The following is a 115,343-nucleotide window of genomic DNA, read 5'->3' as shown; positions in this document are numbered from 1 at the left end:
CGCTGCCGGCGCGCGACGCGATCGCCGAGACCGCGCGCCGCCTGCGCGCGGTGCTCGATGCGCACGGCCCCGACGCGCTGTCGTTCTACGTGTCGGGGCAGATGTCGATCGAGGCGCAATACCTCGTCAACAAGCTCGCGAAGGGCTTCGTCGGCACCAACAACATCGAGTCGAACTCGCGCCTCTGCATGGCGAGCGCGAGCACCGGCTACAAGCAGTCGCTCGGCGCGGACGGCCCGCCCGGGTCGTACCAGGACTTCGATCGCGCGAACCTGTTCTTCGTGATCGGCGCGAACATGGCCGACTGCCATCCGATCCTGTTCCTGCGGATGATGGATCGCGTGAAGGCCGGCGCGAAGCTGATCGTCGTCGATCCGCGCCGCACCGGCACGGCCGACAAGGCCGACCTGTTCCTGCAGATCCGGCCCGGCACGGATCTCGCGCTGACGAACGGGCTGCTGCACCTGCTGCACGCGAACGGCCGCACCGACGCCGCGTTCATCGACGCATACACCGAAGGCTGGGACGCGATGCCCGCGTTCCTCGCCGACTACACGCCCGAGCGCGTCGCGGAAATCACCGGGCTCGCGGAAGCCGACCTGCGCACGGCCGCGCAATGGATCGGCGATGCGCCGGAGTGGATGAGCTGCTGGACGATGGGGCTCAACCAGAGCACGCACGGCGTGTGGAACACCAACGCGATCTGCAACCTGCATCTCGCGACCGGCCGCATCTGCCGCCCCGGCAGCGGGCCGTTCTCGCTGACGGGCCAGCCGAACGCGATGGGCGGGCGCGAGATGGGCTACATGGGCGCCGGCCTGCCGGGCCAGCGCTCGGTGCTGTCCGACGACGACCGGCGCTTCGTCGAGAACCTGTGGCGCGTGCCGGCCGGCACGCTGCGCAAGGAGACGGGGCAAGGGACGGTCGATCTGTTCTCACGGATGGCGGCCGGCGACATCAAGGCGTGCTGGATCGTCTGCACGAACCCGGTCGCGACCGTGCCGAACCGGCAGAACGTGATCGCCGGGCTGCAGGCCGCGGAGCTCGTGATCGCGCAGGACGCGTTCCTCGACACCGAGACCAACCGCTACGCGGACATCCTGCTGCCCGGCGCGCTGTGGGCCGAGGGCGACGGCGTGATGATCAACTCCGAACGCAACATGACGCTGATGCGTGCCGCGGTCGCGCCGCCCGGCGACGCGCTGCCCGACTGGCGCATCGTCGCGGAAGTCGCGCGCGCGATGGGCTTCGGCGATGCGTTCGACTATGCGTCGGCGGCCGACGTGTTCGACGAGATCGTGCGTTTCTCGAATCCGGCGACGGGCTACGACCTGCGCGGCGCGAGCCACGCGGCGCTGCGCGACGGCCCGGTGCAGTGGCCGGTCGCGCCGGGCACCGCGCGCGAGCGGCACCCGATCCGCTACCTGAACGACGGCGTGAGCCAGACGCCGCGCAAGGCGGCCGACGGGAGCGCTGCGCTGCATCTCGCGTTCCCGACGCCGTCGGGCAAGGCATGCTTTTTCGCGCGGCCGCACGTCGATCCGGCCGAGCTGCCCGACGACACGTTCCCGATCGTGCTGAACACCGGGCGGCTGCAGCATCAATGGCACACGATGACGAAGACGGGCAAGGTCGCGATGCTGAACAAGCTGAACCCGCGCCCGTTCGTCGAACTTCACCCGGACGATGCGAGCGCGCTCGGCATTGCCGCGAAGGACAGCGTCGAGATCCGCTCGGCGCGCGGCCGCGCGGTGCTGCCGGCCGTCGTGACCGAGCGCGTGCGGCGCGGCAACTGCTTCGCGCCGATGCACTGGAACGACGTGTACGGCGACGACCTGTGCATCAACGCGGTGACGAACGACGCGATCGATGCCGAATCGCAGCAACCCGAACTGAAATATTGCGCGGTCGCGCTGCGGCGCGTCGAGACCGACGCGTTCGCGTCCGCCGACGAGGAGACGGTGCGGCCCGACGCATGCGCCGACGACGCGCGGCCCGCTTCGGCGATGGTGCAGGCCGCTGCTTCACAGGAATCCGACATGGCAGACATCGATGCATTCGCGGCCGCGCTCGGCGTGACCGACTTCGCGCCGCCGCCGTTGACCGACACGGAACGGCTGTACGTGGCCGGCCTCGTCAGCGGGCTGAAGGCGAGCGCCGGCCGGCGCGAGGGCGGCGTGCCCGTGCTGCCGGCCGGCGCGCCGCTCACGCCACCGGTGCGGTTCTGGCTCGACGGGATGCTCGCGGGCCTGTTCAGCCGTTCGCTGCCCGCGAGTTCTCCGGTTGCAGCGGCACCTGCGCTACCGGCCGATGCCGCTGCAACCGGCGGCGTGCGGATCGTGCGCACGCGCCCGAAGGTCGTGCTGCTGTGGGCATCGCAGACCGGCAACATCGAATCGCTGACCGAGGATTACGCGACGCAGCTGATGAACGCGGGCTTCGAGATCCGCACCGCGTGCATGTCCGACTATCCGGTCGCGTCGCTCGCGGGCGCGCAATACGTGCTGCTGATGACGAGCACGTTCGGCGACGGCGATGCGCCCGACAACGGCAGCGAGTTCTGGGACGCGCTGCAGGCCGGCAGCGCCGCGCGCCTCGACGGCGTGCACTTCGCGGTGCTCGCGTTCGGCGATCGCAACTACGACCAGTTCTGCGGCCACGGCCGCCGGCTCGACGCGCGGCTCGCGGAACTCGGCGCGGCGCGGCTGTGCGCGCGCGTCGATTGCGACGTCGAATTCCAGCACGACGCCGACCAGTGGCTCGAACGCGTCGTCGCGCGGATCAAGGAGGCCGATGCCGCGTTGCACGCGGTGCCGTCCGGCGGGATGAGCCCGTCGGGGCTGCTGCCGTCGAAGGCGCATCCGGCGCCGTCGAAGCTCGTCGCGAACCTGCGGCTCAACCGCCCGGGCGCCGCGAAGGACACGCGCTATGTGTCGCTGTCGACCGAAGGCGCGAACCTCGAATACGAAACCGGCGACGCGCTCGGCGTGTGGCCGACCAACTGCCCTGAGCTGGTCGACGAGCTGCTGTCCGTCACCGCGCTGAAGGCCGACGCGCCCGTGTCGGTGGCGGGCGTCGGCGACGTGCGGCTCGGCGATGCGCTCGCGCGCCACTTCGACATCACGCGCCCGCATCCGGACACGCTCGCGTTCATCGCGTCGCGCAGCGCGAACGGCGCGCTGAAATCGCTGCTCGGCGACGACCGCAAGGGCGACCTGAAGCAATGGTTGTGGGGGCAACAGCTTGCGGACGTGCTGCACGAGTTTCCGGTCGAGCTGTCGGGCACGGAGCTGGTCGGGATGCTGAAGCGGCTGCAGCCGCGCCTTTATTCGATCGCGTCGAGCCCGAGCGCGCACCGGGGCGAGATCCACCTGACCGTGTCGGCCGTGCGTTATCACAACGGCCGGCGCGCGCGCAAAGGCGTTGCGTCGACGTTCCTCGCCGATCGCGCGGATGACGGCCGCGTGCCCGTGTTCGTGCAGAAGTCCGCGCATTTCCGGCCGCCGGTGAACGGCGACGTGCCGATCGTGATGGTCGGCCCGGGCACCGGCGTCGCGCCGTTCCGCGGCTTCCTGCACGAGCGGCAGGCGCGCGGCGCGCGCGGGCGCAACTGGCTGTTCTTCGGCGAGCAGCACGCGCAGACCGACTTCTACTACGGCGACGAGCTGGGCGCGATGCACGACAGCGGCTTCCTGACGCGGCTTGATCTGGCGTTCTCGCGCGACCAGGCCGACAAGATCTACGTGCAGGACCGGATGCGCGAGCAGGGCGCCGAGCTGTTCGCCTGGCTGGAGGAAGGCGCGCACTTCTACGTGTGCGGCGACGCGTCGCGGATGGCGAAGGATGTCGATACGGCGCTGAAGGCGGTCGTCGCCGAGCACGGCGGGATGTCGGACGACGACGCGAACGACTACGTCGCGCGGCTCGCGAAGGCGCGGCGCTATATGCGGGACGTGTATTGAACGCAGGCGGGGGGGCTTGACGCGACCGTGCCGGCTGGCTGTCCCGGCACGGTGGCCGGCCAGCCGGCGGCGGTCCGGGCTGCCGGGATGGCGGTCGATGACGGACGCGGTGTGACTCGTCGGCCGCCAACAGCTTGCGTCACTGCTGCCGATCCCACGCGCGCGCCTGTTCGGCACGCACGAACGCTTCCGACGACTGCGGCAGCAGGTTGCGGAATGCGCCGCCGTCGTTTTCGATCACGTCGACCATCTTCGCGATCATTTCCTCCGGGTCGTGCTGTTCGAGCGGGAACGTCAACCGCTCGGGCGTCACGGTGTGGACAGCCGGATCGTGCCAGCGCCGTGTCGTTTCCATCATCCGGTCGTTGAAGCCGGTGCTGTACGGGCCGGGGTTCACGACCGCGACGCGGATGCCGTGCGGCGCCAGTTCCGCGTGCATCGCCTCGGCCACCGATTCGACCGCGTGCTTCGACGCGCAATAAGCGCCGGTGAACGGCCCCGTGATCAGGCCCGCGATCGACGACACGAACACGATCTTGCCGTGCCGGCGCGCGAGCATGCCGCGCGCGATTTGCTGCGTGAGTTCGAGCGGCCCGAATACGTTGACGTCGAACAGCTCGCGCACGATTTCGACCGGCAGGTCGACGAGCGCGCCGGCTTCGCCGACGCCCGCGTTGTTCACGAGCACGTCGAAGTCGAGATCGGCCGCGCGGGCGCGGTCGTGGGCCGACGTGACGTCGAGTTTGATGGCGCGCAGCGCGGTGCCGCGTTGCGCGGCGGCGGCCGTCAGGCTGTCGATCTCGGCCGTGACGCGCACGCCGGCCGTCACGTCGTGACCGCGTTCGGCGAGCCGCAGCGCAACTTCGCGGCCGAAGCCGGTGCCTGCGCCGGTGATGAGGATGCGTTTCTGTGCCATGTTCCTACCTTGTGGTGTGAAAGGTTGCCTGAAAGCGGTCGCTGCAGTGCCGGGCGATCGCGGTGTCTTCGTCGACGCTGCCGCCCGAGACGCCGATGGCACCGACGCAGCGGCCGTTGCCGTCGACGAGCGGTTCGCCGCCGCCGAACGTGACGAGCCCGCCGTGACTGTGCTCGATGCCGCGCAGCGGGCCGTCGCCCGACATCGCGCCGAGCGAGCCGGTCGATGCGCGGAAGCGGACCGCCGTCAGCGCCTTGCGCTGCGCGAGATCGATCGCGCCGAGAAAGCAGTCGTCGGTGCGCACGAACGCGAGCAGGTTCGCGCCGGCATCGACGATCGCGATGGCGATACCGGCGACCTGCAGCGACGCGGCGTGCGCGAGTGCCGCTTCGATCGTGCGGCGGGCGGTTGCGAGCGGCAGCGCAGGGGTGAGCGGGGTCATTCGAGGCTCCGGTGGGACGACAGGGCCAGTGTAGGCAGTTGCGGTATATGGGAGAATCCGCATTCCGCTCGAAGGAGCTTCAAGTTTTTTTAATGATGGGCAGGCGCGATCCGATGGCCGGGCTGCACGTGTTCATGACCGTCGCGACGGCCGGCAATTTCACGCGGGCGGCCGCCGTGCTCGGCCTGACGCCGGCTGCCGTCAGCCTCGCGATCGGGCAGCTCGAGGGCGAGCTGAACGTGAAGCTGTTCAATCGCAGCACGCGCGGTGTGAGCCTGACGGAAGCCGGGCAGCGCTACCGGCAGCAGACGGAGCCCGCATACCGTCAGGTCATGCAGGCGCGCGACGAGCTGAAGGATGCGCGCAGCGAGCCGGGCGGGCTGTTGCGCGTCACCGCTCTGCCGCTCGCGCGCACGCTCGTGATCGCGCCGATTCTTGCCGTGTTCCGCGAGCGCTATCCGAAAGTCAGGCTCGAGATCCGCTACGAGAACGAGCTGGTCGACATCGCGAAGGAAGGGTTCGATGCGGGGATCCGGCTCGCCGACCGGTTGCAGCCGGGCATGATCGGCGTACGGATCGCGCCCGCGTTGTCGTGCGCGCTGGTCGCGTCGCCCGGTTATCTGGCACGGTACGGCGCGCCAGAGTCGATCGCGGAGCTCGAGCGTCATGCGTGCATTCGCTTCCGGTTTTCGGAGAGCGGGCGCCTGCATAAGTGGTTGCTGCACGACGGGCGCCGTGACGTCGATCTCGATCCGGACGGCGTATTCGTGACGAACGACGCCGACGCGGTGATCGACGCGGCGCGCGCGGGTGTCGGGATCGCGTTTGCGTTCATGCGTGAGCGCATCGAGCAGGACCTGCGCGACGGCACGCTCGCCGAGGTGCTGCCGGGGGCATGCCGGACGTTGCCGCCGATGTGGCTGTATTACGTGAATCGCAAGCACGTGCCGGCCAAGTTGCGCGCGTTCATCGACGTGCTGCGCGAGCGCAACGGCGCAGACTTGGCGTAGTCCCGTCGTCCGGTTGCCGGCAGCGATTCGCGGGGCGGAGCATGATGGCGGTTCTGTCCACGAAGCCACGGAGTCGCGCCATGCTCGTATTCGCTCGCTTTCCGCTTCCGATCCTCGGTGCTGCTGGATCGCTGGTTGCTGCTGTCGCGCTCGGGAGCGCGCCGGCCGTGGCCCAGACGTCGACCGTGCCGGCGAGCACAGCCGTTGCCACGCCTGACAACGCGGTACTGCTGACTGTCTTTCTGAAGCACGACCAGTCGCGCCCGCTCGCCGAGCTGAATGCGCAACTCGCGAAGCAGGGTTTCTATAAGGCGTTTCCGCCGCCGGGCGTCGAGGTGGTGAGCTGGACCGTGACGATGGGGATCGGGCAGATCGTCGTGCTGCGGCTGCCGGCTTCGCGGCTGCGCGAGGTCAATCGCGTGCTCGAGGATACGGCGTGGGGCGCGTATCGGACGGAGTTCTATCCGACTTACGACTACAAGGCGATCGGGTTGGCGGAGCATGAGCGGGGGAAGTAATTGGAGCAGCATATTCCCGAACCGGGGCGAAAAGGGGGCCGGCCGCGAACATCAACCCGTCCCCATTCCCGAGATCCCGCGCCCACCCACGAATTCGTCCTCTCCCGCACAGCCCGGCCGGGAGAATTTCTCCCAAATCCACCGCCGCTCATTCATCAGATGAAAAAACCGTTCAGGTTCCCGGTATGATGCGCACCTTGTGTTTTTCGGGCGCACGATTTTGATGCGATGTTAACGCGCCCCGCGTGCCACAAAACCGCACAATGCGAGTCTGAAAGATTTTGTAATATAAGCCCCGTATACTTGTAAGTTCTGATTCAGGCGCTCCCTGCCTTCACTTTCGGCCGACCGCCCACGCAGAACAACCAGATATGTCGCCGCCGGGCCATCCCGCGCCGCGACTCGCAATGCACCACCACTGAATAACCTATGTCTTCCCGCCACCCTGGGTCGCCGGGCCGTGCCGCGGCGGCGATCGCCCGTGTCTCGGCGCTGGTTCGCAACGAGCGCGTGCTGTCGCCGCTGATCGCGTTCGGCATCGGCCTGCTGCTGATCGTCGTGTTCCAGCACCTGTCGGAATCCGTCGACTACCGGTCGGTGATCCGCCAGTTGCGCCACATGTCCGCCGCGGAATGGGGCGCGTCGCTGGCCGCGACGGCGCTCAGCTATCTCGCGCTGGTCGCCCGCGACGCGGTCGGCCTGCGTTATGTCGCCGCGAAGGTGCCGCGCGTCGCGCTGTGGATCGGCGCGATCGCCGGTTCCGCGCTCGGCAACGCGACCGGCTTCGGCGCGCTGACGGGTGGCGCGGTCCGTGCGCGCGTGTACGGCGTGTCGGGCGTCACGCCCGCGCAGATCGGCCGGATGACGGTGTTTACCAGCGGCACGCTGGCGCTCGCGATGGTGCTGATGACGGCGGTCGGCATGGTCTGCGTGCCGGAGGCGCTCGCCGCGATGCTGCACGTCGCACCCGGCGTGCTCACGTGGAGCGGCGCGGCGCTGCTCATGGTGCTGGCCGCGCTGGTCGCGATGTGCGGCAACACCGCGCGCCCGGTCGTCACGCGCTTCAAATGGCTGTCGTTCGACGTGCCGGCGCGGCGCGATCTCGTCATGCAGGTCGTCTACGCGGTGCTCGACGTCGTCGCGGCGGGCCTGACGCTATGGGTGCTGCTGCCGGCGGCGCCGGTCGGCTTCCCGACCTTCATCACCGTCTACGCGGCCGCGCTGCTGCTCGGGATGATCGGCCACACGCCGGGCGGGATCGGCGTGTTCGAGGCCGCGATGGTCTTCACGCTCGGCCGCGAAGTGCCCGCGCATGCGATGGTCGCCGCGCTGATCGCGTATCGCGCGATCTATTTCGGCGTGCCGCTCGTGCTGTCGGCCGGCTTGCTGGCCGGTTTCGAGGGCCGCGCGCTGCGGCGCCGGCTCGTGACGCGGCAGGCCGCGCGCGTGTCGCAGCTCGCGCCGCTGTTCCTGAGCCTCGTGACGTTCGCGGTCGGCAGCATGCTGGTGATCTCGAGCGCGACGCCCGCGTTCTGGCACCGGATCGCGATCCTGCGCCACCTCGTGCCGCTGTGGGTGCTCGAAGGCTCGCAGGTGATCTGCAGCGTGCTCGGCGTCGCGCTGCTGTTCGTCGCGCGCGGGCTGCTGCGCCGCCTCGACGGCGCATGGTGGATGACCTTCGCATTGACGCTCGCGAGCCTGGCGCTGTCGCTGGCGAAGGGCCTCGCCTTCGTCGAGGCCGGCGTGCTCGGCACGCTGCTCGTGCTGCTGCTCGTCAGCCGCCGCCGCTTCAACCGCCATTCGTCGCTGCTCGCCGAGCGCTTCACCGTGAGCTGGTTCGTGTCGGTGACGATGGTGCTGATGCTGGCCGTGTGGGTGCTGTTCTTCGCGTTCCGCGACGTGCCGTACACGCGCGAGCTGTGGTCGCATTTCTCGTTCGACGCGCGCGCGCCGCGTGCGCTGCGCGCGACGCTCGCAGCAGGCGTGTTCGTCGCGCTGTTCGCGCTGTGGCAACTGCTGCGCCCGGCGCCAGGTCGTTTCGTGAAGCCCGCGCCGCAGGACCTGTTCGACGCCGAACGGATCATCCGCGCGCAGGAATGCAGCGATGCGGGCCTCGCGCTGATGGGCGACAAGTCGTTCCTGTTCTCGGAATCGCGCCAGGCGTTCCTGATGTACGCGAAGTACGGCCGTACGTGGGCCGCGCTGCACGACCCGGTCGGGCCGCGCGAAGAATGGCCGGCGCTGATCGGCAAGTTCATCGCGCTCGCGCACGCGCACAGCGGCCGCGCGGCGTTCTATCAGGTGCGCGCGAACGCGCTGCCGCTGTATCTCGACGCGGGGCTCACGCTGATGAAGCTCGGCGAGGAAGCGCATATCGCGCTCGACCAGTTCGACCTGAAGGGCTCGAACCGCTCGCACCTGCGCTATGCGCTGCGCCGCGGCGACAAGGACGCGCTGACGGTCGAGGTGATCGGCCCGGGCGACGTGCCGGTCGCGCTGCCGGCGCTGCGCGACATCTCCGACGGCTGGCTCGACAGCCGCGACGCGCGCGAGAAGAGTTTCTCGGTTGCCGCGTTCCACGACGGTTATCTCGCGACGCAGTCGGTGATGCTGGTGCGGCAGGCCGACAAGCCGATCGCGTTCGTCACGTTCATGACGACCGACCTCAACACCGAGGCGACGGTCGGCGTGATGCGCCATCTGCCGGACGCGTCGCCGTACGCGATGGAATATCTGTTTACGCAGCTCGCGCTGCATCTGAAGGAAGCGGGCTTCCGCAAGCTGAGCCTGGGCATCGCGCCGTTCTCGGGGATGGGGGCGGCGAAGATGCCGTCGCCGTGGCACCGGCTCGGACTGATGGTCTGGCGCTTCGGCGGCCGCTTCTACAACTTCCGCGGCTTGCGCGCATTCAAGAGCAAGTTCGAACCGCACTGGGAGCCGCGTTACCTCGCGGCCTCGGGCTCGGTCGGCGTGTTCGTCACGCTTGCGGATCTGTCATTGCTGGCTGGAGGTCGGCGTTCATGATGTCGAAGAAGGGAATCGCGCGGGCGGCAGCCGCCTGCGCGGGAATGATGCTGGCCGGCGCCGCGTGCGCCGCGCAACCGGCCGCCGTGAAGGCCGAAACCGTGTCGGGCGGCCGCTACGGGCCCGTTACCGTGACCAAGCCGAGCGGACCGCTGCGCGGTTTCGTCGTGCTGTTCTCGCGTGAGGCCGGCTGGAATGCCGCCGATCAGCAGGCCGCCGATGCGCTCGCGAAGGCCGGTGCGATGACGGTCGGCGTCGATTCCGAGCGTTATGCGACGAACCTCGCCGCGAAGCAGGAGACCTGCCATCACCTCGACGGCGACGCCGAGGCGGTCAGCCACCAGCTCGAACGTCTGGCGCAGTCGTCGCGCTATTTCACGCCGATCGTCGCGGGCGTGGGCCGGGGTGGTGCGATCGCGAAGCAGATCCTGGCGATGGCGCCGGAGAACACGATCGCCGGCGTCGTATCGGTCAACCCGGCGCCGAAGCTCGATCCGCGCTTCAAGCCGTGCCCGCCCGATCCGACGATCGTGCGCCGTGCGATGCCGGGTTTCGTCGAAACGGCTGCCGCGGGCGACACCACGAAGCTCGTGTCGCTCGTCACGTCGCACCTGCGTGACAGCGGCAGCAGCGGCGACGAACTCGACGTGTCGGACCTGCCGCTCGTCGAGTTGCCGGCCAAGGGCGGCAGCGGCCGGCTCGCGATCGTGATCTCGGGCGACGGCGGCTGGCGCGATCTCGACAAGACGATCGCCGAGGCGCTGCAGCGCGACGGCGTGTCGGTGGTCGGCATCGACAGCCTGCGCTACTTCTGGAGCGAGAAGCCGCCCGCGCAGGTGAGCCGCGATCTCGCGCGCGTGATGCGCACGTACATGACGCGCTGGCATGCGAACCGCGTGGCGCTGGTCGGCTATTCGTTCGGCGCCGACGTGATGCCGTTCGCGTACAACCGGCTGCCGGCCGACCTGCGCGACAAGGTCGCGGTGATGTCGCTGCTCGGCTTCGCGCCGTCCGCCGATTTCCAGATCCGCGTGACGGGCTGGCTCGGCATGCCCGCGAGCGACAACGCGCTGAAGGTCGCGCCGGAAATCGCGAAGGTGCCGCCGCAGCTCGTGCAGTGCTTCTACGGCGCGGAAGAGACGGACACGATGTGCCCGGCGCTCGCGAACACCGGCGCCGACGTGATCAAGACGCAGGGCGATCACCACTTCGGCCGCGACTACATCGCGCTCGAGAAGAAGATCCTCGGCGGGTTCGGCAAGCCGGTGGCGGCGCGCTGAACGCAGGCGCCCGCGCTTTACGGCGGGTGCCTGCCGGTTTGCTTCCGGTTCATCGTACGGGCGGCCAGCGTGCCGCCCGTTTCATTTTTCGGCCTGCGTCGCCGAGCCGTGCGGCGGCGTTGCCGTTCTCGCATCGCGCTGATAGAAGCCCGGAAACCGGTCGAGCTGCCGGCGCGCGGCCGCGATGTCCGTGTCGTCGCCGAGCACCGCGCTCGAAAACCCCGTGCGCTCCATCAGCAGCAGCTGGTCGACCAGCACGTCGCCGGTCGCGCGCAGGTCGCCGGCGAAGCCGAAGCGCTTGCGCAGCAGGTATGCCTGGCTGTACGCGCGACCGTCGGTGAACGACGGGAACTGCAGGTCGATGCGTGCGGCCTGCGCGATCCGTGCGGCAAGCGGCGGCAGTTCCTCGTCGTTGCCGATCGTCAGCGTCGAATCGTCGTGTTCCTGCGTATCGCCAGCGTGTTCGGCCGGCGTCAGCAGCCGGATGCGTGCGTTCTTGCTTGCGTTGTCGCTGGCTGGCTTCATGCGTGCTCCGCGTGGTGGCGCGCGTCGTTCGCGGCGGCCTTGAACGGTTCCGCGCCGATGCGGCGCACCGTGTCGATGAATCGTTCGCTGCGGCCGTTCGCATCGATCCGCGCGTCGAGATACGCGTTGACGATCGCGTCGACGACATCGACGATCTCGTCCGCCGAGAACGACGGGCCGATCACCTTGCCCGGCCGCGCGGGGCCGCTCGCGGTCGAGCCGTCCGACCCGCCGAGCGTCACCTGGTACCACTCCGCGCCGTCCTTGTCGACGCCGAGGATGCCGAGGTGGCCGCTGTGATGGTGGCCGCACGAGTTGATGCAGCCGCTGATGTGCAGGTCGATGTCGCCGACGTCGTGCAGCAGGTCGAGATCCTGGAAGCGCTCGGCGATCGCATCGGCGATCGGGATCGAGCGCGCGTTCGCGAGCGCGCAGAAGTCGCCGCCCGGGCACGCGATCATGTCGGTCAGCAGCCCGACGTTCGCGCTGGCGAGCCCGATCGCGCGCGCGTTCTCCCACAGCAGGAACAGGTCGTCGACGTGTACCCACGGCAGCACGACGTTCTGCGTGTGCGTGACGCGTGCCTCGCCGGCCGAGTAGCGGTCGGCGAGATCGGCGAGCGCGTCGAGCTGGTCCGGCGACGCGTCGCCGGGCGCCTGCAGGCGGCGCTTGAACGACAGCGTGACGATACGCAGCGCCGGGTCGCGGTGCGCGGCGACATTGCGCGCGAGCCAGCGCGCGAATGCCGGATGGCGGCTCGCCTGTGCGGACATGCGCGCATTCGCGTCGGGCAGGTCGAGCGTGCGCGGCTTGAGCCGCGGCGGCACGAACGACGCGGCGACGCGATCGAATTCGGCCTGCGCAATCGTGTGCGGGCCGCCGTCGTGGTCGACGATCTGGCGGAACTCCTCCTCGACGTCGTCGATGTAGCGCTGCCCCTCGGTCTTGACGAGGATCTTGATCCGCGCCTTGTACTTGTTGTCGCGCCGCCCGTAGCGGTTGTACACGCGGACGATCGCCTCGATGTAGTTCATCACGTGCCGCCACGGCAGGAACGCGCGCAGCAGCGTCGCGATCATCGGCGTGCGGCCCATCCCGCCGCCGACGCTCACTCGAAAGCCGAGCTCGCCCGCATCGTCGCGCACGAGCTTCAGTCCGACGTCGTGCCAGTCGGTCGCCGCGCGGTCCTCGGCGGCGCCGGTGATCGCGATCTTGAACTTGCGCGGCAGGAACGCGAATTCCGGGTGCAGCGTCGTCCACTGGCGCATCACTTCGGCGAACGGGCGCGGATCGGCGATCTCGTCAGGCGCGACGCCCGCGCGCTCGTCGCACGAAATATTGCGGATGCAGTTGCCGCTCGTCTGGATGCCGTGCATGTCGACGGTCGCGAGCAGGTCCATCACGTCGGCCGCCTTCGAAAGCGGAATCCAGTTGAACTGCACGTTGGTGCGCGTCGTGAAGTGCGCGCTGCGGGTCGGCAGGCGCAGCGTGCCGAGCAACGCCTGCGCGTCGCATGCGGCGCGGTAGGTGGCGTCGTCGGGCACGTCGTAGTCGCGCGCGATCCGCGCGAGCACGCGAAGCTGCGCGCTCGACAGCTCGCCGTAGGGCACCGCGACGCGCAGCATCGGCGCGTGGCGCTGCACATACCAGCCGTTCTGCAGGCGCAGCGGCCGGAACGCGTCTTCGCTCAGCGTGCCGTGCTGCCAGCGTTCGAGCTGGTCGCGAAACTGGGCGGCGCGGCTCAGCACGAGCGCCCGGTCGAAATCGGTATATCGATACATGACGTGATACGCGAGAGGAGCCGCGGCGCGGCATGCGCACGGCTCGGAGGGGCGTTGCGACGGATGTCGGGCAACGGAAGACAGCGTAGGGAACGCGGTGCGGCGGGACAAGCAGCAGATCGGGACGAAAAGGGCGCAGCAGATGGCGGGCGCGGCGCCGGCGCGGCGGGCCGGGCATGCGTCGTGCATACCCGTGGCCGGTTGATGTGTCTTATGCGTTGGCGTCGACGACGAGCGCCGGATCGAGCGCACGGATGCGCTGGTCGATGAAGTAGCCGCCGCCTTCCTGATAGCGCAGGAACAGGCGGCCGCACGAGCGGCAGCGGCTGACGTTGCAGCGGTTGTACGGGAAATGGCGCAGCGCGATCGGCGCATCGTCCGACGCGTAGCGCGTACCGGCCGGATGATATTCCGCATGGGTCGGCTCCGCATCGCCGGGCGGCGCGAGCGTGGCTACTTCGGTCAGCTGCGTGTCCTGCAGCGACAGCGGCAGGCTCGTCCATCCGGCGAGCGAGGTTTTCGTGCACGTGCACGGCTGCGTGACGTGTGCCGCTTCGGCCGTCAGTTTCAACAGCGCGTCGTGATCGAGGTAGGGCAGTTGGCTCATGGGAAATCTTGAAAAAGCGGCGAGACCGGCAATGTAACCCGCGCGCGGATCGGCTGCATGGCCGCGGCCCGTGCGGCGGCGGCACGCATGATACGCATCGCGCGTTTTAACCGCCCTTGCGAACCGACGGCTGCGCGACCAGCTCGCCGAGCACGCGGATCGCGCGCTCGATGTCGCGGCTCCACGGATGGCCAAAGTTCACGCGCACGCAGCGCTCGAAGCCGTGCGCGGCCGAAAACAGCGGCCCCGGCGCGAAGCTGATCCCGCGCGCGACCGCCTGGCGATGCAGTTCCATCGCGTCGATCGCGTCGGGGAACGCGAGCCACAGGAAATACCCGCCTTCGGGCCGCACCCACTCGACGCAGGCCGGCAGCCAGCGCCGCAGCGCGTCGTCCATCCGGTCGAGCTGCGTGTGCAGCGCGCCGCGCAGCTTGCGCAGATGGCGGTCGTAGCCGCCGTGCTCCAGATAGTTCGCGATACCGGCCTGCGCGGGAATGCTCGCCGACAGCGTCGTCATCAGCTTGAGCCGCTGCACCTTCTCCGCGAACCGGCCGGCGGCGGCCCAGCCGATTCGGTAGCCGGGCGCGAGTGTCTTCGAGAACGAACTGCAGTGCATCACGAGGCCGTGTTGGTCGTACGCGCGCGCGGGCAGCGGATAGTCGGGGCCAAAATGCAGCTCGCCGTAGACGTCGTCCTCGATCAGCGGCACTTCGCGCGCCGCCAGCATGTCGACGAGCGCGCGCTTTTTTTCGGCGGACAGCGTGACGCCGGTCGGGTTCTGGAAATTGGTCATGAACCAGCACGCGCGGATGTCGTGCCGCTCGAGCGCGTTCGCGAGCGCATCGAGATCGAGGCCCGTGCGCGGATCGACGGGAATCTCGACCGCGCGCAGGTCGAGCCGCTCGATCGCCTGCAGCGCCGCATAGAAGCCGGGCGCTTCGACGGCGACGACGTCGCCGGGCCGCGTGACGGCCATCAGGCATAGGTTCAGTGCTTCGAGCGCGCCGTTCGTGACGACGATCTCGTCGATCGGCTGCGACACGCCCGTCGCGAGATAGCGCCGCGCGATCTGCTGGCGCAGCGCCTCGTTGCCGGGCGGCAGGTCGACGACCGTGCTCCACGGGCTCACGAGCCGCGTGGCCTGCGCGAGCGACTTCGCGAGGCGCGGCAGCGGAAACAGTTGCGGCGCCGGGAACGCGGAACCGAGCGGCACGATGCCGGGCTGCGTGGCGGCATCGAGTACGGAGAACACGAGGTCGCTGATGTCGACCTTGCGCGATGCGCCGGCACGACTCGCGCGGCGCTTCGCGGCCGGGCCTGCTTCGGGCGTGGCGCCCGGCGCGACGTAGTAGCCCGAGCGTTCGCGCGCGCGGATCAGCCCCCACTGTTCGAGCTGGTAATACGCGCGAAACACCGTCGACTGGCTCACGCCGTGCTGCGCGATGATCTGCCGCAGCGACGGCAGGCGCGTGCCGGCCGCGAGGTTGCCGTTGCGGATGTCGTCGGCGATCGTGTGTGCGAGGGTTTCGTAGCGTTTCATCGGCGTTGACGGGGGGCGCCGTCGCCGCGCGCGGGCCGGATTGGCGCCGCGCCGGCGGGCGCGGGTCATTGTCCGATGCGCGGCACGAAAAGAAAAGCGCGGGTGGCATGCCCCACGTGCCGAGCGACGCGAGCGAGAAGCCGCACGACGGCAGCAGGTAGCTCGGAAGCCATGTGATGAAGAAGCGGATCGCGAAGTTCAGGCCGGTATCGTGCTGACGGTCATTTCCGCGAATGGGGCGGACCGACGCAATCGGCGTCGACGGCCGCGGGCACGTATGTGACGCATGCAATGCGTCGTCATCGAAATGCGAACCGGTTAGCGTCCGGCAACGCGCTTTCTTCTGATTATTCGTCGCCCGGTTTGCCGCGTTCGTGCGCCCGCAACGATTCCGGATCGACACTGCGCCGGGCATGTCGCATGTCTGCATGCGCAACACCTGCCGTGTGCGGCTATTTCCAATTGCGCGCCCATATTTTTTATGGTCTTGTTGCGGGATATCGCATCGACTCGAAAAAGGATGGTCGAATGCAGCCGAGCGATTCATACGGGGTCCGCTTGATCAGGGGAATCGGCGCGCGTACGCGCGCCCGCGGTGCCGTGCGCGCGCTGTTCATCATCCTGACACTGGGCTTGCTTGCGCCTGGCCCGTCGGCTTTCGCCGACTCTCCCGAAACCGTCAACGACAACGTGCTGCGCGTGCTGGCATGGCCCGGCTATGCGGACCGCGACGTCGTCAGCGCGTTCGAGGCGCAGTTTCATGTGCGTGTCGAAGTGACGTTCGTCGATTCCGACGAAGCGCTGTGGGCGCGGATGCACGGCGCGGCGCCGCCGCCATACGACGTGCTGGCTGCGAACACGGCCGAAATCCAGCGCTACGCGCACGAACGTCTGCTCGCGCCGATCGACCTGGCGCGCATCCCGAACCGGCGGCGGCAGTTGCCGAACTTCCGGCAGCTCGCGACGATCGGCGGGCTCGTGCAGGACGGTGCGACCTACGCGATCCCGTTCACGTATTCGTCGATGGGGCTGATCTACGACCGCACGCAGGTTTCGGCCGCGCCGCGCTCGATGCGCGAGCTGTGGAATCCGCGCTACCGCGGCAAGGTGCTCGACTTCAACAGCGCGCAGCACAATTTCTCGTTCGCGGCGCTGGCGCTCGGCTATCCCGATCCGTTCCGCCTGTCGCCCGCGCAGACGCTCGCGGTTGCGCGCAAGCTGATCGACCTGCGCCGCAACCTGCTGACGTACTACACGCTTCCCGAAGAGGCGACCGCGCTGTTCGTCCAGCATCGAGCGGCGCTGATGTTCGGCAACTACGGCACGCAGCAGGTCGAGCTGTTGCGTCGCGCCGGCGCGGACGTCGGCTACGTGATCCCGGATGAAGGCGCGCTTGCATGGCTCGACTGCTGGGCCGTCACGCGCGGCGCGCAACATGCCGAGCTCGCGTTCGCGTGGATCAACTACATGCTCGAACCGGCGATCGGCGCGCTGCTGACCGAGCGCCAGGGGCTCGCGAACACGCTCGAGCCGCCACCGGGCCTCGACACCGGGCACCAGCATCTCGTGTGGCTCCAGCCCGTCGAAGACATCGCGCGGCGCGAATCGCTGTGGAGCCGCATCGTGTCGGGCGACCGGCCGGAGCGGTTCGACAAATGATCCGGCTCGGGCTCACGTCGAAGCTGTCGGTGCTGCTCGCGTGCATCGGCGTGATCGCGTCCGGCACGACCGGCTATTACGCGTATCGCGCGAACCGCACGATGCTCGTGCAGGAAGCGCAGCACAGCCTGCTGATGTCGACCCAACTGCTCGGGCAGCGCTTCACGACCGCGCTGTCCGACGTTGCCGCCGATGCGCTCGTGCTCGCGCAGTTGCCGTCGTCCGCGCTCGTCGCGGGCAGCGACAATCCGGACAGCGCGCGACGCACGCGGCTCGAGCAGGTGTATTGCAGCTTCATGAGAAATCATCCGGAATACCTGCAGATTCGCCTGATCGCGGGCGGGAATTTCGGGCTCGAACACATCCGCGTCGTTCGCGACGCGCGCGGCGTCGTCGTGCTGCCGGAAAGCGCGTTCCAGGAGAAAGGACAGTTTTCCTACGTATTCGATACGCTCGCGACGGCGCCCGGCCATATCTACCTGTCGCCGATCGTGATCAACCACGAGACGGGTTCGCACGAGGCCGAAGGGCTGCCGATCCTGCGCGTGGGCACGCCGGTCGTCGACACGTCGGGCCAGACGGTCGGTGCGCTGGTCGTCGACGTCGAACTGTCGCGCGTGGTCGACCGGCTCGAACGCGATCTGCCGGAAGACTATGCGGTGTATCTCGCGAACGAGTGGGGCGATTTCCTCGTGCATCCCGATCCGGCGCAGACGTTCGGCTTCGATCGCGGCCTGCGGGTGCTGATGCAGGACCGCTTTGCCGTCACGCGCGCGCTGTTCGACAGCACGCGCACGAGCGTGACGCTCAACGGCCTCGAGCAGCCCGACGACGCGCCGGGGCAGATGTTCGCGTTCGCACGCACGCCGTTCGGGCACGACGAGGGCAACCGCTTCGTCGTGCTCGGGATGGCGCGTCCGCTTGCCGACGTGCTGGCGCCGGCCGGCATGCTCGGCGAACGGATTGTCCGGATGGTGCTCGTATCGAGCCTGATGGCGGTGATTCTCGCGATCCTGTTCGCGCGCGCGATCACGCGGCCGCTGCAGGCGCTCGCGCGCGCCGCGACGCACGTGTTCGACGATCCGGCCGCCGAACAGCTTCCGGTCCGGCGCGCCGACGAGATCGGCGTGCTCGCGCGCTGTTTCGACAGCATGCGTGTCGAGATCCGCACGCAGGTCGCGATGCTGCGCGCGAAGCAGCAGGAGCTCACGCACCTCGCCGGCCACGATCCATTGACCGAGCTGCCGAACCGCCTGCTGTTCATGGAGCATCTCGATGCCGCGATCCGGCATGCGGCTGCGGTGCACGAAGGGCTGGCCGTGATGTTCGTCGATCTCGACCGCTTCAAGCAGATCAACGACCAGCACGGGCATTCGGCCGGCGACCGTACGCTCGTCGCGGTCGCGAAGCGGTTGAGCCTCGTGCTGCGCAGCGGCGACATGGTCGCGCGGCTCGGCGGCGACGAATTCATCGTGCTGATTGCGGACGTGCGTTCACCGGCGGTGGTTGGCGATGTCGCGTCGCGGATCCAGATCGTGATGGCGGAGGAGCTGGAGTTCGGCGACCGGCGCGTGGCCGTCGGTGCGAGCATCGGCGTCAGCGAGTTTCCGGCCGACGGCGCATCGGCCGAGGAACTGCTCGTCAAGGCCGACGCGGCGATGTATGCGGCGAAGGCGTCCGCGCAGTGCGCGTACGTGCGCTATCAGGACCTGGTCGGCGGCGGCGCTGCGCCGGACGAAGCCGGGGCCGGCCGCGTCGCATCGGGTGCCGGCCGGTGACTGCCGGCCGGTAAAACACGCGATGCAAGCGCAACGAGCCCGTCACGGACGGGCTCGTTGCATGTGAGGACTGCGCGCGGGGCGCGCAGCGGCAGGCTTAGTGGCCGAAGTAGACCGAGTCGCGCGGGCTTTGCGCCTTGGCGGCCGGTGCGCCGCCCTGGACGGTCGCGGCCGGTTGCGCACCGTAGCCGGTATTGTCGGCGGCGCGCACGCGGGCTTGCGCGGCCTGGATGTCGGCCGGGTAGTGCGGGCTCGACAGGCCCGGCTTGTAGCCGGCTTTTTCGAGCTGGACCAGCTCGTTGCGCAACTGGGCGCGGGTCACGGTGCTTTGGGCGAATGCGCCGAACGAAGCGGACAGGGCGACAGCGGCAACGACTGCGGAAACGAGCGATTTCATGGTGACCTCCGATGTTTGTCTTGGCTTTCCGCGTTCGACACCATGTCGTAAGCGGTTGATTACATCGTAGGCGTCGGTCGATTCAGGGTAAACGTGGATTTCAGCGAAAGATCGTTGTCGCGGAGGCAATAATCCCGGGGTAAATGTCTTCTGTCCCCATTCAGTATTGCCGAATTTGCAAGGGCGCGGTGATACGGGCGGACGCCCGGTGGCGGGGGAGGACGGCGGAGGTGGAGATGACGCGGGCGGGCCGCGGTGCGGCCGGATCAGACGCCGTCGTCGTCGATTTCCTTGCGCTCCCGGCGTTCCTCGTTGCCGCGGCGCGCGCGCAGGCGCTGGCGCGACAGGACGGCGATCACCTGCTGGGTCGGCGCGCCGGACGGCAGTTCGTTGCGGATGCGATCGGGCACCATCGGCAGGCCCGCGCGCTGCCGGCGCAGCGCCTTTGCGATTGCCCGGCGGCATTCGTCCCCGTGGCAATCCCATTCATCGCGGATTCTCTGGCAATAACGGCATTGTTCCATCGAAACAGTCTAACGCGTCTTGGGGAACCGGGCAGCGCGCGGGGCCGAACGGGTCACGCATGGCGCTTCCGTCGCGGACGTATCGACGATGGGCAGTTGAATGGGACTGCGAAGCAATCGGGTGAAATGGGGTGCCTGAAACTACAATTCCCCATCCGTCTCCATACGGATTCCTTGCGGACGAACGGAGCCTGAACGGCTTACCGGAGAGACCAGATTCCCCAGACGGCGATCAACAGGCCAAGGCCGAGTCCGCAGCCCAGCAACACATAGGTTTCCATCTCGTGCCTTTGAAAACGGGGCAGCGCTGACGTCGGCGTCGGCGTGCGGGCAGCAAAGCCGGTCACGTATCGTCGCGCCGTCGGGCGGAGCGATACGCCGGGTCCGCGAATACTACGCTTTGCAGCTTTCATAACGCATGCGCGATCGATGGCGGTGGGCCGACCGCTATTTCTTGCCGGCGTGCCGGCTATTCGTGTGCGGCCGGCGGGCGCGCGGCCCCGATTCAGGCCGGCAGGTCGTATCGGCAAGCATGAGCAATGCGGAGGCGTGGTTCAACATGGATTCTCGAGCGCCGGCCGGTGCGCATGCAATCGACGCGGCGGATCGAACGTGCATCCTGCCTGCGGCGCTGCCGTGGACGTTCGACTCGACCGCGGCGCAGCGCGGGGCATGGCGCGGTGCCGTTTGAGATACTGTCGGGGCGGTTCAATATAATTCATGATGCTTCACTGCCTCATGTGAAATTCACATACGCCGGAACAAGGAGACCCGATGACGCTTGCCCAGTTGCAGGCACTGGCCGCCGTAGTCGAACTCGGTTCGCTCACGGCCGCGGCCGACCGGCTCAGCCGCAGTCAATCCGCGATCAGCCATGCATTGACCGAGCTGGAGGACATCACGCAGGTCAAGCTGCTCTGGCGGGACCGGCAGCCGGTGGTGTTGACGGCGGCGGGCGAACGCCTGTGGCCGTACGTCCAGAGCGTGGTGCGGGAGGCGCAGCTGCTGCGCCAGCAATTCAGCCTGTCGCGCGGCAAGCTCGAAGGCAAGCTGGTGGTTGCGTCGCTGCCGAGCGTCTCGCTGGCGTTCGTCGTTCCCGCGCTCGAGGCGTTGAAGGAGATGCACCAGGGCGTGTCGGCGGTGCTGCTCGAAGGCACGGACGGCGAAGTCGAAGGGTGGATCGACGACGGTACGGCCGACATCGGCGTGGTGGCCGGCACGAAGACGTTCGCACACACTCTGCCGCTGCTCGACGAGGATTTTGTCGCGGTGGCGCCGGACGGCATGTTCGGCGGCCGCAAGAGCGTGTCTGCAAAACAGTTGTCCGCGGCACCGTTCATTTTCTCGAAGGCAGGGTGCGGGCCGGTGATCGCGGATTACTTCGCACGCGGCGGCGCGCCGCTCCGGGCGGCGTTCAACGTGGTGGAGATGCGCACCATTCTTTCGATGGCGGAGGCCGGCATGGGCGTATCGATCGTGCCGCGCATCACGCTCACGTACACGCCATTCGGCGGCCGCGTGCTGGAACTGTCGCCGAGGCTGCATCGTTCCGTGCGGTTGTCGTGGAACGTGGCGGGCAACGCGGTCACCGACGAGTTCGTGAGGCTCGTCGACGCACAACGCGCCAAAGCCGCGAAAGCGATCCACGCGCGTGCGAAAAAGGGCAGGTAGCGCGGCCGGCGAGATGAACGACGCTCATGGGCGGCTTGCAGTTTATTCATGCCGAGGATGATCGAGATGCAATACAGTGTTCGAACCTCGTCACCCTGACTGCCCTGCCACGAAGGAGCCTGCCGTGCCGGCTTTGCCCACCCTTTTTGCGTTCGGACTCGTGTCGCTCGGCATGGTGCTGACGCCCGGACCGAACATGATCTACCTGGTTTCGCGCTCGATCTGCCAGGGCCGCCGCGCAGGGCTCGTGTCGCTCGGCGGCGTCGCGCTGGGGTTCGTTTTCTACATGGTTTGCGCGGCGCTGGGCATCACCGCGCTGGTGATGACCGTGCCGTATGCGTACGACGCGCTGCGCTTTTCCGGTGCGCTGTATCTGTCGTATCTGGCGTGGCAGGCGCTGAAGCCGGGCGGCCGCTCCGCGTTCCAGGTCAGGCAGTTGCCGCGCGACAGCCGCGTCAGGCTCTTCACGATGGGTTTCGTCACGAACCTCGCGAATCCGAAGATCGCGGTGATGTATCTGTCGCTGCTGCCGCAGTTCATTTCACCGGGGCACGGCAGTGTGCTCGCGCAATCGCTGGCGCTCGGCTGCGTGCAGATCGCGGTGAGTGTCAGCGTCAACGCGCTGATCGCCTGCATGGCCGGTTCCATCGCGGGTTTTCTGGCGGGACGACCGGTTTGGGCGTCGGTCCAGCGCTGGTTGATGGGCTCCGTGCTGGCCGGATTGGCGGTGCGTATCGCGCTGGAATCGCGAAGCTAGAGCGGGCAACCCTGCGTCCCGTCGGAAGCATCCCGCATCGTCACCCGGGGCAATTGCCTTCGGCATCCTTCCCGACCCGCACGGGCGCTGCCTTTTCACTGCGTCGGCTGCGTGTCGCGAGCCAGCACAGGATCGACCCGCCGCAAACCATCACTGCGCCTTGCCAGAATTCGACCGACAGCGGCGCATGCAGCAGCGTCGCGGCGAGCGCGGCCGCGAGCACCGGCGTCAGGTACGACGCGCCGACGATGATCGTCACGTTGCCGTGCATGATGCCGGTGTTCCACGCCGCGTAGCCGAACCCCAGCGCCGACGCCGCCAGCACGAGATAGATGACCGCGTGAAGGCTGAACGTCATGCCGCCGCCGCCCTCGATCGCGAACTTGATCCAGAGCGCCGCGGCGACCAGCATGAAGAACGGCGTCACGCCGTTCTTGCCGTCGGCAATGCGCGCCGTCACCGTGCAATAGCCGGTCCAGATCAGCGCGCCGAAGAAGGCAAGGCCGTAGCTCAGCGGATTGTCCGCGACGTTGCGCAGCATGCCGGCCGGATCGAGGCCCTGGTCGCCGCCGAGCACCCGGCAGATGCCGAGCATCAATAGCAGGACGCCCGGCACGACCAGCAGGTTGGCGCGCTGCTTGTTGAACACGATGGCCGCGACCAGCGTCAGGCTCGGCCACAGGTAGTTGACCATCGCGACTTCGATCGCCTGCCGGCCGTTGCTCGCATACCCGATCGACAGCGCCAGGCACAGCTCGTACGAGACGAACAGCAGCCCGCCCCACAGCAGGTAGTTTTTCGGGAACTTGCTCAGGTCGGGGAAGCCGATCGTGAACAGCAGAAGCACGGACGCCACCGTGTAGATCATCGCGGCGCCGCCGGTCGCACCGAGGCTTTCGCTGACCCCGCGAACGAGGGCGACCACCGAGGCCCACAACAGCACCGCGCCGAGCCCGGCGAGCGTTGCCTTGTTCTTGTTGTTGCGCTTCATGCTTCCTGCCTGTTTCAACATTCAAATTCGATTTCGGATGATTCGGTTCCGCTCGCGTGTGCCGTTATCGCGAACGGAAAAATCCGGTTGCGGCCGCCACGCGGTGCGGCAGCCGCAACCGGCAATGCAATGCAGCTATTACGCCGGATACGCATAGTTTAAAGGGGCGGAGCCGGGGAGCGACCGAGCGGCGGACGTTGGCGGGGGAGCGGCCGGGTGCGTGCGGCCGAATCAGGCGTGTGCGGAACGCGGTAGCCGGTCATGCGTCGTCGATGCGCCATGTCGCACCGATTGCCGACAACGCGCGTCCGATCGCGTCGAGCATCGCGTCCCGCGTCGGCCCGAGCGTCGTGACGAGGAAGAACCCGTGTTCGTCGGTCAACAGGCCGATCAGCGGCCAGCTACCGGTTTCATCGCGAATTTCAACCCGTCGTCGGTCGGGATCGGCGTCGATGTCGCCATGCGTTTGCCGCAGTGCATCCGCGATTGCGTCGAATGCATCGGCCGACGGGATCGTATGGATGCGGTATTCGAAACTCATCTTCATGGGCCGGTGTGCGAAGCGGGCAGTCTAACCCGCGTCATGGCACGCCCATTCCTCGATGGCGATGCAACCGGCGCCCGCCGCAGCGGGCGCCGGCCCGATCACCGCTCGTGCCGCTTCTTGCTCAACTCGATCGTCTCGAACAGCTCGTACTGCGCGGTCGGGTGCTGATCGGCGCCCGGCGCGTGGTAGTAGCGCATCGTGATCGTCGTGTGGCCGCCCGGCTTGCCCGGGTCGTGATCGAACACGGCGATCCCGTAACCGGTGCCCGTATCGCGGCGCGCGGACCAGATCGCATCCTCGAGCGCATCGGCCGGCTGGCGCACGAACGTGTTCGGCGCGGTGCCCGGCACCGGCCGGTTCGGCTTCGTGAACACCTTCGCCCGCGCAAAGCCGGTCGACGGGTTCTCGCCGTACACGTCGAGCGGTGCGCTGGTGCCGCCGCCGCCGAGGATCAGGTGGATCGTGCCGTGGCTCGTGTCGAACTTCGTGCGATCCGGGTCGTTCGAGCCGACCGGACGCGGCTGCAGCGTTTCGACCACTTCGCCGGTCGACGCATCGACGCCCGCGCGGTGATTGCAGCCGCGCACCGGGTAGCTGCGCTCGTAGTCGTGATCGTGGCCGCACAGCACGAGGTCGACGCCGTAACGATCGAACAGCGGCAGCCATGCCTCGCGAATGCCTTTGTCGGAACCGTTGCCCGTCTTCGACGAACTGAGCGCGTCCTGGTGCATCTGCACGACGATCCAGTCGATGTCGTCGTCATGCGCCGCATGGCGCAGCGTGTGTTCGAGCCAGCGCGTCTGCTCGCCGTTGCTGTAGCCGCGCACGTAGAACGACGTGCCGGGCTCGATCGGCGGGCGGCCCGTGCTCGCGGCCGGCACGAGCGGCGCGGGGCTGCCGACGAACGCGGCGGCGTCCTGGTACACGACGTCGTCGGCGTCGAGCGACACGAACAGCACCGAGCTCACGCGGAAGCTGTACCAGCGGCCCGGGAAGCGCGTGCCGTTCTCCGGCAGCGTATAGCGCGCGAGATACGAGTCGAGCCCTTGCGGACCGTTGTTGAACTCGATCTCGTGATTGCCGGGGCAGGGCATCCACGGGCGATTCGCGGCCGACGTCTGGTTGTTGTTGCCGAAGTCGCGCCACACCTCGGGCTGGTGCGCGGGGTTCAGGTTCGCGTAGCAGAGGTCGCCGTTCAGCAGGTGGAACAGCGGCTGGAACTGCTCGACGGCCTGCACCGCGAAGCGGCTCTGCGGCGACGACAGCACCCATGCACCGTTGGGCGTCGCGAGATCGCCGTAGCTCGTGAAGCGGAACGGCGCGCGGCCGCGCGGCGCGGTCGAAAAATTCGCGGCGAACGGCTGAGCGGCGTTGCTATCGTTGTCGGCCGTGATCTCGTAGCGGTAGCGCGTATCCGGCTTCAGCCCGTGCACGCGCGCGTGGTACGCGAACACGGTTTCGCCGTTCAGGCCGTCGGTGTACAGGCGCTGGACGCCGTGCACCGTGCGCGGCGGCTCGCCGTCGGCGACGATGCGCGCGCGCGGATTGACGGCCGGTGCGAGCGACGCCCACGAGATCACGACTTCGGAAGTCGGGTCGTTGCCCCACGTCAGGTGGACCTGTTCGGGCGTGCCGTCCGGATTCGACGCGGCGGCCCGGGCGGCCGCGAGCCCGCCGGCAGCAGTGGCGAGGCCGGATACGCCGGCGAGTTTCAGGAAGCCGCGACGCGACACCGACGCGGCCGGCTCGTTCGGCTGATCAGGGAGATTGTCCTGGTTCGACATGGTCGTAGTTTTCGTTGATGGGGACGCGAAAGGTGGAGCCGCGCGGCCATGCGCGAGCGCGGCCGGGGCGTGGGCCGGAAACGAGCGGGATCCCGGTGACACATATTGTCGAAGGGCAGTTTTGCCGCGTTGTGACAGCACGGCAACCCCGCGTGTGCGGCGGCCGATACGAGGAATCGCGCATCGCGTGGCATCCGGTCCGCTCCAAAGCGCGCTCGGTCGCCCCGAAATTTATTCGCCAACCTCGCGACGGATTTCTCTTGCCCGCTCCGTTTAACGCATGAACGGCCGCTTCCGGTCGATGCCCGTTACTTCGGAGTCTTTCATGAAACTTTCTGTTCCATTGCGGTTTGCCGCCGGATGCGTGGCCGCGCTGGCGGCGTCGGCGGCATTCGCGCAGGCCGTGATCGTCGCACCTTACGCACCGCCGGCGCCGCGCGTCGAAGTGATGCCGGCGCCGCGCGCGGGCTACGTGTGGGACCAGGGTCACTGGCACTGGCGGCAGGGCCGCTACGTCTGGATTCCGGGCCACTGGCAAGTGGTGCGCGTCGGTTACCACTGGGTGCCCGGGCACTGGGCCGCGCGTGGCCCGGCGTGGCGCTGGGTGCCGGGCCACTGGGCCTGATGCGCGCGCCGCCGCGCGGAACATCGTGCCGGCGCGGCGGATCCTTCACGCAATGTCATGAGTCGAAGCCATGCCTTTTCGAACCATCGTGATACTGGCGGCCGCGGCCATCGTGCTGGCCGGCTGCGTCGTGGTGCCGGCGCGTCCGGTGTATTACCGGCCCGCGCCGGTCGTCGTATATTGAGCACGCCGGCCGACGGTCGCGTAACCGGCCGACAGGATCGATATGCTGCGCGACACGGATGTCGATGAAACGGACATGGCCGATGCCGTGTGCGACGCCGCGCGCGATGCGCACGGCACCGCCGAACCGTCGGCGTGGCGCCGCGCGGCGATGGCCCGACGCATGCAAGGAGAGCACGACGATGAGCTTCAGCCGGGCGGCAGGGCGGCGCAATCGCGCTGCGCGACGGAGCAGGCGGCGTTGAACGATCGCGGCGACCGCGATCCGGACGCGGAACTCGTCGCGCGCGTCGGCGCGCGCGATTCGTCGGCGGTGCGCGTGCTCGTCGCGCGCAAGCTGCCGCGGCTGCTCGCATTGGCGACGCGCATGCTCGGCGACCGGAACGAAGCCGAGGACGTCGCGCAGGAGACGTTCTTGCGAATCTGGAACCAGGCGCCGCGCTGGCGCGAAGGCGAGGCGCGCTTCGACACGTGGCTGCATCGCGTCGTGCTGAACCTGTGCTACGACCGGTTGCGCGGCCGACGCGACGAGCCTGTCGATACGTTGCCCGACGTGCCGGACCCGCAACCGGAGCCGGCCGTGCATGCGGAACTGCGCTCGCGCGACGCGCGCGTGCGGCAGGCGCTTGCCGCGTTGCCGCCGCGGCAGCGGGAAGCACTCGTGCTCCAGTACTATCAGGAAATGTCGAATGTGGAAGCGGCCAACCTGATGGGCATCACCGTCGATGCGCTGGAAAGCCTGCTCGCCCGCGCGAGGCGCAACCTGCGCGCGCAACTGGCCGGCGACCCACCTAGCGAGGACAAGCGATGACACCCGAACGATTTCGCACCATCGTCGCCGCGTACGGCTCGGACGCGCGGCGCTGGCCGGACGGCGAGCGCGCGGCCGCCGAGGCGTGGGCGCGCGCGAACCCGCGCGACGCGCTGCTGGCACTGGACGATGCCGCCGACCTCGATGCATGGCTTTCGTACGACACGGTCATGCCGCCTGCACCGGCGCTCGTCGAGCGCATCGTCGCGTCGGCACCCGCGCCGCAACGCGCGCGACGGCGCGGCACCGTGTGGTGGTCGGGCGCGGCGTTCGCGGGCGTCGGCCTGGCCGGCGCGCTGGCGGGCGCGGTGGCCGTGTCGATGCTGATGCTCGGCAGCGTGCCGACGTCGCCGCACGAGCCGGACTATCTGACGACGACGTTCGGCGGCCCGAGCGTGGATTGGGGTGGTGAATGAGCGAACGTGGCTGGAAATTCATCCTCGTCGGCTCGGTCGTGCTGAACGTGTTCATGCTCGGCGCGATCGGCGGCGGCGTGTATCAGTGGTTCTCGACGCATCGCGACCAGCTTGCGGCAGGCGCGCCCGCGCAACGCACCGCGTTGCGTTTCGCGGCGGACGAATTGCCCGATGCGCGGCAGCGCGAGTTTGCTGCCGCGCTGAAGGCCGCGCGCAAGAACGGCCGCGATTTCGCGCGGGAAGGGCGCGACGGCCGGATCACCGTGCTGGATCTGCTCGCCGCGCCGCAGCTCGATCGCGCGGCGATCGACGCCGCGCTCGACCGCACGCGCGCGGCTGATACCGCGATGCGCGTGCAGGTCGAACGCAGCGTCGTCGATTTCGCGGCGACGCTGACGCCCGAAGAGCGCGTGAAGTTCGTCGACGGGTTGCAGCACAGCGGCAACTGGCGTCTGCCGCCGAGACTGCAGAGAAAGCCGGACGCGCCGGCGAGCCAGTAAGCATCAGGCAGCGCGACACGCGGTATGCGTGTCGCCGATATTCGCGTTCGGTCATGCGCAATGCGTGCACGAGATGAATCGCACGCGCCGTTGCGTGTCGATGACTTGCGCCGTTGCCGTGCATCGCCTCCGCCGACTCTCTCGTTCCTCGTTTCTCCGATCCAAAAAATATTTGCCATCCCCGCGACGGATTTCCCTGCATGCCCGCGTTAAACGTGGGTACGCACCGCAAGAGAGCCCGTCATGGACCACCCGAACGACACCACGCCGGCCGCGATCGCGCTGAACCGCTTCGGTCTCGGCGCGCGGGCCGACGAAGCGCCGCCTGCCGACCCGAAGGCGGCGCTGGTCGCGCAATTCGACCGTTACGACGCGCGGCCCGCCGCGTGGGCCGGCGAACCGGACGCGGTCGCGCTCGCGATGCGCTTCGCGAACGCACGCAACGCGATGACGGGCGACGACGCGGCCGCGAAGCGCGCGATCGCGCAATCGATCCGGCGCGACGGCTACGACGCGTATCGCAGCGCCGTCGCCGCGCGGTTGAACAGCGCGCTGAACACGCCCGCGCCATTCGTCGAGCGTCTCGTACATTTCTGGGCGAACCATTTCGCGGTGTCGGTCGACAAGGGGCAGGTGGCCGCGTATGCGGGCGCGTTCGAACGCGACGCGATCCGCCCGCACGTGCTCGGCCGCTTCGAGGACATGCTCGTCGCCGTCGAACAGCATCCCGCGATGCAGGTCTTTCTCGACCAGGCGCGCTCGGTTGGCCCGGACAGCCCGGCCGCATTGCGCGCGGAAGCGCGCAATCCGTCGGCGAAGCGCGGGCTCAACGAGAACCTCGCACGCGAAATCATGGAACTGCACACGCTCGGCGTGCGAACCGGCTACACGCAAGCCGACGTGACGGAATTCGCGCGCGCATTGACGGGCTGGAGCATCGCGGGCGGACGCGGGCCGCAGCCGGGCGATGCCGCGCCCGGCGCGTTCGTGTTTCGCCCGAAGCTGCACGAGCCGGGCATGCGCACGGTGATGGGGCGCACCTACGACCAGCCGGGCGAAGCGCAGGCGCGCGCGATCCTGCATGACCTCGCGCGGTCGGATGCAACGGGTCGGCACATCGCGTTCCAGCTTGCCCGTCATTTCGTCGCCGACAATCCACCGCCCGCGCTGACCGACCGGCTGGCGCGCGCGTTCGATGCGAGCGGCGGCGATCTGCCGACCGTCTATCGCGCGCTCGTCGATTCGCCCGATGCGTGGTCGCCGGTCAACCGCAAGTTCAAGACGCCGTGGGAGTGGGCCGTGTCGTCGCTACGCGGGCTCGGCTGGCGCGAGATGGACGATCGGGGCGATCTGAAGGCCGCGCCGCTGCTCGCGCAGCTCGGCCAGCCGGTGTGGCGGCCGGGCTCGCCGGCAGGCTTCGACGATGTCGCCGCGAGCTGGGCCGCGCCCGACGCGCTCGTGCGCCGCGTCGAGATCGCGCAGCGCCTGGCCGCGCGCACCGGCGACCGGCTCGACCCGCGCACGCTCGGCAACACGCTGCTCGCCGGTTCGATGAGCGCGCCGACCGCGGCCGCGCTGTCGCGCGCGGAAAGCGCGACCACGTCGCTCGCGCTGCTGCTCGTATCGCCCGACTTCCAACGGAGGTGAACATGGCACTGTCCCGCCGACAATTCCTGAGCGTTGCCGCCGCCGGCGCAGGCGCGATCCTCGTCGCGCCGCGGATCGTGTTCGCGAACGTCGAGACCGACCGGCGCTTTGTGTTCGTGATCCAGCGCGGCGCGGCCGACGGCCTGAACATCGTCGTCCCGTATGCCGAACCCGCGTATGCGTCGCTGCGCGGCGCGCTCGCGATCGATACGACGGCCGCAATGCGGCTCGACGGCACGTTCGCGCTGCATCCGTCGCTCGTGCAGACCGCGCAGCTATACCGCGACGGACAGGCGCTGTTCGTCCACGCGATCGCGTCGCCGTATCGCGACCGCTCGCATTTCGACGGGCAGAATGTGCTCGAAACAGGCGGTCGTGCGCCGTATCAGGTGAAGGACGGCTGGCTGAACCGGCTCGCCGCGCTGCTGCCGGCGACGCGCGAAAGCGCGATCGCGTTCGCACCGACCGTGCCGCTCGCGTTGCGCGGCACCGTGCAGGCCGCGTCGTATGCGCCGTCCGGTTTGCCGGCCGCGCCGGACGATCTGCTCGCGCGCGTGTCGGCGCTTTACGAGGCCGACGCGCAGCTCGGCCCGCTGTGGCAGTCGGCGATGCAAGCGCGCGGCCTCGCCGGCGACGCGCATGCGCGGCAGGATCCGGCGGGCGTCGGCAAACTTGCCGCGACGTTCCTCGCGCGCGACGACGGCCCGCGGATCGCGATGATCGAAACGGGCGGCTGGGACACGCACAGCGCGCAGAACGCGCGGCTCGCGAATCAGCTGAAAGCGCTCGACACGATGCTCGCCGCGCTGCGCGACGGCCTCGGGCCCGCATGGCAGCAGACCACGGTGCTGGTCGCGACCGAGTTCGGCCGCACGGCCGCGGCGAACGGCACGGGCGGCACCGATCACGGGCAGGCGTCGGTCGCGATGCTGGCGGGCGGCGCGGTCGCGGGCGGCCGCGTGATCGCCGACTGGCCGGGGCTGCGGCCGGGCGACCTGTACGAAGGCCGCGACCTGAAGCCGACCGCGTCGCTCGACGCGCTGATCTCGGGCGCAGCCGCCGAAAGCCTGCGGCTCGATCCGCGCCGCACCGCGTCCGCGCTGTTCGCGGAAAGCGGCGCGACGCGGCCGATGACCGGCCTGATTCGCGGCGCCGCGTGAAGCGGGGCGTTTACGCGCTCGACCCCGCCAACCGATTACACAAAAAGGGAGAATCGAATATGAAGATCCGATCCGTTTCGCTTGCAGTGCTGGTGAGCGCGAGTGCCGCGCTGATGTCCGCGTGCGTGGTCGAACCCGTGCGGCCGCCGCAGCCGGCGCCGCTCGTCGAAGTGATGCCGCCGCCGCCGGCACCCGGCTATCGCTGGGCGAAGGGGCATTACCGGTGGGCCGGCAATCACTGGGCGTGGGTGCCCGGGCACTGGGTGGCCGTGTACTGATCGGGCGGGGCGTGACGTGCCGCGCGGTGCGCGGCGCGGGTGCCGGGAAGCAGGACCGCGTATTGAACCGCGATGCGCATTGGCCTAAGCTTCCGGATCCCGACGGCGGACAATCCCCGTTCGTTCGTCACGGCGAGCCGATGCCCGGTCGCCGTTTCCTTCCGTACGGCACCCCTATGAAAGCATGGCTAGTTGCACTGGCCGTCGCGGCCGGCATGACCGGCGCGCAGGCCGCGTCGTTCGACTGCGCGAAGGCGTCCACGTTCGTGGAGCGCGAAATCTGCGGCAATCCGGCGTTGTCGCGTCTCGACGATGCGCTCAACGCGGATTACAAGCATGTCGTGGACGACTTCGCCAACTATCCGGTCGAGGATCCACCCGAGTATCACCGGTTCGTCGCGAGCCAGAAGGTGTGGCTCAAGGCGCGCAACCGCTGCACGACGACGCAGTGCCTGATCGACAGTTACCGCAAGCGCATCGACGTGCTGTGCGGCCAGATCGACGTGCCGGCGGAAAGCGACCGCGCGAAGTGCCGCGGCAACGGTGGCCTGGGCGGGCTCGAACTCGATCACTGAGCGTCGATGCGAAACGCAAGCCTGCGTCGATTTAGACATCGGCGAAACGCCATCTCGCGCAGCGCGTGGAGCACCTACCACCCGATCCGGTGCTTCTCCTCCGTCTCGCGATGCCGCCAGTCGTCGTCCGCGTGCAGGTACTGGCTCGTCGTCGTGAGCGACACGTGACCGAGATTGTCGCGCACGAGTCGCAGGTCGACGCGGCCGTCGGCCATATGCGAGCCGGCGCTGTGGCGCAGCCAGTGCGCGGACGCCTGTTCGAGCACGCGCGCCTGTTCGTCGCCGGCCGCGCCGTTCGCGCGCAGCCGGTCGGCCGCGTGCCGGAACACCTGCTTCACGATCCGGTGCAGCGCCGCGCGCGTGAGCGGCTTGCGCGCCTGGCCGAGCGGCAGCACGAGCGGCGTGGGCTCGCCGTCGGACGGCAGCGCGGGCAGCCCGTGCGCGCGCCGGTAGCGCGACAGCTCGGCCATCATCTCGTCGGTGGCCGGCACGAGCCGCTGCCGGCCGCCTTTGCCCGTCACGTCGAGCCACCAGCGGTCGTGCCCGTTCGCGTCGCGCCGGCAGAAGAACTGGCCCATCGTCGTGTCGGCCGCTTCGGTGATGCGCAACCCGCCGAGATACAGCAGCGTGAACAGCCAGCGCGCGCGATCCGCATGGAAGCACGCGCGCACATCGTCGCGCGGCATCGCGACGATCGCGTCCTTGACGGACTGCCACAGCGGTTGCCCGAGATGGCGCGTGACGCGCGGTGCGGGACGACGCTGCCGCTGCCGCGACAACGCGAGCGGATTGCCTGCGAGGTAGCCGGCCTGCACGAGCCACGAGAACATCACGTTCAGGATCACCAGCGCCTGCCGCTGGCTGGCCGCCGACAGCGGCCCGTAGAACGGCCGCCAGCGCGGGTCGTCGCGCGGATGCTTGCGGCCGCCGTTCGCGCACCACACGTCGGCCGGCGCGGGCGCGAGCAGGAACTGCCGGTAGACGACGAGATCCTCGTGCGTGAGCGACGACAGCGGCTTGCCGCACGCGATCACGGCCCACAGCAGCAGGCGCTCGGCTTCCTTGCGGTAGTTCTGGAACGTGGTCGGCGTATCGACGAAGCGCGCGAGCCATGCGCGCACGGCGTCGAGATCGTTGGTCGCGGCGATCTGCGGATGCGCGCTGCCCGAGCGGTTGGTGCCCGCGCGTCCGTCGAGCGCGGCCGGCACGGTCAGCGTATCGATCGGCAGCGGGCGCAGTGTGGCGCCGGACGGAACGGGTGAGGTCATGCGAAGCGGGGGGCGCTGTGCGGGCCGCGCGGGCGTGGCGGGCGCGCACGTGGCCGGGCGGACGAACGCAGCGCGACAAAGCGTATCGGGAGGCGCCGATGGTACACGATCGTCACGCGGTGAATCCGCTGTCGACGGCAATTGCCTGACCGGTGCCGGTCGACGCACCGGTCACGACAGCGACTTTTCCCGCGAAGCTTTCCGTTCTTGTCGCCTGCCGCGCCGGGAAGCTCGGCAGGTCGGGCGGCATGCGCCGGCGCTTCGATGTTGAAGCGGACCAGACCGATCCGGTGGCGGCCCATCGTAACGAACGCATGGCTCCACCGACAGCACGCTGTTGCCTCAGCGGCCAGCCTGCTTGTCCAGCAACCGGAACTTGCCATTCTCGAACAGGTAGCGATATCTGCCGCGCGGTTGCCCGTCGGGCTTGCCGTTCACGACGAGCAGCCGGCTGTCCGAGCGGAAATCCGTCGGCGTGTTGTCGTCCACGATCGCCAGTTCGCGCACGATGTACGGAAACCAGTACACGTTGCCTGTTTTCGCGTCGAGCGCGAATACCCGCATGCAATTGTCGTTGTGTCCGCAATCAAAGGTCCACAGGATGTAATGGCTCGCGAAGGTCACTTCATTGACGGCGGCGCCGTCCTGGATATTCCTGGCGAACTCGCGGTCCTGCGCCGTGCGCAGTTTCGGTTCGGCGATCGGCCCGTCATACATCGGCCCGGCGATGTATTTCATGAAATCGTTGTGTTCTTCCGCCTGCGCGCACCAGCTTGCGGTCAACGCCGCGGCGCAGACGAGCAGGCCTGTCATCGTGGTGGAAAGGCGGTGCTTGCGTTTCGGAATCCCGGATCGTTTATCGGCCATTTTCGAGGGTCCTGTTGTTATGGGTATCGATATCGTAATGTAACCGGCACAAGCCTTACGCAATTGCTGCATTTGCCGCGACTTCAAGCATGCCGCGACGAACGCGGCAAGTGACGATCCCGACAGATCCACCCCGCGTCGCGCACCTCAGCCCAACGACAGCACGCTGTTCGGCAATGTCCGCACCAGTGTTGCCTACCGCGTGACGCCGGTCTGTCGGAAATATTTACGCGCGGATCGCGCCACGGGAATATGCGTGCGGCGGTTGCCCGTCCTTACGAAAGCCGTGTATTCTCCCTACAAATTCATGAATTCAAATCCGAGGCACAGCCAGGGTTCCAGCGCCGGAACGGCAATGAGAGAACTCGTTTCGTAATTGACGCACGCTACCAATAACCTTAAAAAAGGACGGTTCCCGTGACACCAATTAGAAACGCAGCAACCATCTGCACCGTCGTGGGTGCGCTCCTGGCGACCGCTGCGCTTGCCGATACCGCGTCGGCGCAGGCGCCCGCTGGGTCTTCCTCCGCTACGCCGCTGGCTGTCGGGCTCGTTTCGAGTGGCGTAGCCGAAGCGCAGGCAATCGAGGCGGTCCGCGAAGGCGATATCCTGACGATCAAGCTGCGGTTCAGGCCGCTCGTCGCGAACAAGGTGGAAGTGCTCTATAGCTCGATCAGCAAGAGCGACTACGAGAACGGCATCTACGTGCTCGCAGGCAACAAGAAGCACTTGCTGCTGACTGACAGCAACAACCAGCCGCTGGCCAGTCCTCGCGTGGTTCTTAGCACATCGAAGGATTCGCCGAGCGCGGGCACGTGGTACGGGAGATTTCCCGCTCCGCCGAAGAGCGTCACCAAGGTGTCGTTGTCGATTCCGGGTGTGGAGGCGCTCGACGGCATCAAGATTACCGATCGCTGACCATGGCCGGAGCGATCACATCAATCCTGGCGCTGATCCTGTCGGCGTCCGCCGTCGGCAGTGCCTTCGCGCAAGCGCCGCCGGCGCATCGCGATATTCGGGATCTCAAGGCAACCGTCCTGGACGTGAAGGGATTCTCGTCCGATCTGAACAGCACCGTATCGGATCTGTCGGCCAAGGCATCGGGGCTCGCGGCACGGCACGACGGCCTGTCCGTGCGCGAGGACAAGGCGACGGTACGGGTGTCGATGCTGGGCGACATCCTGTTCGACTTCGACAAGGCCAGCATCCGGTCGTCCGCCGAACCGACACTCGACGACATTCTGCGGCTCGCCGCGTCCGTTCCGTCCGGGGCGATCGTGATCGAGGGGCATACCGATTCGAAAGGGTCCGCTGCGTATAACAAGACGCTGTCTGTCCGTCGTGCGAATGCCGTGGCCGACTGGCTCACGTCGCACGGGATGAAGAAGGCGCGTTTGTCGGTCAAGGGGCTGGGGGACAGCCGCCCGGTCGCGCCCAATACGCTCAGGAATGGCGCGGACAATCCGGACGGCCGTGCACTGAATCGCCGAGTCGAGTTCGTGTTGCCGAACGACGCGAAACGCGCGAAGTAGGCGTCCGGCGTGCACGTGCGGGCCGCCGGCGGCGATGCGCGCGGCTGCACCGGAGCACGGTAACGTGTCGGCGCGCGCACGACATCGCACGAATGAGGGGGGGCGAATCGCCGGGTGTAAGGTATTTGTGAACTTTGCCGCCGTGCCGGTCGTCTAACCGCCCCCTCCAACGCTTCCAGAGGAATATCAGATGCTTCGCCAATCCAGAACGCTGCTCGGCGCGGCCGTCATTGCCGGCAGCACGCTCGTTGCCGGATGCCAGACCGACGCGGCCGTCACGGCCCAGAACGCGGCCCGCCCGGCCGACGGCCGGCCGGTGACGAAGACCATCTACGTCGCGCCGCAATCCGCGCGCTGCACGGGTGTCGCGCCGATGGAATGCCTGCAGGTGCGCAGCAGCCCGAGCGAGCCGTGGAGCCTGTGGTACGCGGGCATCGAGGGCTTCGCGTACCAGCCCGGTTACCTGTACACGCTCGAAGTCGACGAATACCGCGTCGCGCAGCCGCCGGCCGACGGGTCGTCGATCCGCTGGGTGCTCAAGCGCGTCGTCGAGCGCCGCCAGGCGAACTGACGTCCGCGGCGCTCACGCGGACGATCGCGCTGCCGCACCGGCCGGCGGCGTTGCCGTATCGATCCGCCGGAACACGATGGACGACAGCAGCGTGACGGCGCCCATGCACGCGAACGACAGCATGAACCCGCGCCCCATCGAGCCCCACCAGGCAGCGAACAGGTTCACGAGCCCCCCGCCGATCGATACGCCGAGCCCCATCGCCAGCATCTGCATCATCGTGAACAGGCTGTTGCCGCTGCCGGCGTCGGCATGCGACAGCCCCTTCAGCGTCACGCCGTTCATCGCCGCGAACTGCATCGAGTTCGCGGCGCCGAACACGACCAGCAGCACGATCTCCAGCACCGGCGCGGGCTGCGCCGACACCAGCGCAAACCCCGCGATTGCGCAGCCGACGATCCCCGTATTCACGACCAGAAACGTCGCGTAGCCGAAGCGCTTCACGAGCGGCGCGATCCAGCGTTTCGCGATGACGCCCGCGATCGCGGCCGGCAGCATCATCAGCCCCGACTGCAGCGGCGTATAGCCGAGCTGCACCTGCATCAGCAGCGGCAGCATGAACGGCACCGCGCTCGTGCCGATCCGGCACAGCAGGTTGCCGAGCAGCCCCGAACCGAAGTTCGGCTCGCGGAACAGCCCGAGCCGGAACAGCGGCTGCGCGCGCCGCCGCGCATGCGGCAGGTACGCGAGCGCGCTCGCCAGGCCGAGCACGGCGAGCCCGGCCGACCAGGCGGCGCGATGCGCGGGCATCGGCGGGTCGATCGCGAGCGACAGCGCAATCATCGCGACCGACAGCAGCGCGCAGCCGATGAAGTCGAACGGCGGCGGCTGTTTCGCCTGATCGTGCGGCAGATAGCGCTGCACGGCGATGAAGCCGACCACGCCGACCGGCACGTTGACGATGAACACCCAGTGCCATGAAATCGCCTGCGTGAGCCAGCCGCCGAGCGTCGGCCCGACGATCGGGCCGAGCTGGCCGGCGATCGACACGAACGCGATCGCCGCGACGTACTGTTCGCCCGGCACGCGGCGCAGCACGGCGAGCCGCCCGATCGGCAGCAGCATCGAGCCGCCGATGCCCTGCACGGCGCGCGCGACGACGAGCTGGCCGAGCGTATGCGACGCCGCGCAGCCGATCGACGCGAGCACGAACACGAGAATGGCGACCGAGAACACGCGGCGCGTGCCGAACCGGTCGGCGAGCCAGCCGGACGCCGGCGTGAGCATCGCCATCATCAGCGTGTAGGCGACCACGACGGGCTGCATCGCGAGCGGCGACGCGTGCAGGCTTTGCGCGATCGAAGGCAGGGCAGTGTTGACGATCGTCGTGTCGAGCGACTGCATGAAGAACGCAGCGGCGACGATCCAGAGCAGTACGGAGTGTGTGGGTTCCCGGGACATGGCGAAATGGCGGTGCGAAGGCCGGGCGCGGGCGGCGCCGTTGCACGGTCGCGCGGCGCGTGCCGGTCTTCAAGCGCTCGATGGTACCGATTCCGGCGGCCATCGGGAAGCTGCCTGGAGACATTGATTGTCATCGGCGAAGCCAATGACGGTGCGCGATGCTCGATCCCGCCTGCGTAGCGCACCTGCCACGCGCGATGCGCCGGCATCCCGCATGCGCACCGCGCATCGTCATGCTGCCCGTTTCTGCGAAATCACGAGCAGCGCGTCGTTCTTGTCCTCCAGCACCGCGCGGTATTCGTGCGGCTCGGCCTGCACCGGCACGCGCTCGCCGAGCAGGTCGGCTTCGACACGATCTGGTGCGTGGGGCACGTCGCTGACCAACTATGCGCACATGCGCGCGCCGGAAACCTTCCTTGCGTACCTGGCCGGCCGCACGACGCGCATCGGCCTCGGCCATGGCGTCGTGTGCCTGCCGCCGGCGATGAATCACCCGATCAAGGTCGCCGAGCGCGTCGTGCTGCTCGACATCCTGTCGGGCGGCCGCGTGCATTCCGGCGTGGTCCGCCGAATACGGATACGTTCCTGAAACATTCCCCCCGATTGCGCTCCGCGTAACCACCCGTGCCTGACGGTGACGCTTCTCCCGCCTCGTTTCGCGCCGCATGGCACGCGCTTTGCGGGTGACCCGGTGCCGCTGGTGCAATCGAGTTTCGCCAGAACGACGGGCGCATCGGCGGCATGCAACGACATCGAAGCAAACGGGAAATCGGATCGGGTCGCGGGCGCCGCGTGTTGCGGCGCATGCGCCGCGCATGTCGTATCGGTCATGCGCACGGCAACGCGTTCCCGGTCCGGCGAACAGCAAGCTTGCTTGCACGGTGCCGTGCCGGGGTTCGTGCCGCGCATCGTGACGGCGGCCGCATGTGCCGGGGAGGCGGTGAATGAAGCCGCTCCGTGCGGCGCTACGCGTGCCTGCGCAGGTCCTCCATCGGCGAATAGCCATTCGGCCGTCTTTTCCGTCGTTCCGATCTGCCTTACCTTGCGGACAGCAGTTCGACGTGTCGGGCGAGCGGCGGGAGTTGGCTGGATTCATGCCGGCCGCGGCCGTTCGCCGACGCCAACCACCGTCTTCCGTCCAGCCATGACGATGATAGCAATGCTTGCAATTCACCGTCACGGCGCTATCATTGATAGCAACCTGGATGGAGTGACCTATGGCAAATCTTCTGGTGCGTAACGTGGATGACAGTATCGTTCAGAGCCTGCGAGAGCAGGCTGCGGCAAATGGCAGGAGTGCCGAGGCCGAACATCGAGCCATTCTGGCCGATGCGCTCGGCCGGCCGAAGCGAAGGACATTTGCGCAAGTGCTGATGAGCATGCCCGATGTTGGCGAAGACGCGGATTTCCAACGTTTGCAGGATTCCGGCGAGGTCAGGCGTGTTTTTGATTGATACGAACGTCATCAGCGAAATCAGGAAGGGAAAGCGCGCGAACAGCGGGGTGCGCGCGTTCTTCCGTGAAGCCGGAAACGACGGCAGCAGTCTCTACCTGTCCGTCGTGACGGTTTCCGAACTGCGCCGCGGCGTCGAGATGATCCGCCGCCGCGGCGATTCGCAGCAGGCGTCGACACTCGATGTCTGGCTGGCCGCGCTCATGTCCGACTATGCGTCTAACATCCTGCCGATCGACATCGATGTCGGCCAGTTGTGGGGCCACCTGCGTGTCCCGCATCCGGAGCACGCGCTGGACAAGCTGATTGCCGCAACGGCGCTCATCAACGACCTGACGGTCGTCACCCGAAACGTCGGTGATTTCGCGAAGACGGGGGTCCGGCTGGTGAATCCGTTCGACTAGCGTCGCGCGCTCGATCGGAGCGCGGGTTGGCCCTGGGCAGCGCAGAGGATGCGTCGCGTGAGGCGTCGACCAGCGGTGCCGAATCGGCACGACGAGCGCAATGCCACGCGCGACGCGTTACGTCAGGCTGCTTTCAACACGCTGCCGGCGTGCTGCCGCATACGGTATTCACGAGCGTCACGATGTTGCTGCTCGTGAACGGCGACGCGCCTTGCTGTTTCACCGCAGAGTTCGTATAACCCCAACTCGTCACGCCGACCACGGTATTGTGCGAGGCTGCGTTGCCGAAGGCCGTGCCGTTGAGTGTCGGCGGCATGCCAAGATTGACGAGCCACGGGCCGCCGCTCGACCCCCCGGTCATCAGCGATCCGATGATCGTGTTGTTCGAGTTGCTGGCGGACACGAAACCTTGCGATTCGTTACGCTCCATGTAGACGCCGCTATCCAAAGCCACCGGGTAGCCGAGCTGGTCGATCAGCGCGAGTCCTGACGGGGTGTAGCTATAGCCGTTCCAACCATAGCCATACCATCCGGCGCGATTGCCCGCATACGATCCGGCTTGCGGCGACAGCACGATCACGGCCACGTCGTCCTGGCAGATGACACCGGCGACAGCGCATGGATCGGTGCCGTCGTAATAGGAAGTCATGACGGTCGCGGATGCTCCGTTCCACGTGCCATAGGGCGCGGTTCCGTTACTGTAGGCCGGAACGAATACCCAGTTCGAGTAGAACTGCCGCTGACCGAAATTCGCGACGCAGTGCGCGGCCGTGACGACCACTCCTGGTTTGATCAGGGAGGCAGAGCACAGATAGGTCGCCGAGCCGATGTTGAAGAACAGTTTGCCGGCTGCGCGGAACGGATAGTAATACTGCGTATTGTCGCCGCTTGCATTCACCTGGCTAGTGGTATACGGCTGATTCGACGATCCGTATTCCTGCGGTTGGACCCCGGACTGACTCAAATCGACTGGCGCGACCAGTTGCACCGGCCTTTGCCTGCCGTCTCCAACGCCGCCTTGCGCATAGCCCGGCACGCCCAGCGCCGGCCTGGCGTTGTACATCAGTGAATCCAGCATGGTAGGCGGCGCAACAAGTGGTCTTGGCAGCGGCATCGGCAGAGCGTGCTTGAAATCGACTGCGGCCACCTGGAGACCGCGCTCGGGTAACGTGATCTGCGTCACGCCTCCCTGCGTTCTGATCTGCTGGGCCAGCGCGCTGGTTGCGATCAACGAACCGAACGCAACAACAGCGATTTTACTGATCAGTTTGCTCATTTGAATCTCCTTTCGAACTTATGAGTTGTTTTTCTGAGATTCGAAATACCTGTCGAACATTGAGGCGCCCCTCAGATAGCACGAAAATTATGCCGGGCGAATTAAATAAACTGCGAGGACATTGCGTGAAAATGTTTCCAATGAACTCTCTTTGTTGTTGCTGAGCAATCGATCCGGCGGAAGAGGCTTTGTTTTAATTGATTGGTTAATGTTTTTCGCCGGTCGGAATGCAACTCGTGCGCCAATTTAATTTTTCGGGGCCATCTTCAGTGTGGTCGGTAAAAATAAAAAATGCATTGGATGTAATGCGATTTTTGTTTGGATGAAACAAAGAACAAATCAAATTTACACCTTATAAATCGGCTCAATAATATAACATTACATAATAAGCTTTATTATTTTTTATAATTTAATGCAACCCGGGTGATTTAAGGGTGATTGTCGGGGGAGTAAATATGAAGGCATTAATGGAATTAAAACTTGCATCGTTTCAAATCCACACCGCGAGATTCAATCAAGGGAATCGGTTCGAAAACCGCATGCGAGTTCAACCGGAACGGTGGCGCGAAGCCGCCTTTTTGCCGCCGTCGGTCGCGCGTCCAGCCGATGCCAGCGTGCCGGCGCACAAACCTACCGAACGAACCCCCGGCTGACCCAACCCGCCGCACCGACTCCACGGCCCGTCCCGTCCGTTTCCTCTCCGCCTCTCGTCCCAACAGACGATGTAACGGCACCCCCGGCGCGGAAGTCGCGATGCTGCAGTCGATCTTTGGCGCGATCGCGCTGCTGTGCGCTGTCACGTTCCGCTTGTGGCGCGCAGTGCTGTGCATCGTCGTGCCGCTCACGCTCGTGTCGATCCCGTGCAATGCGGTGATGGCGCGTCTCGGGATCGGGCTGAAGGTCGCGACAAACCTGTTCGAGGATCACAAGGTGACGCAACTGATGGTCGGCCGCAGCGAGAAGCTCGGCGGCGACAGCCTGACCGCGCTGTCGACCTATTTCGGGCCGGCCATGCACATCACGCAGATGACAGGGCAGAGCAACGGGCAGCCGATCCATCCGGTGCTGTTGGACTGCCACGTGCCGATCGACATGAACAGCTTCGAGCTGCGTTACGGCGTGATCGTGAAGAAGGTGGCCGGGCTGACCGACGAACAGAACCTGGAGATTGCGAATGCGTACGTGAAGGAAGCGCAGCGCGTGTTCTACGAGGACGTCGATATCTGGTGCTGCAAGACGCGGATCGACAACCCGCTGCTGTGCGAAGGCGACGGCCCGCTGTACCAGATGCGCGACGGGTATTCGTGGTTCTACCTGGACGTGGTCGACGTGCGGCGCGACGTGCGTCGCGCGCGAGACATTCGAAATGCGGATTCGCGAAGGCGACGCGCCGCCGGCGCTGCATCACGTGTTCGAGCCGCGGTAAAAACCGGCGGGCCGACCGAAAATAGGGGGGGCATCGAAACAGGTCCCGTCGGCCGGCAACACCCGCCACATAAGGCGCGCGCGTCGCCCGTGCGTACGCGTCGCACCGAAAGAGCTTGACGGAACGGCCGCTACCGCGTAGTGTCCGTGACCGAAGTCTTCAAGAAGTTCGATTGCTCATCATTGGCCGCACTCCGTGTGCGGCAGTCGTTGGTCTCTCCCTCTTTGATTCTTTCTGTGCCCGTCGCGGGCGCATGTTCAATTATTCGTATTAAGGAAGTATTTGTGGATACCGGTACCGTCAAGTGGTTCAACGAAACCAAGGGCTTTGGTTTCATTTCCCCGGACAACGGCGGCGACGATCTGTTCGCCCATTTCTCGGAAATTCGCGGCACGGGCTTCAAGACCCTGGCCGAAGGCCAGAAGGTCAGCTTCGAAGTGAAGCGCGGCCCGAAGGGTCTGCAAGCGTCGAACATCACGCCGCAGTAAGCCGCATCGGCATCGGCCGCCGATCGGCGGCGGGTGCCGGATGGAGTTTCGCGCGGGGCGCCGCTGTTCCGGTGGCCTGCGCGTTCCGATGCGCACGACCGATGCATCGCGACATTCACGATGCATCGGTCGTGACGCCTCCCCATCGCATGCGTGACCCGCGTGCGACACAACGCCCTCGCGAAGCGAGCGCCGCTTCGCCAGCGCATCACCGCTTTAACGCATCAACCCGAGCAGACCGACGCCATGCCGTAGCAGCCGGCGCGGTCCCGACTACTTGCGCGGCGCTCATCGCGCCGCCGCCACCGACCGCCCGAACGCCGCAACGCGCCGGGCTCCGATCGCAAGACAGGCCCGTGGCCCGTCTGAACGAACCGATACCCGGCAGCCTGCCGGCCGTCGTCCCGTTGCGGGAAACGGCGCCGGGCAGATCGCCGCGGCCGCGGTCAATCACCTTGTCTGGAGGAATTGGTTTGGCAAAAGAAGAACTGCTGGAACTGGACGGAATCGTCGACGAAGTGCTGCCGGACAGCAAATACCGTGTCACGCTGGAAAACGGCGTGGTGGTGGGCGCGTATGCGTCGGGCCGCATGCGCAAGAACCACATCCGCATTCTCGCGGGTGACCGCGTGACGCTGGAACTGTCGATGTACGACCTTACCAAGGGCCGCATCAACTTCCGTCACAAGGACGCGAATTCTCCGCGTCCGCAACGCAACAGCGGGCCGCGCCGCTAAGCGGCCAGGATCGCGCGCGCAGCACCGCGCCGATCGACTCCCGTCCGGCCGTGTGGCGGGACGAACCGGATGGACGGCACGGGTCGTGCCGTTCGTCGGTCGCCGGCGGCGTCGTCACGCCGCGGCGGCCCAGGTCGCATCCCCGATCGAACCGCCCGGTTCGGATCGTCGTTTCTCCTCCGTACTCGTTGATACGCTGCGCATTGCGCCGGCCGGCCACATCGGCAGCTGGTTGAGCACGCATGCCGCGCACGCACTGTACGTCGCTTTACGCGGATGCCGGCACGGTCGTACACTCGTCGGCAATTCGCGGCCCGCGCACGCTGTATCACCTCTCGTTTGCTTTCAATCGCCTTCAGCGCTCCCGCGACCGTGCCAGCCGGACATTCGTCGCGCGACGCCAGGAGGCGCCATGAGTGCAGACGCAGCCCCCGCATCCCCACCTGTTCAGGACCGCATCCAGCACGTGTTCGTGCTGATGCTCGAGAACCGCTCGTTCGATCACCTGTTCGCGCTGTCGGGCATCGCCGACATCGTCGCCGCGTCGCCGGGCGACAGCAATGCGTACGGCGGCGCCGTCTATCCGTTCGGCGGCGGCGCGCCCGACCGGATGCCGACCGACCCGTGCCACGAGTTCACCGACGTGCTCGAACAGCTCTGCGGCGCGGGCGTGCCGTTCGTGAAAGGGCAGGCTTATCCGGGCGTCAATAATTCGGGATTCGTGTCGAACTACGCGACGTCGCATTCCGAAGGCGCGCCGCCTCAGCCGGCCGACGCGGGCAAGATCATGCAGGGCGCCGACGTGCGGACGCACGCGCCGTCGCTGTACGCACTCGCGAATGCGTTCGTGCTGTGCGACGCGTGGCATGCGTCGATGCCGGGGCCGACCTGGCCGAACCGCTTCTTCCTGCACGGCGCGTCGTCGGCCGGGCTCGACCATTCGCCGACCAGGGAAGAAATGGGAGGGTGGGAGGCGTTCGACGGCTTCCGTTATCCGAAGGGCTCGATCTTCGGCGCGCTCGGCGACGACAACTGGCGCATCTACCAGGATCAGTCGGGCGATCCGCTCGGCCACGTGCCGCAGGTCGCGTCGCTGAAGGGCGTGAGCTTCGTCGACGTCGACGATCTCGCGCACTTCGAGGCTGATCTCGCGGCCGGCTACACGGCACGCTATACGTTCATCGAGCCCGGCTACGGCGACATCGTGCACGGCACCTACCGGAACGGCAGCTCGCAACACCCGATGGACGGGCTGGCCGGCGGCGACCAGCTCGCCGCGCACGTGTACAACGCGATCCGCAATTCGCCGGTGTGGAACCGCAGCCTGTTTGTGATCGTCTACGACGAGCACGGCGGCTTCTACGATTCGGTCAGGCCGGGCGCCGCGCCGCCGCCGAACGACGGCGCGGCCGCGACGCTGAATGCGAGCGGCTTCGGCTTCGACGTGTATGGCGTGCGCGTGCCGGCGATCGTGATTTCGCCGTGGGTCGCGGCCGGGAAGGTCGACCACACGCCGTACGATCATGCTTCGGTCGCCGCGACGCTCGAGCGGCTGTTCGGCCTCGCGCCGCTGACCGATCGCGACCGCCTCGCCAACGACCTGCTGGCGCTCGTGACGACCACCTGCCGCACCGACTGCCCGCAAAGGATTGGATCATGAGCACAACCCCGGACCCGCGTGACGCGCTGCCCGTGCGCGACGGCACGAGCCTGATCGCCTATCTGCACATCCTGAAGAAAGCGCATGCGGCGCTGGTCGGTCACGACAACGCCCATCTGCGCTTCAGCGAGATCGTGACGCGCGGGCAGGCACGGCAATACATCGAGGAGCTGATGCCGACGCTGCTGCAGGCGCGTGCGGAACACCGGCGGCGCCGGCATGGCGGGAAGCATCGCTGACGGGTATGACGGCGCACGGTTGGCGCAGTGTGAAGCCGGTGCGTGCGTGAGACAGGCCGCGATGCGTCACGCCGCCTGCCGCGCGCTGCACGCTGACTGCCGCTACCGCCGCACCCGTCAACTGAACGGCCGCGCCGGCAAACATCGCGGCGCGCAAGCCACGATGATCGGGCCGATACCGGATCGATTGCGTCACCCGTCGCCGTTGGCTTAAGATCGGCAGCAGTTCATCCCACGCCTTCAGCGCCAATGAAAACGAGCATACGCCTGCGGGTCGCCGTCATTACCTCCGCCTTTGCGGTGTTCAACGTCTACATGCACATTCAGCAGTTCATCAGCGGCTGCATGTGGGTCAGGGGCCATCAGCGCTGCAGCTTCGAAAACAGCGCGAATTTCGAAGGCTGGATGGATCTCGACCTGCTGGTCACGTGTTGCTGGGTCGCCGGCGCCGTGATGGGCTGGGTGGCTGTCGCAGAGGCGGCGAGAAAGCCGGATTAACGGGCGACACCCGTGTTCGTGTTCGACGAATCGGCTGCAACATGGCGCTCGATCGAATCGACTCTGTCAATTCGTGACTACGCGTATTCGCTGGCCAGCGGCGAAGCCGCTCTTGATTCAATCGAACCGGAAATGAACTCGCGAGCTGCTGCCGGCGGAAGAGATCTCGGCGATCCTCGGCGAGTGTTTCCGGGCGGCGCGAGTGCCGCGTGGTGTGCGATTGTCGCGTCGCTGTTCGTGTGAGATCCGGGGTGCGACGACGGTGGCCGGAACCGCCTTCGTCGAGTAGTTCGGAACGTCACGCGTGAGGCCGGAACGCACGGGTTTCACGCGTCGAACCGGGCTTCCATTCCGGCTTTGATTTCCCCAGTGCCGTGCACTAGATTCGAAGCGTTCATATGTCACCGAGCGCGAGGTGGAGTCATGACTCCGTGGGAGATTCAGGGCACCGAATTGATCAGTTGCAATTGCTCATACGGTTGTCCTTGCCAGTTCAGTGCGTTGCCGACCAACGGAAATTGCGAAGCGATGGGCGCGATTTCGATCGACAGCGGCCACTACGGCGACGTGGTGCTCGACGGCGTCAGGATCGCCGTCGTGTTTCAGTGGCCGGGGGCGGTCCACGAAGGCAAGGGGAAGTGCCAGCCGATCGTCGACGAGCGCGCCAGCCCGGCACAGCGCGAAGCGGTGCTGAAGATCATGACCGGTCAGGATACCGATCCGTTTGCGACGATGTTCTCGGTGTATGCGTCGACGCTCGAGCACGCGTTCGAGCCGATCTTCACGAAGATCGATTTCGACGTCGATGTCGATGCTCGGCGCGGCCGGATTCATGTCGACGGCGTGTTCGACGTTGCGGGCGATCCGATTCTCAACCCGGTGACGGGCGCCGAGCATCGCGCGCGAATCGACCTGCCGGACGGCTTCGAATACGAACTTGCCGAGATCGGTTCGGGCACGGGGCGCTCGCAAGGCAACATCGCGTTGACGCTCGACGGAACCTACGCGCAGTTCGCGCGGCTGCACATGAACAACCACGGGCTGATCCGGCATCGCGTCGCGGCATGACTCCGTTCGACACCTGGCTCGGGCGCGAGCGCGTCGTCACGCTGCTCGGCATGGCCGCGCTCGTCGGCGCGTGCTGGTTCTATCTGTGGACGGGCGCGGGAACCGGCATGTCGGCGCTGGAGATGACGACGGTCGCGCTCTTTCCGCATCGACTGGCGGCCGGCATGGGCAGCATGGATCCGTCGCTGCCGACCGTGATCGCGATGTGGTGGGTGATGATGATCGCGATGATGACGCCCAGCGCGGCGCCGCTCGTGATGCTGTACCGGCGCGTGCTTCGGCATCGCGGCGCGGACGGCCCGGGTGCCGCGTTCACGTCGGTGTCGCTGCTGGCCGGTTATCTGGCCGCATGGCTCGCGTTCTCGATCGGCGCGGCGTTGCTTCAGGCGCTGCTGCAGCCGGCCGGGCTGATCTCCGCAATGATGCTGTGGTCGAAGAGCGCTGTTCTTTCCGCAGTCGTTCTCGCGCTGGCCGGGCTCTATCAATTCTCGCCGCTGAAGCGCGCGTGCCTTCGGCAATGCCGCGCGCCGGCCGGTTTTCTTGTCTCGCACTGGCGTCCGGGCGTCGTCGGCAGTTTCCTGCTCGGCGCGCGCCACGGCATGTATTGCGTGGGCTGCTGCTGGTTGCTGATGGCGCTGCTGTTCGTCGGCGGCGTGATGAATGTCGTCTGGATTGCCGCGCTGTCGCTGTTCGTGTTCGCGGAAAAAATCCTGCCAGGTGGAGATCTGGTCGGGCGCGTGCTGGGCGTCGTGCTGATCGCCTGGGCCGGCGTGACGTTGATCGTTTGAACGGGGCATCCGAGTTCGCAAGTCATTCGCGATGCGCGACTTCCACACGCAGCGGAAGCGTCTTCGAGGTAACGGGAGATTTTCGATGAAGCGGTGGCATGCGCGAGGTGCCGGGGCGGGAGCAAGCGAGGTGCGGTCGCGGCCGGTTTTTCACCGCTCGTGCTACGTAACGCAGTGCCGGTGTTACGTCGGCGTCGCGGGGACGCGAGGGCGGATCGAACCGCAGGGCTAGACTCGCATGCGATGCGTCGTACCGGAAAGTGCCGTCAGGAAAGCCGCCACGGCGCGGTTGAGGAATTGTTAACGAAGCCGACGAAGATGGCATGGTAGATGCTTGCTGGAATGTTCGCGCTGAATAGCTGACGGGGACTTCCATGCAAAATCATTTCATCAAGGCGAACGTTGCGCTCGCCGCCATTGCCGCGGCGTGTGCGCTGGCGGCGTGTGGCGGCAGCGACGTTACGGCACCGAAGCTGGCCGGTAACAACGTCGGGACGAGTACGAGCGGGAGCAGTGGGACGAGCGGGAGCAGTGGGACGAGGGGGAGCAGTGGGACGAGTGGGAGCAGTGGGACGAGTGGGACCAGTGGCACGAGCGGCACGAGCGGCACAAGCGGCACGAGCGGCACAAGCGGCACAAGCGGCACAAGCGGCACAAGCGGCACAAGCGGCACAAGCGGAACAAGCGGCGCCACCAGCGGCACCAGCGGAATCGGAGGCACCAGCGGAACGAGCGGCACGCCGGGCACCAACGGTATCGTCAGCTCCGTCGGCTCGGTCGTCACGGACGTGGGCGTCACGATAGGCGGCGCGAGCCTGCCCGGCGGCGTCAGCAAGGGCGTGACTGCCGGGCCGGCCGACACGGTCACCGGCGTCGGCACGCTCGTCCGCGATACCTCGGACGCCGTGAGCAGCGGCATAGGCCAGATCGGCTTCACGGCGAACCCGGTCGGCACGACGGTCGCCGGCCTCGGCACCATCGTCGGCTCGACCAGCAACCCGGTTAATGGTCTCAGCGAAACGGTGAAGGCGCTCGGCACCGGCCCGTTGTCGCCGCTGGCGCCGATCACGACGCCGGTCGGTGGCCTGCTCGACACGGTGGCCGGCGGTCTGAAGTCGGGCGGCACCATGCTCGGCTCGGCCCTGTCGTCGGGCCCGGTCCAGCAGGCGACGCAGGCGCTCAGCACCGCGATCACCCCGCTCGTGACGACAGCAGGCCAACTCACGCAACAGGTCGGCACGGCAACCGGCCTCGGCCAGCCGGTCGCCGGCCTGCTCGGGCAGGTCGGCGGGGCCATCACGTCGGCCGGATGGAAGGTGACGTCCGCGTCGCCGCAGCCGGTCGTTAGCGGTGTCGGCGAACTCGTCCGAGCGGTCGGCAACACGGTGAGCAATGTGGGTGGGCTCGTGAACCCGAGCGGCGCGAACGGCGCGGTGCCGATCGCCGGTCTGGTGACAAGCGTGGTCGGCGGCATGCCGTGGATCGTGCATGACGGTTCCGCTACCGGCACCGGCACCGGCGGCGGCACGCCGTCGGGCAGTCTCGCCAATCCGCTCGCGCCGGTCACGTCGCTGGTGGGCGGCCTGCTCGGCGGCGCGGTCGGCAAATAGCCGATCGGCGCCGAACGTCACAGAGGCAAACGGCCGAATGACCGAATGGCGGCCGTCACCGGCCGCCAAAGGTTCAGGCAGGGATCTGTCGGTCGGCCATGAAAACCCGGCCAGCTACTTGCGGCCGTCGTCGAACTTCGACGGCGGCCGCGCCAGCCCGCGCACCGGTAGCGGCGTCGACATCACGATCGATGTGCGCGTTTCACCGTACAGGTTGATGCGTTCGATCAGCTGTTCGAGGTGGGTCATGCTGGTGGCGACGAACCGCATGACATACGAGTCGGCGCCCGTCACATGATGGCATTCGACGACTTCGGGAATCGTCTCCAGCAACTTGAGGAATTTCGCTTTCGCCGGCTGCGGCACCGTGATGCCGATAAGCGCGCTCACCGGATAGCCGGCCGCGGCCGGATTGATCCGGGCCGTGTAGCCCTCGATGATGCCGGCCGTTTCAAGGCGCTTCACGCGTTCCGTCACCGCCGGCACCGACAGATGAACCTGGCGGGCCAGCTCCGTATAGCTGATGCGGCCGTTGGCCTGTAACAGCGCGAGTATCTTCCAGTCCAGATCGTCCATCGCGGTGGTTTTTTAAGGCGGAACGGCTATTTTTCCTTAAAAACCGCATTCAGCGGCGACCGGACTTTCCCTACGATGCCTGTTCAACCCGTTGCATGTCGCAAGGAGCAGGCGATGCTGTTCATCAAGTCCGTCGTAATGGGGCTGTCGATCGCGGTACCCGTCGGCCCGATCGGCATGCTGTGCATTCAGCGCAGCCTGAGCCGCGGCTTTCAGGCAGGGTTCGCGACGGGTGTCGGTGCCGCGTGCGCCGACGCGATCTACGGCCTGCTCGGCGCGCTGGGCATCGCGGGCATCGTCACCGCATTCCCGATGCTGACCGTCGGCCTGAAGATCGGCGGCGGCGCGTTCCTCGTGTGGCTCGCGTGGACCATCGCGCGCCAGGCGCCGGCCGTGTCGGCGCTGCAACGCGACCTGCCGCGCACGACCGTCCTGCGCGATTTCCTGACGACGTTCGGCCTGACGCTGTCGAACCCGATGACGATCCTGTCGTTCGTCGGGATTTTCGCGGCACTCGGCCCGTTGTCGGGCGCGCGGGAAGGCGCGATGTGGCCGGCCGTGTCGCTGATGGTCGCCGGCGTGTTCATCGGTTCCGCAACCTGGTGGCTGTGCCTGAGCGGTGCGACCGCCGCGCTGCGCACGAAGATGTCGTTCGCGTTCATGCACGGGCTGTCGCGCGTGTCGGCCGTCGTCGTCGCGGCATTCGGCGCGATCCAGGTGGTCGCGGGCGTGCGCGGCCTTGTCTGGTCCTGAAGCGGGGCATCGCCTTTCGACCTTATATCGTCGACAGCCGTCCGCAGATGTGTGAGCAGTTCGAGCATCACGGCCGCCCGAAAGACAATCGAAATAAACCGACTTCGACGTCGTAAGGGTGAGGAGGGCCTGATGGTCTTCCTTGCACCGGGTGCAGATCGGGCCACGTCTGGTTTGTCGTTCTCAAGGAAAGATCACTCTGGGTGATCTTTTTTCTTTCTGATCAAACCCGTTAATGACTTGGCGAAAGATCGGTTTCGATGCGGCGGGTGTCGTCGAAGCGGTCGGCGGCGCCGAGCGGCAACACGCTCGTATCGATTGCCGAACGGCTCGGCCGGCGCGCATTGCGCGTGCCGAGTTTCGACAGTCGGAATCACTGTACGGAGAACTGAATATGCTCGGCGCACCGACGACATCCTCGCTGCGCGCGATCCGTCGCTGCCGTCGTTCCGACAATGACGACCGCGCGCGGCAGCGCCGGCCGGCACGCGCCGTTACATGCGGGTGCCGGTGTGCGTGCGGCCGCTCGGGTCGCCGCCGCGGTCGGGCGGCGTATTGTTCTGATCGATCTTCGCGAGCACGAAGCCGGCGGCCGGCAACGCGCCGGGCGAACGATGGGGCACCTGCGCGACTGCGTCGTGCGGCGATGCGGCGGGAAAACCGGCTGACGTAACGCCCGGTTGAGCGAACGCCGAAAGGGAAACGGCCGCCAGGGCGGCGGCGACGATCGCGTGCGTGTTCATGGTGGCTCCTTCACGACTGACTTCAGGACAACGTAATCAGTTTAGGGCGCGAAACTTAACGCGACGTGAAGGAGCGGCGGCGCGCAGATGACAGGATGTTCATGCGCGCCGCGACGTTCATGCCGATGTCGATACCAGCGCGCAGAAGTTCTCGAGATCGACGTTGCCGCCGCTGATCACCACGCCGACACGCTTGCCTTGCAGCTGGTCCTTCATCCGTCGCACGGCGGCGAACGACAGGCAGCCGGTCGGCTCGACGACAATCTTCATACGCGTCGCGAAAAAGCGCATGCAGTCGACGAGTTCGGCGTCCGTCGCGGTGAGGATGTCGTCGACGTCGCGGCGGATGATCGGGAACGTCAGGTTGCCGAGGTGCTGCGTTTGCGCGCCGTCGGCGATCGTGCGCGGCGTGTCGATATGCACGATCGCGCCCGACCGGAACGATTGCTGGCCGTCGTTACCGGCTTCCGGCTCGACGCCGTACAACGTCGCGTGCGGCGACAGCGCACGCGTGGCCAGCGCGGTGCCCGACAGCAGCCCGCCGCCGCCGAGCGGCGTGAATACCGCGTCGAGCGGCCCGACTTCGTCGAACAGCTCCTTCGCCGCCGTGCCCTGGCCGGCGATCACGTCCGGATGGTCGTAGGGCGGGATCAGCGTGAGCCCGTGCTTCTCCGCGAGATCGCGCCCGATCTGCTCGCGATCCTCGGTGTAGCGGTCGTAGGTCACGACGTTGCCGCCATAGCCGCGCGTCGCGGCCATCTTCGCGGCCGGCGCATCCTGCGGCATCACGATCGTCGCCGGGATGCCGAGGATGCGCGCCGACAGCGCGATCGCCTGCGCATGGTTGCCGGACGAGAATGCGACGACACCATTGCGGCGCTGCTCGGCGTCGAAGCGCGACAGCGCGTTGAATGCGCCGCGGAACTTGAATGCGCCCATGCGCTGCAGGTTCTCGCACTTGAAGAACACCTGCGCGCCGAGCGCCTCGTCGATCGTCCGCGACGTCATCACCGGCGTGCGGTGCGCATGGCCTTCGAGCCGGGCCGCGGCGGCGGCAACGTCGTCGTACGTGGGGAGAGTCGGAGAGTTCATGGTCGTTCGAGGGTCGGAAAGTTTAGTCAACATGAAAGCAGCGCGCTTGTTTCATTTCGCATCGTTGTACACGGTCGCGCGCGATACGCCGAGGTGCTGCGACACGATCTCCATCGCGCGGCGCACTTCGAGAAAGCCGTCGGCCTTCAGCGTCTGCATCAACTCGCGGCGCTGGTCGGTCTTCAGTTCGCGCGGCGTCGTCGCGAGGCGCGTCGCGAACGCGTCGATGCGTTGCCGGATCGCGTCCGCGCCGGCCGGGTCGAGCGTTTCGGCGACGGTGTCGCCATCCGTGCTGCAGAACTGGTTCAGCATGCCCTGGAAGCCGCGGAACAGCGTGACGTCGGCATTCAGGCACAGCGCGGCCACGTAGCGCCCGGTCGAATCCTTGATGCCGATCGACGTGCTTTTCGCGGTGCGACCGTCGGCGAAGCGGTTCGGGTAGTTCGCGAGCACCTGCGGGAAATCGTCGTCCTCGATGCGGGCGAGGCCGAGCTCGGTCGCGGGGTCTCCGACCGCGCGTCCGGACAGGTTGTTGTGGATCGCGAGGATCGCGTGCTTCGGCGTGCGCAGGTCGTGGACCACGACCTCGGTGAACGGCGCGAACATCTCACCGAGCCCTTCGGCGATGCGCTGCACCTGTTCGATCAGCGATGCCTGCTCCGACTGTGCTTTGTTTCGGGTGGTGGTCATGGTGGGCTCGCGTTCAGGTTTCGGATCGATGCGACGGTTTCGGGAAACGGTCAACCGGCGTGTTCCTGGTCGGCTGTCGTTTCCGGCCGCGTGATGTCGGCCAGCAACGGGCGCGCGATCCGCACGTAGTCGGCCGCGTCGAGCACGACCGAGCGGTCGAGGCGGCCCGCGTTGAACGCGATCTCGTTATTGCGTTCGACCAGCGCGGGATCGACGACGAGCGCCACGTTTCCATCGAACACGAACGGCGGCACGGCGCCCATCACGCAGCGGGTAACGGCGGCCGCGACATCGGGCGACGCGAGCGTCGCCTTGCGGCGGCCGACGGCATCGGCGACCTTGCGGAAATCGATCTTCAGGTGGCCGGGGATCACGGCGAGCGCGGTCGTGTCGCCACCGTCCTTGAACGTGCACAGCATCGCCTTCGCGCCCTGTTCGGGGCGCGTGCCGCGGATTGCAGCGATTACGTCGGATTTACCTTCCGCCGGGTGCTCCAGCACGCGGAAACGGGCGCCGGACGTGGTCAGCAGGTCGCAAAGCGTGTCGAAAACGGGGTAGTCGTTCATGTCGCTCATGTCGTTCCGGGCGGATTGGTCGATGGATTGTCCAATTATAGACGTTTTGTCATGATGGCAAGCGTTTATCGCTGAACTGGTCCTTTGGCGCATGCCGGATGACCTTTGGCGTAACTGCGATCACGGAGGACGACGAATCTTGACGGCAGATCAATTCGACTGTCGGGGTTGCATACGGAATCGTGGAAGCTAGACTGGAAGTTCCCCATGCAAACCATGGAGGGAGGCATGACGACCATGACGACCATCTACGTCGTGAAGACCGGTGAGCAGTTCCTCTGCACCGGCGAGGATGGCGACATCGGCATGGCACCGGTGATTGAAGACGCCATGTCCTTTCTGTCGTATGAGGAAGCGAAAAAAGCGGCGAACGAGAACGCCGACCCAGGATACGAAATCGTGACCGTCGACATCACCGTCCGCTGACGCGGAGTTCGTTTCCCCAGCGACCTAGCCGGGTGCATCGGCAATCGGAAACTCCTTCGACTCGCTTGACTCGTGTCAAGAGCGCCAGCCCGCCGTGCAGCATGATATGCATGTGAAGAGAAAAGCTGGCCGCTTCAAACACTGAGATTGAAAGAGTACGCACGATGCGAAAGGAAGGCCCGGCAGAGCATGCCGGCTCCCGCTCACGATACTTTTGCCGCGGTTGGCGCCCGGCACTGTATGGCAGGATGTGGACCCGAATCCATGCGTGTAGAAGTAGCCGGCTAGCTGCACATGTCCTTGTACCCGTTGCAGTTGAAGGTGAACGATATTTTGTATCGCCTTCGCCTACGGTTCGCAATTGGTCCCCAAGCGTGAATTGACTTCGGAAAACTTGCAAGTTGGAAGCACAACTCACGATGAACTCTTTTCATCGCCATGATTTTGCGGACTCGCGAGTTCTCGCGGCGCTGCCCCTCGTAACTTCGGCGCTACGCGAGTGCATTCAACGAAGTGGGCTGCCTGCATCAAGGCAGGCCGCAACTACGTTCTCGTGAACCGGCGGGGTTTCATCGTCGGCGCCAGCGGCGGCGCCCTGATGATGGCGGGCGGCGCCGTCGCGTGGATGTCGACTGTGGGTTCAATGGTCGACTACGAGGCCTATGCAAACGGCCTGCGCGCCGGTCTGACGATGCCGGCGGACATACGCGGCCTCCTCCGCTATGCAACGCTCGCCGCCAACAGTCACAATACGCAGCCTTGGCGTTTTCGCGTCGGTGAAGGGACCATCGACGTTCTGCCGGACTTCTCGCGGAGGACACCGGCTGTCGATCCAGATGACCATCATTTGTTCGTGAGCCTGGGATGCGCAGCGGAAAACCTCGCCATCGCGGCTGCAGCGACAGGGCGGCCCGGCGAGCTCCAGATGAATCCGGACGGCGACTGGGCACGTTATGCATTCGTGAGCGGATCAATGAGGACGAGTCCGCTTTATGCCGCGATTACCAGGCGACAATCGACCCGCACCGAATATGACCGGCGTCCTGTTCCTGTCGCCGAGCTTGCATTGCTCGAACAGGCAGCGGCCATGCCCGGCGTCCACTTGATAGTCCTCACCGACCGGACGCGGGTCAACAAGGTCAAGGATCTGGTCGTGGCCGCCAACGGCGTTCAAATGGAAGATCTGGCCTTCCTGGCCGAACTGGAGCAGTGGATCCGCTTCAACCCGCGCAGCGCCATGATGTCGGGCGATGGGCTGTTCTCCGCTACGAGCGGGAATCCCGTGCTGCCGAGCGCTTTCGGCCGCTTCGCGTTCGAACGTTTTTTCACCGCCCGCACCGAGAACGACAAATACGCCCGCCAGATCGATTCGTCGGCCGGCATCGCCGTGTTCGTCGGCGATCGGGCAGACAGGGCGCATTGGTTCAAGGTCGGCCAGGCTTGCCAGCGCTTCGCGCTCACGGCGACGAACCTTGGGATCAAGGTCGCCTTCGTCAATCAACCCGTTGAAGTCGCGCGCTTTCGCTCTGAACTGGCGGCCCTTGTCGGCCAGGCCGGTCGGCGGCCGGATATTGTCCTGCGCTTCGGCTACGGGGCGACGCTGCCTTTCTCACCCCGCCGTCCCGTAGAGGCGGTGCTGGCTTGATGTCATCGATCTCGCCGAGCGGTTGACGTCGGGCAAGCACGCGTAAAGGGATGACGGATGACTGAGTGTTAAGGAACGCGAGCTGCGCGTGCACCGTGCGGCTCCATTGATTGTGCGCGGCCTGTGCGTCGCGCCACAAATACCGGTACTTCAGCTGCCGGATCTGCTCGTATTCATGGAGCGTGCGGGTCGTGTCGTCCATCGCCGTATCTCGTGGTGGTGTCGTTCGATGGCAGGAACGAAGGCGCCTGCATCACATCGTCTGTTCGGACGAAAGCCGCGCACGCATGCGATGCGATTCATCCGGACGGCGTGAACACCGCGATGTCGAACCCGACCGGCGCGCCGCTCGAGGAGATCAACAAGCACTGTGCGAACGTGCCGCTGCAGCGCGTCGGCCTGCCCGACGAGATTGCACGCGCGACGTTGTTCCTCGCGAGCGACGAAGCGTCGTATTACCCCGGATTGCCGGGCGCGCTGTTTTGAGCAGGGGCGTACATCACGCGTTGGAGCACGATGTTTGTGTACGCAACCTAATTCAGGGTTTGCCTGAGTAGCGAAAACGAGAATTCGCCGGGCGCGCATGTGCAATTTTCATGCGCGCAGCCGGCGAGCCGAACTTGCCGCTTTCGCCAAACGCTTGTCCGACGGACGTTCCCCGCGTTTCGTCCCCGACAGCGATCGCATCGACGCAGTCGAGATGACTTTCCTGCAACACATGTGCCTGCACGTCGTGACAGTTGTTTCTTGTTGCAACGCAACGCCCGCTCGATAACGGCGATGGTATGCTGGCCGGCATGGAAGTTGTAAGGCAGGTTGCTGGCATGGCGAAACTCGCGTTCGCATCTTCTAACGAGACATCACATCCTCTCGCCCGCATCGCGGCATCGACACGCGCACAGCTCGCGTGCCCCGCGTTGCGCGTTGCTGCGTCCTGCATTCCGATCGCATTCCCATCTGGCGGGTTCACCCCGCATCCCCCATTCCCGTCCAATAATCTGGAGACATCCCCATGTCGCAAAACAATCTGGCCGAAGCAACGTACGGCCCGCTGATCGCTCCGCCGGCTTTCGTCAAGCATCGCAAGCTGATCGACTGGGTGTCGCGCATCGCGGCGCTCACGGAGCCCGATCGCGTCGTGTGGTGTGACGGTTCGCAGGAGGAATACGACGCGCTGTGCCAGGCCATGGTCGACCAGGGCACGCTTACGCGCCTGAACCCGGCGAAGCGCCCGAACTCGTATCTCGCGCAATCCGATCCGTCCGACGTTGCACGTGTCGAGGATCGCACGTTCATCTGTGCGGAATCGCGTGACGACGTCGGCCCGACCAACAACTGGGTCGCGCCCGCCGAAATGCGCGAGACGCTCAACGAGCTGTTCCGCGGCTCGATGCGCGGCCGCACGCTGTACGTGGTGCCGTTTTCGATGGGGCCGCTCGGCTCGCCGATCGCGCACGTCGGCGTCGAACTGTCCGACAGCCCGTACGTCGTGGCGAACATGCGGATCATGACGCGCATGGGCCGCGACGTGTACGACGTGCTGGGCGAGGACGGCGAGTTCGTGCCGTGCGTGCACAGCGTCGGCCATCCCCTCGAAGCAGGCGAGCAAGACGTGCGGTGGCCGTGCAACCCGGTCAAGTACATCGTGCATTTCCCCGAGACGCGCGAGATCTGGAGCTTCGGTTCGGGCTACGGCGGCAACGCGCTGCTCGGCAAGAAGTGCTTCGCGCTGCGCATCGCGTCGACGATGGGCCGCGACCAGGGTTGGCTCGCCGAGCACATGCTGATCCTCGGCGTGACGTCGCCGGCCGGCAAGAAGTATCACGTCGCGGCCGCGTTCCCGTCCGCGTGCGGCAAGACCAACTTCGCGATGCTGATTCCGCCGCAGGGCTTCGACGGCTGGAAGGTCACGACGATCGGCGACGACATCGCGTGGCTGAAACCGGGCCGCGACGGCCGCCTGTATGCGATCAACCCGGAAGCCGGCTTCTTCGGCGTCGCGCCGGGCACCGGCGTGAAAACCAACCCGAACGCGATCTCGACGCTGAAGGAAAACGTGATCTTCACGAACGTCGCGCTGACGGAAGACGGCGACGTGTGGTGGGAAGGGCTGACCGACGCGCCGCCCGCGAAGCTGACCGACTGGCAGGGCAACCCTTGGACGCCGGAAATCGGCAAGGAAACGGGCCGCAAGGCCGCGCATCCGAATTCGCGCTTCACGGCGCCGGCCGCGCAGTGCCCGTCGATCGACGCGGACTGGGAGAACCCGGCCGGCGTGCCGATCGATGCGTTCATCTTCGGCGGCCGCCGCTCGACGACGGTACCGCTCGTGACCGAGGCGCGCGACTGGGTCGAAGGCGTGTACATGGCCGCGACGATGGGCTCGGAGACGACCGCCGCGGCAGTCGGCCAGCAGGGCATCGTGCGCCGCGACCCGTTCGCGATGCTGCCGTTCTGCGGCTATAACGTCAGCGATTATTTCGCGCACTGGCTGAAGCTCGGCAAGCAGCTCGAAGGCGCGGGCGCGACGTTGCCGAAGATCTACTGCGTGAACTGGTTCCGCAAGGACGCGAACGGCAAGTTCGTATGGCCTGGCTTCGGCGAGAACATGCGCGTGCTGAAGTGGATGCTCGACCGTCTCGAAGGCACCGGTGGCGGCGGCGAACATGCGTTCGGCGTGTCCCCCGCTTATGAAGACCTGCACTGGGACGGGCTCGATTTCACGCGCGAGCAGTTCGCCGCGGTGACGTCGATGAACGCCGACGAATGGCGCGAGGAACTGAAGCTGCACGCGGCGCTGTTCGACATGCTGAAGCTGCGCTTGCCGGCTGAAATGACCGACACGATGAAGAAGATCGAGCAGCGCCTCGGCGGCTGACGATCCGCAACGATGCATTGACCCTGACGTCCCGCCGCCGGCTTCCATCGCCGGCGGCGGGACGTTTTGCATCGATGCCGTTTCTCTATCCGCATCTCGCGAAATGCGACGCGGCGGGCCTGTCCACGACGGACATACGCCGCGCACGCGGTGCGCGACGCATTGCGCCGCGCCGCGTAGCGTGGCCGCAAATGCACGACGCCCCGGGCAATCGATCGCATTGCCCGGGGCGTCGTCGTTTCAAGCGGCGAACCGGTGAACCGGTGAACCGGCCAAGCGACCAACCGGCCGTCAGCCGAGATCGAGCGCGTTGGTGAGATCGCCGGGCGGCGTCTCGCCGCGCGCGGCGAACGCGTTGTTGCGCGCGGCCACGCCGTCGAGTGGCGCGAGCCCGTGTACGCGGCTGATGAAGCGCAGGATCGAGTTCGTGTCGTACAGCGTGTGATCGACGAAGCCCTTCTTCGCGAACGGCGAGATCACGAGCGCCGGAATCCGCGAGCCCGGCCCCCAGCGGTCGCCGACCGGCGGCGCGACGTGATCCCACCAGCCGCCGTTCTCGTCGTGCGTCATCACGATCACGGTGTTGTCCCATTGCGGCCCGCGCCGGATATGGTCGATCACGGTCGCGATGTGGCGGTCGCCCGATTCGATGTCCGCGTAGCCCGCGTGCATGTTCAGGTTGCCCTGCGGCTTGTAGAACGTGACGGCCGGCAGGCGCCCCGCATCGATGTCGGCGATGAAGCGGTTCGTCGACGGCTCGTCGCCGAGCCCTGCATCACGAAGGTGCCGTTGGCGCGCGGCGGTGCCCGGCGCGTAGTTGCGGAAGTAGTTGAACGGCTGGTGGTGGTACTGGAAATCGGGCACGGCGCCCGTGTCGCGATGCTCGAGCGCGTATTGCCACGCGCCGCTGTACCACGCCCAGTCGATGTTCTTCTCCGACAGGCGATCGCCGATCGTCGCGTAGCCCTGCGGCGGCAGTACGCGATGGTCGGCCGGATCCGCATACGCGGCGTTGCCCGGGTCGGGCGGCGGCACGTAGCTCGGCTGGTACGGCGGCGCCATCGTGTTCACGCCGTAGCCGTCGGGCGTCAGCGGACCGTCGCCCGCGAACTTCGGCGGGCCGTCGAGCGCGGATGCCGGCGAATCGGCGGCGAGCGCGAGGCGCGTGCCGGCCGGATCGTCGCCTTCGACCTTCGACAGCAGCTTCGCCGCATGCGGATGCTTGTGCGCGTCCGGATACAGCGGCGCCTGCGCGGAAATCAGGAACATGTGGTTCAGCCACGAACCGCCGAAGGCTGCCATGAAGAAGTTGTCGCACAGCGTGTATTGCCGCGCGAGATTCCACAGCCGCAGCGTGTCGGCCGAATTGCGGTAATGGCCCATCACGAGGCCGCCCGAATCGGCCCATGCGGCGAACTGGTTGTTGCGGCCGGCCGCGATCTGCATCTGGTTCTGATAGAAGCGGTGCCACAGGTCGCGCGTGATCACGCCGTTCGGCAGCGGCTTGCCCTGCGCGTCGGCGATCCGGAACGGCGCGTTCGGCAGCTTGTCGATGTCGCGCTCGGCGATCGCGTAGCGCTTGCCGTCCACTTCCTGCGCCTGCGGCACGAGCCCGCCCCAGATCTTCGGCAGCACGGGCAGCGGCGTCCTGCCGTCGCGGTCGAGCTGCCGCGCGTGCTCGGGCCGCACCTCGCTCAACGGATGGCGCACACCCGGGAAATCGCCGTACAGGTTCGCGAAGCTGCGGTTTTCCGCATAGATCACGACGATGTGGCGCACGCGCTGACGCAACGCTTCGTCGATGCGCTGGTCGGCGGCGGAGCGCGGCGCGCTGCCCGGCGTGGTTTCACAGCCGCCGAGCGCGACACCGGCACCGAGCGCGGCGAGGCCGCCGAGTACGCGGCGGCGGTCGGGATCGGCGGGAAGGTCGTCGGGGCGATCGGGGGTGTCGGTCACGTCGTGGGCTCCTCGAATGGGCAGGTTGGCGGTGTGGATCGATACACGGCCGCGTCGCTCGGGCTGCCGCGATGCGAAACGGACAGCAACGGCCGGCGTCGCGCAAAAGCAGGTGCGATGCAACTGTCACACAAATGTCATGAACGCGACTATAACGCGGCGGGTGCCGCCGACGAAAGGTGTTTGTCGGACAATTCGACTTGCGCGGCGGGCGATGCGCGACGCCCGCGCGCGAGCTAGACTGAATTCAGGGGCGGCGCGTCGCGGCGTGCCGCCCGGGCGACGATCGCCCGACGGTGCCGGCCGACGGCGCCGCCGCGGCGTCATCGATGCGACGAACCGAGGCGACACAGCGAGACGACGATGACGCGGATGAATGCCGCTTCCGCATGGCTGCCGATGCCGCGCGCCGGTCGCGTGCGGTTGTCGGAGTGAGTGCGCGCCGCACCGTGCGTGCGGCTGGTCCGATGCCATGGACAGGAAATTCGACTACCCGGGATTGCTGATCGCGGCGGGCTTCTTCGTGCTGTTCGCCGCGCAGTTGCTGATGCTGCACCCGGCGTCGGCGTCGATCGCGTACAGCGATTTCCACCGTCTCGTCGCCGCGCGGCTCGTCGACGATCTCGAGGTCGGCCCCGCGTCGATCACGGGCACGCTGAAGATGCCGCAGGCCGGCACGATGCTGCCGGCGTCCGAAGCCGCGGCCGTGCAGCAGGCCGGCGCGCCGTGGCGCTTCACGACTAACCGCGTGACCGACGAGCATCTGACCGACACGCTGACCGCCGCCGGCATCCGCTATCACGGCACGCCCGACACGGGCTGGATCGCGTCGCTCGCCTCGTGGCTGCTGCCGCTCGTGCTGTTCGTGTTCGTGTGGAACATGATGCTGCGCAGGCGCGGCGGGCTGCAGGATTTCACCGGGATGGGCAAGAGCCGCGCGCGCGTGTACGTGCAGCAGGAAACCGGCATCACGTTCGACGACATCGCGGGCATCGACGAGGCGAAGGCCGAGCTGCAGCAGCTCGTCTCGTTCCTGCGCAACCCCGACCGCTACCAGCGGCTCGGCGGCAAGATCCCGAAGGGCGTGCTCGTCGTCGGCGCGCCGGGCACCGGCAAGACGCTGCTCGCGCGCGCGGTGGCCGGCGAGGCGGCCGTGCCGTTCTTCTCGATCAGCGGCTCGGCGTTCGTCGAGATGTTCGTCGGCGTGGGCGCCGCGCGTGTGCGCGACCTGTTCGAGCAGGCGCAGCAGAAGGCGCCGTGCATCGTGTTCGTCGACGAGCTCGATGCGCTCGGCAAGGTGCGCGGCGTCGGCCCGATGTCGGGCAACGACGAACGCGAGCAGACGCTCAATCAGCTGCTCGTCGAGATGGACGGCTTCCAGGCCGGCTCCGGCGTGATCATCATGGCCGCGACGAACCGGCCGGAGATTCTCGATCCCGCGCTGCTGCGGCCCGGCCGCTTCGATCGCCACATCGCGATCGACCGGCCCGACGTGAACGGCCGCCGGCAGATCCTCGGCGTGCACGTGAAGCGCGTGAAGCTCGCAGCCGAGGTCGACCTCGGCGAACTCGCGTCGCGCACGCCGGGCTTCGTCGGCGCTGATCTCGCGAACGTCGTCAACGAGGCCGCGCTGCATGCGGCCGAACTCGGCAAGCCGGCGATCGGCATGGCCGACTTCGACGAGGCGATCGACCGCGCGTTGACGGGCCTCGAGCGCAAGAGCCGCGTGATGAACGCGCAGGAGAAGCTGACCATCGCGTATCACGAGGCCGGCCATGCGCTCGTCGCGGAAAGCCGCGCGCATTGCGATCCGGTGAAGAAGGTGTCGATCATTCCGCGCGGCGTCGCCGCGCTCGGCTATACGCAGCAGGTGCCGACCGAGGATCGCTACGTGCTGCGCAGGAGCGAGCTGCTCGACCGGATCGACGCGCTGCTCGGCGGGCGCGTCGCCGAAGAACTCGTGTTCGGCGACGTGTCGACGGGCGCGCAGAACGATCTCGAACGCGCGACCGCGATGGCGCGCCACATGGTCATGCAGTACGGGATGAGCGAGAAGATCGGGCTCGCGACGTTCGACGACGGCGATGCGCGCCAGGGCATGCCCGGCGCATGGCATGCGGGCGCCGGACGCTGCAGCGAGCACACGGCCCGGATGATCGACGACGAGGTGCACGCGCTGCTGGCCGACGCGCATGCGCGGGTCGCGGCGACGCTCGGCGAACGTCGCGATGCGCTCGAACGTATCGCGCGACGGCTGCTGCAATGCGAAGTGCTCGAACGCGACGCGCTGCAGGCGCTTATCGACGGGCGCATCGAACCGTCGTCCGCGGCGGCGGCAGCCGACGGCGATGCCGGTCCGCGCGGCGACGCGCTCGCGCCGGAGCAGGCGTCGGCGGTCGAGCGCGATTTCGTCGCGTACGGGCCGCCGCGCGAACCCGAACGCTGAACGCGCCGCAATCCTGCGGCCGGCGCGTGTCGATGCGGCGACGCGCCGGAATTCCTTTCCCTCTTTCCAGCTACGGAGTCGCCATGAGCGAGGCGCACGTATCGGTCGAAGTCGCGCAGCAGGCGCGATTCGGCTTCGAAGTCAGGTTTGCCGGCACGACGCTGTCGCCGGTGCTCATCGATGAACCGCCGCCGCTCGGCGACGGGCGCGGGCCGAATCCGATCCGGCTGCTTGCCGCGTCGGTCGCGAGCTGTCTCGCGGCGAGCCTGCTGTTCGCGCTGAACCGGCAGCATGTCGATCCGGAGCCGGTCACCGCGCGGATCGACGTCGACATGGCGCAGAACGAAGCGGGCAGGGTGCGCGTGAGCGCGATGGCGGTGCGGCTGTCGATCGGCAAGACGTGGGCCGATCTCGCGGCGGCGACGCGCGTGCTCGATCAGTTCGATGCGTATTGCGTGGTGACCGAGAGCATACGTGCGGGCATCCCGATCTCGGTCGATGTGTGCGACGTGAACGGCGCGGCGCTCGAATACGCGGCGACGGACATGTGAGTGCGGTCAGTGCTCGGTGGCCGCCGCGACTTCGGCCGCTTCGGCGAGCGCTTCGAGAAAACGCGTGCGCCACCAGTGCACGTCGGTCTTGCGCACGATCGCCATCAACGCGGAGTGGCGCTGGCGGCGTTCTTCGAGGGGCATCGTCAGCGCGCGCTGGATCGCCTGCGCGGTGCCTTGCGTGTCGTACGGATTGACGAGCAGCGCCGGCTTCAATTGCTCGGCCGCACCCGCGAAACGCGACAGCACGAGCACGCCCGGGTCGGCCGCGTCCTGCGCGGCGAGGAACTCCTTCGCAACGAGATTCATCCCGTCGCGCAGCGGCGTGACGAGCGCGACGCGGCTCGCGCGATACAGGCCCGGCAAGCGCTTGCGCGCGACGGTGCGGTGAATGTAGCGCATCGGCATCCATTCGAGTTCGCCGTAGTCGCCGTTGATCGCGCCGCACAGGCTGTCCATCTCGCGCCGCAGGTCGTCGTACGCGCCGAGATCCTCGCGGCTCGGCGCGGCGATCTGGATCAGCGTCGCGCGGTTGCGGTTCTCCGGATACTGCTCGAGCAACTGGCGGAACGCATGCACGCGCTGCGGCAGCCCCTTCGTGTAGTCGAGCCGGTCGACGCCGACCAGCAACTGGCGGCGCGAATATTCATCGCGCATCCGGTCGAACATGTCGATGCCGTCGCGATCGCGGGCGAGCGACTCGAACTCGTCGACGTTGATGCCGATCGGAAACGCGCCGGCCGACAGCGTGCGGCCGAACGCGCGCAGGCGACCGTCCGGCAGCCGCGCGGCGCCGGCTTCCGCTTCGACGTAATGTTCGAAGTGGAGCAGATCCGATTCGGTCTGGAAGCCGACGAGGTCGTACGCGAACAGCGAGCGCATCAGCCATTCGTGTTCGGGGATCGCGGCCATGATCGGCGGCGGCGGCATCGGGATGTGCAGGAAGAAGCCGATCGGATTCGTGCAGCCCATCGCGCGCAGTTCGGCGGCGAGCGGAATCAGCTGGTAGTCGTGCACCCAGACGATGTCGTCGGGGCGCAGCAGCGTGCGCAGCTTGCGCGCGAACAGCTGGTTCACGCGCCGGTAGCCGTCGGCGAAGCGCCGGTCGAACTGCGCGAGATCGAGCCGGTAGTGGAACACCGGCCACAGCACGTTGTTCGAATAGCCGAGGTAGTAAGCGTCGTAGTCCTGCGGGTCGAGGTCGATCGTCGCGAGCTGGATCCCGCCGACGTTCTGGATCTGCACCTCTTCGCCCTGCGAGGGCTGATCGTCGGCGCCGCGCAGCCTGCCGCTCCAGCCGAACCAGACGCCGCCGGTTTCCTGCAGGCTGTCCTTCACGGCGACGGCGAGGCCGCCGGCCGCGGCTTTACGGGGATCTGCGATGCGATTGGATACGACGACGAGACGGCTCACCAGCTCTCCTGACGATTGTTGGGGGAAGGTTCGTGCGGCCGGGGCGCGAAGCGGACGCCGCCATCGGCGCGCTGCGCGCGATGCGATGGGGCCGCAATGCGATCGGACGGGAATCAGGGCACGCGATTCGCCGTCCGAACGGGGAGTGCTTTTTTTAGGATACTCGTCATTCGCCAGTTTTAAAAGTCTGCATCGGCGCAGGGGAAACGGCGAGATGCGGCACGATGTGCGCCGCATCTCGCGACGGGCGGGGCCGGAACTTGCGCGGGCGAACGCCGCGTGCGCAAGGGGCGGCGGGCCGCACGGCACTCAGAACGTAGTGCGCAACCCGGCCATCACGCTGCGGCCGCCTGCGGGCGCGAAGCCGCGCACGACCGACGTCGAATAGCGGATTTCCTGGTTCGTCAGGTTGTCGCCGCGCAGGTACGCGAGCCAGTGCGTCGCGCCGACGCGGAACTTGTAGGTCAGCATCACGCCCAGCGACGTATAGCCGTCCGTCGAGAAGTCGTTGTCGGGCACGCGATGCTGCGACCACGCGTGCGTGACCTGCGCACGCGCGCCGAACGGGCCGTAGCCGTAGTCGGCCGCGAGCGTCGCGCGCAGCGGCGCGATGCGCGGCAGCGGCTGGCCCGTGTCGACGTTGCGCGCGTGCGTGTAGTCGGCCGTCAGTTCCAGGTCGACCGTATGGCCGCGCCGCGAGAAGGCGCGCCATTTGCCGTCCAGCTCGATGCCGTAGAACTCGGCGCGCACGCCGCGATAGATCGCTTCGTTCAGCGAGCCGTCGGCGCCGGGCGCGACGGGCTCGCCGTCGTCGTTCACGACGCGGCCGGTGTTGTACTCGGTCAGGTAGTTCGAGAAGCGGTTGTAGAACACGCCGACGCTGCCGCGGTTCGGGCCGTTCGCATAGCGCAGCGACAGGTCGGTCGACACGGCCTTTTCCTTCGACGCGTTCGGGTTGCCGATCAGGAACTGGCCGGTCGCATCGTGCGGGCCGTTCGAATACAGCTCGTAGAAGGTCGGCGCGCGTTCGGTGTACGCGACGTTCGCCGCGACCGACCACACGGGCGTCAGCGAGAACAGCGCGCCGGCCGACAGGCTGCCCGCGTTGAAATCGCGCGGCTGCGCACCCGCGAATTTCTCGACGCCGGCCGGATCGGGGTCGACCTTCACGTGCTCGAAGCGGCCGCCGAGAGACAGCTTCAGCGACGGGACGACCTGCCATTCCTCGAGGCCGAACAGCGCGACGCTGTTGGTGCGGGTGGACGGCACGAGCGTCTCGTCGCCGAGCGCGGAAAACGTGTTCTGGCCGAACTGCACGCCGATCGCGCCTTCGAACGGGCCGATCCTGCGATGCCGCGCCTCGATGCGCGCCTCGTAGCCGCGGTTGCGGAAGGTGGTTGCCGTCTCGCCGTTGTCGACTTCCTTGTGGCGGTAGTCGGTGTACGCGAAGTCGAATTTCAGCTTCGTGAACGGCCCGCTCAGGTTGCGCACCTCGGACGCGAGCGCGAGGCGCTCCTGGCGCATCCGCAGCCGCACGTCGCTCTCCGCGACGGACCCGTAGTTCGATTCGTAGCCGCTGTACGACAGGCCCGCGAAGCCGTCCGCCCACGTGTACGACGCGCCGACCGCGCCGCCGTGCACGCGGCCGTCGCTGTTCGGCACGCTGCCTTCCGGCTGCGGCGTGTCGGGGCCGTCGAGCGCGCGTTGCGCGCTGCTGCGTGCGTAGCCGGGAATCCGCAGCTTGCTCGTTTCGCGGTCGAACGCGTCGACGTGGAACGCGAAGCGGCCGTTGCCGCCTTCGACCTGCACGGCGCCCGCGCGCACGGAATTCGCGCCGCCGTAGCGCGCGTCGAGCGCACCCGTCACGCCTTCGATCGCTTCGCGCGGAATCCGGTTGTCGATCGTGTTGACGACGCCGCCCACTGCGTTGCCGCCGTACAGCAGCGCGGCCGGGCCACGCACGATCTCGACGCGTTCGATCGACAGCGGATCCTGCGGCACCGCATGGTCGTACGACAGCGACGACGCGTCGTAGGACGCGACGCCGTTCTGCAGCAGCCGGATCCGGTCGCCGTCCATCCCGCGGATGATCGGGCGGCCGACCATCGGCCCGTAGGTGGTGGTCGACACGCCGGGCAGCCCGTTGAGCGTTTCGCCGAGCGAATCGGCCTGGCGGCGCGTCAGTGCGTCGCCGGAAAGCTGGACGGTCGGCGAGATCAGTTCGGTATCGCCGAGCGGGTTCGCGGTCACGAAGATCGGCGCGAGCGCGGTAGCCGAAGGCGTGCCCGACACGGCGGGTGCATTGGTCTGCGCGTGCGCGGCGGCGACGAGCAGCATCAGCGAAAGGGGCGAAAGCGGGCGAAGCGGTAGACGAGGGAGGTCGCGCATGGTCGGTGAATCGGTTGGAATCGGATCGGATAACGAGCGATGCGGGTCACGGCTGGATACGATATATTGTTGCGTCAACGACGCGCGATGACCCGTTGGAACATGGCTCGGCGACGCTCGGCCACCCATAGTGGAACGGAGTCAGGCGGACGAGCACGCGAGATGATATGTTATATCATCTCAAATTCCAAGCCGGATGTCGGCGGTGCGTACGGCTTCCGTCGGATCGGTGAAACGTCGGCTGTAGTGGAAGGCGCGCTGGCCGATGATCGTTCGCTAGTGCGACCGGTACGGCGTGCCGCGAAGCGCCGTGCGCCCGACCGCGCCGCACCGCCGTGCGACGAGACGATGCAGCCGCGATCGCCGGATAGCGCGCATCGCGTTGATACGCATCAACGTTCTCCGATGCCGAAACCGGATACTGGGTCGCTCAATGACCAGACAGGAGCGACGCATGACGCAAACCATGAAAGCGGCCGTGGTGCACGCATTCGGCGAACCGTTGCGTATCGAGGAAGTGCCCGTGCCGACGCCGGGCCCGGGCCAGATCCTCGTCAACATCAAGGCGTCGGGCGTCTGCCACACCGACCTGCACGCGGCCGACGGCGACTGGCCCGTGAAGCCGTCGCTGCCGTTCATTCCGGGGCATGAAGGCGTGGGCATCGTCGCGGCGGTCGGCGCGGGCGTCACGCACGTGCGCGAGGGCGACCGCGTCGGCGTGCCGTGGCTCTACAAGGCCTGCGGACATTGCGAGTACTGCTACACGGGCTGGGAAACGCTGTGCCACGACCAGCAGAACACCGGCTATTCGGTGAACGGCAGCTACGCGGAATACGTGCTCGCCGATCCCGACTACGTCGGCCATTTGCCGGCACAGGTTGAATTCGACGAGATCGCGCCGATTCTGTGTGCGGGCGTGACCGTCTACAAGGGCATTCGCGTCACCGATACGCGCCCCGGCCAGTGGCTCGCGATCTCCGGCATCGGCGGGCTCGGGCACGTGGCGGTGCAATACGCACGCGCGATGGGCCTGCACGTCGCGGCGATCGATATTTCGCCCGACAAGCTCGCGCTAGCGCGGCAGCTCGGCGCGCAACTGACGATCGACGCATCGGTCGACGATCCGGCGAAGGTGATCCAGAAGGAGATCGGCGGCGCGCACGGCGTGCTCGTCACGGCGGTGTCGCGCAGCGCGTTCGCGCAGGCGCTCGGGATGGTGCGGCGCGGCGGCACGGTCGCGCTCAACGGGCTGCCGCCCGGCGATTTCCCGTTGCCGATCTTCTCGACGGTGCTGAACGGCATCACCGTGCGCGGGTCGATCGTCGGCACGCGCCGCGACCTGCAGGAATCGCTCGACTTCGCGGCCGACGGCCTGGTGCGCGCGCATATCCATCGCGACCGGCTCGGCAACATCAACGACGTGTTCGCGAAGCTGCGCGAAGGCAAGGTCGACGGGCGCATCGTGCTGACCGAGATGCAGTGACGCGGGCGCCCGCCGCGCGACGGATCACGTCGCGACGGCGGCCGTGCTGCCGGTTCGCGTCATGGGGCGAAGAACACGTCCGTGCGGTTCGTCAGGTTGCCCGCGCTGGTCTGGACGAAGAACGGATGGAACGACGACGACGGGCCGACGTCGAGGCCCTGGTAGTCGCCGATGAAGAAGCCTTCCGCGTTCGGCGCGAGCTTCATGTCGAACGGTCCGCCGACGCGCCGCTCGTCGCCGAACGAGACGCCGCCGTCGTGCGAGATCTTGCGCCAGAAGCCCGTCGGCAGCGTCGTCGTGTTCCCGGCCAGCAGGTCGCGGAAGTCGTAGTGGGTGACCATCACGGCGCCCGCGTTGTCGACGCGCACCGACGGATTGAAGGCAGGCCGACCGGTCGGCGTGTTGATCTGCAGCGGCGCGCTCCAGGACGCGCCGCCGTCCTTCGACGTCGATAGCGCGATCTCGTCGTACGTGCCGCCGTTGAAGCGGCTGTCCTGCCACACGACGTAAAGCTGGCCCGACGCGGGATCGATCGCGGGCTCGGGAATGATGTCGCCGGTGCGCACGGGTTCGCCGGTGTTCGGGTCGGTCACGCCGACCGTCTGCAGCCCCGCGATCACCTGCGGCTGCGTCCAGGTCACGCCGTCGTCGGTCGACTTGATGAACGCGACCTTGCCCGCGGCCTTGCTGAACGGCGGCTGGATCAGGTTGAAGAAATCGTACAGCGTGCCGTTCCTCGGATCGACGACGATTTGGTTGCCGATCGTCTGCTGGCGCGACGGCACGTGGACGATGACCTTCGCTTTGCTCCAGGTCTTGCCGCCGTCGGTCGTCTTCGAGAACAGCGTCGGCCCGCGGAACGCCTGCGTATGCAGGTTCGCGTACGGGTTGCCGTTCGGCAGTTCGAGGCGGTCCCATACCGCGTATGCGGTGCCGGCCTTCACCGGGTTCGCCGTCACCGATTCCTTGTCGTTGAAGAACTGCGTGGTCGGTTCGTTGTCCGCGATCAGCACTGCGGGGCTGCTCCAGGTCTGCCCGCCGTCGGTCGATACCGATGAGGCGACCGCGTTGCTGTTGTTCGACTGGTTGAACGAGATCGATACCGAATACGCGGTGCCGTCCGGGCCGAAGGACACCCATGGGTCGGACGCGCGCTCGTACTTGAGCCCGCCCGGCGCGCATGCGCTGAACGGCTGCGTCGTCCGCGCCCAGGTCGCGCCGCCGTCGAACGTATAACCGGCGACGAGCCCGTGCGCGCCGCCGTTCGACCAGCGGTCCTGCTGCCATACGCCGATCATGTTCGTCGGGTTTGCCGGATTGACCGAAAGCCAGGGTTCGACCTCGGCATTCACATAGACGGTGCCGGGGCCGCCTATGGTGCAGGCGGCGTATGGACTGGGGCCTGACACGAGCACGGGATCGGCGTGCGCGGCGGCACAGGCCAGCGCCATCACGGCGGGCAGGCAGGTGAAAAGCGGGTGGGACACGATAGTGCGTCGCATGAACTGCTCCTCGTTGACGTGCGGCCGCGATGGTGCGGCGGAACGAGGCAGCGCGAGCCGATGTGCGGCGGCACAGGCCGCCGGATCGGGGCGCCGCGGCGACGCGCACGATGCGTGCCACCGGGACGTGTCGTTCAGGATACCGCTTCAGCCATCGCGATCCGCGTGCGCTGGATACCGCCAGCACTTCGGTCAAGACTCCTATTCGTTTTTATTGCTTGTGACGGATGTGTCGTTGATGCCAGCCCGGCTGGGAGGCCGGTTCGGGCAGGCGAAGAATGCGTAGAAGTGGATTGCAATGTAGATGATCCGGATGCGGCGCGGCAGGCAATTTTTTGTAACAGAGCGTAGCCGGAAAGCGTTGCCGGAGCGGCGTGGCGCGAACGCAAAATTTGCCGTCGTGAGTATGCGGAAATCGAATCGAAAAGGCGAATCGCAATCGCTTTCGATTGCAGCCGGCGCGAGCCGGTTTTGTCGAATCGATTCGCTGCCGGCAGGCGATGCGGCGTCCGCGTTGCCGCTGCTCAGCGCTCCGCCGGAAACCGGTCCTGCAACGCGTGCAGCCAGCGCGCGACGATATCGAGTTCCGCGTCGGAAAACCCGTCGCACAGCTTGCCGTTCAGCTCGCGCAGCAGCACGCGCGCGTGCTTGAGCGCCGTGTGGCCGTCGTCGGTCAGGTACAGGCGCGTCGCGCGGCCGTCGTCCGAATCGGCGTGGCGCGCGAGCAGGCCGGCTTTCGCCATCCGGTCGGCGAGCCCCGTCATCGCGGACGGCGCGAGCTGCAGCGCGGCGCCGACTTCGCCGATCAGCGCGCCGTCCTGCTTCGCGAGACAGAACAGCACGCCGGCCTGCGCGGCGCTCGCGCGCGTATCGGTCTCGGCCTTGCGGTCGACCCAGCGCTGCACGCGCCGCTGGCCGATGTTCAACAGGAAAAACAGTCGTCGGTTTTCGCTCAAGCTGGGTTCCCGGCTGCAATGGAAAGGGATGGACGGCCCGCGGCGCGCGGCGCGTCGAGTGCCTGCGCGAGCCAGTCGGCCAGGTCGGGCCACAGCACGGCGCCGGGCCGGCTGCGGAAGAAGCCCATGTGCCCGACCGGGCCGCTGCCCGCCGCGTGCGGATCGATCTGGCGGCGCTCGACCGCCGCGCCGGTCAGATAGCTTACCAGCAGGTCGATCGCGGCCGGGTTCGCCCACGGATCGTCGTCGAAGCCGAGCGCGAGGATCGGCAGCCGCTGTTTCGAGAAGCGATCGGCCGCGCCGAGTGTCGGATCGTCGAAGAAATAGTGCGGTAGCGTCGTCCAGCGGCTCCATTCGCGGAACACGCCGGCCGGCAAGTCCTCGCCGAGCCCGAGCCGCTTGCCGGGCACGTAGCCGAGCAACGCGGACGTCAGCGGGCCCAGCACGCGCAGGATCAGCCGCACCTTCAGGCGTTCGGCCGCCTGCGCGATCAGTCGCGTGCTGCCCGCATGCGCGGCGACGAGCACGGCCGCGCGCAGGTGCGTCGTGCTCGCGGACAACCCGATCGCATGCCCGCCGACGCTATGCCCGACCGCCAGCAGCGGCAACCCTTCGTACGCGTGCCGTGCCCATGCGGTCGCGGCGCCGACGTCGAGCTCCATCCAGTCGCGCATGCGGGCTCGCAGCGCGCCCAGGCGCGCGGGCCGCGACGCGCCGATGCCGCGGTAGTTGTAGGTCAATGCCGCGAAGCCGCGTTCGGTCAGGAAGCTCGCGAAGCCCGCATACAGCCGCTCCGGCACGGCCGTCGCCGGATGGATCAGCACCAGCGCGCGCGGTTCGGCATCGGGCGTCCATAGCGTACCGCGCAGCGGATAGCCGTCGATGGCGGAAAACTCGATCGGTTGGGAGGTCATGGCCGTCCTCGTTTCAGGTGGTTATTTCGTATGCGAAATATAGTCCGGGATTTATTTCGTGCACGAAATACATGTCGAGGAATCATTCGAACGACGGGTGCGGGAGGGCGGCGTCAGGAATCGCGTGGTGCTGTTCGCTCCATAAAATATTTGCATCTTTGCATAGCAGAATATTGCGTTTGTGTCATGAAGGGGGGCGCCGTATCTTCACTGGTTCCATCCGTTCCGCCGGCCGTTTCGCACGGCGGACAACGAGGCACCGCCATTTCGCGGCAGCCCGCCAACCATCCGGGAGATTACGTTGCTGAGCCGAATCGTCACGGCGCTCTTGCTGGCGCTTGCCGCGCAGCCGGGCATCGCGAAAGACACCGTCACGCTGCGCGTCGGTGAACAGAACTACTTCAACATCCAGGCGTCGATGGAGGCGTCCGGCGTGCTGAAGGACCTGCCTTACACGATCGAGTGGAAGCACTTCCAGGCCGCCGCGCCCGTCGCCGAGAGCCTGAACGGCAACGCGATCGATGTCGGCTTCCTCGGCGATTCCGCGCTGCTCACGCTGGCCGCGCGCGGTGCGCCGGTGAAGGTCGTCGCGGTGTCGCGGCAGAGCCTCGACGGCGTCGCGATCCTCGTGCCGAAGCATTCGCCGGTACGCACCGTGGCCGACCTGCAGGGCAAGACCGTCGCCGTGTGGCGCGGCGCCTGGAGCCAGCAGCTCGTGCTGCGCGCGCTCGAACACGCGGGCCTGCGTGCGGATTCGGTCAAGTACGCGTACCTGATGCCGATCGACGCGACCAACGCGCTCGCGAACGGCTCGGTCGATGCCGTGTCGCTGTGGGAGCCGTTCGTCAGCACGCTGGCGCTGCGGCAGGGCGCGCGGCCCGTCACCACCGCGCAGGGGCTGATGCCCGCACTGAGCTTCGTCGCCGCGAACGAGCAGGCCGCGTCGGGCAAGCGCGCGGAGATCACCGATTTCCTGAAGCGCGTCGTGGCCGCGCGCCAGTGGGTCGACAGCCATCCGCGCGAGTATGCGGACCTGTGGTCGAAGCGCGCGAAGCTCGAGCCCGACGTCGCGTACCGCTGGCTCGACAATGCGAAGCAGCGCGTGGGCCCGGTCGACGATACGGCCGCGAAGGACGCGCAGAACACGGCCGACTTCCTGCACAAGGCCGGCGTGATTCCGGCCGCGTACGACACGTCGAAGCTGCTCGACCGCTCGTATGCGGGCGCGTTCGCGGCGCCTGCGCAAAAGACGGCCGCCGCGCAGTAATCGCGCCGCCGCATCCACGATTCCCGATCGAGAACCAGAAGGACATCCCGACATGCCAGTCGACATCATCGGCATGATCACCGCGACACCGGGCGCGGAGGTCGACGTACCGGGCGGCGCGGCCGTCCAGCCCGACTACGTGCGCCGTTTCGCGCAGGCGCACGAGGCGGCGGGCTTCGACCAGATCCTGGTCGGCCATTTCAGCAACGCCGCGGACGGCTTCATCGTCGCCTCGTTCGCGGCCGCCGCGACCGAACGCATCCGCCTCCTGCTCGCGCACCGGCCGGGCGTGATCGTGCCGTCGGCCGCCGCGCGGCAGATCGCGACGCTCGACGTGTTCAGCGGCGGCCGGCTCGCGCTGAACGTCGTGTCGGGCGGCGACGATACGGACTTGCAGCGCGACGGCGATTTCGTGCCGCACGATGCGCGCTACCGCCGCACCGGCGAATATCTCGACGTGCTGAAGCGGATCTGGCTGGCCGATGCGCCGGTCGACCACGACGGCGAGTTCTACCGGCTGCGCGGCGCGTCGCCTGTCGTGAAGGGCGCGCAGCGGCCGCACGTGCCGATCTATTTCGGCGGCTCGTCGCCGGCCGCGCTCGCGGTCGCGGGCGAGCACGCGGATGTCTACATGACGTGGGGCGAGCCGCTCGCATCGGTGCGCGAGCAGATCGCGCGCGTGCGGGCCGCCGCCGCGCCGTTCGGGCGCGCGCCGCGCATCAGCGTGTCGTTCCGGCCGATCGTCGCCGATACCGAGGCCGCCGCGTGGGAGAAGGCCGAGGCGATCCGCGAGCGCGTGCGCGCGGCGCGGGTCGCGAACGGCCAGCCGATCGCCGGCCACGCGCCGCAGAATGCCGGTTCACAGCGGCTGATGGCGGCCGCCGCGCAAGGCGACGTGCTCGACGAGCGACTGTGGATGGGTGTCGCGAACCTGACCGGCGCGCGCTGGAATTCGACCGCGCTCGTCGGCACGCCGGAACAGGTCGCGCGGGCGCTCGGCGCGTACTACCGGCTCGGCGTGTCGACGTTCCTGATTCGCGGGTTCGATCCGCTCGACGATGCGCTGGCCTACGGGCGCGACCTGATTCCGGCGATTCATGCGCAGGTCGCGGAGCTCGACCGGTATCAAGCGGCGGTGACCGCGTAGGCGCGACTCGGCGACGAACGGTACCGCTTCGACTGCGCCCCGGTATTTCCATCGTGGAATGCCGGGGCGATGTCACTCAGGCATCGACGCATCGACGCCTTCAGAACGACGGCAACCCCGGCGGATTGGTTTCCGCGCGCGCGATCGCCTCGCTCTGCAATCCCCATCGCGCGAGCGCCTGCCCGTAGCGGCCGCTGCCGATCAGCGCATTCGTCGCGAGCGTCAGCGCAGGCGCGAGGCCGCTGCCGCGACGCGTCGCGATCGCGACGTCGGCATTGTTCGGCCAGCCCGCATTGACGACGCCGACGCGGCGGATCTTGCCGCTGCGCCCGGCCTCGTACGCGAGCGACGCGTTCGGGTTCAGCTCCGCATCGGCGCGGCCCGACAGCAGCGCGACGCGCGCGGTCGCATCGTCGTCGAAATAGAGCAGCTCGGCCGGCTTCAACCCCTGCGCGACGTTGCGCCGGCTCCATTCGAGCAGGATGCGCTCCTGGCTCGTGCCGGCACCGGTGATGATCCGCAGGCCCGCGATGTCCTTCGGCTCGGCGATCTTCGAAATCGGGCTGCCGGTGCGTACATAGAAGCCGTGCAGTCCAAGCCGGTAGGTCGTGAAATCGTATTTCTCCTTGCGCTTCTCGGTCACGCCGACGTTCGAGATCACCGCGTCGTACTTGCCGGACGTCAGCCCGAGCGGCCAGTCGGCCCACGCGATCGGCACCAGCACGAGCGTGCGGCCGAGCGCATCGGCGACGAGCTGCGCGTAGTCGGGATCGGCGCCGACCACGGTGCGCGCGTCGGTCGCGTAGGTCGATACGGGCGGCGCGTGCGGTGAAATCGCAACCGTGAATGCGCCGTCGCGCACCCAGCGGTAGCCGCTTGCCTCGCGGATGGCCGCGTCGTCACGCGACGCGCGAATCCGGCCGGCCTGGCGCGGGTCGAGGTCGGCGGTTGCGGCCGCCGCGTGCGCGATGCGCGACGGCAGGCTGCCGGATGCCGCGACCAGCGCGGCGGTCATGAATTGACGTCGATCGATCATCGTGTGGCGCCCCGGTCATCGGCAGGGATGCGCATCACAGCACCCGCGACAGGAACGCGCGCGTGCGCGGATGCGACGGCGCGTCGAGCACGACGGCCGGCGGGCCGGCCTCGACGATGCGCCCGCGCTCCATGAACAGCACGTTGTCCGCGACTTCGCGCGCGAAGCCGATCTCGTGCGTGACGATCACGAGCGTCGTGCCCGAGCGCGCGAGCTCCTTGATCACGTCGAGCACCTCGTTGACGAGCTCCGGGTCGAGCGCGGACGTCGGCTCGTCGAACAGCAGCACCTTCGGACGCAACGCAAGCGCCCGCGCGATCGCGACGCGCTGCTGCTGGCCGCCGGACAACTGGCGCGGGTACGCATCGGCTTTGTCCGCGAGACCGACGCGCGCGAGCAGCGTGCGTGCGGTGCGCTCGGCCGCATCGCGCGTGATGCCGGCGACGGCGATCGGCGCCTCGATCAGGTTCTCGAGCACCGTCAGGTGCGGGAACAGGTTGAAGTTCTGGAACACCATCCCGACGGCCGTGCGCCGCTTCAGCACGTCGCGCTCCTTCAGCTCGTAGAGCACGTCGCCGTCGCGTCGATAGCCGATCAGTTCGCCGTCGATGTCGATGAAGCCGTCGTCGACGCGTTCGAGATGGTTGATCGTGCGCAGCAGCGTCGACTTGCCCGAGCCCGACGGCCCGACGATCGCGGTCACGCTACCGCGCGGCGCGACGAACGACACGTTGTCGAGCACGCGCTGCATGCCGAACTGTTTCGACACGCCATGCACGGCCACTTCGCCGCCGGCGCGCGGCACGGCGGCGGCCACGGTATCGGTATCGCCTGCGGCCCGCACGATCGACGTCGAATGGCGCGACGCGGCACGCCGCCGCAGCACGCCGATGCGCGCGAGCGCGAACGTGAGCACCGACGGCGGCGGATTGCGCAGCGCGCCGCGCGCATAGTGCCGTTCGACCTGCACCTGGATCGCCGACAGCACCGTCAGGATGATCAGGTACCAGACGGTCGCCACCATCAGCAGCGGAATCACTTCGAGGTTGCGGCGATAGATCACCTGCACCGTGTAGAACAGCTCCGGCATCGCGAGCACGTACACCATCGACGTGCCTTTCGCGAGCGTGATCAGGTCGTTGAACGCGGTCGGCAGGATCGCGCGCATCGCCTGCGGCAACACGATCCGCGCGGTCTGGCGGCTGCGCGGCAGCCCGAGCGCGGCGGCCGCTTCGAGCTGGCCCTGGTCGACCGCGAGAATGCCGCCGCGGATCACTTCCGCGGAAAACGCCGCGTGGTTCAGCGTGAGGCCGAGCACGGCCGCGAGGAACGGGCTGATCAGGTCGGTCGTCGGCGCTTCGAACCACACGATATCGGTGAACGGCACGCCGAGCCGCACATGCTCGTACAGGTAGCCGAGGTTGTTCAGGATCAGCAGCAGCACGATCAGCGGAATCGAGCGGAACAGCCACACGAAGGTCCATGCGCTCGCGGACAGCAGGCGCGAACGCGACAGCCGGGCCAGCGCGACGAACGCGCCGAGCACGAAGCCGAACACCGCGCCGAGCAGCGTCAGCACCAGCGTGCGCGCGAGCCCCGACAGCACCGGCGGCGACAGGAACCATTCGGCGAACACCGGCCAGCCCCATTGCGGGTTGCCGAGGATCGAATGCAGCGCGATCGCGATCAGCACGACGGCGAGCACGGTGCCGGCCGTGCGCGCCCGGTGGCGCGCGGGCACGATCCGGAACCGCGTGCCGGGCTCGCGCGCGCCGGGGGAAGAGAGCGGCGGCAGCGCGCCGCCGAGGTGGGTCGTGTCGCTCATGTCGTTGGAAGTCCTCGAATCGGTCGGAAGCGCCGCACCCGGGCGGCGCGGCACGTCGGCCCGTGGCCGGGCCGCGGTGGGTCAGGCGTGCGCTTCGGCCGCCGCTTCCTGCGACGCGCCGGGCACCGCGTGGCGGCTCGCCTTGCGCGGCAGGCCGAGGTGGTCGCGCAGCGTCGCGCCGGGCAGGTCGCGGCTGTAGCGGCCGCGCGCCTCGAGCACCGGAATCACCAGCTCGACGAAATCGTCGACGCCTTGCGCCTGCACCGGAAAGCCGAGGATGAAACCGTCGCCGGCGCCCGCGTCGTGCCAGCGGATCAGCTCGTCGGCGACATGCTCGGCCGTGCCGATGAAGTTCGGGCGCGGCGTCGCGACCGCGAGTGCCGTCTCGCGCAGCGACAGGCCCTTGTTCTTCGCGTCGGCCTTGATCCGGTCGGTGGTCGAGCGGAAGCTGTTGCGGCCGAGCTCGCCGAGTTCCGGGAACGGCGCGTCGAGCGCGTATTGCGTGAAATCGTGGTGATCGAAATAGCGGCCGAGATACGCGAGCGCCTCGTCGATCGTCAGCAGGTCGCGGATCGCCTGGTATTTGTCTTCGGCCTCGGCGGCCGTGCGGCCGACGATCGGCCCGACGCCGGGGAAGATCTTCACGTCGTCGGCTTGCCGCCCGTGCTCGACCGCGCTTTGCTTCACGCGCCGCGTGAACGCGGCTGTCTCGTCGAGCGACGGCGAATGCGTGAACACCGCGTCCGCATACTTGCCCGCGAGCCCGATGCCGGTGTCGGACGAGCCGGCCTGGAAGATCACCGGCTGCCCCTGCGGCGAGCGCTGGATGTTCAGCGGGCCCGCGACCTGGAAGAAGCGGCCGTGGTGATCGAGCGTATGCAGCTTGGCGCGATCGAAGAAGCGGCCGGTCGCGCGGTCGCGCACGAACGCGTCGTCGTCCCAGCTGTCCCACAGGCCCTGCACGACGTCGAGGTATTCGTCTGCGATCTCGTAGCGCAACTCGTGATCCGGATGCGCCTTGCCGAAATTTTTCGCGGTGCCTTCGAGCGGCGTCGTCACGACGTTCCAGCCCGCGCGCCCGCCGCTGATCGCGTCGAGCGACGCGAGCTGGCGCGCGACCGTGAACGGCTCGCTGTACGACGTCGAGATCGTGCCCGCGAGCCCGATCTTCTTCGTCGCGACCGCGAGCGCCGACAGCACGGTCAGCGGCTCGAAGCGGTTCAGGAAGTGCGGGATCGACTTCTCGTTGATGTAGAGGCCGTCGGCGACGAACGCGAACGCGATGCCGGCGGCTTCCGCCTTGCGCGCGATGCCGATCGCGAAGTCGAGGTTGATGCTCGCGTCCGGCGGGTTGCTCGGGTGCCGCCATGCGTTCATGTGGCTGCCTGCGCCTTGCAGCATCAGGCCGAAGGGGATCGATCGTCGGGTCGTCATGGGAGCGTCACGCGTTCTGGTCAGGGGAAAGGGAGCGGTCGGCCGCGAGGGCCGCTTGCAGCGGCGTGGCCGACAGCGCGCCGCCGAGCCATTCGACCGACGCGAGCCGCGCCGCGTAGTCGGTCACCGGCGAGTCGATCACGAATGCATCGACGTCGAGCCGCCGGCTCAGCGCATCGAGCGCGCGGTGAACGCGCTCGGGCGTATCGGCCAGCACGGTCGGGCGCAGCTCGTCGATCCGGTAGTCGGACGCGCCGCTTTGCCGCGCGAATTCGGCGGCCGCCTGTGCGCTCGCCAGGTTGAAACTCTGCCCGCCCGCGAACTGCAGCTTGAAGATCTTCAGCGGTCCGATCAGCTGTTCGGCCTCGTCGCGTGTCGGCGCGGCCACCGCGTACAGCGCGACGAGCGGCCGCGTGCCGCCCGCGCTGCGGTACGCGTCGAGCGAGCGTTCGAGATTCGCGTCGTCGCCGTTGAAATGCCCCGCGTAGCAGAAGCGCCAGCCGTTGCGCGCGGCGAGCGCGCCGCTGTCCGGCGAGCCGCCGAGCAGGATGCGTTCGGGCGGTTGCGGCGGCACCGGCATCGCGACCGCGCCGGCGAGCGGATGATCTTCGGCGACGCCCCAGCCGAGAAACGCGTCGAGCTCCGCGAGCTGGCCCGCGAAGTCGGGCTTGCGCGCCTTGTCGTGGAACCACTGCAGCGCGCGCGTGGTCAGCGGCAGCCCGCCGGGCGCCTTGCCGATGCCGAGATCGACGCGGCCCGGTGCGAGCGCGGCCAGCAGCTTGAACGACTCGGCGACCTTGAACGGGCTGTAGTGCTGCAGCATCACGCCGCCCGAGCCGACGCGGATGCGCGACGTGTGCGCGAGCAGGTGCGCGACGACGATCTCCGGCGCCGAGCTCGCGAAGCCCGGCGTGCCGTGATGCTCGGCGACCCAGAAGCGCTCGTAGCCGAGCTGTTCGGCGCGCTGCGCGAGCGTCGTGGTGAAGCGCAGCGCGTCGGCGGCGCTCGCACCGTCGGCGATCGGACTCTTGTCCAGCAACGAAAGCGAATAAGACATGGTGGGCGGCGTTCCTGCGTATGGCGTGGATGGACGGTGGGCGCGTGCGGCGCTCAGCTCTTCGGCAGCCCCGGCGGATTCGTGCGCGACTGGTCGATCGCCTCGGACGCGAGGTTCCAGCGGTCGAGCACCTGCTGGTAGCGGCCGTTCTTGATCAGCCCGTTCAGCGCGACGGTCAGCGGCTCGGCGAGCCCGCTGCCGCGGCGCGTCGCGATCGCGATGTCGGCGGTGCGCGGCCAGCCGCCGCTGATCGCGCCGACGAGCCGCGTCTTGCCTTGCTGCGCGCTTTGATACGCGAGCACCGAGTTCACGCTGAACACGGCATCGGCGCGGCCCGACTGCACGGCGACGATGCGCATCGCCTGGTCGTCGTAGTACTGGATCTGCACGGGTTTCAGCCCGTGCGCGACGTTCTCACGGTCCCACGCGAGCAGGATCTTTTCCTGGTTGGTGCCGGCGTCGGTCACGACGCGCAGCCCCGCGACATCCTTCGGCTCGCGGATCGCCTGGATCTTGCTGTCGTTGCGCACGTAGAAGCCGACCAGATCGTGGCGGTACGACGAGAAATCGAATTTCTGCTTGCGCTCCTCGGTGACGGTCACGTTCGAGATCACCGCGTCGACTTTCCCGGATTCGAGCGCGAGCGGCCAGTCGGCCCATGCGAGCGCGACGATCTTCAGCTTGCGGCCGAGGCTGTCGGACACGAGCTGGCCGACGTCGGCGTCGAAGCCGACCACCGTGCGCGCGTCGGTCGCATACGAGCTGATCGGCGGCAGGCTCGGCGCGATGCCGATCGTCAGCGTGCCGGGCTCGGCGAACTTGAACGACGCGGGCACCGCGCGTTCGACCGCCGCATCGGCTGCGCCGCGCGGGCGGCCGCGCTGCTCGGGGCTCAGGTCGAACGTCGCGGCGGCCGCGGCGAATGCGGTCAGGCCGATCAGCGCGGCGGCCAGCGTGCGGATGGCGCGGGAAGAAAGCGGTACGGCTCGTTGCATGAAAACGTCCTGTTGTTGTGTCGTAGGGAGCGGAGTCGGGTGGAGCGGTGGGCTCAGCGCGGCAGCGCCGGCTCGGGCAACGGCGCCCACAGGTCGGCGAGCGTCGACGTGCGCGACGGGTCGGCGAGATCCTTGCCGAACCGCAGGTGGAAATACGCTTCGGGGTCGATCGACGAATCGAACAGCCGCGTATAGCCGGTGCGGTCGTACAGCGCCCACGCTTCGGGCTGGCGAAAACCGGTGGTCAGGTACAGGCGGCGATAGCCCTGCTGCGCGGCGCGCAGCTCGAGCGCTTCGACGATGAGCCGCGCGAGGCCCTGGCGGCGCAGGTCCGTGCGCGTCCAGATGCGCTTGAGCTCGGCGGTCTGCGCGTCGTAGCGCTTGAACGCGCCGCCGCCGATCGTTTCGCCGTCGCGCAGCAGCAGCACGAAGGCGCCTTCGGGCGGCGCGAACAGTTCGGCCGGGTAGCGCGCGAGTTCGTCGCGCGCGGACGCGCGGCTATCGGGGCGGTACGCGTTGTAACGGGTCGAATACTCGTCGATCAGCGCGTCGATCAGCGGTTGCGCGCGGACGTCGAGCGGCGTCGTGTCGATGAGGCGGTCGTTCGTGGCCATGGGCATCGCGAAGGGCGCGCGATGCGGACGTTCCGTTCGGGGCTCGGGCACGCGGCCCGTCCGGTCTGTTCCGTTATCGCGGCGCGGTTGTCGTGATGACGGCGGCCGGTGCGCATCGTGCGATGCATGTGGCGGGCCGCCGCCGTTTTGAACACGTTAGCGGCGCGGCCGGCAAAGGCGAACGAAGCAATTTCGATAAGGATTTCGCGGCAGGCGTCAGAAGGCTTGCAGCGGGAGTGGGGTAGGGGCAAGCCGAATGGGGCGCTCCGTGCAGGCGCGCCCGTTTGATGAATGCGGGGCGACGGATGACGCGCGGCTACGTCGCCTGACCTCGTATCTGTGTTGCGAACCGTGTCACCGCTTCGCCGAGGCGGCTTGCATTTTCGATGTCCAGCACGGATTCCTCGCATGCAGGGCAGAAGTCGCCGGTGATGCGCGGTATGACGGTGGAGTGACCTTGGCAGGTGTACGGAATGTCGCGTGTGTCACGGATCAGTTGCGCGCCACCGCAGGCAGGACATTTCATGTTCGTGATTTCCTGAACGATAGGATCTGACTCATTGGCCGACGCTCGGCGCAGCCGACAACTCCGCCAGCTGAAACAGGCAATCGCCGCGCCGCACCTGCGCGGGCACGCGCTTGCACACCACTTCGCCGTCGCCGTTGAACCGGTGCAGCATCGGTTCGCGCAGCGGTGTATCGGGGAAATGCACCCACGCGGCAGGCTGTCCAGCCTTCACCTGGTCGCCGAGTTCGACGAGCGGCTCGTACAGCCCGCGCTCGTATGCATAGACGAAGTGGCGGTCGCCGTCGACGCGCATGAAGCGCGTGACGGTCGGCGGTGCGTCGGGCACGAGCGCGCCGCGCAGCAGGCCGATATAACCGAGGTAGTGCAGCAGCCCGTGGCGGCCGAGCCTGATCAGCGACGGATCGGCCATGCCCGCGCCGCCCAGTTCGGTCACGATCGAGATCGCGCCCTGCCGGCGCGCGGCCGATGCCGAATGCACGGGGTTCGGCGCGTGCAGCAGCGCATTCGGCAAGCCGAACGCGACCAGCAGCGCGTTGAGCTTCGCGGCTTCGTCCGCGTCGAGCGGATCGATCGCGAGCATGTTGCCGCCCTGGTACAGCAGCGAGCTGCCGCCCGAATGCAGGTCGACCAGGTACTGCGCACGCGACAGCAGCGCGTGCTCGATGTAGTGGGCGATCATCTGCGTCGGTGTGCCGGTTGGATCGCCGGGGAAACTGCGGTTCAGGTTGCCTTCGTCGAGCGGCGATACGCGCAGGCCCGCGTCCGCCGCGGGGAAATTCGCCATCGGCAGCAGGATCAACTGCCCGCTGACCATCTCGGGTTCGATCTCGCGCATCAGCTGCGACACGATGATCTGGCCTTCGTATTCGTCGCCGTGGTTGCCGGCCATCACGAGCGCGACCGGGCCGTCGCCGTTGCGGATCGACGCGATCGGGATCGGCAGCCAGCCATAAGCCGAGCGGTGCACGGAATGCGGCAGCCGCAGGTAGCCCGCGTGCTTGCCTGGCGCGTCGAGATCGATTTCGCAGTGGATGGGGTTTCGCTGTGAGGAAGGGGCGGTCATGGCGGCATCGTTCGATGAACGGAATCTGCCATCTTATCGGGAAACGACCGCCACGCGGCGCACGGGGAGCGCGCAACGCCGACCGCCGTCAACCGGCATGAGCGCGGATGCGCATGGCGAGCCGAATTTCCGATACGCGAAACCGCGCGCGATGTTGCATCGGTGAACGCATGCCGCCGCGCGGCCGGCCGCATTCATGCGTCAAATTTCGCGCCGACCCCTTGCCGCAGCAGGGCCGGCGCGCGCGGCCGGCTCAGCGGCCCGATGTTTCAGCTTCGAGACGTCCTTCTTCCCACAATGCCCAGAAACGGCTGCCGGCGCGATACGGATTCGCGCGCCGCGCGCCGTAATCGGTGACGCCCTGGCGAAACGCGCCGTACAGCGTCAGCGGCGGATTGTCGACGCACGCGGCTTCACGGGCGGGCGTGCGGCGCTCGAAAACGAGCCGCCGGATCAGGGACGCGCCGTCGATCACGGTTTGTTCGTCGATCGTTTCGGTTCTGGCGAGGACTTCGACGGTATTCATGTTGGGCTCCCTGAAACGTTCTTTCCCCATCAAGGAGCAATAAGAATGCCAACCACGAAATGTCGGCCGCTGCATCGATCGTGCAGGCTTCTGCGGTCAACGTTACGGGTGGCGAGCGGCGATGTTACGGAACACGTCACGTGACACGCGAGCGCGGCACGACGTGCGAATACGCAACGCGTTTCGGAATTGAATCGCCGGGAGGATGCGGCCGGCAGTGGAAACGACGATGAACGGGCCGCGCGTGCCGTCGGATCAGCTGGCGGTGACCGGCGCCACGCGGCGGCTGCCGTTCGAATAGAAGCGGTAGATGCCCTTGCCGGCCGACTTCGCGTCGTACAGCGCGCTGTCGGCCTGACGGATCAGTTCGTCGGGGGAGCCGTGCCCGTCGTCGAGCGCGATGCCGATGCTGATCCCGAGGCTGACGATCTTGCCGATCGACAGCGTATACGGTGCCGAGATCTGCCGGATGATGCGCGCGGCGAGGATCGAGCACGCGTGCATCGTCGTGTCGTCGATCGCGACCACGAATTCGTCGCCGCCGATGCGCGCCGCAAGCTCGCCGGGCGGCAGCGTCTTGCCGAGCCGCTCGGCGACCTGCGTCAGCACCTCGTCGCCGGCCTGGTGGCCGAAGCGGTCGTTGATCGCCTTGAAGCCGTCGAGGTCGAGATACATGACGGCGAGCGACGGGCCCGGCATGCGCGGCCGGTGCGACAGCATCCGCTTGAGCCGGGCATGCAGTTCGTGGCGGTTCGGCAAACCCGTCAGCGCGTCGTGCCGCGCGAGATGCCGGATGTGCTGCTCGGTCTGGCGGCGCGCGGTGACGTCCTCGACGATGATCACTGCATTGCCGTCCGGCACGCGGTGGCGCGTCAGTTCGAGTTGGCGGCCGTCGGCGAGCACGATGTCGAACGGCTCGGGTTCGTCGCGGGTCAGCCAGACGTCGCACTGCGCGGCGAGACCGGCGCCGCCGGGATCGCATATGGCGTTCGCGCCGAGCGCCGCGACGACGTCGGCCAGCCGCGTTTCGAGCATGATCTCGCGCGGCGAGCCGAACAGCTGCGCGGTGCGGCGGTTCGCGACGATCACGCGGGTCTCGCCGTCGATCATGCACAGACCGTGCGGCATGTAGGTGAGTGCGGCGTCGAAGTGCGCGACGAGTTCGGCGTTGCGCTGGCGCGCGGCGATCAGCGCGACGAGCACGCGGTAATGGCGCTGCACGACCGTGCGCATGGCCGCGAGATAGATCGCGAGCGGCGGCAGCAGCAGCCACGCGCCGGGCCGGTCCGCCAGCAACGCGCCGAGGCCGATCGGCAGCACGCCGAGCGTGACCTGCGTCATCGCGAGCCGCGGCAGCGCCGAATTGCGCGACGCGATCCCGCCGAACACGCCGCCCGCGACCATCACCGACAGCGTGCCGAGCTCGACGTCGACGGCGTCCACGCAGCCCATCACGCCGAGGCCGAGCACGTAGCATGCGGCGAGCGACACGGGCGCATAGCGCCTCGCCCAGTATTCGGCGCGATCGTCGCCGGCGTCGCGGTGCACCGTGTACGCACGCGCGATCGCGAGCCGGGCGGCGAGCAGGCCGACGTCGACGATCAGCCACACGAGACACCAGAGTTGCTGCAGCCGGATCAGCGCGACGGCCGCGACGAAGCCGCTCGCGAGCCCGGACATCGCCATCGGGCGAATATCTTCGAACAGCGTGACCAGCATCGACGGGCGCAACGCCGCCGTGACACGGTGGTTGCCGGAGGAGGGTGTGGCGAGAACGGAGTTCAGGATTGATGCCCTGACTGCCATGGTTTTTGACCTCGACACGAGTCGCGATGGCTGGCGGCGCCCGCACGGCACGTGGCGGAGGCGCCGGCAAGCCGGATACGCGCGACATTACCATGAAACACGGGCGGCGCGGGGTGCCCGGACGCATGGCAGGCGCAGTTCATCGACACTGAACACCGCGCCGGCCGCAAGTCGTCAACCACGCCTGCGAAATTGTTGCGCATTCGAAGGAGGCAGGCAGGATCGTTGCGAACGGAACAATGTACGGCGGCCGACCGGAGACCGGCCGCGATGCGTGGCGCGCTTGCCCGTCGGGTGCTGTCGATGCCGGCCGAAGCCGGTGTGACGGGAGGCAAACGCGCGCAAATCGCCGACGCATTGCGCACCCCGCGACCACGCGCCGCACCTCGGCTGAATCCCGTTATAAGAAATTCAATAAGTATTTCATGCGGGAAATACTATAGGCGATATATCAAAAACAATGCCAGAATGCGCGCCGCTCCGAACGCCGCGACACCCGATCGCCGATCGAGCCGCATCAGGAGGTTCCCCCCAAATGAAAAACCACGGCCTGTCACGGCGGGGTTTTCTGAAAGCCAGCGTGCTGGCGGGCGTCGCGGTGTATGTCGCGCCGCTGGGCAGCCGCGCATTCGCGGCGCTCTTCGAAGAAAAACTCCTCACCCCCGTCAAATGGGATAGCGTCACCGGCATCCCCCAATTCCGCATCGACGGCATCGCGAAGGTCACGGGCTCGAAAGTGTTCGCCCGCGACGTCCGCGCGGCCGACATGCCGCACTGGCCGCAGCAGCAGTCGCATGCGCTGATCCTGCGCGTCACGCAGGCCGACCGCACCTACGAAGGCTTCGACCTGTCGCTGCTCGGCGACGACCTGAAGCCGGACCGCGTGGTCACGGCCGACGATCTGGCGCGCGACGGCGTCGCGTTCCCGGCGTTCTACGGCGACGACATGCTGTTGCCGGCCGGCAAGACGCCCGCGTATCTCGGCCATGCGGTCGCGATCCTCATCTATCACGACTTCGCGCGCTTCCGCTTCGCGAAGAACGCGCTCAAGTTCCGTGACGACGTGATCCGCTACGGCGCGGTCACGGGCCCGCTCGAGCGCGATCCGTGGGGCACCTTCCGCTACGTGCGCGTAGGCGGCAAGACGGCGTACGACGACGACGTCTATTCGAGCCTGAAGGATGCGCCGATCTTCCCGAGCATGATGCGCAAGCATCTGCCGGTATGGCCGGACGGCAAGGAGCACGGCAAGCTCGACGAGCAGGGCATGTTCCTCGCGGGGCAGATCGCCGCCGAGCTCGACCATCCGACGGCCGACTGGCTCGTGTTCGATCGCGAGTACAACACGCAGTCGGTCGATACGGCCGCGCTCGAACCCGACAACGCGAACTGCTGGTACGACGCCGCGACGCAGTCGCTGCATCTCGTCGTGCCGACGCAATCGCCGCTCGAAGTGGCGGAGAACGCGGCCGCGATGGTCGCGAAAACCCGCTTCCCGGTGAAGAAGCTGTTCGTGCATCCGTGCTACACGGTCGGCTACGGCTCCAAGGATCACTTCAACGTGCCGTTCTACGGGCTCGCCTGCGCGCTATACGCGGACGGCCGCCCGGTGCGTTTCGCGAACGATCGCTACGAGCAGTTCCAGACGTCGCTGAAGCGTCACGCGTTCAGGATGCACTACCGGATCGCGGTCGACCGCAACACGGGCCTGCTGCAGTCGTTCAAGGGCGACTTCGAGGCGAACGGCGGCGGGCGCTCGAACTTCTCGCCGTCGGTGGCGATGGTCGGCGCGACGGCCGCGCAATCGATCTACTACTTCCCGAAGAGCGACCTCGCGGCGGTGGCGATCGCGTCGCGCGCGATCGACGCCGGTTCCGCGCGCGGCTACGGCACGCTGCAGAGCATGGCCGCGACCGAGATGGCGATCGACGAGATCGCCGCGCAACTGAACCTCGACCCGATCGATTTCCGGCTGCGCAACGCGCTGCGTTCGGGAATGAAGAACACGCAGGGCGCGATTCCCGCCGGCGCGCTGCGCGTCGACGAAGTGCTGGAGCGCGCGAAGCAGCATCCGCTGTGGACGCGCCGCGCCGCGCGCAAGGCGGAATTCGAGGCCGCGAACCCGGGCAAGCGCTACGGCGTCGGCTTCGCGTGCGTGCAGAAGGATTTCGGCACGGGCGCGGAAGCGTCGTTCGCGAAGGTCGAGTTCGACGAGCACGGCAAGGTATCGCTGCAGCACACGGCTGCCGAGATCGGCACGGGCATGTCGACGTCGCAGGCCGTCGCGGTCGCGAAATGGCTCGGCCGTCCGGCGACCGAAGTACGGGTTGCCGTGACCGAATGGCCGGACCTGCCGGTCGAGACGAGCGGCGATCCGTACATCATGTCGCAGGCCGACCAGGATCGGCTGAGCGCGAACCCGCGCTGGTCGCCGAACTATGCGTCGCCGTCGAGCGCGACGAATTCGGCGTACTACTTCACGCACAGCACGCGCGAAGCCGCGCGCGCTGTGTTCCGCTACGGGCTGTGGCCGGCCGCGATGTCGATCTGGACGCGCGGCCTCGGCGGCGGCCAGGCTGCGCCATACACGATCCGCATCGAGGACGCACGCTGGGTCGACGGCAAGCTGACCGCCGACGGCCTCGAGCCGCTGACGTTCGAACAGCTCGCGAAGCAGGCGCATGCGCTCGGCCTGCCGACCGGCGCCGTCGTGCACGTGTTCAACCGCTGGCAATGGACCGAGGCCGAGTTCGAAATGGGCGGCACGGTCGAACGCCTGCCGATCGACGGGCTGTCGCTGCGCGTCGGCGCGCCGAAGACGGGCGACAAGACGGGCGACGACAACGGCCCGGTGCCGGGCACCGCCGCGCCGGCCGGCGCGACCGCGATGCGCGGCACGCTGCCGCCGACCGCGAACGGCTACCGCGTGCTGGACCGCAAGCGCGTGTTCATCCCGCCGACGAGCCGCAACAACGCGGCCGTCACGTACTACACGGCTGTCGGCACGCTCGTCGAGCTGGCCGTGCACGAAGCGACCGGCAAGGTCGAACTGCTCACGCACCACTCGATCATGGAATGCGGCAACCAGATTTCGCCGCAGCTCGTGTCGGGCCAGTTGCAGGGCGGCCTCGCGATGGGCATCGGCCATGCGCTGCATGAATATCTGCCGCTCTACGAGGACGGCCCCGGCAACGGCACGTGGAACTTCAACCGCTACCCGTTGCCGCGCGCATCCGACGTCGCCGTATGGTCGCAGACGGGCGACATCCTGCCGCCGCTGTCCGAGACGGATCCGCCGAAGGGCGTCGCCGAAGTGGTGATGATCCCCGTCGTCGGCGCGATCGTGAACGGCATCGCGCACGCGATCGGCCATCGTTTCACCGACCTGCCGGTGACCCCGCAAAAGATTCAGGAGGTGCTCGCATGACGACCGCCCAAACCGCGGCTTCGGCCGCGAGCGCCAGCGCGGCTGCGACCGGCGCTTCCGCGCCGAACGCGGCTTCGGCCGCGCCGGCATCCGCTCCGGCTGCTGCGCCCGTCGCCGTAGAGCGTCCGCTCGTCCGGTTCCAGCAGAAGCCGCTGTCGGTCAACATCAACGGCAAGGCCGTCGGCCCGATGCAGGTGCCCGAAGGGCTGATGATGATCGAGTTCCTGCACGAATACGCAGGCCTTACCGGTTCGCGGCTCGGTTGCGGGCAGGGCATCTGCCACGCATGCGTCGTGATCGTCGACAAGCCGGACGGCACGAGCGAGGAAATGCGCACCTGCATCACCGGCGCGCACTTCTTCCACGGCCGCTCGATCCGCACGATCGAAGGCCACGCGAAGCGCAACGACGCGGGCGAAGTGGTCGAGCTGTCGCCGATCCAGCAGAAGTTCCTCGAGCACTTCAGCTTCCAGTGCGGCTACTGCACGCCGGGCTTCGTCAACGCGGCGACCGTGCTGATCGAGCGCCTGAAGCGCGAGCCGATCGCGAAGGCCGACGTCGAACGCACGATCACCGACGCGCTCGACGCGCACATCTGCCGCTGCACGGGCTACGTCCGCTACTACGAAGCCGTGAAGGACGTGGTGCTGACGACGCCGGGACTCGTGAAGGACGCCGCATGAAACGCACATTCGCCCATCGTGTCGCGCGTGCCGCGGGCTTGCCCGCGCTCGCGGCGGCCTGCGCGCTGTTGCTCGCCGCCTGCGGCGGCCATGACGCGCCGGCCTCGAACGTCGCATCCGGTGCGCCCGGCGCCGATCAGGTCGCGCTCGGCCGTTATCTCGTCAAGGCCGCCGACTGCGCGGCGTGCCATACCGCGAAGGACGGCGCGCCGTTCGCCGGCGGCGCGAAGCTCGATTCGCCGTACGGCACGTTCTATGGCTCGAACATCACGCCCGACAAGGATCACGGGATCGGCAACTGGAGCGCGGACGATTTCTACGCCGCGCTGCACGACGGCAAGGCGCCGTCCAAGCGGCTGTATCCGTCGATGCCGTACACGTCGTACCGGCAGCTCACGCGTGCCGATACCGACGCGATGTACGCGTACCTGATGACGATCAGGCCGGTCGCGCAGGAAAACCGCGCGCACGAGCTGAAGTTCCCGTACAACCTGCGCTTCGGCATGGCCGTGTGGGATCTGTTGTTCCTGAAGGACAGCCTGCCGGACGCGTCGGCCGGGCAATCCGCCGACTGGCAGCGCGGCCGCTATCTGGCGAACGCGCTCGGTCACTGCGCGGAATGCCACACGCCGCGCACGTTCACGGGCCAACTGGACAGCGCGAAGCCGCTCGCCGGCGCCGCGCTCGGCCGCGTGGCCGCGCCTGACATCACGCCGGCCGGCCTCGCCGCGCGCGGCTGGACGGGCACCGACCTGCAGGCGTTCTTCGGCGTCGGCATCGCGCCGCAAGGCTCGGCGTTCGGCGAGATGTATCCGGTCGTGCACCTGAGCACGCAGACCCTGACGAAGGACGACCTGCGCGCGCTGTCCGTGTACCTGCTCGGCGATACGCCGCCCGCGCCGCAGCCCGTGAAGCCGGTGTCGGCCGACGCCGCGCAGCTCGCGGCCGGCCGCTCGGTATATCTCGCGGTGTGCGCGGGCTGTCACGGCTTCAACGGCGAAGGCAAGCCGCACGTTGCGGTGCCGATGAACGGCAACTCGACGGTGCGTCAGGACGATCCGCGCAACCTGCTGGTCGCGATGCTCGACGGCATCGACGAGCAGAAATTTGCCGGCTTCGAAAACCTGCAGCCGATGCCGGGTTTCGCACGCACGCTGAGCGATGACGAACTCGCACAGCTCGCGAACTACCTGCGCGCGACGTGGGGCGGCCAGCCCGCGAGCGTCACGCCGGCCGACGTGAAGGCGATGCGTTAGGTCCAGGTCACGCCGCAGGGCGGGGCGTCGCGCGCGATGCGGCCGGTTTCCGGTGCTCGCGCGCGATGCGTCGCCCGACTTTTCGAGGCGGTTCTTCAGTAGCCGCCGCCACCTCCGCCACCGCCTCCGCCGCCTCCCGAGCCGCCGCCGCCGTACCGGCTCATGCCCGGTCCTTGCGAAGTGCCGCTGCCCGGCTGCGTACATCCCGCCGACAGCACAAGCATCAGCGCCGCGATCAACGCCGCGGCCAACGTTGTCGATTTCATTGCAATCTCCTTGCAGCGCGCAGGCCGCAGGACAGGCCGGTTCGCGTGAACCGCGCGTCTACGCGATGACGAAACGTCTCGGGCGGGCCGTTTATTCCATGCTTTTTGCGTATCGTCGCGCGCGATGGTGCCGGATCGGATCCGCTGCGCGGTGCCTTGGTACACTCCGGCACGCCGCCATTCCGATTCCGACTACAAAATACAAAAACCATGAGTGCAACCCTCGAGAGCCCTTCGCGCAAACCGTTGCGTGCGTCCGGCCGTGCAGTGTTCGGCTGCCTGTCATTTGCCGTCGGCGGCCCGCTGGTCGCGGCGCTCGTCTGGCCGGGCGTGATGCTGATCGCGTGGTCGTTGATCGACGGCCCGTCATGGGACGTCCTGAAAACCAGCGCGAGCATGGTGCCGCTGATCTTCTTTGCATCGTTCCTGTTCGGCTATTTCCTGCCCGCGATGGTGACCGGCGGCATCATGGGGGCGCTCGGCACGCGCATCCGGCGGCGCTGGTTCGTGTTGCTGGGCGTGATCGTGGGCGCCGGCACGATGGTCGGTTATGTGCTGCTCCAGACCTGGCTGATCAAGGCGGACAAGGTGGGCGATATCGACGCGATCGCGACGCTCGATGCGATCGTCACGTCGGCCGTGATGTCGCACTGGCTGCATCGGCGGCTCGAACGTCGGCGTTGAGCGCGCCGCGCCGCGTATCGGGTGCGTGAACGGTGACGCGCATGAACCCGGCGAGCCGAACGGCACCGCTCGGCCGCGCCCGGCGGCCGGTGGCCGGTCAACGATAGACGAGATCGGCGCGGCGGTTCTGCGCCCACGAATCCTCGTCGTGGCCGAGCGCGACCGGCTTTTCCTTGCCGAGGCTGACGGCCTCGAGTTGCGTGCCCGGCACGCCGAGCGTTTCCAGCGCGCTCAACACGGCTTGCGAACGGCGTTGGCCGAGCGCGAGGTTGTATTCGGACGTCCCGCGTTCGTCGGTGTTGCCCTGGATCAGCACGCGCCGGGCCGGATGGCCGCGCAGATAGTCGGCGTGCGCCTGCAGCAGCGACTGGAATTCGGGCTTCACGGAGTACGCGTCGAAATCGAAATAGATGCTGCGCTTCGCGAGCGGGCTGTTCGGATTGTCGAGATCGTCGGCCGTCACCGTTGCGACGGCTTCGCTCGATGGTGTCGGCGCCATGCCGGCATTCTCGGGTGTTTTCGCCGCGTGGTGGCAACCGGCCAGCAGCGCGACGGCGGCCAGGATCGCAAATCGGTTCGTTTTGCTCATCGTTCGTCTCCAGCGGTTGACTGCGTTGAAAGCGTGGTGCGTGTCATCGGCACGTAGGTATCCGGCTGCAACGGCGCGAAAGGTTCGGCTCCGTCGACGCGATGCATGTCCGTAAGCCGGTGGTGCGCCATGTGAAAGAGTGTTGCGACCGGAACACCGAATCACCGCGTCGCTGCAAACAGAGTAGGAAAAATGTCGCAACGCGACCAGTTTCTCCGCATTTTTTGCGCGGACGCGACAGTCGGGGACGCATTCTTGCTCCCGCCGGCGCCGCGCGGTACGCAATGCCGCAGCGAAAGGGCCGCGCACGGGCGCGGCCCTTTCTGCACAGGTCACCACGATCGAGCGGGGCTCGAAACGCGTGCCGTACGCGATCGACCGGGCAGTGAAGCGGCGAAGCGCCGCGTCGTCAGAACTTGTGCCGCAGCCCCAGTGCGACGACGACCTGGTTGCTGTTCGCCGAAGGCGTCAGCGTCCAGACGGTCGCGTTGAACGCGGGATTGCCGTTGCCGCCGCTCACGCTCTGGTACACGCCTTCGAGATACGCGTCCGTGCGCTTGGACAGCGCATAGTCGGCCTGCGCGACGACCTGGTTCCACTTCGGGCGCGTCTGGCCCGTGCGCGTGTCGAAGCGGCCCATCGTGTACGTGTACGCGGCGGCGAGGCTCAACGCGCGCGTGACGAAGAAGCGCCCGTCGACCGTGAAGTTGTCGAACACGAGCGATTCGCCTTTCAGCGGCGCGATATTGCTGCCCTGTAGCACGCCCGTCACGCCGTCGGTGGTCGAGTGCGACCACGCGGCGCCGACCGAATGCGGCCCGAACGCATAACGGCCGGCCGCGGCCCAGATCTGCTGGTTGCCGCCCGTGATCGTCGCCGACCCGTCGACCGTGCTCAGCGCACCGTCCGGGTTCGGCGCATTGCGGTCGCGGCTGATCTTCAGGTAGCCGGCGCCGAGCTTCAGCGGCCCGTTCGCATACGACAGCCCCGCGCTCCATGCCGCATTGTTGGCGAACTGGCCGGCCGTGTTCGAGAAACCGAACATCGCGCCGAACGTCAGCCCGCGATACGTCGGGCTCGTGTATTTCACCGCGTTGTTGATGCGAAGGTTGCGGTTCGAATCGTCGTTGTCGTACGGATGGACCGCGAGGTTGCCGCCCCAGCCGGGGCCGGACGCACCGAGCGGCGTCACGAAGTCGAGGATCAGGTCGTACTGGCGGCCGAACGTCAGCGTGCCGGCCGTCTTCGAGCTCACGCCGAGCCATGCCTGGCGGCCAAACATGTCGACGCCCTTCTGCGACAGCTTGCCGGTGGTGCCCGAGAAGCCGTTTTCGAGCGTGAAGACCGCGGCCATGCCGCCGCCGAGATCCTCGCGGCCGCGCAGCCCCCAGCGCGACGCGTTCAGTGCGCCGCTTGTCATCGCGACGCTGCCGCTGCCGGGCGAGCCGGCGCCCTGCGTGCGCTGGTTGGTCGAGTAGGTGATCGACGTGTCGATCAGGCCGTACAGCGTCACGCTGCTCTGTGCGTGCGCGATGGCCGGCGCGAAGCCGGTCAGGCATGCGGCGATCACGGTCCCCGCGACGCGCGCGCCGGCATGCTTGTTCATCTGGTAGGAATGCATAGGAGTTTTTATCGTTGGCCCGGCGCGGTCGCCGGCGGGTCGCGCCGCCATGCTGGCCGGCGGATCGAGCGGCCATTATTGGAGATCGTGCGACGGTCGATTAAGGCGTTGCACAGGAAAGGTCCTCTGCGGAATCGAGCAGAATCGCTGCGCGCCGGCGCCGGGGATCCAGTCGGGAGCGCGGCGCGTGTGGCGCAGGAGGGTGTGCGTCGCGGCGTCGGCGACGCGTTTCGGTTTCAGTGCGGCCGCTGCCGCGGCTTTCGCCAGGCCAATGGGTATTGGATGGACGACACGGGCGGAGGCAACGGAAAAATTTACCGTTCGTGCTGCGCCGAACCGGTATCGGCAAGCAACGGCCGTTGCCCGCACCACATTCGTAGCGCACGTTTCCCGGTGCCGGCGTAACCGGGCCGGCGACTACGTAATTCGCGACTTTTTGCGCGTTGTCGGTTCGGCACAATGGACCATTGCGCGTGGCGGCCTGCCGCTTGCCCGGTACGTCACGCATGCCGCGGGAGAACGGACATGGTGTTGATGGCAGTGGGAGGGGGCGGGGGCGGACCGGTCGACGTGCCGCAGCCGCAGAGCGACAACAACCCGACGAACAACAACGGGACGAACACCAACGGCGCCGCCGGCGCCCCTCCGGCCCAGACACCCGAACAGAAGGCCCTTGCCGCGGCGCAGGCCGAGACGCAGCGCCTGCTCCAGCTGGCGCAGGCGGAGATGGCGACGCTCAAGCGCCTGAACGACCAGGGCGCGTCGCAAGCCGACCTCGACAACCAGGTCAAGAAGGCCGAGAGCGCGTGGGGCGCCGTGCAGGCAGCCGTCGAGAACCAGATGCGCGTCGCCGCGGACGGCGGCGGCGACACGAACAAGGCGATCGCGGGCGTCGCGGCGGACCTGCGCAACGCGACGCCGAACGATCCCGTGCTCAGCGAGGTCCTCGACGATGCGCAGAAGGCGGTCTCGGCGGAATCGGCACCCCAGCGGGCGACCAACGAGAAGGCATTCCAGCTTGCGCAGGTCGCGCAGCAGGATCAGGCCGCGAATGCCGACTTGCAGCGGTACAACGCGTTGCCGGGCGGGATCCGCCGCGACGACCCCGATACCGGTGCGCAGTTGCGTCAGGCGGCCAGCACGGCCGACGCGAACAGCGACACCGCCTACACGGCGCTGACGACCGCACTGCGCCACGAATACAGCGTGTCGGCCGCGACGCTGCGCCTGAACGACGCGAAGGCTGACTACGCGGCGTGGCAGAAGGAACCGGGCGGATTGCGCCGTGCCGACGAGGCCGACATCACGCGGGAGATGTCGCAGGCACAGAGCCAGTACGACAAGGTGGTGACGGGCGGCGACGACACCGCGCTGACCTACGTGACGCCCGACGAGCAGAAACAGACCGTCGCGTCCGTGAAGCAGAACCACGACGGCATGTGGTACACCGGCCTCGTCGACGTATTCGGCGAGCAAAGCCAGCTCAAGCGCACGATCGCGACGATCAATCCCGACGATCCGTCGCTGACGCCGCAGATGAAGCAGCTCGCGCAGTCCGATCCGGTTACCTTTGCGCTGCTGCAGGACACGGGCCAGACCGTCGACCCGAACGACCCGAAGCTGTCGACGCAGGAACAGGCGCTGGCCAAGCAGAACCCGCTCGCGGAGGCGTTCGTCAAGCTGACGGGCGTCGAAGTGAATCCGGCCAACGTGACGGACCCGGCCGCGGCCAAGACGCTGAAGGATCAGATCGACCAGCAGGGCGTGTTCCAGTATGCAATGGGGAAGGTCGACCCGAAGTCGCCCGGGCCCGGATACCAGAAGATCCAGCTGCTGCTCGCGGCGGCGCCCGACGTGCGGCTGCAGTACACGAAGCAGCAGGTCTCGCAGCTGATGCAGAGCCCGGGCAGCAACCCCGGCGCCGCGCTCCAGGTGCTGAAGACCAACATGGACGCATCGTTCTCGCTGGACGAGCGCCAGACGCTGTGGACGCAGGCCGGCCAGCCGCATTTCGACGCGAACTTCATCCATTCGCAGATCGATCCGCTGATGCAGAAGCCCGATTCGAAGGCGACGGACCAGGCGAGCATGCAGGCGCGTTACGACGGCAGGATGAATGCCGACAAGGCCGGCAAATGGATGCAGGACATCCTCGCCAATGCGCCGCCCGAATTCGCGGGCGTCGTGCTCGACACCGTCAAGAAGGATTTCGGCAACAAGTGGACGCAGTCGAACACGGGCACGCCGCAGCCTTACGGGGACGGCACCGAGTTCTACAAGGGGCTCAGCAAGGCGGTCGGGCTGGCCGACCAGCAGCCGACCGCGAACGGCGAGCCCGTGCATCGCGAGGACGACGTCGCGAGCTGGCTGCTCGACGCCAACGGCAACGCGAAGACGATGATCTACACGCTGCGCGGCAGCGACACGGGATACGGGTTCGACGGCGTGCGCCAGGCGCTTTCGTCCGGCGTCGATCCTTCGCTGTCGAAGGCGCTGCTGTCGAAGATGCAGAACGACGACCGGTTCCGCTCGGGCTTCGCGAACGACTTCCAGCTGCGTTACCAGCAAGGCACCGAGCACGCGCAGAGCAACCAGAACAAGCAGGCCGCGACGGCCAGCTACAACCTGTTCAAGTCCGATCCGGACAAGCAGCTGAAGGCGTACTTCAACGACTTCCAGAAGAACTTCGACGGCCAGTCCCGGACGTTCACGGTCGGTTCCGACCAGCTCACGAACTTCGTCGGCGCGGGGCTCGGGATACAGCCCGACGACCCGGGCGCGGTGCCGACCGACGCGAACGACGTGCCGTCGATGGCGCTGCTCGAGCAGATGATCGTCGGCAACGGGCAGTTGCTGAACGGCACGGCGGTGAACAGCCAGTCGCTGTACGCAAAGAATTCCGCCGCAACACAGATGATCCAGACCGTCGTCGACCAGATCCGGAAAGTCGGCGGCGATCACGCGGTCGTGTCGCTGGTGCCGATCTACTACGTGTCGAAGAGCACGGGCACCGCGCCGAGCGCGCTGTTCAAGGTGCAGGTCGAGGGGCATCCGGACCAGTACAAGCTGATCGACGATCGCGGCTGGAAGTACGACACCGTCGACGACTACCAGCACAACAATGCGCTGTCCGACGACGGCCAGTTGTACGTGCCGAAGAACCTGAAGCTCGATGGGTCGCCCGTCGATCTCGGGCAATACGAACCGATCGACGCGCACAAGACGGAGTGGTACCAGCACGCCGAACACATTCTCGAGATCGGCACCGGCATACTCGCGGCGGCCGGCGGTGTCGTGCTGGTCGCGAGCGGGATCGGGGCGATCGGCGGCGGCCCGCTGATCGGTTATGCGATGGCGGCCGTCGGTGCGGGGATGGCGGTCGGCGTGCCGACCGCCATCGCCGACCTGAAGAACCTGAGCGATCACGGCCAGTCGACCGGCTTCGGCAATGCGCAGGCGCGCGGCGACTGGATCAGCCTGATCGGCAGCGGCGCCGGCTTCGCGGGCGGCGGGCTCGGCGTCGCGGCGAAGTCGTTCGCCGAAGCGTCGTCGCTGTTGCGCACGACCGGGCAGGTCTCGGACCTGCTCACGCTGGCATCGCGCGGCGAGGGCGTCACGGCCGAGGCGGCCGGGGTCGGCAGTCTGACGCAGGGGGCCGACGCGTTCCAGACGCTCGCGCAGATGACCGGCCGCACGGCCGGGGTGTTCAACGTCACCGGCGGCGTGATCGGCGGTTACCAGATGGCCGACCAGGGCGTGTCGCTGGTGAAGAACTGGGATGCGATGTCCGATTCCGATCGCGCGCAGCAGTTGCTGAACCTCGGGATCGGCGTCGCGCAGATGGGCCTCGGTTCGCACACGCTGATGGAGCGGCCGATCCGCGCGATCACGAAGACGCCCGCGCCGCCGGCAATGCCGCGGCCGGTCGCGGTCGACGTCGTGAACTCGATGCTCGCCAACGGGCTCGCGAACCAGCGTCTCGCGGTCGGCGAGATCGGCAACCCGTGGCAACACGCGGAGGAACAGGCGAACAGTTTCGGCGAATCGGCCGACGACGGCGAACCGGTGTCGCCGGCCGGCACGGGGCTGCGGGCGAGATTCTCCGCGTGGCTGCGGGCGCACCGCACACTGGGCATGCCGGAAGACGGCGGCGCGATCCCGTTGAGACTGGCGCCCGACGCCGAAGCAATCGACGGCGAACCCACGCCGGCGATCGCGCACGCGCTGGCCGCCGACGAAGCGCCGCCGACCGAGGCCGGCACGCCTGCAACGACGGGACGTCCCGCGTCGTGGGAAATTCCCGCGCGCGCGGCGGCCGATCCGGACGTGCTGCGCAGCGTGGTCGGATCGGTTCTCGCCGGCGGCAACCGTCTCGAAGACATCGAATACTACGTGTACGCGCTGGAGGATACCGAAGGCAACGTGCGCAACCCGGAGGAGGACGGACTGCCCGCGACCGACCGCGGCAACCTGCCGGACGACATCCGCGCGGCGAACGCGGACGAACGGCGCGCGGCCGCGGGCGACGATGCGGCGGCACGCGCGGCCGCGGCATCCGACGCGGACGGCACGATCGGCGTGACGCGGTATGCGTCGTACCACGACGCGATGATGGTCGCGCTCGGCGGGACGGTGGCGGGCCGCTACCAGGTCGCGCTGGTCGACACCACGAGGCTCGCCGCGGACGGCACGGTGCCGCCCGAAGCGATGGTCGGCCATGTCGGGCTCGACGATGCCGGCAAGGCGCTGACCCTGTCGATGAACGATACGTACGATCGCACGCTGCGCGTGGTGTATCCGCGCGGATTCGATCCGGCCAAGCCGCTGATCCGCTTCGAGGACGGCAAGCGCATCGACGTGGTCAACGCGCTGGTCGGCATGCACGAAACGCAGTGGGGCGCGTATCCGCGCCGCGAAGCCGACCTCGCGATCTATTCGAACCACCCGTCACAGCCCGAGAACCGGCTGCCAGCGGGCGAGCGACCGTTGATGCCGGTGCCGCCCGGCTACTTCGCGGTGTACGCGCACGCGTGGTCCGATGCGTTCGCGAGCGCGACCGGCAAGCCGATGAGCGCCGACGACGTGGCCGAGATGGTGCGCCAGAGCGGCTGGGACGGTAAATCGCCGGTGATCCTTTATGCGTGCGGCGCGGGCACGCGCGTGACGTCGTTCGCGCAACTGCTGGCGAACGTGCTGGGGGTGGACGTGTACGGCTCGAGCGGCTTCGTCGTATGGCGTTCGCCGCGCTATCGCAGCGACGGCCCCGACTCCGGTTACACGGCCGGCATCGAGCTGGAACCCGGCGCGCCCAGTTACGCGGGGAAGCCCGACCACTCGGTGCAGTATGCGCCGCGTACCTACCGATTCTCGCCGGCCTTGGCGGTCATCGATCAGGGCGCGCATGCGGTCGACTGGAGCACCGTGGCGCCGCGCCCGGTTTCGAACCGCTGGGGCGGCCGCGACGCGTCGGGGCAGTCACGCGTGCCGCTCGGCGTGTACGTGTGGCGCGTGCTGACGAATCGCGGGGCGATCGTCAATCCGCGCAGCGGCCGTTCGGCGAGCGCGCTCGAGATGACGTACGCGCTGGAGGATCTGGCGTGGAAGGGCTACACGCCGGGCGTGCCGGTCGCACTGGAGGGGCCGCACAGCGGCGCCGATCCCGAGTTGCTGCAGGAATTCGCGGACCTGATCCAGGCGCCGGTATTCGGCCGGCTCGGCGACGACGACGCGGCCGGGTGGCGCCGCGCGATTCCCGATCCGGGCCGCCGGCTCGCGCGCTTCCAGATCGAACCCGACGTGAACGGGAAGTTCTCGCCTGGCCGCGCACAGCCGGTTCGCGTCAATCCGCTGGAACTGCGGCCCGTGCCGGGTTCGAGCGTCGTGAACCTGCTCGGCCACGCGACCGCGCGGCAATTCCTGAAGGTGTCGGGCTTCGACATCGCCGAATCGCACGGCACGAAGCCGCGCGACGTGAGCTGGGAGAGCTCGGCCGCCGTCACGCAAGGCGGCAGCACGATGTCGCCGAGGGAATTCGCCCGCAAGCTGCTCGAGGATCCCGCCTATACGGAGGGCAACGGCGTGCTGCTGACGGGCTGCTATCTCGGCTCCGGCAGCTATCCGTTCGCGCAGGAGCTTGCGTACGAGCTGCAGGTGCCCGTGATCGCGTCGATCGCATCCAACTCGGTGCGCGGCACCGGGGCGCTGTTCCTGCATCCGAACAGCGACGACATCGTCGTGCCGGCGCACGATCCCGACGTGTCGACGCGGCTCTATCTGCATATCCCCGAGGCGCCCGATGCGAGCGATCCGCCGATGGTGTTCGCGCGGCGGGGCGAACCCGTGCCGAACGCGGCCACGCACGGCGACGCGCCGGTCGAACCGGTGCGCCCGATCGAAGCGCAGATCGATCCGGAAGCGGACAGCGGGCGGCGCGGCAACGCGGGCACGCCGGGCGATGCCGGGCGGCCGGCATCGACGCCGCGCGGGCCCGCGCATCCGCGTCTCGCGCCCGAACCGGACGCGGGCGAGCCGCCCGTCTATGTGCCGACCCCGCTCGTCGAGGTCGGGCCCGGGCAGATCTTCACGGCGGACGAATGGGCCGCGCGCACCGAGCAGGCCGTCGCGGACGAGGCCGACGACGGCCTGTCGGGCATCCCGCAGAAGATTTATCCGAAGAACAGCCGCGTCTATACGGATCGCAGGATCGTCGACGGCGGCGTGATCACGACGACGATCCACGGCCAGTCGATCCTGCAGACGGGATTCGACGACGTGACCGGCGTCGACGCGACGCAGCACCCGGAATTCCTGCGCCCGGCCGACACGCTGCTGATGCCGCCGAGCGACCCGCTGCATGCGATCGGCGCGCGCGCGCTGATGTCGCCGCCCGGTCATCACGTGGTGTTCGGACACGGGATGTCGGCCGACGCGATGCTGGGCCCCGAAGGCCGGCCGCTGACGCCGGACGAGGTGGCCGAGCGCGTCGCGCCGCATCTCGAACCGGGGCAGGACGTGACGCTGTATTCGTGCTTCGGCGGTTCGAACAAGCACGATCCGTTGCGCGTTGCGCCCGGTCAGGTGCGGGCCGCGAGCACGACGTTCGCCGCCGCGCTCGCGCAGCGCCTGTCCGAGCTCACGGGGCGGCCGACGTCGGTCTGGGCGCCGCCGGACATCCTGCTCGTCGAGCACGACGGTTCGACCGCCGTGCGCGGGACGCGACTGACCGGCCAGGTCGACAAGGATCGCCTGCCGATGCAGAGCTTCCGCGGCGATCCGGCGCGCGCCGGACGCGCGGCGCTTCCCGCCGGGTCGGGCGTGGAGTCGGGCGCCGAACCTTCGCCGGCCACCGCGTACACGGCGGCCCGGCCGATGCGCGATGCACCGGTGCGGCCGACCGTGCCGCGCGTGCCCGATCCGACGTTTGCCGATCCCGGCTACGACTTCACCGAGATTCCGGACGACACGTTCGAATCGGTCACGCTCGACCATCCGTTCCGCAGCGCGCTGACCGATCGGCCGGGCGTGATCGGCGACGCCGCGCGCGTCACGCGTGCCGGCGGCACCGTGAGCCAGCGCTGGCCCAGCTATTTCCTCGACGAACCCCAGCCGACCCGCGTGATCGACGGCGTGATGCAGGCGTTCGATGAAGCCGGCCTGACTAACCTGCGCGTCGAATTCGTCACGCGCGACGGCAGCATCGTGCTCGGCAGCGGCACCGATTTCGGCGCGCTCGATCCCGAGGAAGGCTGGTTCCGCTTCAGCGGCACCGTGCCCGACGCCACGGCCGCGGCAACGCATGCGCAGGGCCACACGATGCCCGATGGACAGCGCGCGCTGCCGGAGGGCACGCGGGTGGTCGCGCACGACGATCTCGGCCCGGCGCTCGATGCGGCGCATACCGGGCCGCGCCATCACGCGTACGTGCCGGCCGATGCGCTACCGGACGCAATCGCCTTCGCGCAGGGCGACCTGACGGCGCAGGAACGCGTCGCGGCCCACGCGGTGGCGAACCTGGCCGCCGTCGAGGCCGCCGCGCCGGCCGACGTCGTGCTGTTGTCGGCGCTCGGCCACGATCCGGCACGCGCGCTGCGCATCACGACGCCCGGCGGCGAGCTGTTCAAGCCGGCCGGCGTCGACATGTATGTCGTGCGAACCCGTGACGCGGCTACCGGCGACGTGTCGTACCGGCTCGCCGGCGTCGATCGTTCCGGATTGCCGGAAGGATATGCGGCCGTGCATGCGTCCGGATTGCGCGCGGTCGGCTCGGTCGCCGGCCGCCCGGTCTGGCCGATGCTCGGCGGTGCGGACCCGGCCGCCGGCCGCCTCGCGGGCACCGCCGGCGACCCGTCCGGCGCGGCGACGCCCGCCACCGTCGCCGGTCATGCGGGCGCGCCCGCCGCGCCGCAGGGCACCGCGGCGGCGACAGCGGCCGATCCGCAGGCGCGTGCGGCCGCATGGCTCGACAGCGTCGGCCGGCGCACGCTCACGCGCATCGACGGCCGGCACGCGCCGACCCTCGACGGGCTGGCACGCCAGTTCGGACCCAACGCGCACGTGCTGATCACGACGCATAGCGTGCCGCCCGCCGACGGCGCCGAGCACGCGATGCCGGCGGTCGTCGCGGTGCTCGAAACCGATGCGCATGGCACGCTGGGCCCGGCGCGGATGCTGAACGGCAAACGCGTGCAGCAGACGCTTCAAAAGGCGCTCGAGCAAGCCACCGGCCACGGGCGCCGCGCGCGGCGCCAGTACGATTTCTACGTATCGCCGGTCACGCACGACGAGCTGGTGCAACTCGGCGGCCCGTCGAAGATCGAGACGCCGGACGGCAAGACGTCGTGGCCCGTGACCGCGTCGGGCCCGATCGATCCCGAGCTCGCCGCCGCCGTGTCGAAGCTGCAGGACGCGCCGGGCTTCAAGCGGCCGCGCCAGGCGGTGCGCGCGGTCGAAGGCGAGCACCGCTGGATTCACGTGGTCGAGGACGAGACGGGCAAGGTGCTCGGCTACGCGCAGCGCAACACGAACCACGAATGGAAGTACGTCGAGAAGGCGCCGCTCGGCGATACCGAGATTCCCGAGCAGAACCTGCGTACCGTGTTCCGGCGCCGCCGCCGGGGCGGCATTCCGGTCGGCCGCTCGCCGCGCCGCGGTATCCGGTTCGTGGTCAGCGATGTCAGGCCCGAGGTCGTCGATCGCATCGGCGGGTTCCGGCCGGCAAAGGACGCCGCCACCGACAAGAAGCCGTTGCGCTCGGCCGGCGACATGTTCCAGTCGATCGTGCCGGTCCGCAAACCGCTGGCAACCGCGGAGCAGGGCGGCGGCACGAATGCGGCGCCGCGGCCGCCGGTCGATCCGCACCTGTTGCCGTCGGACAAGTCCACACTCAACGCGGTCGACTTCAGCGGCAACGGCGTGTCGCACCTGTTGACCGCGATCCGCAACGGCTCGCTGGACGGCGGGCGTCACGTGATCTACGTGTTCAAGACGGATCGGGCAGTGGCCGAGGCACTCGACAATCCGCTCGGCGCGATCGCGGCGCGCAACGGCGAGATGCGCTGGTTCGACGAGATCAAGCACGCGGGTAACCAGAACAAGCCGGGCATCCCGCTCGACGAAATGCCGATCGGTACCGATCGCTTCGGCGCGGACGTGCATTTCCTGCTCACGCAGTTGCAGCCGCGCGACTTTCTGAACAGTGCGCGGCCGACGCGCGTCGCGGCGCTCGAGGCACGTGAGAAAGCGCTCAAGGAGCAAGTGTCCGACGCGCAGGCGCGCGGGCAGCAGTCGGCGGCGTTCCGCGCGCTGGCGGCCCGCCTCCAGCACCGCTACAACGACGTGCTCGGCGAACTGCGGCGTCTGGGGAGCAGCGGCCAGGCGCCCGAGTCGCTGTCGATCGAACCGTACCAGCCTGGGTTGCCGTCGGCCACGGTCGTCGAGTTCAGCCTGCGCAACGGCGCGGCGAAGACCGAGGATTATTTCCCGACCCACGAGCAGATCGAGGCCTTCAACAAACAGGCTCGGCGGCCCGGCGACGTGAATCTCGTGCTGAAGGGCGAACCGCAGGCCGTGATGGTCGACGTGGGCATGTGGCGCACGCTGCTCAACAAGCTGTTTGTCGCGCGCGACGTATCGACGTCGGCATCGCGATTCCTGCCGGTCAACGGCAAGCTGCGCCCGCACACGCGCCGCGTCGGCGCCGCGACCGTCGCCGACAAGCGGATCCGGCAATTCCACACGCGCTCGGACCCGCAGTTGCAGGACAGGATGGTGCCGATGGCGCGTTCGTACTCGTTGCGCGACGATCCGGCGCTGATGGGCGCGCAGGTCGAACGGTACGGCGGCGTGATGCCGGTCGTTACGCTCGTGATCGACCCGCATTCGCTCGCGGCGGCGCTCGGCAAGGCACACGATCCGGATTTCCTGAGCGCGGTGAAGGCACTCGGCGACCAGAAGCATGCGAAGTTCGACGGCGAGAACGGGATGATTCATCCCGCGCCCGGTTCGGACGGGAAGGCGCTCGCGCTCGACGATCTCGAACATCTGCACCGCTGGCTCGACGAGGCGGCGCGCACGGGTTTCGCGATCCGGCTCGAGACGGCGCCGTCGCGCGCGCTCGTGTCCGGCGTCGACTACCGGTTCCAGTCGGGCACCAACGACACGTATCACGACTATGTGCGGGTCGTCACGGCGCTCGAACGCTGGTCGAACGCGCATCCCGACACGGTCGCGCCGAACGTGATGGTCACGTTCCACGGCTGGGACGCGGTACCCGAATCGGTGCCGGGCGCGGGGCACGAGAAGCTGCTGCGCGCGGTGCTCGAGCGCAAGGGGCTCGAATGGGTGCATATGGGGCTGTCATACGGCACGCACGGCGCGGACTTCATCGGCAACCAGGAGCTCACCGGCGCGCTCGCGAAGCTGATCGTCGAAAACCGCAACCGGCCCGAGGTGATCAACCGCCTGCACGGCGCGGATGCGTTGACGCGCGTGTTCGAACGTGTCGACCGGACGACGCTGGCGAATCAACATCAGTTGCTGTTCGCGGAGGTCGAGCGCATCGGCGCCGCGCACGGAATGACGCCCGCCGAAATCGCCGGGTTGCGCCAGAAAATCTACGAAGGCAACACGACGGTGTGGCTGAATCAGGCGCGCAAGGCGACGATCGAGCACGCGACGAAGAAGTGGGACGCCGACGGCAACAAGCCGCGCTTCCCCACGGACAAGGGCGCGCGCGCGTTCGGCGGGCGCTGGCTGAAGCAATACGGCAGCAGCGTGCCCGACCGCGTGACCACGCGCGCGCGGCCGGCCGCGGCGGACCCGCTCGACCACTGGCGTGCGGTCGTGCGCGATCCCGCGCTGATCAACGACGGCACGAAGCCGATCGGCGCGAGCCGCCGGGAGGCCGCCCAACTCGCGCAGGTCGCCATTCCCGACGCGAAGCGCGCGCAGGCGGAACTGCATGCGCTGCGCGTGCACGACGAGCCGATCGGCGACAACCGGCCGCCGCCGTCGCCGCGGCGGATTGCCGGCGACATCACGGCGGCCACCGTGACCGGTGGCGCCGGGGCCGGCTTGCTCATCGGGCTGGGCCGGGAGTCGGTGCGCACCGCGACGAATTCGCTGTATGCGGGGCTGCGGGTCGGCCGCGTGTTCCAGGCGCTGCATCACGGCGCGGTCGCCAGCCTGAAGAACGGCGATCCGCGCGTGTTCGACCGGGTGGTCGACCGGCTCGTGCGCGGGCTGCAGACGCAACTGAAGGCGAACGGTTTCGACGTGGCGGGGCGCGGCGCGCAACTGGAGCAGATTGCGTACGAGGGCAAGGCAAAGGCTGCGCAGCTGCGCGCGCTCAACGATGACGGGCAACTGTCGTTCGACGATACGGTGACGCATACGAAGGCGATCGCCGCCGACATGCTCGCGCAGATGCAGGGCGTGGTGGGCGGGACGTCGCTGAAGCTGCTGCATCACGGCAGCCCGCGACACTCGATCGGCCGGATCGGCCGCGTGCTTGCGCTGGGCGGTTACGCCGGCTCGATCACGATGAACGCGGCCAAGGCGTACGCGAAGGGAGACTTGGTGGCCGGCGGGCAGGCCGTGGGCGGGCTATTCAGCGCCGCCTATACCGGCATCGTTTACAAGGGCAGCCTGCGCGGCGTGAATGCCGAGAATCGCAGCCAGCTGGCACGTACCGTGAGCGCGACCGGCGATTACCTGACCTCGGCGATGAGCATCGCAAGCGGCATCCATACCGCGATGACGGGCGATCCGTATACCGGCACGCTGACGACGATGTCCGGTGTGCTGCTCGGTGCCGGGCGCCTGCATTCGCATTTCCCGAATGCGACGCCGTGGCTGGAGCGCTTGCCGACCGGCATCGCGCTGGCGCCGGTGGCGATCTTCGGCGTCATGCAGGGGATCAATCTGATTACCTCGGCGACGTCGGACGATAAGCACAAGACGCCCGGTTCATCGACGAATCATTCGGGTTCGAACGCCGGGACGCCGACGCCGGGCGCGTCGCTTGCGCCGTCGCCGGGCGCGACGACGGCGCCGGCTCAGCCGAACGCGTCAGCGACGCCGTCGCAACCGAGCGCATCCGCGGCACCGTCGCAATCGGCGCAGCCTCCGTCGAGTTCGCCAAGTGCTACGCCGCTGACCGTGAATGTGGTCGCGGGCGATTCGTTGTGGACGATTGCCGAACGTCACGAAGGATCGCTGCTTGCCGCGGCCCATGTGCCGGCCGATCAACAGCAGCGGATGTCGGACGGTCAGCGGATCAACGTCGCGCTCAACGAGATTCTGCAGCTCAACCGGAATCTGGCGAGCAATCCGGGCGAGATCGCTCCCGGGCAGCAGGTGATCGTCGGGTGATGGATGGCGGCGAGTTCGGGCGGTGCTTGCCGGCGCAGGGCGTCGGCAAGCACCGGATCAGTCCGTGGCGCTCGGGTGATGGCGGCGGAGCATCGCCCGGCAGATCGCCGACGGCACGTCAGCCCTTGGTGGACTCGTCCGCCCGCCGTTGCAGACGATAAGCCAGTTGCGCGCGGGTAATGCCGAGCGCGCGCGCCGCTGACGACAGGTTGCCGTTGGCGCGCCGCACAGCCTCTTCAGTTGCGCTCCTGCTCCAGCCAGCGTCGCTGCGAAGCGTAAAGATGTGTCCGCATGGCTGCCTGTGCCATCAGCACTTCGCCATTCTCGAGCGCATGAAGGATCGATTCATGCTCCTCGAATGCTTTGGCCCACGTTTGCCTGCTCTCCGCCCGTGCGCTGACGCGTGACGAGATCGGACTGTGGCGCCCGTCGAAGAGCTCGCCCACCAGTCGGACCAGAACGGAATTGCCCGTCATCGCGGCAATTGCCACGTGAAGTTCACGATCGTGCTGGACCGGAGAGCGGCCTTCCGCAATCGCGGATCGCATCGCTTCCACGGCGCGACGGACAGGTGCCAGCAGTTCGGGCGTCGCGCGGGCGCAGGCCAACTCGATCACGCTGCCTTCCAGCGCCGCACGGGCATTCATCAGCTCGATCGGGTTTTCGCCAAGCGATGTCGCCGGCGCGGCCGGGGCCTTCGCGACGGCACACACAAACACGCCGGCCCCCATCCGCACCTCGACGACGCCTTCGATCTCCAGGGCAATGAGCGCCTCCCGAACGGACGGCCGCGAAACCCCAAGCTGTTGCGCGAGATCCCGCTCGGGCGGCAGGCGTTCTCCGTCGGCAAAGCGCCCCTCCTCGATCAGAGAGCGAATCTGGTCGGCGATGCGCTGATAGAGACGGCGGGTATCCACCTGATTGAACTGGCCCGGCAATGCTCCCCCTCGCGGCGGACCGCGCACGTGTGCTCCGGAGCAACGAGTCTACTGCACGTTTGGTGGCCTGACCAATTTATCGGGCGTTCTGGAGACCAGTGACAGAGTAGTTTGCATTGGCCTTTGAATTGGCCTTACCGAAGTGCCCCGGGACGGCATCGTTCGCTGCTTGGTGTATTCCGTTGTAAGCCTTATGGGACGGTAGAATAAGGCTTGTCATGGTTTTTTCGGCAGCGTCGCGATCTAGGTGTTTTCCATGGATTTGACGAAATTGGCTTGACCACAAATGGTCAGGCCAATAGCCTTCGTCTGGTCAGGCCAATTTGCATCCACACCGTCCTCTTTTCATACGTTATCGAGATCCCGATGAGAACAGTCATTTGCGAAGAACCCGGCCGCCTCGTTGTTGCCGAGCGTCCGATGCCGGCCGCGGGGCCCGACGATGTGCTGATTCGCGTGAAGCGGGTCGGCGTATGCGGTACCGACATGCACATTTTCACCGGCAACCAGCCGTATCTCGCCTATCCGCGCGTGATGGGGCACGAACTGGCCGGCATCGTCGAGAGCGCCCCGGCGGGTGCGCGCGTCAAGGCCGGCGACCAGGTCTACGTGATGCCGTACCTGTCATGCGGCACGTGTATCGCGTGCCGGGCCGGCAAGACGAACTGCTGCACGCGAATCCAGGTGCTGGGCGTGCACGCGGACGGCGGCATGGCCGAATACCTCGCCGTCCCGCAGGCATTCGTGTTCGACGCGAACGGCGTCACGCTCGATCAGGCCGCGATGATCGAATTCCTCGCGATCGGCGCACACGCCGTGGCGCGTGCCGACGTTCGCTCCGGGCAGCGCGTGCTGGTTGTCGGCGCCGGTCCGATCGGCATGGCTGCGCTGATTTTCGCGACGCTGCGCGGCGCGCGGGTTTGCGTGCTCGACGCTCGCGCAGACCGGCTCGCGGTTTGCGAGACGGCGCTGGGTGCGCACGCCGCCGTGCGGCTCGATACGACGGGGGAGGGCGCGGACGCGCGGCGTCTCGCGGCGCTCACCGACGATGAATTTTTCGACGTCGTGTTCGATGCCACCGGCAATCTCGCGGCGATGGAGCGCGGTCTCGACTTCGTCGCGCACGGTGGCAAGTACGTGCTGATCTCGCTCGTAAAAGGGCGCATCTCGTTCTCGGACCCGGAATTCCACAAACGCGAAACGACGCTGCTCGCGAGCCGCAACGCGACGCCGGTGGATTTCGAAACGGTGCTCGCCGCGATGCGTGCCGGCCAGGTTCCGACCGATGCGCTGAAGACGCACGCGCTGAGCCTGGCCGATCTGCCCGACCGCTTCGCGGAGCTGCTCGAACCGGACGCCGGCGTGATCAAGGCGCTCGTCGAATGCTGAGCGCGGACGGCAAACCGATGGCCAATCCGATCCTGCAATTCGGGACCAGCCGCTTCCTGCAGGCGCATGTCGACCTGTTCACGTCCGAAGCGCAGGCTGTCGGCCGCGCGCTCGGTGCGGTGACGGTCGTGCAGACGACGTCGAGCGCCGAGAGTCGCGCGCGCATCGATGCGCTGCGCGCGGCCGGACGCTATCCGGTGAGAATCCGCGGCAGGCGGCATGGCGAGACGATCGACCGGCAGGTCGATTGCGTGGCGATCACGGAAGCGCTGCATGCGAGCGAGGACTGGGCGCTGTTGCGAGAGCGTGCGGCGCACGACGTCCGGGTGATCGTATCGAACACCGGCGACAGCGGTTATGCGCTGTTCGACGACGACGGCGCGGGCCTGCTCGACGGGCGCCGCATGCCGCGCGGCTTCGCGGCGAAGCTTGCGGTGCTCCTGCACGAGCGTTTCCGGGCAGGCGGCGAGCCCGTCACGCTGCTGCCGTGCGAACTCGTCGCGCGCAACGGCGACACGCTGCGCGACCTGGTGGTCGGCGTCGCGCGGGGCTGGCGCGCGGACGCGGCATTCGTCGATTACCTGATCGGCGGCTGCGTGTGGGTCAATTCCCTCGTCGACCGCATCGTGTCGGAGCCGATCCATCCGGTCGGCGCGATTGCCGAGCCGTATGCGCTGTGGGCGGTTCGGCGCACGGCCGGGATGACGCTGCCGTGCGAACACCCCGACATCGTCGTGACCGACGATCTCGAACGCTACGAGCGCCTGAAACTGCTGCTGCTCAATCTTGGACACACGATGCTCGCGCAGCAATGGCTCACGCTTGGCGGTGCGGCGGACATGACGGTCGGTGCGGCGATGGACGATCGCGCATATCGCGAACCGCTCGAAGCGGTGTGGAACGACGAGGTGATGCCGGTGTTCGTTGCGCTCGGCGAGCGCGACGCGGCGCTGTCGTATCTGGACGAGGTACGCGACCGGTTCGCGAATTCATTCCTCGCGCACCGGCTGGCCGACATTGCCGGCAATCACGACATGAAGAAACTGCGACGCCTGCGCCCGGTGCTCGAAATGGCGCGCGCGCTGAAGTTGCCGATCGGGCAGCCGCGCCTGATCGCGGCGCTTGGCTGAACGGCCGCAGCGGCCGGGCTCGTTGCAGGGGCGTCCGGGCGCGGCGACAAGATCAGACGAGATGAAACGACAAGGAGACATGCAGCGATGGCGACACGAATTATCGATGCGCAGGTACGTGACATTCGCTTTCCGACGTCGAAGAGCATGGACGGCTCCGACGCGATGAACGGTAATTCGGATTACTCGGCGACCTACGTGACGCTCGTTACCGATGCGCGCAACGGCATCGACGGGCACGGCCCGACCTTCACGATCGGCCGCGGCAACGAACTGTGCGCCGATGCTGTGAAGTCGCTCGCGAAGCTGTTCGTGATCGGGCCCGAATGGCGGACGTGAGCGATCGGCCCCACGACGAGAACAATCCCGGAGACAACGATGAACCATGATCCTCAACAATCGCAGCATCTCGCCGGCGCGGTCAGGAAGGCCGCGATCCGGCTCCTGCCGTTCCTGACGCTGATGTACGCGCTGGCGTTTATCGACCGCGCGAACGTCGGTTTCGCAAAGATCGCCTATCAGGCCGATACGGGCCTGAGCGACGCGGCGTTCGCATTCGGCGCCGGTATCTTCTTCATCGGCTATGCGTTGTTCGAGGTGCCCAGCAACCTCATCATGAACCGCATCGGCGCCCGCGTATGGATGAGCCGAATCATGGTGACGTGGGGCTTCGTGTCGGCATCGATGATGTTTGCCCACACGCCGACGCAGTTCTACTGGATCCGTTTCCTGCTAGGTGCGGCGGAGGCCGGATTCTTTCCCGGGATCATCCTGTACCTGACCTACTGGTTTCCGGCGAAGGGGCGCGCCCGTGCGCTCGGGCTCTTCTACTTCGGCGTGCCGATCGCGATGCTGATCGGCAATCCGCTGTCGGGCTTCCTGTTGCAGATGCATGACATGTTCGGCTTGCGGAACTGGCAATGGATGTACCTGGTCGAGGGCCTGATGGCGACCGTGGTCGGCGTGATCGCGTTTTTCTACCTGACGAGCCGGCCGAAAGACGCGCGCTGGCTGACCGAGGACGAGAAGCGGGCGCTGGGCCACGCACTCGACGCCGAGGAGCGCGCGAAGCCCCGGCATCTGTCGACGGCCGTGTTCGGCGTGCTGAAGGACCGCCGCGTGCTGACGTTCATTGCCGCGTACTTCTGCATCCAGATCGGCAATGCGCCGCTCGCGTTCTACCTGCCGTCGAAATTCGCCGCGACGATGGGCTCCCAGGTCAATGGAAAAATCGGTCTGCTGCTGACGATTCCCTGGCTGTGCACGATCGCCGCGATGATCGTCGCGACCCGCTTCGCGGATCGTCGCGACAATCATCTGCAGGTCGCGGCCGGCATGCTGACGGTCGGGATCCTCGCGTTCGCGTCGCTGTCCGTGATCAATACGCCGGTGCCGACCCTGCTCGCATTCTGCATCGCGATTCCCGGCCTGGTCGCGTGCCAGCCGGTGTTCTGGTGCCTGCCGACACGCTATCTCGGCGGGACGGGCGCGGCGAGCGGCATCGCGTTCATCGTGTCGATCGGCAATCTCGGCGGCTTCGTGTCGCCTCAGATCAAGGCGTTCGCGGACGCGGCGTCGCACGATTCGCGCGCCGGCTTCGTGGTGGTCGCCGCGTTGTGCTTCGTCAGCGTGCTGCTGCTGCGTTCGCTGCGCGGCATGGGGCACGCCGCGGCCGAAGGCACGCACGGCGGCGCGCAGGTCGGCACGCATCGATAACCTTCGCCAGCGCGCCATCCCACGACCCATCCAGGATCATCACCATGACTACCTACGCCACCGAACAGGTCGCGATCCGGCTGCATCCGAACGACGATGTCGTGATCGCGACGCGCCAGCTCGTATCCGGCGCCCGGATCGCATCCGAGGCGCTCGTCGTCGCCGGCCTGATTCCGCCCGGTCACAAGATCGCGACGCGCGACATCGCGAAAGGCGAGCCGATCAGGCGCTACAACCAGATCATCGGCGTCGCGCGCGAAGCGATCGCGCGCGGCCAGCACGTGCACATTCACAATCTCGGCATGGCCGAGTTCGCGCGCGAGCATGAATTCGGCGTGGCCGCGAGTCCGACGCTGTTCGACGAAACACCGGCGACCTTCATGGGCATTCGCCGATCTGACGGACGGATCGCGACGCGCAATTACATCGGCATACTGACGAGCGTGAATTGTTCCGCGACGGTAGCCCGCGCGATCGCCGACCATTTCCGGCGCGATGTGCACCCGCAGGCACTGGCCGGTTATCCGAACATCGACGGGGTGATCGCGCTCACGCACGGGCTCGGCTGCGGAATCGACTCGCGCGGCGACGGGATCGCGATTCTTCGCAGAACGCTGGCCGGCTACGCCGCGCATCCGAACTTCCATTCGGTACTGTTCATCGGCCTGGGGTGCGAGACCAATCAGATCGGCGATGTGCTTCGCGAAGGCGGGCACGCGGATGGCGCACGCTTGCAGCATTTCACGATTCAGGAAAGCGGCGGCACGCGCAAGACGATCGAGCGCGGCATCGCGATGGTCACGAACATGCTCGCGGAAGCGAACCGCACGACGCGTGTCGCGGTGCCGGCATCGCATCTCGTGGTGGGGCTGCAGTGCGGCGGCTCCGACGGATACTCGGGCATCTCCGCGAATCCCGCGCTGGGTGCGGCGGTCGACCGCCTGGTACGCCAGGGCGGCACCGCGATACTCTCCGAGACGCCGGAAGTCTACGGCGCCGAGCATCTGCTTACCCGGCGCGCCGTCAGCCGCGAGGTCGGCGAGAAGCTGCTCGCGCGAATCGCCTGGTGGGAAGGCTATTGCGCGCGCAACGGCGCCGCGCTGGACAATAATCCGTCGGCCGGCAACAAGGCGGGCGGACTCACGACGATCCTCGAGAAATCGCTGGGCGCGATCGCGAAAGCGGGCACCACGAACCTCGTCGACGTGTTCGAGTACGCGCAGCGGATCGATGTGCGCGGCCTGGTTTTCATGGATTCACCGGGCTACGACCCGATGTCCGCGACGGGGCAGGTCGCGTCGGGCGCGAACCTGATCTGCTTCACGACGGGGCGCGGTTCCGCATACGGCTGCGCGCCGGCGCCGTCGCTGAAGCTTGCGACGAACACGGCGCTGTGGGAGCGTCAGGAAGAGGACATCGACATCAATTGCGGCGGTGTGATCGACGGCACGACGACGGTCGCCCGGCTAGGCGACGACATTTTCAGGAGCATGCTCGACTGCGCATCGGGCGCGTATTCGAAAAGCGAGTTGCACGGTTATGGGCAGAACGAGTTCGTGCCCTGGCAGGTCGGCGTGGTGACGTAGCCGGGAACTGCGTGTTGGCAGTGGCGATCGAGATTTCTGTCGGGAAATCCGCGAGACAAAACGGTGTTTCTCTTATATTTCTACGCGTAGTGTAGGTGAGCCGCCCGCGGAATAGCGAGTTTCTCGGGTGGTCGCCTGTTGCACGTCAGTTCACCTCAATCTGTTGCGATCATCTCAGGCGAGGCGCGCAACAGCCCGGTTTGCCAGGAGACGCTGCCATGCAGCGTCGACGTTGCATGCAATCGCAAGCCGACCGCATGATTTCACCTCTGCCGGGAAGTTGATCGCGGGTGTGCCCGCTTCCGCGTGGCTCGCAGACACCGACTCACATTTTCACGCTCTCCGCGTTACTCGACGAAGCCAAGACAGGGCCGTCCGGGCGCCCCTTTGGCGGGCGCGGGCATCTGCGAACGAAAAAAGATCGACTAGGAAGGACGAGGGCGCCCAGCGCAAATCCTCGACCCGGTAGCTTTCAATCGTCTAATTCGATTTCGTCGGTTTGTAATTAAATAACCGAGAATTTCTCATTTGTGTCGAATTACTTGAATTATAAACAAAAATAAAAATTCACCTGTGAATTCATAATTTAATGCACACCGATTGAGTCAATTCAATCAGTAATATCAATCATCATGCAAAGCCGAATGGCGGGCGTATGATGCATCGTTCCGATCGCCCGAATTCAAATAATCCGAGCAGTGTTGCCTTGACCGCCGAGCAGACATGAATACTCGCGGCAAATTCGTTTCATAAAGGGTTGGCCGGAAATATCACTGCAGTCTCGAGCGCATCCACCTTTGCATGTCGCGTGCGTAAGGGGCGGAGTCCGGTCGCCGGTGAGGTTGTCATGAAAATTCAAAGGAGATCACCGCTCCCGTGACGAAAAGGGGATGCCCTTTCAAGGGTCAACGGGGAATCCATCTTGAAACTCACTACACGCGAGACAGTCGTGTTGGGCCTGGTCGCGAAAGGCCTGACCGACCGTGAAATCGCGGCCGAACTGGTCTTTTCCGTATCAACCGCGCGCAAGCATCGTGAAAATCTGCTCAACAAATTCGGCGTCCGGAAATCCGCGCAGCTGACCATTCGCTATTTCATTCTCTTTCCTGACGTGCTCAAAAAAACGGCGCCCCGCGTCGTGCCGACCCGTTCTCGCCGCGCGAACGCGAGGTCCTGAAACTGCTCGCGGCCGGCATGAGCGACAAGCAGGTCGCCCGTGCACTGGGCATCAGTGACCAGACCGCCCGCAAGCATCGCTCGCATCTTCTCGGGAAGACGGCCTCCACCAATATCTGCGCGCTGCTCCATACGGCCGTGCTTTCCGGCTGGCTCACCGAACCATTTTCCGTTCCGCCGTCCGGCTCGCAATGACAACGACGCATACCGCATTTGCCGAATGGAACCGGCAGGACCCGACTCGCAGAATCGACCTGCCGATTCCTCCGATGTTTGCTTCGACGCACGCGTCCTGAGTCGATGGAAGCATCGCCGGCCGGCATGTGAACGGCGCGCACGACGCACCGCCTGCGGCTTGTGCGCCGTCTCTTTCCTCTCGATCAAGGACTTGAAAATGACTCATGTACACCATGCATTGCCGGGGGTACCGCACACGGTCACGGGACACATTCCGGCTTACGCGTCGACCGTGGCGCAAGGTGCGTTCGTGCCGCAGGGCGTGGGCGGGGCCATCGTCGGCACCGCCGCGCCG

The 115,343-nt window shown here is 67.5% G+C and carries 93 protein-coding genes and 5 pseudogenes (1 of these 98 running past the window's edge); 55 read left to right on the top strand and 43 right to left on the bottom strand.

Translation table 11 applies throughout. The annotated features are described in order from the left end of the window. Positions 1–3,962: the 3' portion of a bifunctional nitrate reductase/sulfite reductase flavoprotein subunit alpha gene (locus tag BT264_RS16140; protein ID WP_072438705.1), read on the top strand. It extends 226 nt beyond the left edge of the window; 3,962 of the gene's 4,188 nt are visible here — the last part of the coding sequence; its start codon lies off the left edge, out of view; it ends in the stop codon at positions 3,960–3,962. A gap of 139 nt (positions 3,963–4,101) precedes the next feature. Here the strand turns inward: BT264_RS16140 and BT264_RS16135 are convergent, their stop codons facing one another. Both BT264_RS16135 and BT264_RS16130 read right to left on the bottom strand, forming a co-directional pair. Beyond that, positions 4,102–4,878 (bottom strand): SDR family oxidoreductase, encoded by a 777-nt coding sequence (locus BT264_RS16135; protein ID WP_072438703.1) that lies wholly within the window; start codon positions 4,876–4,878, stop codon positions 4,102–4,104. A gap of 4 nt (positions 4,879–4,882) precedes the next feature. After that, positions 4,883–5,320, bottom strand: coding sequence for a GlcG/HbpS family heme-binding protein (locus BT264_RS16130; protein ID WP_072438701.1), 438 nt, complete (start codon positions 5,318–5,320; stop codon positions 4,883–4,885). 95 nt (positions 5,321–5,415) lie between these two features. Between BT264_RS16130 and BT264_RS16125 the strand changes: the two genes are divergently transcribed. The 4 genes from BT264_RS16125 (at position 5,416) to BT264_RS16110 (ending at position 11,152) form a co-directional block, all read left to right on the top strand. After that, a complete protein-coding gene (locus tag BT264_RS16125) occupies positions 5,416–6,330 on the top strand; it encodes a LysR family transcriptional regulator (RefSeq protein ID WP_083534046.1) in 915 nt (304 codons plus the stop codon). Between the two features lie 80 nt (positions 6,331–6,410). Beyond that, a complete protein-coding gene (locus BT264_RS16120) occupies positions 6,411–6,848 on the top strand; it encodes a hypothetical protein (RefSeq protein WP_072438697.1) in 438 nt (145 codons plus the stop codon). Positions 6,849–7,277: 429 nt separating this feature from the next. Then, positions 7,278–9,872, top strand: coding sequence for a bifunctional lysylphosphatidylglycerol flippase/synthetase MprF (mprF, locus tag BT264_RS16115; protein WP_072438695.1), 2,595 nt, complete (start codon positions 7,278–7,280; stop codon positions 9,870–9,872). Beyond that, on the top strand, positions 9,869–11,152 hold the full coding sequence (locus BT264_RS16110) for a virulence factor family protein (RefSeq protein WP_072438693.1): 1,284 nt from the start codon (positions 9,869–9,871) through the stop codon (positions 11,150–11,152). The genes mprF and BT264_RS16110 overlap by 4 nt, the downstream gene beginning before the upstream one ends. 81 nt (positions 11,153–11,233) lie before the next feature. Here BT264_RS16110 and BT264_RS16105 read toward each other — a convergent pair whose 3' ends face one another. The 4 genes from BT264_RS16105 to BT264_RS16090 all read right to left on the bottom strand — a co-directional run bounded on the left by BT264_RS16105 (position 11,234) and on the right by BT264_RS16090 (position 15,605). Next, positions 11,234–11,677 carry a DUF934 domain-containing protein gene (locus BT264_RS16105; protein ID WP_072438691.1) on the bottom strand — a complete coding sequence of 148 codons (444 nt, stop codon included), beginning with the start codon at positions 11,675–11,677 and terminating at the stop codon, positions 11,234–11,236. Then, positions 11,674–13,458, bottom strand: coding sequence for a nitrite/sulfite reductase (locus tag BT264_RS16100; RefSeq protein WP_072438689.1), 1,785 nt, complete (start codon positions 13,456–13,458; stop codon positions 11,674–11,676). Before BT264_RS16100 ends, BT264_RS16105 begins: the two co-directional genes overlap by 4 nt. 211 nt (positions 13,459–13,669) lie before the next feature. Then, positions 13,670–14,065: a hypothetical protein gene (locus tag BT264_RS16095; RefSeq protein ID WP_072438687.1), complete on the bottom strand. Its 396-nt coding sequence runs from the start codon at positions 14,063–14,065 to the stop codon at positions 13,670–13,672. Between the two features lie 106 nt (positions 14,066–14,171). Then, positions 14,172–15,605, bottom strand: coding sequence for an aminotransferase-like domain-containing protein (locus BT264_RS16090; protein WP_072438684.1), 1,434 nt, complete (start codon positions 15,603–15,605; stop codon positions 14,172–14,174). Positions 15,606–16,133: 528 nt separating this feature from the next. Here BT264_RS16090 and BT264_RS16085 point away from each other — a divergent pair. Both BT264_RS16085 and BT264_RS16080 read left to right on the top strand, forming a co-directional pair. Then, positions 16,134–17,264 (top strand): extracellular solute-binding protein, encoded by a 1,131-nt coding sequence (locus tag BT264_RS16085; RefSeq protein WP_072438681.1) that lies wholly within the window; start codon positions 16,134–16,136, stop codon positions 17,262–17,264. Further along, positions 17,261–19,042 carry a sensor domain-containing diguanylate cyclase gene (locus tag BT264_RS16080; protein WP_072438679.1) on the top strand — a complete coding sequence of 594 codons (1,782 nt, stop codon included), beginning with the start codon at positions 17,261–17,263 and terminating at the stop codon, positions 19,040–19,042. The genes BT264_RS16085 and BT264_RS16080 overlap by 4 nt, the downstream gene beginning before the upstream one ends. Positions 19,043–19,139: 97 nt before the next feature. Here the strand turns inward: BT264_RS16080 and BT264_RS16075 are convergent, their stop codons facing one another. Both BT264_RS16075 and BT264_RS16070 read right to left on the bottom strand, forming a co-directional pair. Next, entirely contained in the window at positions 19,140–19,439 is a 300-nt protein-coding gene (locus BT264_RS16075) for a DUF4148 domain-containing protein (protein WP_072438676.1), read from the bottom strand. Positions 19,440–19,705: 266 nt separating this feature from the next. After that, on the bottom strand, positions 19,706–19,963 hold the full coding sequence (locus BT264_RS16070) for a hypothetical protein (protein ID WP_006478949.1): 258 nt from the start codon (positions 19,961–19,963) through the stop codon (positions 19,706–19,708). 774 nt (positions 19,964–20,737) lie between these two features. Here BT264_RS16070 and BT264_RS16060 point away from each other — a divergent pair. Further along, positions 20,738–21,634, top strand: a complete 897-nt coding sequence (locus tag BT264_RS16060) for a LysR family transcriptional regulator (RefSeq protein ID WP_072438672.1) — start codon at positions 20,738–20,740, stop codon at positions 21,632–21,634. A gap of 124 nt (positions 21,635–21,758) precedes the next feature. Further along, positions 21,759–22,391 (top strand): LysE family translocator, encoded by a 633-nt coding sequence (locus BT264_RS16055; RefSeq protein WP_072438670.1) that lies wholly within the window; start codon positions 21,759–21,761, stop codon positions 22,389–22,391. Between the two features lie 40 nt (positions 22,392–22,431). Here BT264_RS16055 and yddG read toward each other — a convergent pair whose 3' ends face one another. From yddG to BT264_RS16040, 3 genes are all read right to left on the bottom strand, one after another. Further along, positions 22,432–23,382, bottom strand: coding sequence for an aromatic amino acid DMT transporter YddG (gene yddG / locus BT264_RS16050; RefSeq protein WP_143155720.1), 951 nt, complete (start codon positions 23,380–23,382; stop codon positions 22,432–22,434). A gap of 259 nt (positions 23,383–23,641) precedes the next feature. Beyond that, positions 23,642–23,929, bottom strand: a complete 288-nt coding sequence (locus BT264_RS16045; RefSeq protein ID WP_072438667.1) for a hypothetical protein — start codon at positions 23,927–23,929, stop codon at positions 23,642–23,644. 98 nt (positions 23,930–24,027) lie between these two features. Continuing rightward, entirely contained in the window at positions 24,028–25,713 is a 1,686-nt protein-coding gene (locus BT264_RS16040) for a purple acid phosphatase family protein (RefSeq protein WP_072438665.1), read from the bottom strand. A 325-nt stretch (positions 25,714–26,038) separates the two neighbouring features. On the opposite strand from BT264_RS16040, the gene BT264_RS16035 reads away from it, so the two are divergent. The 8 genes from BT264_RS16035 to BT264_RS16000 all read left to right on the top strand — a co-directional run bounded on the left by BT264_RS16035 (position 26,039) and on the right by BT264_RS16000 (position 31,908). Continuing rightward, positions 26,039–26,338: a YXWGXW repeat-containing protein gene (locus BT264_RS16035; protein WP_034180189.1), complete on the top strand. Its 300-nt coding sequence runs from the start codon at positions 26,039–26,041 to the stop codon at positions 26,336–26,338. A 226-nt stretch (positions 26,339–26,564) separates the two neighbouring features. Beyond that, positions 26,565–27,332 (top strand): RNA polymerase sigma factor, encoded by a 768-nt coding sequence (locus BT264_RS16030; RefSeq protein WP_072438663.1) that lies wholly within the window; start codon positions 26,565–26,567, stop codon positions 27,330–27,332. Continuing rightward, the gene (locus tag BT264_RS16025) at positions 27,329–27,748 is read left to right on the top strand and encodes a hypothetical protein (protein ID WP_072438661.1); all 420 of its coding nucleotides are present in this window, start codon (positions 27,329–27,331) and stop codon (positions 27,746–27,748) included. The genes BT264_RS16030 and BT264_RS16025 overlap by 4 nt, the downstream gene beginning before the upstream one ends. Further along, complete coding sequence (locus BT264_RS16020) at positions 27,745–28,248, top strand: periplasmic heavy metal sensor (protein ID WP_072438659.1); 504 nt, start codon at positions 27,745–27,747, stop codon at positions 28,246–28,248. The genes BT264_RS16025 and BT264_RS16020 overlap by 4 nt, the downstream gene beginning before the upstream one ends. 243 nt (positions 28,249–28,491) lie before the next feature. Next, positions 28,492–29,895, top strand: coding sequence for a DUF1800 domain-containing protein (locus BT264_RS16015; protein WP_072438657.1), 1,404 nt, complete (start codon positions 28,492–28,494; stop codon positions 29,893–29,895). Positions 29,896–29,897: 2 nt separating this feature from the next. Further along, complete coding sequence (locus tag BT264_RS16010; RefSeq protein WP_072438655.1) at positions 29,898–31,055, top strand: DUF1501 domain-containing protein; 1,158 nt, start codon at positions 29,898–29,900, stop codon at positions 31,053–31,055. Positions 31,056–31,114: 59 nt separating this feature from the next. Further along, positions 31,115–31,333 (top strand): YXWGXW repeat-containing protein, encoded by a 219-nt coding sequence (locus BT264_RS16005; protein WP_072438653.1) that lies wholly within the window; start codon positions 31,115–31,117, stop codon positions 31,331–31,333. Positions 31,334–31,509: 176 nt separating this feature from the next. Continuing rightward, on the top strand, positions 31,510–31,908 hold the full coding sequence (locus BT264_RS16000) for a lysozyme inhibitor LprI family protein (protein ID WP_072438651.1): 399 nt from the start codon (positions 31,510–31,512) through the stop codon (positions 31,906–31,908). 74 nt (positions 31,909–31,982) lie between these two features. On the opposite strand, the gene BT264_RS15995 is transcribed toward BT264_RS16000, so the two are convergent. The 3 genes from BT264_RS15995 to BT264_RS15990 form a co-directional block, all read right to left on the bottom strand. Then, the gene (locus BT264_RS15995) at positions 31,983–33,176 is read right to left on the bottom strand and encodes a tyrosine-type recombinase/integrase (protein WP_072438649.1); all 1,194 of its coding nucleotides are present in this window, start codon (positions 33,174–33,176) and stop codon (positions 31,983–31,985) included. Between the two features lie 112 nt (positions 33,177–33,288). Beyond that, complete coding sequence (locus BT264_RS39200) at positions 33,289–33,426, bottom strand: hypothetical protein (protein ID WP_177318373.1); 138 nt, start codon at positions 33,424–33,426, stop codon at positions 33,289–33,291. A gap of 92 nt (positions 33,427–33,518) precedes the next feature. Further along, on the bottom strand, positions 33,519–34,175 hold the full coding sequence (locus BT264_RS15990) for a hypothetical protein (RefSeq protein ID WP_177318372.1): 657 nt from the start codon (positions 34,173–34,175) through the stop codon (positions 33,519–33,521). 285 nt (positions 34,176–34,460) lie between these two features. Between BT264_RS15990 and BT264_RS15985 the strand changes: the two genes are divergently transcribed. The 3 genes from BT264_RS15985 (at position 34,461) to BT264_RS15975 (ending at position 36,146) form a co-directional block, all read left to right on the top strand. Further along, positions 34,461–34,961 (top strand): hypothetical protein, encoded by a 501-nt coding sequence (locus BT264_RS15985; RefSeq protein WP_256260642.1) that lies wholly within the window; start codon positions 34,461–34,463, stop codon positions 34,959–34,961. 2 nt (positions 34,962–34,963) lie between these two features. After that, positions 34,964–35,575 (top strand): OmpA family protein, encoded by a 612-nt coding sequence (locus BT264_RS15980; protein ID WP_072438644.1) that lies wholly within the window; start codon positions 34,964–34,966, stop codon positions 35,573–35,575. 190 nt (positions 35,576–35,765) lie between these two features. Continuing rightward, the gene (locus tag BT264_RS15975; RefSeq protein WP_072438642.1) at positions 35,766–36,146 is read left to right on the top strand and encodes a DUF4377 domain-containing protein; all 381 of its coding nucleotides are present in this window, start codon (positions 35,766–35,768) and stop codon (positions 36,144–36,146) included. Positions 36,147–36,158: 12 nt separating this feature from the next. Here the strand turns inward: BT264_RS15975 and BT264_RS15970 are convergent, their stop codons facing one another. Beyond that, on the bottom strand, positions 36,159–37,547 hold the full coding sequence (locus tag BT264_RS15970) for a DHA2 family efflux MFS transporter permease subunit (protein ID WP_072438640.1): 1,389 nt from the start codon (positions 37,545–37,547) through the stop codon (positions 36,159–36,161). Between the two features lie 231 nt (positions 37,548–37,778). Further along, positions 37,779–37,919, bottom strand: a complete 141-nt coding sequence (locus BT264_RS38235; protein ID WP_256260641.1) for a hypothetical protein — start codon at positions 37,917–37,919, stop codon at positions 37,779–37,781. Here BT264_RS38235 and BT264_RS15965 point away from each other — a divergent pair. The 3 genes and pseudogenes from BT264_RS15965 to BT264_RS15955 form a co-directional block, all read left to right on the top strand. After that, a pseudogene (locus tag BT264_RS15965) lies at positions 37,875–38,109 on the top strand (LLM class flavin-dependent oxidoreductase); the annotation flags it as partial. The gene BT264_RS38235 and the pseudogene BT264_RS15965 overlap by 45 nt on opposite strands. A gap of 655 nt (positions 38,110–38,764) precedes the next feature. Then, positions 38,765–39,001 (top strand): FitA-like ribbon-helix-helix domain-containing protein, encoded by a 237-nt coding sequence (locus BT264_RS15960; RefSeq protein WP_072438638.1) that lies wholly within the window; start codon positions 38,765–38,767, stop codon positions 38,999–39,001. Next, on the top strand, positions 38,934–39,404 hold the full coding sequence (locus BT264_RS15955; RefSeq protein ID WP_083534045.1) for a type II toxin-antitoxin system VapC family toxin: 471 nt from the start codon (positions 38,934–38,936) through the stop codon (positions 39,402–39,404). The genes BT264_RS15960 and BT264_RS15955 overlap by 68 nt, the downstream gene beginning before the upstream one ends. Positions 39,405–39,537: 133 nt before the next feature. Here the strand turns inward: BT264_RS15955 and BT264_RS15950 are convergent. Then, positions 39,538–40,762 (bottom strand): annotated as a pseudogene (locus BT264_RS15950) (serine protease). Between the two features lie 827 nt (positions 40,763–41,589). On the opposite strand from BT264_RS15950, the pseudogene BT264_RS15945 reads away from it, so the two are divergent. The 10 genes and pseudogenes from BT264_RS15945 to BT264_RS15905 all read left to right on the top strand — a co-directional run. Beyond that, positions 41,590–42,106 (top strand): annotated as a pseudogene (locus BT264_RS15945) (3-ketosteroid-9-alpha-hydroxylase); the annotation flags it as partial. 284 nt (positions 42,107–42,390) lie between these two features. Continuing rightward, positions 42,391–42,594, top strand: coding sequence for a cold-shock protein (locus BT264_RS15940; RefSeq protein ID WP_006483056.1), 204 nt, complete (start codon positions 42,391–42,393; stop codon positions 42,592–42,594). 473 nt (positions 42,595–43,067) lie between these two features. Beyond that, entirely contained in the window at positions 43,068–43,331 is a 264-nt protein-coding gene (gene infA / locus BT264_RS15935; RefSeq protein WP_034180178.1) for a translation initiation factor IF-1, read from the top strand. A 412-nt stretch (positions 43,332–43,743) separates the two neighbouring features. Next, positions 43,744–44,991 carry an alkaline phosphatase family protein gene (locus tag BT264_RS15930; protein ID WP_072438634.1) on the top strand — a complete coding sequence of 416 codons (1,248 nt, stop codon included), beginning with the start codon at positions 43,744–43,746 and terminating at the stop codon, positions 44,989–44,991. Further along, positions 44,988–45,230: a hypothetical protein gene (locus BT264_RS15925; protein ID WP_072438633.1), complete on the top strand. Its 243-nt coding sequence runs from the start codon at positions 44,988–44,990 to the stop codon at positions 45,228–45,230. Before BT264_RS15930 ends, BT264_RS15925 begins: the two co-directional genes overlap by 4 nt. Before the next feature lie 249 nt (positions 45,231–45,479). Next, positions 45,480–45,728: a hypothetical protein gene (locus tag BT264_RS15920; protein ID WP_072438631.1), complete on the top strand. Its 249-nt coding sequence runs from the start codon at positions 45,480–45,482 to the stop codon at positions 45,726–45,728. 12 nt (positions 45,729–45,740) lie between these two features. Then, entirely contained in the window at positions 45,741–45,971 is a 231-nt protein-coding gene (locus tag BT264_RS38225; RefSeq protein ID WP_143155717.1) for a hypothetical protein, read from the top strand. A gap of 180 nt (positions 45,972–46,151) precedes the next feature. Next, the gene (locus BT264_RS15915) at positions 46,152–46,796 is read left to right on the top strand and encodes a DUF1326 domain-containing protein (protein WP_072438630.1); all 645 of its coding nucleotides are present in this window, start codon (positions 46,152–46,154) and stop codon (positions 46,794–46,796) included. Then, positions 46,793–47,584, top strand: coding sequence for a DUF2182 domain-containing protein (locus BT264_RS15910; protein ID WP_072438629.1), 792 nt, complete (start codon positions 46,793–46,795; stop codon positions 47,582–47,584). The genes BT264_RS15915 and BT264_RS15910 overlap by 4 nt, the downstream gene beginning before the upstream one ends. Before the next feature lie 374 nt (positions 47,585–47,958). Then, positions 47,959–49,194, top strand: coding sequence for a collagen-like triple helix repeat-containing protein (locus BT264_RS15905; RefSeq protein WP_072467042.1), 1,236 nt, complete (start codon positions 47,959–47,961; stop codon positions 49,192–49,194). A 114-nt stretch (positions 49,195–49,308) separates the two neighbouring features. Here the strand turns inward: BT264_RS15905 and BT264_RS15900 are convergent, their stop codons facing one another. After that, entirely contained in the window at positions 49,309–49,770 is a 462-nt protein-coding gene (locus BT264_RS15900; protein WP_072438626.1) for an Lrp/AsnC family transcriptional regulator, read from the bottom strand. 114 nt (positions 49,771–49,884) lie between these two features. Here BT264_RS15900 and BT264_RS15895 point away from each other — a divergent pair, with 114 nt between their 5' ends. Beyond that, entirely contained in the window at positions 49,885–50,523 is a 639-nt protein-coding gene (locus BT264_RS15895; protein WP_072438625.1) for a LysE family translocator, read from the top strand. A gap of 494 nt (positions 50,524–51,017) precedes the next feature. Here the strand turns inward: BT264_RS15895 and BT264_RS15890 are convergent, their stop codons facing one another. From BT264_RS15890 to BT264_RS15875, 4 genes are all read right to left on the bottom strand, one after another. Continuing rightward, the gene (locus BT264_RS15890) at positions 51,018–51,266 is read right to left on the bottom strand and encodes a hypothetical protein (RefSeq protein WP_072438624.1); all 249 of its coding nucleotides are present in this window, start codon (positions 51,264–51,266) and stop codon (positions 51,018–51,020) included. 117 nt (positions 51,267–51,383) lie between these two features. Beyond that, positions 51,384–52,358, bottom strand: a complete 975-nt coding sequence (locus tag BT264_RS15885; protein WP_072438623.1) for a threo-3-hydroxy-L-aspartate ammonia-lyase — start codon at positions 52,356–52,358, stop codon at positions 51,384–51,386. A 51-nt stretch (positions 52,359–52,409) separates the two neighbouring features. Beyond that, complete coding sequence (locus BT264_RS15880) at positions 52,410–53,048, bottom strand: helix-turn-helix transcriptional regulator (protein ID WP_072438622.1); 639 nt, start codon at positions 53,046–53,048, stop codon at positions 52,410–52,412. A 50-nt stretch (positions 53,049–53,098) separates the two neighbouring features. After that, complete coding sequence (locus BT264_RS15875) at positions 53,099–53,614, bottom strand: YbaK/prolyl-tRNA synthetase associated domain-containing protein (RefSeq protein WP_072439073.1); 516 nt, start codon at positions 53,612–53,614, stop codon at positions 53,099–53,101. Positions 53,615–53,860: 246 nt separating this feature from the next. On the opposite strand from BT264_RS15875, the gene BT264_RS15870 reads away from it, so the two are divergent. The 4 genes and pseudogenes from BT264_RS15870 (at position 53,861) to BT264_RS15855 (ending at position 58,572) form a co-directional block, all read left to right on the top strand. After that, positions 53,861–54,049 carry a hypothetical protein gene (locus tag BT264_RS15870; RefSeq protein ID WP_034180926.1) on the top strand — a complete coding sequence of 63 codons (189 nt, stop codon included), beginning with the start codon at positions 53,861–53,863 and terminating at the stop codon, positions 54,047–54,049. Positions 54,050–54,548: 499 nt separating this feature from the next. Continuing rightward, a complete protein-coding gene (locus BT264_RS15865; RefSeq protein ID WP_256260640.1) occupies positions 54,549–55,694 on the top strand; it encodes an Acg family FMN-binding oxidoreductase in 1,146 nt (381 codons plus the stop codon). A gap of 291 nt (positions 55,695–55,985) precedes the next feature. After that, a pseudogene (locus tag BT264_RS15860) lies at positions 55,986–56,180 on the top strand (SDR family oxidoreductase); the annotation flags it as partial. A gap of 526 nt (positions 56,181–56,706) precedes the next feature. Then, positions 56,707–58,572: a phosphoenolpyruvate carboxykinase (GTP) gene (locus BT264_RS15855; RefSeq protein ID WP_072438619.1), complete on the top strand. Its 1,866-nt coding sequence runs from the start codon at positions 56,707–56,709 to the stop codon at positions 58,570–58,572. A gap of 291 nt (positions 58,573–58,863) precedes the next feature. On the opposite strand, the gene BT264_RS15850 is transcribed toward BT264_RS15855, so the two are convergent. Continuing rightward, the gene (locus tag BT264_RS15850) at positions 58,864–60,528 is read right to left on the bottom strand and encodes an acid phosphatase (RefSeq protein ID WP_072438617.1); all 1,665 of its coding nucleotides are present in this window, start codon (positions 60,526–60,528) and stop codon (positions 58,864–58,866) included. Positions 60,529–61,000: 472 nt separating this feature from the next. On the opposite strand from BT264_RS15850, the gene ftsH reads away from it, so the two are divergent. Both ftsH and BT264_RS15840 read left to right on the top strand, forming a co-directional pair. Continuing rightward, positions 61,001–62,974 carry an ATP-dependent zinc metalloprotease FtsH gene (ftsH, locus tag BT264_RS15845; protein WP_072438615.1) on the top strand — a complete coding sequence of 658 codons (1,974 nt, stop codon included), beginning with the start codon at positions 61,001–61,003 and terminating at the stop codon, positions 62,972–62,974. Positions 62,975–63,057: 83 nt separating this feature from the next. Further along, a complete protein-coding gene (locus tag BT264_RS15840) occupies positions 63,058–63,525 on the top strand; it encodes an OsmC family protein (protein WP_072438613.1) in 468 nt (155 codons plus the stop codon). A 6-nt stretch (positions 63,526–63,531) separates the two neighbouring features. Here the strand turns inward: BT264_RS15840 and otsA are convergent, their stop codons facing one another. Then, positions 63,532–64,938: an alpha,alpha-trehalose-phosphate synthase (UDP-forming) gene (gene otsA, locus BT264_RS15835; protein ID WP_072438611.1), complete on the bottom strand. Its 1,407-nt coding sequence runs from the start codon at positions 64,936–64,938 to the stop codon at positions 63,532–63,534. Between the two features lie 309 nt (positions 64,939–65,247). Beyond that, on the bottom strand, positions 65,248–67,326 hold the full coding sequence (locus BT264_RS15830) for a TonB-dependent receptor (RefSeq protein WP_256260639.1): 2,079 nt from the start codon (positions 67,324–67,326) through the stop codon (positions 65,248–65,250). 454 nt (positions 67,327–67,780) lie between these two features. Here BT264_RS15830 and adhP point away from each other — a divergent pair, with 454 nt between their 5' ends. Then, a complete protein-coding gene (adhP, locus tag BT264_RS15825) occupies positions 67,781–68,809 on the top strand; it encodes an alcohol dehydrogenase AdhP (protein WP_072438607.1) in 1,029 nt (342 codons plus the stop codon). A 59-nt stretch (positions 68,810–68,868) separates the two neighbouring features. On the opposite strand, the gene BT264_RS15820 is transcribed toward adhP, so the two are convergent. The 3 genes from BT264_RS15820 to BT264_RS15805 form a co-directional block, all read right to left on the bottom strand. Next, positions 68,869–70,311, bottom strand: a complete 1,443-nt coding sequence (locus BT264_RS15820) for a sialidase family protein (protein ID WP_072438605.1) — start codon at positions 70,309–70,311, stop codon at positions 68,869–68,871. Between the two features lie 524 nt (positions 70,312–70,835). Beyond that, entirely contained in the window at positions 70,836–71,267 is a 432-nt protein-coding gene (locus tag BT264_RS15810) for a MarR family winged helix-turn-helix transcriptional regulator (RefSeq protein WP_072438603.1), read from the bottom strand. After that, positions 71,264–72,181 (bottom strand): alpha/beta hydrolase family protein, encoded by a 918-nt coding sequence (locus tag BT264_RS15805; protein WP_072438601.1) that lies wholly within the window; start codon positions 72,179–72,181, stop codon positions 71,264–71,266. Before BT264_RS15805 ends, BT264_RS15810 begins: the two co-directional genes overlap by 4 nt. A 301-nt stretch (positions 72,182–72,482) precedes the next feature. Between BT264_RS15805 and BT264_RS15800 the strand changes: the two genes are divergently transcribed. Then, the gene (locus BT264_RS15800; protein ID WP_072438598.1) at positions 72,483–73,448 is read left to right on the top strand and encodes an ABC transporter substrate-binding protein; all 966 of its coding nucleotides are present in this window, start codon (positions 72,483–72,485) and stop codon (positions 73,446–73,448) included. A gap of 52 nt (positions 73,449–73,500) precedes the next feature. Beyond that, positions 73,501–74,595, top strand: a complete 1,095-nt coding sequence (locus BT264_RS15795; RefSeq protein WP_072438596.1) for an LLM class flavin-dependent oxidoreductase — start codon at positions 73,501–73,503, stop codon at positions 74,593–74,595. A gap of 100 nt (positions 74,596–74,695) precedes the next feature. Here the strand turns inward: BT264_RS15795 and BT264_RS15790 are convergent, their stop codons facing one another. From BT264_RS15790 to BT264_RS15745, 10 genes are all read right to left on the bottom strand, one after another. Continuing rightward, positions 74,696–75,631: an ABC transporter substrate-binding protein gene (locus BT264_RS15790; RefSeq protein WP_072438595.1), complete on the bottom strand. Its 936-nt coding sequence runs from the start codon at positions 75,629–75,631 to the stop codon at positions 74,696–74,698. A gap of 34 nt (positions 75,632–75,665) precedes the next feature. Beyond that, positions 75,666–77,456, bottom strand: coding sequence for an amino acid ABC transporter permease/ATP-binding protein (locus BT264_RS40390; protein WP_072438593.1), 1,791 nt, complete (start codon positions 77,454–77,456; stop codon positions 75,666–75,668). An 81-nt stretch (positions 77,457–77,537) separates the two neighbouring features. Beyond that, the gene (locus tag BT264_RS15780) at positions 77,538–78,890 is read right to left on the bottom strand and encodes an LLM class flavin-dependent oxidoreductase (protein ID WP_072438591.1); all 1,353 of its coding nucleotides are present in this window, start codon (positions 78,888–78,890) and stop codon (positions 77,538–77,540) included. A 7-nt stretch (positions 78,891–78,897) separates the two neighbouring features. After that, entirely contained in the window at positions 78,898–79,947 is a 1,050-nt protein-coding gene (locus BT264_RS15775) for an LLM class flavin-dependent oxidoreductase (RefSeq protein ID WP_072438589.1), read from the bottom strand. A gap of 53 nt (positions 79,948–80,000) precedes the next feature. Then, positions 80,001–80,942: an ABC transporter substrate-binding protein gene (locus BT264_RS15770; protein ID WP_072438587.1), complete on the bottom strand. Its 942-nt coding sequence runs from the start codon at positions 80,940–80,942 to the stop codon at positions 80,001–80,003. Positions 80,943–80,995: 53 nt separating this feature from the next. After that, entirely contained in the window at positions 80,996–81,556 is a 561-nt protein-coding gene (locus tag BT264_RS15765) for a GNAT family N-acetyltransferase (protein WP_072438585.1), read from the bottom strand. Positions 81,557–81,872: 316 nt separating this feature from the next. Continuing rightward, the gene (locus tag BT264_RS15760; RefSeq protein ID WP_083534043.1) at positions 81,873–82,082 is read right to left on the bottom strand and encodes a type II toxin-antitoxin system MqsA family antitoxin; all 210 of its coding nucleotides are present in this window, start codon (positions 82,080–82,082) and stop codon (positions 81,873–81,875) included. Between the two features lie 31 nt (positions 82,083–82,113). Next, the gene (locus BT264_RS15755; protein ID WP_072438583.1) at positions 82,114–83,148 is read right to left on the bottom strand and encodes a succinylglutamate desuccinylase/aspartoacylase family protein; all 1,035 of its coding nucleotides are present in this window, start codon (positions 83,146–83,148) and stop codon (positions 82,114–82,116) included. 253 nt (positions 83,149–83,401) lie between these two features. Next, complete coding sequence (locus BT264_RS15750; RefSeq protein WP_034180142.1) at positions 83,402–83,674, bottom strand: hypothetical protein; 273 nt, start codon at positions 83,672–83,674, stop codon at positions 83,402–83,404. A gap of 255 nt (positions 83,675–83,929) precedes the next feature. Next, the gene (locus BT264_RS15745) at positions 83,930–85,480 is read right to left on the bottom strand and encodes a sensor domain-containing diguanylate cyclase (RefSeq protein ID WP_072438581.1); all 1,551 of its coding nucleotides are present in this window, start codon (positions 85,478–85,480) and stop codon (positions 83,930–83,932) included. Positions 85,481–86,015: 535 nt separating this feature from the next. Between BT264_RS15745 and BT264_RS15740 the strand changes: the two genes are divergently transcribed. Genes BT264_RS15740 through BT264_RS15730 form a run of 3 tightly spaced genes read left to right on the top strand, consistent with a single transcriptional unit; the run spans position 86,016 to position 90,846 of the window. After that, the gene (locus tag BT264_RS15740; RefSeq protein WP_072438579.1) at positions 86,016–88,907 is read left to right on the top strand and encodes a xanthine dehydrogenase family protein molybdopterin-binding subunit; all 2,892 of its coding nucleotides are present in this window, start codon (positions 86,016–86,018) and stop codon (positions 88,905–88,907) included. Further along, positions 88,904–89,590, top strand: coding sequence for a (2Fe-2S)-binding protein (locus BT264_RS15735; RefSeq protein ID WP_072438577.1), 687 nt, complete (start codon positions 88,904–88,906; stop codon positions 89,588–89,590). The genes BT264_RS15740 and BT264_RS15735 overlap by 4 nt, the downstream gene beginning before the upstream one ends. Then, a complete protein-coding gene (locus tag BT264_RS15730) occupies positions 89,587–90,846 on the top strand; it encodes a cytochrome c (RefSeq protein ID WP_072438575.1) in 1,260 nt (419 codons plus the stop codon). The genes BT264_RS15735 and BT264_RS15730 overlap by 4 nt, the downstream gene beginning before the upstream one ends. A gap of 95 nt (positions 90,847–90,941) precedes the next feature. Here BT264_RS15730 and BT264_RS39195 read toward each other — a convergent pair whose 3' ends face one another. Further along, positions 90,942–91,112 (bottom strand): hypothetical protein, encoded by a 171-nt coding sequence (locus tag BT264_RS39195; RefSeq protein WP_177318371.1) that lies wholly within the window; start codon positions 91,110–91,112, stop codon positions 90,942–90,944. A 210-nt stretch (positions 91,113–91,322) separates the two neighbouring features. On the opposite strand from BT264_RS39195, the gene BT264_RS15725 reads away from it, so the two are divergent. Beyond that, positions 91,323–91,796 carry a hypothetical protein gene (locus BT264_RS15725; RefSeq protein WP_072438573.1) on the top strand — a complete coding sequence of 158 codons (474 nt, stop codon included), beginning with the start codon at positions 91,323–91,325 and terminating at the stop codon, positions 91,794–91,796. Positions 91,797–91,893: 97 nt separating this feature from the next. Here BT264_RS15725 and pal read toward each other — a convergent pair whose 3' ends face one another. Together pal and BT264_RS15710 are read right to left on the bottom strand one after the other, a co-directional pair. Beyond that, positions 91,894–92,385, bottom strand: a complete 492-nt coding sequence (gene pal, locus BT264_RS15720; protein ID WP_072438571.1) for a peptidoglycan-associated lipoprotein Pal — start codon at positions 92,383–92,385, stop codon at positions 91,894–91,896. Positions 92,386–92,794: 409 nt separating this feature from the next. Next, a complete protein-coding gene (locus BT264_RS15710) occupies positions 92,795–94,006 on the bottom strand; it encodes a porin (RefSeq protein WP_072438567.1) in 1,212 nt (403 codons plus the stop codon). Between the two features lie 525 nt (positions 94,007–94,531). Here BT264_RS15710 and BT264_RS15705 point away from each other — a divergent pair. Beyond that, positions 94,532–106,876, top strand: coding sequence for an LWXIA domain-containing protein (locus tag BT264_RS15705; RefSeq protein ID WP_072438565.1), 12,345 nt, complete (start codon positions 94,532–94,534; stop codon positions 106,874–106,876). A gap of 118 nt (positions 106,877–106,994) precedes the next feature. On the opposite strand, the gene BT264_RS15700 is transcribed toward BT264_RS15705, so the two are convergent. Both BT264_RS15700 and BT264_RS15695 read right to left on the bottom strand, forming a co-directional pair. Beyond that, on the bottom strand, positions 106,995–107,105 hold the full coding sequence (locus BT264_RS15700; RefSeq protein WP_371287104.1) for a helix-turn-helix domain-containing protein: 111 nt from the start codon (positions 107,103–107,105) through the stop codon (positions 106,995–106,997). Between the two features lie 7 nt (positions 107,106–107,112). Further along, positions 107,113–107,814 carry a FadR/GntR family transcriptional regulator gene (locus BT264_RS15695; protein ID WP_072438563.1) on the bottom strand — a complete coding sequence of 234 codons (702 nt, stop codon included), beginning with the start codon at positions 107,812–107,814 and terminating at the stop codon, positions 107,113–107,115. A gap of 366 nt (positions 107,815–108,180) precedes the next feature. Between BT264_RS15695 and BT264_RS15690 the strand changes: the two genes are divergently transcribed. From BT264_RS15690 to BT264_RS15660, 7 genes and pseudogenes are all read left to right on the top strand, one after another. Next, positions 108,181–109,203 carry a zinc-binding alcohol dehydrogenase family protein gene (locus BT264_RS15690; RefSeq protein ID WP_072438562.1) on the top strand — a complete coding sequence of 341 codons (1,023 nt, stop codon included), beginning with the start codon at positions 108,181–108,183 and terminating at the stop codon, positions 109,201–109,203. A 17-nt stretch (positions 109,204–109,220) separates the two neighbouring features. Next, complete coding sequence (locus BT264_RS15685; protein ID WP_072439069.1) at positions 109,221–110,333, top strand: mannitol dehydrogenase family protein; 1,113 nt, start codon at positions 109,221–109,223, stop codon at positions 110,331–110,333. Between the two features lie 87 nt (positions 110,334–110,420). Beyond that, positions 110,421–110,648 (top strand): annotated as a pseudogene (locus BT264_RS15680) (fuconate dehydratase); the annotation flags it as partial. Positions 110,649–110,711: 63 nt separating this feature from the next. Further along, the gene (locus BT264_RS15675) at positions 110,712–112,049 is read left to right on the top strand and encodes an MFS transporter (protein ID WP_072438560.1); all 1,338 of its coding nucleotides are present in this window, start codon (positions 110,712–110,714) and stop codon (positions 112,047–112,049) included. 44 nt (positions 112,050–112,093) lie between these two features. Continuing rightward, positions 112,094–113,635, top strand: coding sequence for a UxaA family hydrolase (locus BT264_RS15670; protein WP_072438558.1), 1,542 nt, complete (start codon positions 112,094–112,096; stop codon positions 113,633–113,635). Between the two features lie 922 nt (positions 113,636–114,557). Continuing rightward, complete coding sequence (locus BT264_RS15665) at positions 114,558–114,812, top strand: response regulator transcription factor (RefSeq protein WP_175963571.1); 255 nt, start codon at positions 114,558–114,560, stop codon at positions 114,810–114,812. Between the two features lie 17 nt (positions 114,813–114,829). Next, positions 114,830–115,006, top strand: a complete 177-nt coding sequence (locus BT264_RS15660; RefSeq protein WP_243712198.1) for a helix-turn-helix domain-containing protein — start codon at positions 114,830–114,832, stop codon at positions 115,004–115,006. The last annotated feature ends 337 nt before the right edge of the window (positions 115,007–115,343 follow it).

It is taken from the genome of Burkholderia sp. NFPP32, from assembly GCF_900119325.1.
Lineage (GTDB): Bacteria > Pseudomonadota > Gammaproteobacteria > Burkholderiales > Burkholderiaceae > Burkholderia > Burkholderia pyrrocinia_C.
The sequence above is the reverse complement of the archived record's forward strand: the minus strand, read 5'-3'. Positions and strand labels throughout refer to the sequence as shown.

Excerpts from the sequence above, each read along its gene's own strand:
- BT264_RS15760 (WP_083534043.1), bottom strand. The coding sequence starts at position 82,082 with ATGAAATGTCCTGCCTGCGGTGGCGCGCAACTGATCCGTGACACACGC.
- BT264_RS15690 (WP_072438562.1), top strand. The coding sequence starts at position 108,181 with ATGAGAACAGTCATTTGCGAAGAACCCGGCCGCCTCGTTGTTGCCGAG.
- BT264_RS16105 (WP_072438691.1), bottom strand. The coding sequence starts at position 11,677 with ATGAAGCCAGCCAGCGACAACGCAAGCAAGAACGCACGCATCCGGCTG.
- BT264_RS15970 (WP_072438640.1), bottom strand. The coding sequence starts at position 37,547 with ATGTCCCGGGAACCCACACACTCCGTACTGCTCTGGATCGTCGCCGCT.
- BT264_RS15770 (WP_072438587.1), bottom strand. The coding sequence starts at position 80,942 with ATGCAACGAGCCGTACCGCTTTCTTCCCGCGCCATCCGCACGCTGGCC.
- BT264_RS16085 (WP_072438681.1), top strand. The coding sequence starts at position 16,134 with ATGCAGCCGAGCGATTCATACGGGGTCCGCTTGATCAGGGGAATCGGC.
- BT264_RS15910 (WP_072438629.1), top strand. The coding sequence starts at position 46,793 with ATGACTCCGTTCGACACCTGGCTCGGGCGCGAGCGCGTCGTCACGCTG.
- BT264_RS15885 (WP_072438623.1), bottom strand. The coding sequence starts at position 52,358 with ATGAACTCTCCGACTCTCCCCACGTACGACGACGTTGCCGCCGCCGCG.
- BT264_RS15930 (WP_072438634.1), top strand. The coding sequence starts at position 43,744 with ATGAGTGCAGACGCAGCCCCCGCATCCCCACCTGTTCAGGACCGCATC.
- BT264_RS15745 (WP_072438581.1), bottom strand. The coding sequence starts at position 85,480 with ATGGCAGTCAGGGCATCAATCCTGAACTCCGTTCTCGCCACACCCTCC.
- BT264_RS16060 (WP_072438672.1), top strand. The coding sequence starts at position 20,738 with ATGACGCTTGCCCAGTTGCAGGCACTGGCCGCCGTAGTCGAACTCGGT.
- adhP (WP_072438607.1), top strand. The coding sequence starts at position 67,781 with ATGACGCAAACCATGAAAGCGGCCGTGGTGCACGCATTCGGCGAACCG.
- BT264_RS16095 (WP_072438687.1), bottom strand. The coding sequence starts at position 14,065 with ATGAGCCAACTGCCCTACCTCGATCACGACGCGCTGTTGAAACTGACG.
- mprF (WP_072438695.1), top strand. The coding sequence starts at position 7,278 with ATGTCTTCCCGCCACCCTGGGTCGCCGGGCCGTGCCGCGGCGGCGATC.
- BT264_RS15795 (WP_072438596.1), top strand. The coding sequence starts at position 73,501 with ATGCCAGTCGACATCATCGGCATGATCACCGCGACACCGGGCGCGGAG.
- BT264_RS16035 (WP_034180189.1), top strand. The coding sequence starts at position 26,039 with ATGAAACTTTCTGTTCCATTGCGGTTTGCCGCCGGATGCGTGGCCGCG.
- BT264_RS15740 (WP_072438579.1), top strand. The coding sequence starts at position 86,016 with ATGAAAAACCACGGCCTGTCACGGCGGGGTTTTCTGAAAGCCAGCGTG.
- BT264_RS15660 (WP_243712198.1), top strand. The coding sequence starts at position 114,830 with ATGAGCGACAAGCAGGTCGCCCGTGCACTGGGCATCAGTGACCAGACC.
- BT264_RS15705 (WP_072438565.1), top strand. The coding sequence starts at position 94,532 with ATGGTGTTGATGGCAGTGGGAGGGGGCGGGGGCGGACCGGTCGACGTG.
- BT264_RS16075 (WP_072438676.1), bottom strand. The coding sequence starts at position 19,439 with ATGAAATCGCTCGTTTCCGCAGTCGTTGCCGCTGTCGCCCTGTCCGCT.
- BT264_RS16120 (WP_072438697.1), top strand. The coding sequence starts at position 6,411 with ATGCTCGTATTCGCTCGCTTTCCGCTTCCGATCCTCGGTGCTGCTGGA.
- BT264_RS15670 (WP_072438558.1), top strand. The coding sequence starts at position 112,094 with ATGACTACCTACGCCACCGAACAGGTCGCGATCCGGCTGCATCCGAAC.
- BT264_RS16015 (WP_072438657.1), top strand. The coding sequence starts at position 28,492 with ATGGACCACCCGAACGACACCACGCCGGCCGCGATCGCGCTGAACCGC.
- BT264_RS15735 (WP_072438577.1), top strand. The coding sequence starts at position 88,904 with ATGACGACCGCCCAAACCGCGGCTTCGGCCGCGAGCGCCAGCGCGGCT.
- BT264_RS16090 (WP_072438684.1), bottom strand. The coding sequence starts at position 15,605 with ATGAAACGCTACGAAACCCTCGCACACACGATCGCCGACGACATCCGC.
- BT264_RS15960 (WP_072438638.1), top strand. The coding sequence starts at position 38,765 with ATGGCAAATCTTCTGGTGCGTAACGTGGATGACAGTATCGTTCAGAGC.
- BT264_RS15900 (WP_072438626.1), bottom strand. The coding sequence starts at position 49,770 with ATGGACGATCTGGACTGGAAGATACTCGCGCTGTTACAGGCCAACGGC.
- BT264_RS15920 (WP_072438631.1), top strand. The coding sequence starts at position 45,480 with ATGAAAACGAGCATACGCCTGCGGGTCGCCGTCATTACCTCCGCCTTT.
- BT264_RS15975 (WP_072438642.1), top strand. The coding sequence starts at position 35,766 with ATGCTTCGCCAATCCAGAACGCTGCTCGGCGCGGCCGTCATTGCCGGC.
- BT264_RS16130 (WP_072438701.1), bottom strand. The coding sequence starts at position 5,320 with ATGACCCCGCTCACCCCTGCGCTGCCGCTCGCAACCGCCCGCCGCACG.
- BT264_RS16080 (WP_072438679.1), top strand. The coding sequence starts at position 17,261 with ATGATCCGGCTCGGGCTCACGTCGAAGCTGTCGGTGCTGCTCGCGTGC.
- BT264_RS15710 (WP_072438567.1), bottom strand. The coding sequence starts at position 94,006 with ATGCATTCCTACCAGATGAACAAGCATGCCGGCGCGCGCGTCGCGGGG.
- BT264_RS16110 (WP_072438693.1), top strand. The coding sequence starts at position 9,869 with ATGATGTCGAAGAAGGGAATCGCGCGGGCGGCAGCCGCCTGCGCGGGA.
- BT264_RS15915 (WP_072438630.1), top strand. The coding sequence starts at position 46,152 with ATGACTCCGTGGGAGATTCAGGGCACCGAATTGATCAGTTGCAATTGC.
- BT264_RS16100 (WP_072438689.1), bottom strand. The coding sequence starts at position 13,458 with ATGTATCGATATACCGATTTCGACCGGGCGCTCGTGCTGAGCCGCGCC.
- BT264_RS15925 (WP_072438633.1), top strand. The coding sequence starts at position 44,988 with ATGAGCACAACCCCGGACCCGCGTGACGCGCTGCCCGTGCGCGACGGC.
- BT264_RS16010 (WP_072438655.1), top strand. The coding sequence starts at position 29,898 with ATGGCACTGTCCCGCCGACAATTCCTGAGCGTTGCCGCCGCCGGCGCA.
- BT264_RS15895 (WP_072438625.1), top strand. The coding sequence starts at position 49,885 with ATGCTGTTCATCAAGTCCGTCGTAATGGGGCTGTCGATCGCGGTACCC.
- BT264_RS15685 (WP_072439069.1), top strand. The coding sequence starts at position 109,221 with ATGGCCAATCCGATCCTGCAATTCGGGACCAGCCGCTTCCTGCAGGCG.
- BT264_RS16045 (WP_072438667.1), bottom strand. The coding sequence starts at position 23,929 with ATGAAGATGAGTTTCGAATACCGCATCCATACGATCCCGTCGGCCGAT.
- BT264_RS15870 (WP_034180926.1), top strand. The coding sequence starts at position 53,861 with ATGACGACCATCTACGTCGTGAAGACCGGTGAGCAGTTCCTCTGCACC.
- BT264_RS15820 (WP_072438605.1), bottom strand. The coding sequence starts at position 70,311 with ATGCGACGCACTATCGTGTCCCACCCGCTTTTCACCTGCCTGCCCGCC.
- BT264_RS16000 (WP_072438651.1), top strand. The coding sequence starts at position 31,510 with ATGAAAGCATGGCTAGTTGCACTGGCCGTCGCGGCCGGCATGACCGGC.
- BT264_RS15775 (WP_072438589.1), bottom strand. The coding sequence starts at position 79,947 with ATGTCTTATTCGCTTTCGTTGCTGGACAAGAGTCCGATCGCCGACGGT.
- BT264_RS15750 (WP_034180142.1), bottom strand. The coding sequence starts at position 83,674 with ATGAATACCGTCGAAGTCCTCGCCAGAACCGAAACGATCGACGAACAA.
- BT264_RS16125 (WP_083534046.1), top strand. The coding sequence starts at position 5,416 with ATGGGCAGGCGCGATCCGATGGCCGGGCTGCACGTGTTCATGACCGTC.
- yddG (WP_143155720.1), bottom strand. The coding sequence starts at position 23,382 with ATGAAGCGCAACAACAAGAACAAGGCAACGCTCGCCGGGCTCGGCGCG.
- BT264_RS39195 (WP_177318371.1), bottom strand. The coding sequence starts at position 91,112 with ATGAAATCGACAACGTTGGCCGCGGCGTTGATCGCGGCGCTGATGCTT.
- BT264_RS15980 (WP_072438644.1), top strand. The coding sequence starts at position 34,964 with ATGGCCGGAGCGATCACATCAATCCTGGCGCTGATCCTGTCGGCGTCC.
- BT264_RS15995 (WP_072438649.1), bottom strand. The coding sequence starts at position 33,176 with ATGACCTCACCCGTTCCGTCCGGCGCCACACTGCGCCCGCTGCCGATC.
- BT264_RS15840 (WP_072438613.1), top strand. The coding sequence starts at position 63,058 with ATGAGCGAGGCGCACGTATCGGTCGAAGTCGCGCAGCAGGCGCGATTC.
- BT264_RS16070 (WP_006478949.1), bottom strand. The coding sequence starts at position 19,963 with ATGGAACAATGCCGTTATTGCCAGAGAATCCGCGATGAATGGGATTGC.
- BT264_RS15830 (WP_256260639.1), bottom strand. The coding sequence starts at position 67,326 with ATGCGCGACCTCCCTCGTCTACCGCTTCGCCCGCTTTCGCCCCTTTCG.
- BT264_RS15790 (WP_072438595.1), bottom strand. The coding sequence starts at position 75,631 with ATGATCGATCGACGTCAATTCATGACCGCCGCGCTGGTCGCGGCATCC.
- BT264_RS15780 (WP_072438591.1), bottom strand. The coding sequence starts at position 78,890 with ATGACGACCCGACGATCGATCCCCTTCGGCCTGATGCTGCAAGGCGCA.
- BT264_RS15730 (WP_072438575.1), top strand. The coding sequence starts at position 89,587 with ATGAAACGCACATTCGCCCATCGTGTCGCGCGTGCCGCGGGCTTGCCC.
- BT264_RS15890 (WP_072438624.1), bottom strand. The coding sequence starts at position 51,266 with ATGAACACGCACGCGATCGTCGCCGCCGCCCTGGCGGCCGTTTCCCTT.
- BT264_RS16005 (WP_072438653.1), top strand. The coding sequence starts at position 31,115 with ATGAAGATCCGATCCGTTTCGCTTGCAGTGCTGGTGAGCGCGAGTGCC.
- pal (WP_072438571.1), bottom strand. The coding sequence starts at position 92,385 with ATGAGCAAAACGAACCGATTTGCGATCCTGGCCGCCGTCGCGCTGCTG.
- BT264_RS39200 (WP_177318373.1), bottom strand. The coding sequence starts at position 33,426 with ATGCCGCCCGACCTGCCGAGCTTCCCGGCGCGGCAGGCGACAAGAACG.
- BT264_RS15855 (WP_072438619.1), top strand. The coding sequence starts at position 56,707 with ATGTCGCAAAACAATCTGGCCGAAGCAACGTACGGCCCGCTGATCGCT.
- BT264_RS16020 (WP_072438659.1), top strand. The coding sequence starts at position 27,745 with ATGAGCGAACGTGGCTGGAAATTCATCCTCGTCGGCTCGGTCGTGCTG.
- BT264_RS16030 (WP_072438663.1), top strand. The coding sequence starts at position 26,565 with ATGCTGCGCGACACGGATGTCGATGAAACGGACATGGCCGATGCCGTG.
- BT264_RS15765 (WP_072438585.1), bottom strand. The coding sequence starts at position 81,556 with ATGGCCACGAACGACCGCCTCATCGACACGACGCCGCTCGACGTCCGC.
- BT264_RS16040 (WP_072438665.1), bottom strand. The coding sequence starts at position 25,713 with ATGTCGAACCAGGACAATCTCCCTGATCAGCCGAACGAGCCGGCCGCG.
- BT264_RS16025 (WP_072438661.1), top strand. The coding sequence starts at position 27,329 with ATGACACCCGAACGATTTCGCACCATCGTCGCCGCGTACGGCTCGGAC.
- BT264_RS15725 (WP_072438573.1), top strand. The coding sequence starts at position 91,323 with ATGAGTGCAACCCTCGAGAGCCCTTCGCGCAAACCGTTGCGTGCGTCC.
- BT264_RS16135 (WP_072438703.1), bottom strand. The coding sequence starts at position 4,878 with ATGGCACAGAAACGCATCCTCATCACCGGCGCAGGCACCGGCTTCGGC.
- BT264_RS15955 (WP_083534045.1), top strand. The coding sequence starts at position 38,934 with ATGTTGGCGAAGACGCGGATTTCCAACGTTTGCAGGATTCCGGCGAGG.
- BT264_RS15805 (WP_072438601.1), bottom strand. The coding sequence starts at position 72,181 with ATGACCTCCCAACCGATCGAGTTTTCCGCCATCGACGGCTATCCGCTG.
- ftsH (WP_072438615.1), top strand. The coding sequence starts at position 61,001 with ATGGACAGGAAATTCGACTACCCGGGATTGCTGATCGCGGCGGGCTTC.
- BT264_RS15755 (WP_072438583.1), bottom strand. The coding sequence starts at position 83,148 with ATGACCGCCCCTTCCTCACAGCGAAACCCCATCCACTGCGAAATCGAT.
- BT264_RS15905 (WP_072467042.1), top strand. The coding sequence starts at position 47,959 with ATGCAAAATCATTTCATCAAGGCGAACGTTGCGCTCGCCGCCATTGCC.
- BT264_RS15880 (WP_072438622.1), bottom strand. The coding sequence starts at position 53,048 with ATGACCACCACCCGAAACAAAGCACAGTCGGAGCAGGCATCGCTGATC.
- BT264_RS15875 (WP_072439073.1), bottom strand. The coding sequence starts at position 53,614 with ATGAACGACTACCCCGTTTTCGACACGCTTTGCGACCTGCTGACCACG.
- BT264_RS40390 (WP_072438593.1), bottom strand. The coding sequence starts at position 77,456 with ATGAGCGACACGACCCACCTCGGCGGCGCGCTGCCGCCGCTCTCTTCC.
- BT264_RS15675 (WP_072438560.1), top strand. The coding sequence starts at position 110,712 with ATGAACCATGATCCTCAACAATCGCAGCATCTCGCCGGCGCGGTCAGG.